The sequence below is a fragment of the Streptomyces sp. NPDC002577 genome, assembly GCF_053594815.1.
The window spans coordinates 112,801-226,487 of the sequence record NZ_JBSFWK010000004.1 but is presented as its reverse complement, the minus strand read 5'-3'; the positions used below and the strand labels follow the sequence as shown (position 1 = coordinate 226,487).

Sequence of the window (113,687 nt, the reverse complement as noted above, 5' to 3'; positions counted from 1 at the left end):
CGGCGAAGGCCGAGGCCGTGTCGTCGCGGTCGCCGAAACTCTCCTCGGGCGGGCGGTGGCGCTGGCCGGTCATGTAGAGGCCGGAGAGGACTCCGTCGGTGAGGACGAGGGTGAGCGGGCCGTAGGGGCTGTCCATGACGGTGTGCTGACGGTGCTGACGTGGTGACATGTCTTCGTGCTTTCCTTTGCGTAACTGCCCTACATGGGCAGGAAGTTGATCGGGTGGTCGTCGGTGGCCCACAGGTACTGGACCGCGTAGGCCCGCCATGGGCGCCAGGCCGCGGCGCGGGCGGTGAGTGCGGCCGGAGTGGACGGCAGGCCCAGTTCCTGGGCGGCGCGGCGCATTCCGAGGTCGGTGGCGAGGAAGGCGTCCGGGTCGCCGAGGGCGCGCATGGCGATGGCCTCGACGGTCCAGGGTCCGAACCCGGGCAGTGCGGCAAGCCGTGCACGGGCCTCGTCCCAGTCGCTCTCGGCGCCCAGGCGGAGGGTTCCGCCGGCGAGTTGCCGTACGAGTGTGGTGAGCGTGGTGCGGCGGCTGCGCGGGAGCGCGAGCGACTCGGGGTCGAGTCCGGCCAGCGCCTCGGGTGACGGGAAGAGGTGGGAGAGGCCGCCCTCCGGGTCGTCGACCGGCTCGCCGTGGGCGATGACCAGCCTGGCCGCGTGGGTGCGTGCGGCGGCCGTGGAGACCTGCTGACCGAGCACCGCGCGCACCGCGAACTCGGCCTCGTCGACGGTACGCGGCACGCGACGGCCCGGCGCCTTGTCGACGAGCGGTGTGAGCAGCGGGTCAGTGCGGAGCAGGTCGTCGATGGCGACCGGGTCCGCGTCGAGGTCGAGCATGCGGCGGCAGCGGCTGATGGCGACGGGCAGATCCCGCAGGTCGGTGAGGGTGAGGCGGCAGCCGATGTGGTCGGGGGTTGGGGTGAGCGCGGCGATTCCGTGCCCGTAGGGGAGGCGCAGCGTGCGCCGGTACGCGCCGTCTCGCCACTCCTCCACGCCGGGTACGGCGGTCGCGGCGAGGTGGCCGAAGAGGTTGTCGGGGTTGAGCGGGGCACGGAACGGCAGGCGCAGGGTGAGCGCGCCGGGGGTGCCCTTCGTGCCCGCGGTGCCCTTCGTCCGCAGGGCACGGGTGCGCAGCTCGCTCGGGGAGAGCGCGTAGACCTCCCGTACGGTGTCGTTGAAGGTGCGGATCGAGGCGAAACCGGCGGCGAAGGCGATGTCCGCCATGGGGAGCTCGGTCGTCTCGATGAGCAGGCGGGCGGTCTGGGCGCGCTGGGCCCGGGCGAGCGCGAGCGGCCCGGCGCCGAGCTCCGCGAGCAGCTGACGCTCGATCTGCCGGGTGCTGTAGCCGAGGCGCCCGGCGAGTCCGGGGACGCCTTCGCGGTCGACGACTCCGTCACCGATGAGCCGCATGGCGCGGGCGACGAGGTCGGCGCGCTGGTTCCACTCGGGGGAGCCGGGGCTGGTGTCGGGGCGGCAGCGTTTGCAGGCGCGGAAGCCGGCCTGCTGGCAGGCGGCCGCGGACGGGTAGAACGTCATGTTCTGCGGCTTGGGCGGCACGACCGGGCAGCTGGGTCGGCAGTAGATCCCCGTGGTCAGTACGGCGGTGAAGAACCATCCGTCGAAGCGGGCGTCCTTTGCCTGCACGGCGCGCAGACAGCGCTCGGTGTCGGTGTGCATGCCTCAAGGATGGTGCACGGCGAGGGGTGCGGGCTGGCGGGAATCCGACATCAACCTTGCGCTGCCTGGGGGCGCGCCAAGGCCTGCTCCGAGCGGGCCGCCGGCCGCGCGGGGCCGGGGCCCGGGGCGGGGCAACGGCCGCGTCAGTGCTTCGCCGGCTTGGCAGGCTCCTCCAGCGCCGCCTCGAACGCTTCGTACGCCACCTGGTCGAAGAGGACGAACCGCACCTCCTCGACCGGCGGCGCGGCGGCCTCGCGCACCGTGCGTACGGCGATGCGCGCACCGTCGGCGATCGGCCAGCCGTAGATTCCTGTGGAGATCGCCGGGAAGGCGACGGTTCGTGCGCCCAGCTCGGCGGCGATGCGCAGCGACTGCCGGTAACAGGAGGCCAGCAGTGCGGAACGGTCCTCGCCAGGGGACCAGACGGGACCCACGGTGTGGATCACATGCCCGGCGTTGAGCTTCCCCGCCGTGGTGGCGACGGCCCGGCCGGTGGGCAGACCTCCGCCGTAGACGGAGGCGCGCAGCTTGCGGCACTCCTCGAGGATCTTGGGGCCGCCTCGCCGGTGGATCGCTCCGTCGACACCCCCACCGCCGAGCAGTGACGAGTTCGCCGCGTTGACGATGGCATCGGCCGTCTGCTCTGTGATGTCCCCCCGGACCAGCGTGATCGAGGTCATAGCATCCATCGTACGGAGCCGGGCGGGGGCTGGGCAGGCCTTCTGACCCGTATGGCCTGCCGATTTCACAAGGTCTGCGAGGGCGCGGGAGAGCGTTGGCCCGCCGGACCCCCGCGTCGGACAGCGCGGGCGCGTGCGTCAGCCGCTCTGCCGCAGCCGCCGCCACACCGCCTTCGCCGCGTTGTGGCCGGACATCCCGTGTACTCCGGGCCCGGGCGGTGTCGCCGACGAGCAGATGAAGATCGCCGGGTGCGGGGTGTTGTAAGGGGCCAGGGACAGTTTGGGGCGGAGCAGAAGCTGCAGGCCGGAGGCGGCGCCGCAGGCGATGTCGCCGCCGACGTAGTTCGGGTTGCGCGCGGCCAGCTCGGGCGGACCGGCCGTGGCACGCGCCAGGACGCGGTCCCGGAAGCCGGGCGCGAACCGCTCCAGCTGCCGCTCGACGGCGTCGGTCAGGTCGCCGTCCCAGCCGTTCGGCACATGGCCGTACGCCCAGAAGACGTGCTTGCCGGCGGGTGCGCGCGACGGGTCCGCGACGCTCGGCTGCACGGTGATCAGGAACGGCGGGTCGGGCGCCCGGCCCTCGCGTGAGGCCGCCCGCAGGGCCGCCCCGATCTCCTGGCTGCTCGCCGCGACCTGCACCGTCCCGGCGCGACGCGGCTCCTCGGCGGTCCACGGCACCGGCCCGTCCAGCGCATAGTCGATCTTGAACACGCTCGCGCCGTACCGGTACCGCTCGTAGGCGCGCCCGAGGCCGGCGATCCGGGCGAGCGCGGCGGGCGAGGTGTCGAAGACGTACGCGCGGGCGGGCGGCAGGTCGTCGAGCCGCTTGACCTCGTACTCCGTGTGCACCAGGCCGCCGAGGTCCTTCAGATACGCGGTGAGGGCGTCGGAGATCGACTGGGAGCCGCCACGCGCGACCGGCCAGCCGCGCGCATGGGCCGCCAGCGCGAAGACGAGGCCGACGGCGCCGGTGGCGATGCCGTCGAGCGGCGCGATGACATGGGCGACCAGCCCGGAGAAAAGCGCTTTCGCCCGGTCGTCGCGGAACCGGCGCATGAGCCACGTCGAGGGCGGCAGCCCCACGAGGCCGAAGCGGGCGAGGGTGACGGGGTCGCGCGGGAGCGCGGTCAGCGGCAGCGACATGAAGTCGCGGGCGAGGGTGTCCCACCTGCTGGTGAAGGGGGCGACGAGCCTGCGATACGCCCCGGCGTCGCGCGGCCCGAACGACGCGGCCGTCTCGGCGACGGAACGCGACAGCACCGCGGCCGTGCCGTCGAGGAAGGGGTGTGCCATGGGCAGCGGGGCGTGGAGCCACTCCAGGCCGTACCGATCGAGGGGCATCGCCTGGAACGCGGGCGAGTTGATCCCGAGCGGGTGGGCCGCGGAGCAGGGGTCGTGCCGGAAACCGGGGAGCGTGAGCTCCTCGGTGCGCGCTCCCCCGCCGACCGTGTCCCGCGCCTCGAAGACGGCTACGGAGAAGCCGCGGCGGGCCAGCTCGACGGCAGCGGTCAGTCCGTTCGGCCCCGCACCCACGACGACGGCATCGAGCATCGACGGCACCTTGGGACTCCCTTGTCAGCCGACGGCCACTGCAACCACAGGATATGCCGCGGCTCTGACAGCCCGGCGGGCCGTCGGTAGCCTTGGCCGGATGGTGGTGCATCGCTTCCGCGTCCGGTCCGACGAGGACGAGACCACGTACTGGTTCGAGGCCGCGGCAGACGGCCGGCCGACGCGCCAGATCTCCTTCAGGGGCCCGGCCCGTGTTCCCGTGACGGCTGCATCACTCACCGAACTCGCCCAGGTCCGCGATGAGTTCGGCCTGCTGGGCGCGCAGCTCTACGAAGCGGTGTACGGCGTCATGACCGAGGGGCTTGTGGAAGAGCCGCCGGATGCGGAACCGGTGACGAAGGAGGAGTTCACCACCGCCTGGCGGCAGGCCCGCTGGTACCGCCACTGCGAGGCGCCGCCCTACGACAGCGGACCGCTGCCTGCGGGCACCCGCATGATCGGCAGGATCGCCCGGACTCCCTGGCCGCCCGGCGTCACGGGCCTCTTCGTCGACCTGGGGCTGCCGGTCGGCGGCTTCGTCGACATGCTGTGGCTGCCACGCGATCCCGCCGGCTGGCCTGCCGTCGGCACGGAGGTAGAGCTGGAGGTGACCACCGTGCGCTTCGCCTTCGGTGAAGCGACGGCCGACGCCCAGATCAGGCTCCGCCCGACAGCAGCCCCGCCACCCGGCGAGCCGTGGCCGCGTCCCGGGCGGCCGTGAACGGCAGCGCGTTGCCGCCGGTGATACGGAACGGCTCGCCCGCACGTGTCAGATGCGCACCGCCCGCCTCCTCGACGAGCAGTATCCCGGCGGCGTGGTCCCAAGCGGCCTCCCAGGAGAAGGCCACGGCGTCCAGCTCACCGCGGGCGATGGCCAGATACTCCAGGCCGGCCGAGCCGCACGGGCGCGGGTCCACGCCGTCCACGCGCAGCCCGACCAGGGCCTGCTTCTGCTCGGGCGTGGTGTAGTCGGGGTGGGACGTGGCCACGTGAAGCACCTGGCCCGCGGAGGGCGAACCGGCCCGCAGCGGCACGCCGTTCAGCACGGCGCCCTGCCCGCGTACCGCCACGGCCAGCTCGTCGAGCGCCGGCGCGTACGTCCACGAGGCCAGCACCTGGCCACCCAGCGCCAGCGCGACGAGCGTGCAGAACCCGGGGTCCCCGTGCACGAACTGCCGTGTCCCGTCGACGGGGTCGACGATCCACACCGGCGCCTCGCCGCGGATGGCGTCATACGTGGCCGGGTCCGCGTGCACGGCCTCCTCGCCGACGACCACGGAGCCCGGCAGCAGCTCGGTGAGCGCTGACGTCAGGAACTCCTCGGCCAGCCGGTCGGCCACCGTCACCAGGTCGTGCGGCCCGTTCTTCTCGACGATCTCGTGCGCGGCGAGCTGCCGGAAGCGGGGCACGATCTCGACGGCGGCGGCCTTGCGGACCAGCTCCTCGACGTCGGTCAGTCCGTGGACGAGAAAGTCATCAATCATGCGTCCATGAGAGCACGCGTCACTGACATCGCCCGCCAGGGCGGTGTACCGGGGATGGAATCACCGTGAATGTCACGGAACCCGGTACACGGAACCCGGCACATGGACGATCTCAGCGTCCCACCGCGTACCCCTGCATCCCCCGCGGATTGGCCGCCGCCGACAGGACCCCGCTCTCCGGGTCCCTGGCCACCGCACACAGGCGCCCCTCCGACCACGGGTCCCCCACCGTCACCTCATGTCCCCGGCGCCTCAGCTCCTCGACCACCTCCGGGTCCATGCGGGACTCGACGGTGACGGAGCCGGGGAGCATGCCGCGCGGGTAGAAGGAGCTGGGGAAGCTGTCGTTGTGCCAGTTCGGGGCGTCGATGGCACCCTGGAGGTCGAGTCCGCCGCGTACCCGCTCGCGCAGCGCGACCGACAGGAAGAAGTGGACCTGCCACTGGTCCTGCTGGTCGCCGCCGGGCGTACCGAAGGCCATCACCGGCACCCCGTCCTTCAGGGCGAGGGACGGAGTCAGGGTCGTACGGGGCCGGCGCCCGGGAGTGAGCGAGTTCGGCAGGCCCTCCTCCGGCCACGCCATCTGCAGCCGGGTGCCGAGCGGGAAGCCCAGCTCCGGCACGACGGGGTTGGACTGCAGCCAGCCGCCGCTGGGCGTGGCCGCGATCATGTTGCCCCAGCGGTCGACGATGTCGAGGTGGCAGGTGTCGCCGCGGGTGCCGCCGTCCGGTGCGACGGCGGGCTCGCCGGGCACGGATGATGCACCGGGCGCTGCCGAGGGTCCGCTTCCGCCCACGGTGGGCTCGCCCACGCCCGCCCCCGCGACACCCGTCGGATCGGAGCCAGGGTCCCCGGCGGCCACCACGCGCGCGTGGGCGCACAGCTTCGGCGTCCGTCCGCCCGGGCCTCCCGGTCGCAGCTCGTGCGAGGCCTTGGCGCCGATCAGGGTGCGCCGCTGCTCGTTGTAGTCGCCGGACAGCAGTTCGTCGACGGGCACCTCCGCCGCGTCCCCGTACCAGGCCTCGCGGTCGGCCATCGCGAGCTTGCAGCCCTCGATGAGCAGATGCACGTACTCGGCGGAGCCGTATGCGGGCAGCTCAGGCGGAAGCAGGGCCAGCTGCTGCAGGAAGACCGGCCCCTGGCTCCAGCCGCCCGCCTTGCACAGCGTCCAGCCGCGCCAGTCGTACGTCACCGGCGCCTCGTACGACGCGGACCAGGAGGCCAGGTCGTCAAGGGTGAGCGTGCCGGTGTGCCGGGTGCCGCTGGTGTCCATCGTGGGGCGCTGTGCCTGCCGTACGAGCGCCTCGGCGATGAACCCACGGCTCCAGATCCGCCGTGCGGCCTCGATCTGCGCGATCCGGTCGGTGCCGCCCTCCTCGGTCGCCTCGGCGATCAGCCGGCGCCAGGTCGCGGCCAGCGCCGGGTTGCGCAGCAGCTCCCCCGGCTGCGGCGCCCTGCCGCCCGGCAGGTACACCTCCGCCGACGACGTCCACTCGGTCTCGAACAGCTCACGGACCGACTCCACGGTCTCACCGACGCGCTCCACGGGCGCGTGCCCGTCCTCGGCGTAGCCGATGGCGTACGCGAGGACGTCGGCGAGCGACTTCGTGCCGTGGTCGCGCAGGAGCAGCATCCACGCGTCGAAGGCGCCGGGAACGGCCGCGGCGAGCGGCCCGGTGCCGGGGACGAGGTCCAGTCCCAGCGAGCGGTAGTGCGCGACAGTGGCCCCGGCGGGGGCCACGCCCTGGCCGCACAGCACCCGCACCTCGCCGCCCGCGGGCGCGAGGATGATCGGCACCTCGCCCGCGGGCCCGTTGAGATGCGGCTCGACGACATGGAGGACGAAGCCCGCGGCGACCGCTGCGTCGTACGCGTTGCCGCCGCCCTCCAGCACGGCCATCGCGGACTGCGAGGCGAGCCAGTGGGTGGAGGAGACCATGCCGAAGGTGCCCTGGAGCGTCGGCCGGGTGGTGAACAAGAGTGCAGCTCCTAGCGTGGTGCGGTGGTGTGCGGATGTGCGGGTGTTCGGGGTCGTACGCAGGGGTCAGTCTCCGCCTGGAGAGCCGGTTTCGACAGGAGAGCCGGTTTCGGGGGGAGAGCCGGCTCCGGCGGCAGAGTGCGCTCCGGCGGGAAAGCCGGTTCCCGTACCGGCCGTGTCCGTCCGCGGAGGTGCGGCCGCGTCCGGTGCGCTGCCGTCGTCCGCGACCAGGTGGCAGGACACCTCGCGGCCACCGCCCGGCAGGACGCGCAGCTCGGGAACCTCGGTGCGGCAGCGGTCGACGGCCAGCGGGCAGCGGGTGTGGAAGCGGCAGCCGGGCGGCGGGTCGAGCGGGCTGGGGAGTTCCCCGCTCAGCACAATGCGCTGCCGCGAGCGCTGCTCGGCCGGGTCCGGGACGGGGGCCGCGGACAGCAGCGCCTGGGTGTACGGGTGCTTGGGGTCGGCGAACAGCTCGGCCGTCGGCGCCTGTTCGACGATCTGACCGAGATACATCACGGCGATCCGGTCGGCGAGGTACTCGACGGCCGCGAGGTCGTGCGTGATGAACAGGCAGCCGAAGCCTCGGTCGCGCTGCAGGTCGGCGAGCAGGTTGAGCACCGACGCCTGTACGGAGACGTCGAGCGCCGAGGTCGGCTCGTCGGCGACGAGCAGGTCCGGGTCGACGGACAGGGCGCGGGCGATGGAGATGCGCTGCCGCTGTCCGCCGGAGAGCTCGTGCGGATGCCGGTCGGCGTGCTCGGGCCGCAGCCCGACCTGCTCGAGGAGTTCCGCCACGCGCGCGCGTGCCGCCTCGCCCCTGGCCAACCCGTGCAGTCTCAGCGGTTCGGCGATGATCGCCCCCACGGTCATACGCGGGTCGAGCGACGACGAGGGGTCCTGGAAGACGAGGTGGAAGTCCTTGCGCAGCGGACGCAGGGCGCGCCTCGACATCCGGGTGATGTCGGTGCCGTTGACGCGCACGGTGCCGCCGGTGGGCTCGTCGAGGCGGACGGCACAGCGTCCGACGGTGGACTTGCCGCTGCCCGACTCGCCGACGAGGCCCACGACCTCGCCGCGGCCGACGGTCAGGGTGACGCCGTCGGCGGCGCGTACGGTGCCGCCGGCTCCGCTGAAGTGCCGTGCCAGGCCGACGAGTTCGAGTACGGGGTGCTGCACAGTGTCCTCGGCGAGGTCGGAGGGATCGGCGGTTTGCGTGGTCGCGGTGGTCACTGTCCGGCCTCCTCGGTGATGCGCCGGAGCGCGACGTCGTGCGGGTGCCAGCAGGCCGCCCGGTGCCCGGCGTCGGCGCCCGCGTCGGCCGTGACGGCCTTGAAGCCGGGACGGCTCGATGTGCACTGATCGTCCGCGCGGGCGCAGCGCGGGGCGAAGGTGCAGGCGTCGGGTTGTTCGTCGAGGCTCGGCACGAGGCCCGGGATCTCGGGAAGCCGCCGCTTGCCCCCTCCGCCGGACGTGACGGCCAGGACGGACCCGGCCTCCGCACCCTCCGCGACGGCCACGCCCGGCCTGAGCACCGCGCCGAGCAGGCCGCGGGTGTACGGGTGCCGGGGCGTCTCGAACAGCTCATGCACCGGGGCCTGTTCGACGGGCCGTCCCGCGTACATCACGAGGACCCGGTCGGCGATGTCCGCCACCACCCCGAGGTCGTGGGTGATGAGCACGACGGCCGTGCCGAGGCGTTCCCGCAGGGACTGCAGGACGTCGAGGATGCCCGCCTGGACGGTGACGTCGAGGGCGGTCGTGGGCTCGTCGGCGATGAGCACGGCCGGGTCGCAGGCGACCCCGATGGCGATCATCACGCGCTGCCGCATGCCGCCGCTGAGCTGGTGCGGATACTCGTCGATGCGCTGCCGGGGCGCGGGTATGCCCACCAGGTCGAGGAGTTCGACGGCACGCGCGCGTGCCTGCTTCTTCGTCAGCCCCTGGTGGCGGCGGAGCACCTCGCCGATCTGCCGTCCGACGGTGAGGACCGGGTTCAGCGAGGTCATCGGCTCCTGGAAGATCATCGCGATGTCCTTGCCGCGGACCCGCCCCAGCTCCTTCTCGCCGGCGCCGGCGAGCTCTCGTCCCGCGAGCCGGATCGATCCCGTGATGTGCGCGGTGGGCGGCAGCAGCCCCGTCACGGCCATCGCGGCGACCGACTTTCCGCACCCCGACTCGCCCACGACGGCGAGGACTTCACCGGCGGCGAGGTCGTACGACAGATGGTCGACGGCGTGCACGGTACGCGTACCGGACCGGAAGGACACCGACAGGTCCCGCACGCTGAGCGCGGCGCCTTCGGGCGCCACCGGCGCGGCGCCGGCAGGCGCGTCGGGAGTCCGGGTCCGAGGGGCGTCAGAGGTACTCATCGGGTGCCTCCACGGGGATCGAGGACGTCACGCAGCCCGTCGCCGAGCAGGTTGAACGCGAGGGTCGCCGCGACGATGGCGAGGCCGGGGAAGACGGCCATCCAGGGCGCGGGCGCGAGGAACGCCTGGGCGCTCGACAGCATCACGCCGAGCGAGGGGTCGGGCGGCTGCACGCCCAGGCCCAGGAAGCTGAGCATGGCCTCGCCGATGATCGCGGTCGGAATGCCCACGGTCGCCTGGACGATGAGCGCGGAGGTGGCGTTGGGCAGGATGTGGCGCAGCAGCACCGTCCCGTCGCCTCCGCCGTTGGCGACGGCCGCCGCCACGTAGTCGGCGTGCGCGAGGCGCAGCGTCTCCGCGCGGATGATCCTGATGACCGCGGGCATCTGCGAGATGCCGATGGCGATCGTCGCGTTGGTGAGTGAGGGCCCGAGGACGGCGGCGAGCCCGACGGCGAGGACCAGGAAGGGGAAGGCGAGCAGGGTGTCGGTGAGCCGCGAGACGGCGCTGTCCGCCGCCTTTCCGTAGTAGCCCGCGAGCAGGCCGAGGGGTACGCCGACGAGGAAGGCGAGCGCCACCGCCAGGAGGCCCACCTGCATGGACGCCCGGGCCCCGTAGACGACACGGGAGAGCTGGTCGCGGCCGAGGTCGTCGGTGCCGAGCCAGTGCGCCCAGCCGGGCGCGGACAGTGCGTTGTCGAAGTCGGGCTGAGCTGGGTCGTAGGGCGCGACAAGAGGCGCGAGCAGGGCGGCGAGGACGAACACCGCGGCGATCACCCCGCCGGCCACCGCAAGCTTGTTCGTGCGGAGGGCGCGCAGCTTGGCGCTGCCGGTTCCCCGGGTCCTCATGTCCCGTATCGCTGTCACGACGGCTGCCGTGGTCACCGGGCTGCACCTCCGAGCCGGATACGCGGGTCGATGACCGAATAGGCCACGTCGACCAGCAGGTTGATCAGGATGTAGGCGGCGGAGGTGCACAGCACCACGCCCTGCAGGGTCGCGTAGTCGCGGGTGAAGACGGCGTCGATGGTGAGCTTGCCGAAGCCCGGGAGGACGAAGATCTGCTCGGTGACGACGGCCCCGGAGATCAGGTGGCCGAGCTGGAGGCCCAGCACGGTCACCACGGTGACCAGGGAGTTCCTGAGCGCATGCCCGCCGATGATCTCGCGCCGCGACAGCCCCTTGGCCCGGGCGGTGCGTATGTAGTCGGCGGAGAGCGAGTCGAGCATGGCGGCCCTGGTCTGCCGCATGACGACCGCAGCCAGGCCCGAGCCGAGTACGACGGCCGGCAGCACCATGCGGCGCAGGTTGTCGAGGGGGTCCGTGCCGAACGGTACGTAGCCGGATGCGGCGAAGACCGGGAAAGCGATGGCGAAGGCGAGGACGAGCACGATGCCCAGCCAGAAGCTGGGCACGGAGAGCCCGAGCAGCGCCACGGCGTTCGCGATCCACTCCTCGGGCCTGCCGCGCCGGACGGCAGCGACGACGCCCGCGCCGATGCCGAGGACGACGGCGAACAGCAGGGACAGGAACGCGAGTTCGAGCGTGACGGGCAGTGCTGCGGCGATGGCGTCGGAGACGGGGAGCCCGGTGCGCGACGACGTCCCGAGGTCTCCGGTGAGGGCGTGCCCGATGAACCGTCCGTACTGGATCACGATGTTGTCGTCGAGTCCGTACTCGGCGCGGATCGCGGCGAGCGCCTCGGGGCTGCGTTCCTCTCCCGCGAGGGCGAGCGCCGGGTCGCCGGGCAGGGCCCGGATGCCGGCGAAGACGACGACGGAGACGAGGAAGAGGGTGATGACGGACTGACCGAGGCGCCTGAGCAGATAGGCGGCCATGGGGTTCCGTGGGGCACGGGCCTTCATGGCGGCCAGGAGCTTCGTCTGCCTGGTGGACTTCGGAGGCTCGCCCGGCGTGGTGGACTCGGCGGGTGGCGTGAGCGTCATCGCGCGTACCCCGCGTTCCTGACCCGGACCAGGCCGTCGCCGTAGACGCGGACGCCTGCCACGTCCTTGCGTGCGACGACGTAGTTCTTCTGCCGGTAGAGGTAGATGAGGGCGTGCTGGTCGTTGACGCGGCGCGTCAACTCGTCGTAGATGCGGGCGCGTTCGGCCGGATCGGCCTCGGCCCGGCCCCGGTCGATGAGGTCGTCGATCTTCGGGTCGGACAGTCCGTAGGAGTTCATGGCACCCCGGGTCTTCAGGAAGCTGGCGATGTTGCCGTCCGGGTCGAGCCGCCCCGACCAGCCGCTGGTGAAGGCGTCGTAGTCGCCGGAGTCGGTCTCTTCGAGGAGCGTCGCGTACTCGGTGGGGCGCAGGGTGACGTCGAAGCCGGCCTCCTTGGTCATGGCCTGGATGACCTGGCCGACGCGGTTCTGCTCAGGTGTGGTGGAGATCTTGAGCTCGAGCCGCACCGGGGTCTTCACGCCCGCCTCCTTCAGCAGCCGCTTCGCCTCGGCCACGTTCCGCTCAGGGCACTGCGACGCCTTGACGCCGGGCGCGATGGCGGATTCGGGCGAGATCGGTCCGCAGGCCGGTTCGTACATGCCCTGGAAGACGACCTTGTTGATCAGCCGGCGGTCGATGGCGAGCTCGAAGGCGGCACGCACGCGTGCGTCGCGCGCGAGGGGCGTGTCGACGGGACCCGGCTTCTCGCCGAGGCCCTTGACGTTGCCCACGTTGAGGCCGAGGCCCTGGTAGCCGAGCGAGGGTGAGTTGAAGAGCTGCAGCTCCGGCTCGGTGAGAGCGCTCCGGACGTCGACGGGCGTCATCTGGTCGCCGACCTGGATGTCGCCCGAGCGCAGATTGGCGAGGCGGACGCTGCCGTCGGGGATCGGCTTGTAGACCACCTTGTCGAGGTGGACCGTGTCGGCGTCGTAGTAGTTCGGGTCCTTGGCGAGCACGATGCGGTCGCCGCCGACGCGCTCCACGAAGCGGAACGGGCCGACACAGGAGGGATGGTTGGTGAAGTTCTTGCCGTACGTCTTGAGCGCCTTCGGCGACATCACCATGCCGGAGCGGTCCGCGAGGACGGCGGTGAGCGGGACGTACGACTCCTTGAGGGTCAGCTTCACCGTGTACCGGCCGGTGGCCACAGCGCTGTCGAGCGGAGCGAGTTCGGTGGCGCGGGCGGAGCCCGGCAGGTCGCGGTGGCGCAGCAGCGACGTCACGACGGCGGCGGCGTCGAGCTTCGTGCCGTCGCTGAACCGTGCGTCCTTGCGGACGCTGAAGGTGACCGTACGGCCGTCGGGCGAGGTCTTGGGCAGAGCGGTGGCGAGCTGGGGGACGACGGTGCCCTTTTCGTCGACGTCGTAGAGCTTCTCGCACATGCCGGCGAAGACCGTGCGGCCCACCAGCGTCTGTGCGAGCGACGGATCGAGCTTGTCGGGGTCGGCGTTGAGCGCGACCGTGAGGGTGCCCCCGTCGCGTACGGGGCGGTCGTCGGCCATGCGCTCCCCGCCGACCTCGGTCGCCGAGGACTGCAGGGAGCCGCAGCCCGCCGTTGTGGACAGAACCAGGACAACTGCCGCCAATGAAACGGCTGTTCGACGCACGTGAACAGACCTCCGACAGGGGGGACGCGGCGATCGGGAATACCGCAGAACGTATTTCGCATACATTCCGCGATCAAGGGGTGCGGCCAGCAGGCATGAGTGAAACCTGTGAAGTTTGAATGTCGCAGCGCGACATAAGTGTGCGCGCTACACACATCGACCTGACCGCAGCGCGCTGACAAGGCGCCAGGGGCGCCGCCCGGCGCGTGGAGGCGCATTGCCGGCTACGGCGACGCGCAGGCCGACCGAATGCGTCGCGTTGCCGCGCGTACGGACCAGGCGGATGGCACGATGGCCGCCATGACCACCGGGCCCGGCTTCCGCCTCGCGCGCTCCGCGATCTTCGCGGGCGCGTGTGTGGCGACGACGGGTCTGGGGCATGCGCTGATGTCCGGCGAGGCGCTGCCGGGCCGCGTGGTCGGGTCCGCGTTCGCCGCCGTCGCCCTCGCCGCCTGGTTCCTGACGGGCCGCGAACGCGGGGCCGCCGTGGTGACCGGCGCGACCGTGGTCACCCAGATCGCGTTGCACCTGGCGTTCACCCTGTTCTCGTCCTCGGCGACGACGGGCCTTGGGGCCACACCGTCGACGGCGCATCACATGGCCGGTATGCACACGGCCATGGGCGCGGGCACGAGTACGGGCATGGCGCAGATGCACCACCTGCAGCACACCATGGACCCGGCCTCGATGGCGTCGGGTCACCTGCACACGGCGGCCGGTCACGGCACGTCCCTCGGGATGGTGCTGGCCCACGCGCTGGCCGGGCTGCTGTGCGGACTGTGGCTGTGGCGGGGCGAGGCCGCGGCGTTCCGCCTCGGCCGGGCCCTCACGGCGTTCCTGTTCGCGCCTCTGGCGCTGGCTGTCGGCCTGTTCATGGCTGTGGCAGTGCCTCAGGGCCCTGCCCGCGTACGGCCGTTCCGCCGTGCCGGCCAATGGTTGCGCCGTCTGCTGCTGCAGCACGCCGTCCCGCGGAGGGGTCCGCCGGTACGTCCGGTCTGCGTCTGACACCACCCGTCCCGGCCACGGCCGGTGACCGGTGAAGCGGTGACGTACCGGAGTACCGGCGCGCGTTCACTTCGCACTCGAGACACTCGAAATCAGTTCGCGCTTGAGGCATTCGAGATCGCTTCGCACTTGAGGCGTTCGTCCGCATTCGAGTCCGTGTGTGCCTGGGCGCCGGGTCCTGAGATCCCGTGGCTCTCCGTCGTGCCCCCGAGTGGGCGTGTGCCTGGAGAGCCGCCCGCCGACGGAATCGCGCCCTCGCGCCGGTTCCGTCCGCATGCGAAGGACTTTTGTGATGACCCCTTCCCCGATACGGCTTCCTCGCGGCCGGATCCGGGCGCACAGCGACGCGCAGGTCACTGCGTGGGCGCTGGCCGCCCGGGACGGTGACCCGGAGGCGTTCGAGAGTTTCGTCCGTGCCACCCGCGGCGACGTGGGACGCTACGTCGCCTTTCTCGGTGGCGATCCGCACGGCACCGACGATCTCACCCAGGAGACGTATCTGCGGACGCTCACGGCCCTGCCCCGGTTCGCGGGCCGGTCGTGCGCACGCACCTGGCTGCTGGCGATCGCCCGCCGCGTCGTCGTCGACCGCTACCGCGCCGCCGCCGCACGTCCGCGTATCGCCGACACCCGCGACTGGCAGGCCGCGGCGGAGCGCACGCAGGCCCGTGGCCTTCCCGGGTTCGAGGACGGCGTGGCGCTGTTCGACCTGCTGAGGTCGCTGGACGCACCGCGCCGGGAGGCGTTCGTGCTCACCCAGCTCCTCGGTCTGCCCTACGCGGAGGCCGCGGGCGCGGTCGGCTGCCCCGTCGGCACCGTGCGTTCCCGGGTGGCCCGGGCACGCGAGGACATGACCGCGCTGCTGCGCCAGGCGGAATCGCGTAGCCAGGCGGAGGCGCACAGCCGGGCAGAGTCGCGTACCGGCAGCCCGCACGCGGCGAAGCCCGAGGTCCCGGCCACCAGGCCCGGGAGTTCCATACCGTCCGCTCCCCGGCAGGGGTCGCCGTTCGCGGCATCCCCTGGCTGCGGGAGCGCCGGGTCCCCGGGCCCTCGGATCCCACATCACCAGAACCAACACGGAGGTTGAACCATGACGGACATCAACGGCCTCGAGCCGATCGCCTCGTTCTGCGGCAACTGCAACTGCGGCTGCCCGCAGCTGTATGTCGACCCGAACGCTCCCGCCGATCGCCGTGTCATCCTCACGGACGACTTCGGGCAGCGGGTGCAGATGAGCGCGGACCAGTTCGCCTCACTGGTCGAAGAGGCCAGGTCGGGCGCGCTGGACGGCGTGCTCAAGGCCTGACCGGGGGCGGCGCGGTGGTGTGCTTCGAAGCTCACCACCGCGCCGCCTGCCCCGACACGTATGTACGAGGCGTCGCGGCCGTCTCAGTCCTCGGCCATGTGCCAGGCCGTCGTGCCGAGTTGCTGCTCGGGCCCGATGTCGAGCGGTTCCGTCATCCGTACGGTGACGGGTTCACCACCCGCCTTGGGTGCGATCCGCAGATACGCGCCGGCCCCCGCTCCCATGCGCCACAGCAGGCTCGTCTGCGCCGACTCGCCGGGCTCCAGGGTCAGCGGCCGAGGCTCCGGCTCGTCCCGCGGGGCCATGGGGATGGAGTCGGTTCCCTGTACGGCCTTCACGCCGTCCATGACCTTGCCGTTCTCGTCGAGGACGCGGACGGACGGATAGCCGTTCAGGCGGTACGGCCGCTTGCCGCAGTTGGTAAGCATCACCGTCTGGGCGCGCAGCCCCATGGCGCCGTCCACGGGGCCCGCCGAGATGCGCACACCTGACGTGGGACAGCCCGTCTCGTCCTGGACACGCCCGCTCGAACCCGGCCTCTGCCCTGGCGACCGCACCGGGGCGGGCGTTCGTGCCGCGGTGGGTGGCGCGGACGAGGTCACGGACGGCTCGGGCCCGCGCTCCGGATCCCGTTCGCGATCCAGCTCGGCCGACAGGCCGCACCCGCTCGCCGTGATCGCCGACAGGGCGGTGACGACGGCGAACAGGACCGATGTCCGTATCCCTCGTATCGCAGCCACGCGTCGATCATCGCACGCACAGTCGATTCGGGGCGGCGGAACCGAGATCGCCGAAGTGTCCGACGATCGCCTTGTCCCGGCCGGACCCCGCGGGCGACCGTGGGGGCATGACCGTCGCCGACCGTACGCACCTCCCGGTCCCCGAACCTGACCTGACCGAGGCCGAGTTGGTCGAGCGGGCCGTCGCACTGCGGCCCGTCCTGCTGGAACGCCAGCAGGAGACCGAGCGGCTGACCCGCTATCCGGCCGCCACCCACGAGGACTTCCTGCGGGCCGGTTTCTACCGGACCCTGCAGCCGCGCCGCTACGGCGGCTACGAGTTCGGACTGCCCACGTTCTTCCGCGTCGTCGTCGAGATCTCCCGCGGCTGCCCGTCGACGGGCTGGGCGCTGTCCCTGGTCTCCGCCCATGTGCTGCAGTTCGCCTCGCTGTTCGGCGAGGACGTCCAGACGGAGGTGTTCGGCGCGGACGGCGAGTTCCGTGCCGCGTCCACCGTCCTGCCGATCGGTTTCGCCCGGCCGGACGGCGACGACCACTACGTTCTCGACGGCACCTGGCCGTACTCGTCCGGCGCGCCGTACTCCACGCACTACGTGGGCCAGACCCTGCTCGCGCCCGAGAAGGAGGGCGATCCCCCTGGCCCGCTGCTGCTCTTCGTGGCGCCGCGGTCCGAGTGGACCGTGGTCGACGACTGGCACGGCACGCTCGGCCTGCGCGGCACCGGTTCCAACAGCATCCGCATCGACAACGGCCGCATCCCCGCCCGTCTGACCGTTCCGGCGAGCCTGCTGGACCTGCCCGTCGAGGGCGGCACCCCCGGTTCCCGGCTGCACGGCAATCCCATGTACGCGGGCCGGGCGGCCAGCTTCTTCCACGGCGAGCTGGCGTCGTTCATGGTGGGCACCGCCTATGCGGCCGCCGACGAGTACGCGGCGATCATCTCGGGCCGTCCGCTCGCCACCGACCCCGAACGCACCCGCGCCGACCTGCCCGACTACCAGCGCTACCTGGGTCAGGCGCTCGCCAGGATCTCCACGGCGGAGGCCGCCCTGCACAGTGCGGCCGAGGAGTACATGGAGGTCTGCCGGCGCAACACCGCGGGCGAGGCGCCCTTCACGATGGCCGAGGACGACCGGCTCGCGGCCGTGTTCCTCACCGCCGGCCAGCTCGCCTGGGAGGCACTCCACGGCATCCTCTACCGGACGGCGGGCTCCCGGCACGCCCGTGACGGAGCCCGTATGCAGCGGTACTTCCGGGACGGCGCGACCTACGTGAGCCATGTCGCGCCGAACATGGCCGATCCGCTGGCCCAGCGCATCGGTTCGGCCCGCGTGGGCCTGCCGTTCGATCACATTCCGCTGGTGACGTGACCAGCGGCCTTCCTCCGCAGCCGTCGGCCCTGTTCGCCGGGCTCGGGCTCAGGGTCGGCAGCGTCGCAGTTCGGGGACGCACTCACCGGTGAGGAGCTCGTGTGCGATCAGCCGTCCGGCGGTGGGGGCGAGGGTCACGGCCGAGTGCATGACGGCCACGTAGACGGACTCGTCCGGTGTGAGCCGCCCGATGAGGGGTCCGTTCGCCGGCATGGGGCGCCTGCCCACCCCGTGCCCGAGCAGACGGACGGGACCGAGGTCGTCGAAGGCTGACCGCAGACGCCCCAGTGTGCGCTGTGCGTGCCGGTCCAAGTCTGCGCTCGACCTTCCTTCTCCGTGAGCCGTGGTCATCAGGAGGTGACCGTCGCGGTACTCCCGGGCCTCGAACTGCGGGCCGGCGAGCACGGTCCTGACCAGTCCCGGCGGCGCCGCCACGCGCAGGGAGAAGGCCGGAGAGACCGCTATGGGCAGGGCCGCACCCAGCGGCTCGCACAGGGCCCTGACCTCGGTGCCGGCGGCGAGCACCACCGTCGATGCCGGATGAAGTCCCGCGGGGGACAGCACTCCTGTGACACGTCCGCCGACGATCTCGAGGGAGGTGACAGGCGCGCCGTGGACCACCCGCGCACCGAGCGCGCGAGCGGCGTCCACGAGCGCCACGGTCATGGCGACCGGATCGACACCGCCGTCGGTGGGCGTGTAGACGGCCTGCTCGGGAGGGATACGGAGGTTCGGTTCGAGCTCGGCGATCTCGCGGCGTCCGACCACGTACTGGCCGGGCCCCGGCCGCGGGCCCTCCCCGGGCCGCACCGAACCGTCGCTCCATACCAGCGAGCCCGTCCAGCGAACCGCCACTCCGGGCAGCTCGGCTTCGAGCCGCCGGTAGTCCGCGAGCACCGAGCCGCGCAGGTCCTCGGCACCGCCCGGCCAGTCACCACTGCAGCCACCGATCCACGCGAAGGAAGCGCCTGTGACTCCTGCGGCCGGTGACGGTGCCTGGTCGATCAGAGTCATGGGCGCGCCCCGGCGTGCCAGGTGATAGGCCACGGAGGAGCCGACGATTCCGGCGCCGACGACGACGATGTCCGCCATGGTCTACAGCGGGAGGTCGGTGAGGAGTTCGCGCAGCCAGCGCGCGCTCGCCACTTCTCCGGGCTCCCCGGCGTCCCGTGCGTCGCCGGCGCCCTCGACTGATCCGGGAAAGAGTCGGTCCCAGGAGCAGGCCCGGCCGATCGCCGCGAGGCGGCATGCCAGACTCGCCGCGCGCCGCAGTTGCCGGGCTGTGAGGCCGCCTTCCGTCCACGGTTCCAGGTAGGCGTCCCGTAGCCGCGGCAGCACCTCGGGTCCGTACCGCTCGCGGGCCACGCGTGCGGTGACCAGCAGGCTGCAGAAGGGATGGGAGACGGACGCGTCGCCCCAGTCGAAGAAGGTGAAGCGGCCCGGTTCCGGGGCGAAGACCTGAGCTTCGTGCAGGTCGGAGTGGTCGAGCGAATCGGCGACGCCCGTGCTCGCGAGCTCCTCGCACCAGTCGACCAACCGAGGTCGCAGCTCACGCAACGCCGTGCGGTCGCCGGCGTCCAGCACGGTGTTCTCCCCCGTGATCCGGTCGAAGATCCCGGAGAGTTCCCCCGTGCGCGCGCTGGGGACGCCGAGCTTCTCGATCTTTCCTGCGCAGGGGACGAGAGCGCGCTGCATCTCGGCGTACTGGCGCAGCATCTCTTCCCAGGCGCCCGGGCCGGCGGCCCCGTCATCGAGTACGTCGGCGAACAGCGTGCCGCCGTCCGGGAGCAGCGACCAGCCCTGTTCGGCGTCGACGGCGAGCGGGCTCAGCACATGGTCCGGGACCCAGGAGGCCAGCGCATTCCCCAGCGCTGCCTCGAAGGCGCTGGCGGGCGGATTCGCCTTGAACCACACGGCGTCGTGCTCGCCGACGGACATCCGCACCAGCACGGACCACGGCCGCAGCCGCACCTTGCGCTCCCCCGTCTCCCGCAGGCCGTGAGCGGCGAGCCCCTGTTCAGCCCACCCGAGCGCGGCCGCCCGCCAGCTTTTCAGCTCCCACGGTGTCACGGCCTGCGGATACCGCCCCCGGTCCACGGCCTCCGGCACTTCACGTCGCATCCCGCCATCCCATCTCTCGCCCGTCGAAGTCAGAGACGCCTGCGCTGTCAGGCGCGCCGACCCACACTCAGCAGGTGGCCGCTGATGCCCAGCAGGGTCGGCTCCGACTCGATGTGGCGTGCCGCCGCCAGTACGGCCTCGCGGCGGTCCTCGTCGTCGAGCCACTCCTCCACGCCGCCCATCAGCCAGGCGGCGCCCTCCAGGCCGTACTGCCCGACGGGCGTGAGTCCCGCGTCGGTGAACTCGCCGGGGACATCGGCCGGGTCGGCGAAGTAGGCGGTGGTGAAGAGTGCGTCCTCGCCGCCGGCGGCGTGTCGTCCGTCGGTGGCGTGGGCGTCGGTGCGGGCGCGTTGGAGCGGGTCGAAGTAGCGCTCCTGGCGGAGCACGTCGTGCAGTCCCGCGTAGCGGTTGATGGTGGCGGCGGCGACCAGTCCCCCTGGGCGGACAGTGCGGCGGGCCTCGGCGAGGGCACGCACCCGGTCCGCCCGCTCGGTCAGGTGGTAGAGGGGGCCGAGCAGCAGCACCACGTCGTAGGCGCCGTCGTCGGCCGGCAGTGCGCGGGCGTCTCCGTGCCGGGCGCTGACGCCCGGCAGCCGGTCCGCCTGCTCCACATGGAGCGGGACGGGGTCGATCAGCTCGACCGTGTACCCATCCCGGGCCAGCCACTCCGCGTGGACGCCGGTGCCGCCGCCGACATCGAGTAGGCGCGCGGGAGGTTCGGGAAGGTGTCGCCGCAGGATTTCCCGGGTGCGCCAGAACTCAAGTCGGCCGACGCCCTTTCTGAGACGTGCGTCCTCCTTGCCCTGGGCGTAGTAGGCGAGGATCTCTTCGCGTACGGAGGGCAGTTGCGTCATGTGACCAGGCTGCTGAACAGGCGTGACGGCACGCAACTGGTTTCGCGGGCGTGCTGCGCAGGGCGTGTCGGACGGCTGTACGTATCAAGAGAGGCTCGGCAGGGCGCGGAGAATGGAACAAGCCGGGCGCCCCTGTCGCCGCACAGAGACTCGTGTGAAACTGTCGTCCCCTCCGCAGTGTGGGCCGGGCCCTCAGTGCGGTTGCCCCTCTGCCGCCGAACTCCTGAGAAGTGACACGTGCGTCCTCTTCCTCTGCCGCTCACTCTCACCGCGCGCCTGCTGCCGGTCGCAATCCTCGCCGTCACGGGCTGGGCCTGGTCGTCCGACCCGGGCGCCGCATCCGACGGGCACACCGAGGCGTCGTCGGGCGGCGGAGCATCGCCATCGGCGCCGGCGGCTTCGGTGGCGGCGAAGACGTACCGTACGCCTCCGGCACCCTGCGGCAGCATTTCGGAAAAACTGCTCAAGTCGCTCGTTCCCGGTGCCAAGACGGCGGGCAAGGAGCTGTCCTCGACCGACAAGTCGGTGCGCCGCACCTGCTCCTGGAACGCGCTCAAGGGCTACGACTACCGCTGGCTCGACGTCACCTTCGAGATCAAGGACGACGATGCAGCGGCCCAGAAGGCGTACAAGGACCGTGTCGCGGAGAAGAGCGGCGGCGGGGCGGTCCCCGGTCTCGGCGACACGGCCTACTCCGTCGTGAACCTCACCACCGAGGACAAGCAGGAGACCCGCGAGGGAGCGGTGATCGCCCGCGCGTCCAACGTACTGGTGGCGATCACGTACAACGGCAGCGACTTCGAGACGAAGAAGGCGCCCAGTACGGACGAGATCAACAAGGGCGCCATCAAAGCGGCCAAGGACGCGGTGGCCGCGTTGGAGGACGGCCAGAAGAGCTGACCGTCCTCCACAGTCGATGCCGGCCGAAGGCGGCCGAAGCCCCTACACTCCGGCCTGCTCCCGACCTCGTCCGGCCATCAGCACCACGTACAGCACCAGCGCCGACGCCAGACCGATCGCCCAGCCGTAGTCCGCGAGCGGCTTGAGGAACGGGATCAGACCGTCCACCGGGAAGGGCCCCTGCTTCGCGCCCTTCGCGTCGACGGTGGAGTAGGACCCGCCGACCGCCAGCAGGCCGCCCACCAGGAAGGCCAGGATCGCCCTCCAGTTGAAGCCCGAGGAGTACCAGTACTGACCCTCGCTCTTGTAGAGGTCGGCCAGGTTCAGGACGGTGCGGCGCACGATCCAGTAGTCGGCGATGAGGATGCCCGCCACCGTGCCGAGGAGACCGCCGACCACACCGAGCCAGGTGAAGATGTAGAACTCGGGCGTCGAGATCAGCTTCCATGGGAAGATCAGCACACCGATGACGCCGGTGATCAGCGCGCCCGTACGGAAGTTGATGAGCTTCGGGGCGAGGTTGGCGAGGTCGTACGCCGGGGAGACGACGTTGGCCGCGATGTTCACGGAGATGGTGGCGACCAGCACCGTGATCAGCGCGTACACCAGACCGAAGACGTTGTCGGCCTTGGCCGCCAGCGTCACCGGGTCCCAGATCGCCTCACCGTAGACGACCTCCGAACCGGAGGTGACCAGCACCGCGAGGACGGCGAAGAGCGTCATGGTGGTGGGCAGGCCCAGGGACTGTCCCCAGATCTGGGCGCGCTGCCCGGCGCCGAAGCGGGTGAAGTCGGGGATGTTCAGCGACAGGGTCGACCAGAAGCCGATCATGCCCATGAGGGAGGGGAAGAAGACGGTCCAGAAGTCGGGGCCCCAGCCCAGCTTCGAGGGCTGGTCGAGCAGGTGGCCGAAGCCGTCCGCCTTGACGGCGACCCAGATCAGCAGCACCAACGCGCCGGCGATGACGAACGGGGCGGCCCAGTTCTCGAAGTGGCGCAGGAAGTCCATTCCCCGGTAGATGATGGCGAGCTGCAGGGCCCAGAAGAGGATGAAGCAGAGCCACAGCGGCCACGGGTTGCCCGCGATCTGTCCGGCCTTCTCCCACTCGCCGCCGGTCAGCTTGGAGCCGAGGGCGAAGATGCCGCTGCCGCCGATCCAGGTCTGGATGCCGAACCAGCCGCAGGCGACCCCGGCCCGGATCAGGGCCGGGATGTTGGCGCCGCGTACACCGAAGGAGGCGCGGGCGAGGACCGGGAACGGGATACCGTACTTCGGGCCCGCATGCCCGGTGGCCAGCATCGGCAGCAGCACGATGACGTTGGCCAGGGCGATGGTGAAGACCGCCTGCTTCCAGTCCATGCCGAGGGCCACGAGACCGGACGCCAGGGTCCAGCTGGGGATGCAGTGGGCCATCGAGATCCACAGGGCGGCGAAGTTGTACGTCGTCCACTTGCGCTCGGCAAGCGGCACCGGCCGCAGATCCTCGTTGGCGAACGGGCTGTGTTCCGGGTAGGCGCCGGGGCTTATCTCTACGCGGCCGTCGGCGGCCGTGATCTGAGAGGCCGGGTACTGCGCGGCGGGCTGTGGTGGCGGGCCCGTGGGGACGGTGTCGGTCATGAGCAGGCCAATCGGTGAGGAGTGTAGGGAGAGGCCGTGCCGTGCGGGGGTGGCCGGTGCCCCTCCCCCGGGACGGCGGGGAGGGGACGACAGTGGGGTTCCCAAGATCGGGCTACCGGGTCACCCGGCGAGGATCGCCGGAATGACCGTAGATCCATACGCGTCGATGACGCGTTCCTGCGCATCGTGCATGTCGTACACCGCGAACTGATCGACCCCCAGCTCCCGCAGCTCCTTCATCTTCTCGATGTGCTTCCCGACCGGCCCGATCACACAGAACCGGTCGACGATCTCGTCGGGCACGAAGGCGGTGTCGGGGTTGTCGGCTCGCCCGTGGTGCGAGTAGTCGTAGCCCTCGCGGGCCTTGATGTAGTCGGTCAGTTCGTGCGGCACCATGCCGGAGTCCGAGCCGTACTTGGACACCAGGTCGGCGACGTGGTTGCCGACCATGCCGCCGAACCAGCGGCACTGGTCGCGGGCGTGCGCGAGCGCCTCCGGGGAGTCGTCCTCGGTGACGTACGCGGGTGCGGCGACGCAGATCTTGACCGCGGCAGGGTCGCGGCCGGCCGCAGCCGCCGCGTCCTTGACGGCCTTCACCATCCACTCGGTGAGGAACGGGTCGGCGAGCTGCAGGATGAAGCCGTCGGCCTCCTCACCGGTCATCTTCAGCGCCTTCGGCCCGTACGCGGCCATCCAGACGGGAAGGTGCGCGTCCTCCTTCGCCCAGGGGAACCTGATGACCGTGCCGCCGAGGTCGGCCTCCTGCCCGGAGCCGAGGGCCCTGATCACCTTCATGGCCTCGCTGATCCGGGCCAGCGTGTTGGGCTTGCGGCCCGCGACGCGCATCGCGGAGTCGCCGCGCCCGATGCCGCACACGGTGCGGTTGCCGTACATGTCGTTGAGGGTCGCGAAGGTGGAGGCGGTGACCTCCCAGGTGCGGGTGCCGGGGTTGGTGACCATCGGGCCGACGGTCAGCTTCTGGGTGTTGGCGAGGATCTGGCTGTAGATGACGAAGGGCTCCTGCCACAGCACGGCCGAGTCGAAGGTCCAGCCGTAGGTGAAGCCGTTGCGCTCGGCGCGCTTCATCAGGCTGATGACGCGGGAGGCAGGGGGGTCGGTCTGCAGGACGAGTCCGAAGTCCATGGCGCCACTCCTAAGTGCTCAGTGTGCTCAGGTGAGGTACTGACAGGTGGAGCGCGGGGTGTAGACGCCGTGCCCGGCACGCCCGGTGAACTCCCGCTCGGTGATGACGAGTTCGCCCCGGGACAGCACGGTCTCGACGCGTCCGGTGATCCGCTTCCCCTCGTATGCCGAGTAGTCGACGTTCATGTGGTGCGTCTCGGCCGAGACGGTCTGCTCGGCGTGCGGGTCGTAGATGACGACGTCCGCGTCCGCGCCGGGCGCGATCGTGCCCTTCTTCGGGTAGAGGCCGAACATCCGGGCCGGGGTCGCGCAGGCGATCTCGATCCACCGCCGGCGGCTGATGTGCCCGTCGACGACGGCCTGGTGGAGCAGGTCCATACGGTTCTCGACGCCCGGCAGACCGTTGGGGATCTTCGAGAAGTCGCCACGGCCGAGCTCCTTCTGGCCGACGAAGCAGAACGGGCAGTGGTCGGTGGAGACGACCTGGAGGTCGTTCGTCCTGAGGCCGCGCCACAGGTACTTCTGGTGCTCCTTGGGCCGCAGCGGCGTGGAGCACACGTACTTGGAACCCTCGAAGTCGGGCTCCGCGAGGTTGTCCGTGGACAGGAACAGGTACTGGGGGCAAGTCTCGCCGAAGACGTTCAGTCCCTCGTCGCGCGCCTTGGCCAGCTCGGCGACCGCCTCCATCGCCGATACGTGCACCACGTACAGCGGGGCGCCCGCGACCTGCGCGAGCTTGATGGCGCGATGGGTGGCCTCGGCCTCGAGGAGCGCCTTGCGGACCTCGCCGTGGTACCTCGGGTCCGTCTCGCCCCGGGCGAGGGCCTGCTGCACCAGGACGTCGATCGCGATGCCGTTCTCGGCGTGCATCATGATCAGCCCGCCGTTCTCGGCGGAGCGCTGCATGGCGCGCAGGATCTGGCCGTCGTCGCTGTAGAAGACACCCGGGTACGCCATGAACTGCTTGAAGGAGGTCACACCCTCCTCCACCAGCAGATCCATCTCCTTCAACGTGTCGTCGTTGACGTCGGAGACGATCATGTGGAAGCCGTAGTCGATCGCGCAGTTGCCGTCGGCCTTCGCGTACCAGGTGTCGAGGCCTTCGCGAAGGGAGTGGCCGACGCTCTGCACCGCGAAGTCGATGATCGTGGTGGTGCCGCCCCAGGCGGCGGCCCGGGTGCCCGTCTCGAAGGTGTCGGATGCGAAGGTGCCGCCGAACGGCAGCTCCATGTGGGTGTGCGCGTCGACTCCGCCCGGGATGACGTACTTCCCGGTGGCGTCGATGGTGCGGTCGGCCGTCCAGGCCTCGGCGGCCGGGGTGCCGTGCGCGGCGAGGGCGGCGATGCGCCCGTCCTCGATCAGGACGTCGGCATGGATCTCGTCGGCGGCGGTGATGACGAGGCCACCGCGGATGACGGTACGGCTGCTCATTGCTCCCTCGTTTCCTCGTAGGAAGTCCTCGTAGGGAAGGCTCGTGGGGAAAGGCTCGTAGGGGAGGTGCTCCCGCGGGCCCGGTCCGGCAGGACCAGGCCCGCGGACGGTACGCAACGGCTGCTCAGGGCCTGGTCACGGCGTCGTCAGCGGCGTGTACGCGCCGGGGGCCCGGTCGCGGTAGAACTGCCAGCGGTCGCGGACCTCGCGGAGCTTGGCCATGTCCAGGTCGCGGACGACGAGTTCGGTGTCCTTGTCGCTGGCGACCTCCCCGACGAACTGCGCCTCCGGGTCCACGAAGTACGAGGTCCCGTAGAAGTCGTTGTCGCCCAGCTCCTCCACGCCCACGCGGTTGATCGCGCCCACGAAGTACTCGTTGGCGACGGCCGCGGCCGGCTGCTCCAGCTGCCACAGGTACGCGGACAGGCCGCGCGAGGTGGCCGACGGGTTGAAGACGATCTCGGCGCCCGCGAGACCCAGCGCACGCCAGCCCTCCGGGAAGTGCCGGTCGTAGCAGATGTACACGCCGATCTTGCCGACCGCCGTCTCGAAGACGGGCCAGTCGGAGTGGCCGGGGCGGAAGTAGAACTTCTCCCAGAAGCCCTCGACCTGCGGGATGTGCGTCTTGCGGTACTTGCCGAGGTACGAGCCGTCGGCGTCGATCACGGCCGCGGTGTTGTAGAGGACGCCGGGCTGCTCCTCCTCGTACATCGGCAGGATCAGGACAAGGCCGAGCTCCTTGGCGAGCGCCTGGAAGCGCTTGACTACGGGTCCGTCGGGGATCTGCTCGGCGTACTCGTAGAACGCCTTGTCCTGGACCTGGCAGAAGTACGGCCCGTAGAACAGCTCCTGGAAGCACAGGACTTGTGCGCCCTGTGCGGCGGCGTCGCGGGCCGCCTGCTCGTGGACCTGGATCATCGACTCCTTGTCGCCGGTCCAGGCGGTCTGGAAGACGGCGGCGCGGACCACTCTGCTCATCGGGACCTCCGGTCGCTCGGTGTGCCGTGAGCCTAGAAAGCCCCGGCAGCGCCTCGGAGTTGCACCGTGTCACGTCTGCGGCGGGGTGGCGTTCCACGGTGTCACCCCTGTTCAGGCCGGATGCTTCCCTGCGTTCCGGGCGGTTTGCCGTGCTGTTTCCGCCGTGTGCCGGCGCACTGTGTGCCATGGCGTCACCTCCGCTGCGCGTCGTGCGCGAGCAGCGCGATATGGATGGACGCGGCCTGCTCGAAGTCGTCGAGGTCGACGCCGAGCCGGGCCTCGATGGCCTCCAGCCTGCGGTACAGCGCGGGTCTGCTGACGTGGTGCAGCTGGGCGGTCAGCGACTTGTTGCGCCCGGTCGCGAGATACGTCCGCAGCACCGGCAGCAGCTCGGGATCCCCATCACCGCCCCCGCAGAGCAGCCCGTCGAGCTCGCGCTCGGCGAAGGACTGCACATGCGGGTCGTCCCGCAGCAGCCGTACGAGACCGCGCAGCCGTACGTCGCGCAGCCGCACCAGCGCGGGAAGGTCCTGGTCGACGGGCGTGTCCGCGGCGGCCTCGGCGACGTGCAGCGCCTCCCGCAGACCGGCGGGCACGTCCTCCCAGGTGGTACGGGGCGCCGCTGCGGCGACGACGGGGCAGCTCCCGGCCCCGGTGCGCAGGCGGGCGGCGAAGTGCGCGGCCAGAGCGTCGGCGTCCTGGTCGCGGGCGAGGCTCAGCAGGACGGCGGTGAACCCCTCGGACAGCTCTCCGACCAGTCCGGACAGGCCCAGCAGCCGTAGAACGCGGCCGAGTTGGCCCGGATCGCCGTCCCGTACCACCAGCGGGACGAACGTGCGCCGGTTCACGGGCAGCCCGGCGGCGCGCGCCCGGGGCAGCAGCTGCCGGGCCGGTACGACGCCGGAGAGCACGTCGGTCAGCAGGCTCTGCGCGGACTGCTCCTCCCAGGCGGCGACCGTACCGCCGAGCAGGCGGTGCAGGACGAGGGCCTCGGCGCCGCGGTCGGCGAGCAGCCGGCCGGTCGCGGAGTCGCCGCGGTAGCCGCACAACACGAGGCGGCCCCAATGCTCGCCGCGTCCGCCGATGTCGGCGCGGATCCATCCGTCGCCCTCGTTGCCGCCCGCCTGGCGCGCGATGCGCTCCCAGTCGCGCAGCACGTCGTCCACCGCGGACCGCTCCCCCGCGGTGGCGAGGACGCGGTGCGCGAGGTTGGTGAGGATGACGGGGCAGGCGCTGTGCCCGGCGATCTCGTCGAGCAGCCGCTGCAGTGGCGCACCCGTCGTGATCAGCCCGGTCAGTGCGGTGCGTACGGCCTCGGAGAGGCTCACGGCCGCGAACTTGCGCCGCACCAGCCGGGACTGCACCTCCTCGGTGAGTTCCGCGAAGGGGAAGGGCCGGTGCAGCACGACCATCGGCATCCCACACCGCTCGGCGGCCCGCCGCATGGACTCGGGCGGGGCGGGGAAGGCCCGGCCGAGTCCGAGGACGACGGCCGCGGCCTCCGCGCGGTCCAGCGACCGGATGTACTCGGTCTGGATACGGGCGTCACCGGCGAGCAGCACGCCGGTGGTGAGCACCATCTCGCCGCCGCTGAGCATCACGCCGACGTCGGCGGCCTCGGCGACGTGCACCCAGCGCACCGGCCGGTCGAGCTGCCCCGCGCCCGCCACCACCTCCGGCTCGCCCGCCACGACCCGTTCGAGCGCGAGGATCTGGCGTACGGACAGGGCCGTTTCGGGAGCCGGGACGGTGGTGGTGACGGTCATGGCGACCCCTCCATGCGGCTGAACTAACAGACGCTGCTCAGGGCCCGTTCGAGGATCGCGGCGCCTTCTTCCGCCTCCGCGACGGTGAGCGACAGCGGTGGGGCGACCCGCAGCACGCTGGTGCTGTGGCCCCCGCCCTTGCCGATGAGCAGCCCGCCGGCGCGGGCCTCCTCGAGCACGGCGGCGGCCGCCTCCGGGCTCGCCTCGTCGGTGCCGGGCTTCACCAGCTCGATGCCGATCATCAGTCCTCGGCCGCGCACTTCCCGCACCCCGGGCAGCTGGGCGCAGATGCCGCGCAGCCGCTCGATGAGGAGGCCGCCGACGCGCCGGGCGTTGCCCTGCAGGTCGTGCTCCAGCAGATACGAGAGGTTGGCGAGGCCCGCGGCCATGGTGACCGGGGAGCCGCCGAACGTCGAGATGGAGTTGGCGTCCAGGCAGTTCATGATCTCGCCGCGGGCCACGACGCCGCCGATGGACATGCCGTTGCCGATGCCCTTGGCGAAGGTGAGCATGTCGGGCGGCCCGGCCTGCCCGTGCGCCTGCCAGCCCCAGAAGTTGTCGCCGGTACGGCCCCAGCCGGTCTGCACCTCGTCGGCGATCCACAGGATGCCGTGGCGCTGGAGGACCTGGCGGAACGCCGCGTACAGCCCGTCGGGCGGGGACGTGAAGCCGCCGACGCCCTGGACGGGTTCGGCGATGAGGGCCGCCACTCCCCCGCGGGTCTGGCCGAGCATGTCTTCGAGGTCGGCGACGCAGGCGGTGATGAACTCGTCGTCGCTCAGGGCCGCGAACGGCCCGCGGGTGCGGACGCCGCCGTGGACGTAGAGCGTCTGCAGCGGCGAGAGGCTGGTCGGGGACCAGCCGCGGTTGCCGGTGATGCCGATCGAACTGAACGAACGGCCGTGGTAGCTGTTGCGCATCGCCAGGATCTGGTTGGAGCGGCGGTACGCGGTGGCCAGCAGCAGCGCCGTGTCGTTGGCCTCCGTCCCGGAGGTGGTGAAGAAGACACGGGCGTCCGGGATGCCGGACAGGGCCGCGATCCGCTCGGCGAGCTCGATCATCGGCCGGTTGAGGTAGAGCGTCGACGAGTGGATGATCCGCCCGGCCTGCTCGCTGACGGCCTTGGTGACCTCGGGCAGCGCGTGGGCGGTCATGGTGGTGAGGATGCCGCCGAAGAAGTCGAGGTACCGGTTGCCCTCGGAGTCCCAGACGTGGCGGCCCTCGCCGTGCGTGATCTCGATCGGGTCGTCGTAGTAGAGGGCCAGCCAGTCGGGGAGGACGGCGCGGTGGCGGTCGTAGAGGTCTTTCACGGCTGTACCAGTCCTTCGTACGCGTCGGGTCGGCGGTCGCGGTAGAACGCCCACTGGTTGCGTACCTCGTCGATCAGGTCGAAGTCGAGGTCGCGGACGACGAGCTCCTCGGTCTTGTCGCTCGCGGTCTCGCCGACGAACTGGCCGCGCGGGTCGACGAAGTAGCTCGTCCCGTAGAAGTCGTTGTCGCCGTACTCCTCCTGGCCGACGCGGTTGATCGCGGCGATGAAGTACTCGTTGGCGACGGCGGCCGCGGGCTGCTCCAGCTGCCACAGGTAGGCGGACAGACCGCGGGATGTGGCCGACGGGTTGTAGACGAGCTGGGCGCCGTTCAGGCCGAGCTGCCGCCAGCCCTCCGGGAAGTGCCGGTCGTAGCAGATGTAGACGCCGACCTTGCCCACGGCGGTGTCGAAGACCGGCCAGCCCAGGTTCCCCGGCCTGAAGTAGTACTTCTCCCAGAAGCCCTTGACCTGCGGGATGTGGTGCTTGCGGTACTTGCCGAGGTACGAGCCGTCGGCGTCGATCACGGCCGCGGTGTTGAAGTAGAACCCCGACTGCTCGACCTCGAAGACCGGGACGACGATCACCATGCCGGTCTCGCGCGCAAGGTCCTGCATACGGCGCACGGTGGGGCCGTCCGGCACGGGCTCGGCCCAGCGGTAGTGCTCGGCCTCCTGCACCTGGCAGAAGTAGGGGGCGTTGAAGACCTCCTGGAAACCGATGATCTTCGCCCCTTGGCGAGCCGCATCGCGTGCATGCTCCTCATGCTTTGCGATCATGGATTCTGTGTCGCCTGTCCAGGTCGCCTGGACCAGTGCGGCGCGTACGACGTTGGCCATGAGCTGCTCCTTCGACGGGAACGTCAGAGAGCCTCTACGCCCGTAGAAACAGGGTGTAGAGGCCGAAAGTAAGCCGCGTCGGGGAGCTGGGCAAGACCATAGCCGTTAACCGGCTGAGTCGATCATGTTTCGCACCCGAGCGGGTGAGGTGCGGGCGGGCGTGCGCCGACCCCTGTGCGCCTACCGCGCGCCCGCCCGAACTCGACGCCTGCTCATGTGCTCACGCGCTCAGCCCGGCCACCCGGAGTGCGTGTACGAGGTCCCAGTGCCGCTCGTCGGACAGCGCCTGCGCGGCGTCCAGGAGCAGCGGCACCAGCAGGTCCGGGTCGCTCTGGGCGCTGCGGGCGGCCTCCTCGGGGGTGCGGACCCGGACGTACGCGTCGAGCAGGACGCGGGCCTCGCGGGTCCGGCCCTCGTCGACGAGCGCTGCGACGGCGTCGCCGATCTCCCGGGCGGGCCGTACCACGCCCTGGCGCAGGATCTGGTCGCTGTCCGAGGTGCGGCCCGCGGCGGACAGGGCGTCCGCCGCGGCGACGAGCCGGTCCGGCGGCAGTGACGCGGTCTCCCACAGCAGCGTGGCCCAGTCGGCGCCGAGTCCGGCGTGGTGCAGTCCGGCGGCGAGCAGCGGGAAGCGGGCGGGCGGCCAGTACGCGGCCTCGACGAGCACGGCGTGGGCCTCGCCGCTGCGGCCCTCCGCGCGCAGCCGCACCAGGGTCTCGACGGTGCCCGCGACGGCCCGGCGCGCCTCGCCGTCGACCGGCAGGGCCTCCTGCCCGTGCTGGGCGTCCTCGGCGGCTCCGGCGAACCGGGCGCCGCGGGGGGTGCCGCCGGTCGTCGCCGGAGCGGGCATCACCGGCAGCGGCATCGCGGGCATGGCGGCGGTGTCCGGCGCCGCCTCGATCCCGGCGAACCGGGCGCTGCCGCGCCGGCGCTTGGTGCGGGCCTCTGCTTTGCGGTTCTCGGCTTTGTCGGCTCTCTCGGCTTCCCGGGGCTCTGCCGTGCCGCCGCTCTCGGCTTGCCCCGTCTTGGGAGCGGGGTTCGCGGACCGGGGAGCGGGCTCCTGTCCGGTGCCGCGGCCGACGCCGGTGGCGGGGCCCTCGGCGGGGTGTCCGGGGTGGTAGCCCCCGGCAGAGGCGGGATCGGACCCCGTGGCCGCGGGAGCGTACCGCCGGGCGGATGCGGACGCGCCTCCGGCAGCGCTGGGGCCGTAGCCCCCGGCAGACGGGGATCGGTCCCCGGCGGGTCCGGGGCCGTATCCGCCAGCGGACACAGACCCGTACGCGCCGGGCGCCCCGTGCTCCGGGGCGGCCGATCCGTAAGCGCCCGTGGACGGGCGAGTCGGCCCGTCCTGGTGCTGCGCCGGCCCGGCCGCCGAGGGGCCGTCGGCCGAGGGCTCCCGGTCCTCCGGGCGGAACCAGTCGTCGGGGACGCTGGTGCGGCCTGCCGTGACCGAATGGCCCGCGCCCGGCCGCACGGGGCCCGCCGGGCTCTCCGGTGCGGCGGGCTGCCGCCAGGCCGGGCCCGGCCCAGGCACCTGGCCGTCCGGTGTGAAGGCCTCCGAGCCGCTCCACAGCCGATCCACCATGGCGATGCGGGAGCGGAATTCGGCGCAGCGCGCCGTCGCACGCTCGTGGTCGTCGCGGGCCCAGGCCAGGTCCAGGCGGAGAGCCTCGGCCTCGTCCGGCGATGTGGCGTCGCGCAGCAGCCCGCCCAGTTCCGCCTGGCGCTGGGCGGCATGCCGCTGCTCCCTGAGCATGACGTCGAGCCGGTCGCCGAGCGCCTCCCGGCCGCCGGGCCTGGCGTCGTGTGCGGCCAGTGCCGCGGCATGCAGGCTGCGCGCCTGCACGGTCTCCGGCCCGGCGATCCAGTCGCCGCGCTCCGCGGCGAGGTCCTGGATCAGGGACTCGACGACATCCCAGGGCGGCACCTCCCGGCCCTCCAGGCAGGCCTGCATCCCTTCGGGATCGCGCTGCCAGAAAACGCCGCACCAACCGGAGCCCTGATCGAGCTGAGTCACGAGCCTTCTCAGATAGGCCGCGAACTCCCGAACCTGATCCGGGAGTTGTTCCACTGTCATCGAAGCCCGCCCGTTCAGACTGGAATCTTCCGATCCGCCAGGAAACACCCGTCGTGTTACAGGCGCGCTACGAGCAGTTTGCAGTGCAGCCGCAAAGCTCTCTGCGAGGGCTGGAGGGCGGCTGTGCGGGGGCGTTCCGCCGTTGCGGGGTACCCGCCCCTGGGTCCCACGTGAGGGCACCGTACGTCGCGTGGGTTGTGCCCACCCTCCCCCAGCTACCGCTGGGAGGTGCCCCCAGCCCTGCGGGACGATTGCCCACAACGGGAGCGGCTCGTGCCGCCACAACGGTCGACCCGCAGACGCGCTCCGGCCGAAGGGGACGTGGCGGGATGTGCGCCCGCTGGGGGTACCTCCCAGGCCCTTAAGGCACTGGGGGAGGCCGGCGCACAGTGTGGGCTCGCCTGACGATCTACGGCTCGGCGCCAGACCGAGGACGTACACCGCCGCGGCCCCGACCCACCCACCGGCAGAAGGCGCACCAGCCGCCCACCGCCCGCAGCCGCGCACGCCCCGCCCCACCCACCGGCAGGTGGCAAGACCGCCACCCGCCGGAGGCAGCCGCTACGAAGCCGGCCGCACCACCATCGCCGACCCCCCACCCCGCCGTACCGTCTCGGCCGCCGCGAGCCAGCGGCCGTCCTTCAGGCGCTGGACTCCGGTGGCCGCGCCGATCTCCGGGTTCTGGCGGAAACCATGGCCGATGGACTCCAGTTCCGCCTTCAGCGGGCTGTTCCACAGGCCCGGTTCGAGTTCCGTCGTCGTCTGGTTGCGCTGGCTGACGCGCGGCGCCGCGATGGCGTCGACCAGCGGCAGGCCGCGGTCGAGGAAGCCCGTCAGGGTCTGCAGCACGGTCGTGATGATGGTCGCGCCGCCGGGCGAACCAAGAGCCACCACCGGCTTGCTGTCCCGGTCGAGGACGATCGTCGGAGACATCGACGAACGCGGCCGCTTGCCGGGCCCCGGCAGGTTCGGGTCGTGGACGTCGGGGCTCGCGGGCGCAAAGGAGAAGTCGGTGAGCTCGTTGTTGAGCAGGAAGCCGCGGCCCGGCACGGTGATGCCGCTGCCGCCGGTCTGCTCGATGGTGAGGGTGTACGAGACGACGTTGCCCCACTTGTCGGCGACCGTGAGGTGCGTGGTGTTCTCACCCTCGTACGTGGTCGGGGCGGCCTTGTCGCCCGTCGCGCAGGCGGCCGGGTCACGCGGATCGCCCGGCGCGAGCGGGCTGGTCAGCACGGCGTCGTCCTTGATGAGGCAGGCACGTGAGTCCGCGAACTTCTGCGACAGCAGCTCCTTCGTCGGGACGTCCTCGAAGGCGGGGTCGCCGACCCAGCGGCCGCGGTCCGCGAAGGCGATCCGGCTCGCCTCGATGTAGCGGTGCAGGTACTGGACCTCGCTCGCCTTCGAGAGGTCGGTCTTCTCGAGGATGTTGAGCGCCTCGCCGACCGTCGTGCCACCGGAGGACGAGGGCGCCATGGAGTAGACGCCGAGGCCGCGGTAGGAGGTCTTCGTCGGCGCCTGCCGCTTGGCGCGGTAGGCGGCGAGGTCCTTCAGCGAGAGGTCACCGGGCCGCGCCACCCATCCCGAGGACGGGTCCACCGGCGGCTCGTTCACCGTGCGCACGATGTCCTTCGCCAGGTCGCCGTGGTAGAGCGCGCCGACGCCCTTGCGCCCCAGCTCGGCGTAGGTGGTGGCCAGATCGGCGTTCTTGAAGGTCGAGCCGACCGCCGGAAGCTCACCGCCCGGCAGGAACAGCTTCGCCGTGTCCGGGAAGTCCTCGAAACGGGCCTGGTTGGACTCGGTCTGCGAGCGGAAGGTGGCGTCGACGGTGAAGCCGTCGCGGGCCAGCCGCTCCGCCGGTTTCAGCAGCGTGCCCAGCGACCGGCTGCCCCACGCGTCGAGAGCGCTCTGCCAGGTCGCGGGGGTGCCGGGCGTGCCGACGCTCAGTCCGCTGGTGACCGCGTCGGCGAAGGCGAGCGGCTTGCCGTTCTCCAGGAACAGCCCGGAGTCGGCGGTCAGCGGCGCGGTCTCGCGTCCGTCGATGGTCTGGACGGTACGGGATTTCGCGTCGTAGTAGACGAAGTAGCCGCCTCCGCCGATGCCCGACGAGTAGGGCTCGGTGACGCCGAGGGCCGCCGCGGTGGCGACCGCTGCGTCCACCGCGTTGCCGCCGTTCCTCAGGACCTCGATGCCGGCGGCGGACGCGTCCGCGTCGACGCTGGCGACCGCGCCGCCGTATCCGACGGCGACCGGTGTCTTCTCGGGCGGAGACGCCGCGTCCGAGGAGGGTGGCGCGGCCGCGCCGAGCGACACCACGGCCGCCGTAACGGCCACGAACGACAGGCTCCGCGCAACAGGGCGACGCATCCGTACCTCCAGTCGACACCGGTACCGGCAGCCTAACTTCACTGCCATGCTCCCGTCAGGACCGCCTGTATCCACACTGAGCTCGAACACGGGTACGCGCGACCGCTACCATGCGCGCCCATGACTGACGACGTGCGCAACATCGTCCTCGGCGTGGTGGCGGCGGGTATCAGCGCCGCGCTGGGCTGGCTCGCCCGTACGTATCTGTGGAAGCGGAAGCTCCGCCGCAAGCAGGCGTTCTTCGGGCTGCCTGCCAATTCCGAGTCCCTGCTGGTGGTCAACCGGGAGGCGGGCGGCCCGGAGCTGACTGTGATGCGGCACGATGTGTTCGCGCTCCTGGAACTCTCCGCACTGATCAAGGACTGCGGTGCGCACGCACAGGTCGTCGCGCACGATGCCGCCCAGCAGGGCTTCGGTGAGCGCACGGAGTTCTGCGTAGGCGGTCCGTCGTCGAACCGCCGGATGGCGGCTCACCTTCAGTCCCTCCTGCCGGGCGTCCTCGTCAACACCGACGCGGAACCGGGTCCGGACCGCGGCGCCTTCCAGATAGGCAGCGAGCGCTACCGTGCGGAGCCCGGCAAGGCCGAGTACGTGGTCCTCGCCCGGCTCACCGCAGGCCAGAGCCGGGCCGCGAGACCCGTGTTCCTCTTCTGCGGCCAGCGCGCGATCACCAACCAGGCGGCCACGCGCTATCTGGCCCGCAACCACGAGCGGCTGGCGCGCAAGCACGGCAGCGGCTCGTTCGTGCTGCTGCTGAAGGTCGTCAACTCGCAGGCGTACGGCCCGGACGTGGTGGAGCTGGTCGCCGACGTCACGCGGGCCGCGCAGGCCCCGGCACCGGCGACGTCCGCGCCCCGTACCTCTCATCGCGCCTCATGAGCAGGCCGGTTGCGCGCGGACCCCGTACCGGCCCTCGCACAACAATCGTTACTCCCACGTAATTTACCGATGGGTTACCCCCGGTAAGCCATCACGGTTACCGTCAGGTCACTTTTCACTGGCACGAGTCAGGAAGGTGGCCATGGGACACCCGCACAAGGTTCTGCGTACGACGGGCGTGGGAGTCGTTTCCGCGACCTTGGTCGCCGGCGCCGCGCTCGGCCTCGCCCCCGCCGCCGCGCAGGCGGCTCCGGCCGTGCAGGCGACGGCGACCGGCACCGCGTACGCCCCTGGCATCCGGTTCGTCGACATCACCGGCGACGGCGGCACCGTCCTCCAGGCCAACGTCGTCACGCCGGCCGCAGCCGCCGACGCCACCCGCAGATTCCCGGTCGTCGTGCTCCCCACCAGCTGGGCCACACCGCAGGTCGAATACCTCGCGCAGGCGCAGAAGCTCGCCGACTCGGGCTACGTCGTGGTCACCTACAACTCCCGCGGCTTCTGGCAGTCCGGCGGCTACATCGAGGTCGGCGGCCCGCAGGACATCGCCGACGCCTCGAAGGTGATCGACTGGGCGCTGGCGAACACCCCCGCGGACCCGGCGAAGGTCGGCATGGCAGGCGTCTCGTACGGGGCGGGTATCAGCCTGCTCGCCGCCGCACACGACAAGCGCATCAAGGCGGTCGCGGCGCTCAGCGGCTGGGGCGATCTGATCGACTCGATCTACAGCGGACGCACCCAGCACCTCCAGGCCGCCGCCATGCTGGGCGGCACGGCGTATCTCACGGGCCGCCCGAGCCCCGAACTCCAGCAGGTCCTGAAGGACTTCCTCGGCTCGAACCTGGCCAAGGAGCAGGAGCTGATCGCGTGGGGCAAGAAGCGCTCCCCGGCCTCCTACGTCGACCAGATCAACGCGAACGGCGCCGCGATCATGCTGGCCAACGCCTGGGGCGACACCATCTTCCCGCCCAACCAGTACGCCTCGTTCTACGAGAAACTGACCGGCCCGAAGCGACTCGAACTGCGGCCCGGTGACCACGCCACGGCCGAGGCGACAGGGCTGCTCGGCCTGCCCAACGACGTGTGGACCGACACGACCCGCTGGCTGGACCACTATCTCAAGGGCGCCGACAACGGCATCGACAGCGAGCAGCCCGTACAGATCAAGTCCCGTACCGACGGCGGCTACGAGGGCTATCCGGACTGGAAGTCGGTCGGCCCGACCCGCAAGAAGATCGCGCTGGCGGGCACCACCACGATCCACGCCAATGTCGACTCCGGTGCCGACGGCGGCATCCTGATGCTCTCAGGCGCCCTCGACCAGTTCGTGCAGGTCCCGCCGGTCGCCTCCGTCCCGCTGCTGCCGCGCCGCTACGCCGCGGTGTGGCAGTCCGAGAAGTACGCCACGGCGCAGCAGGTCCGCGGGACGACGAAGCTGCACACGACGGTGACCAGCACCGACGAGAGCGGCACCCTCGTCGCGTATCTGTACGACGTCGGCCCGCTCGGCCTGGGCAAGCTCGTCAGCAACGCCCCGTACACCTTCCACGGGCAGACGCCCGGCAAGCCGTTCGCCGTCGACCTGGAGCTGTTCTCCACGGCCTACGACGTCCCGGCAGGGCACCGGCTCGCCCTGGTCGTCGACACGGTCGACCCGCTCTACATCGAGCACAACCCGACCGGCGCACAGCTGACCTTCTCCTCGTCCGCGGCCGACCCGTCGTACGTGTCGGTACCGCTGCGCGAGCAGTGATCTTCGGCTGACGCCGGGCAGGGGCGTTCCTGCGGGTGGTCTGTTCTCCCCCCATCGCTCCTTCCCCCCTACGGCTTGGGCGCCGTAGGGGGCCCGGCCCCCGGTAGCAGCGTCCCCGGTTCCGCCGGAGCGACCTCCACGGCCTCGGTCTTGGGGCTGCGCCGCTCGAGCTTCGCCACCCAGGTGGCGAACCAGGACAGCAGCATGCACATCCCGATGTAGATCGGCGAGATCACCATCACCACGGGGATGAACGGCAGGTCGTAGTCGAGGTTCCCCGCGATCAGCTTCCCGGCGTGCAGGAACTCCTCGTACGTGATGAGGAAGCCCAGCGAGGTGTCCTTGAGAGCCACCACCAGCTGGCTGATGATCGCGGGCAGCATGGCGCGCACGGCCTGGGGGACCAGGACGTACGACATGACCTGGGTCTTGCGCATGCCGAGCGCATACGCCGCCTCGCGCTGCCCGCGGTCCACGGAGTTGACGCCGGAGCGGAAGACCTCGGCGAGGACCGAGCCGTTGTAGAGCGTCAGTCCGGCGACGAGGGCGGGCAGCGGCTGGACCTTCAGCGCCACGAAGATGAAGAAGATCATCACCAGGACCGGCATGGCGCGGAAGAACTCGACGATCAGCGTGGCCACCCAGCGCACCGGCGCGTGGTCCGACAGCCTGCCGACCGCCAGGACGCCGCCGAGCGCGAGCGAGAGCACTGCGGCGATCGCGAACGCCTTGAGTGTGTTGCCTAGCCCCCGCAGGAGGAGTTCCTGGATACCCTCGTACTCGAAGGGCATCCACTTGGTGTAGGTGAACTGGCCGGTGTCGAAGAGCAGGTACAGCAGCCACGCGATGAGCCCGATGATGACGAGCGTCGCGAGAACGCCGTAGACGAGGTGCCGCTTGCGGGTCTTGGGGCCGGGGATGTCGTAGAGGGCGGAGGCGGATGCGGCGGCCGCGGCGGTACGGGCCATGGGGCTCATCGGGCGACTCCATAGCGCTGCTCCAGCACGTTGAAGATCGCGCTGATGGTGAGGGTGATGATCAGGTAGCCGACGGCGATCCAGACGAAGGTCCAGACGATGTTGTAGCCGCGTTCGCTGAGGATCTTGTAGGTGCCGAGGAGTTCGGTGACGCTGAACGCGCCCGCGATCGCGGAGTTCTTGGCGAGCGCGATGAGTGTGGAGCCGACGGGCGGGATGACTGTGCGGAACGCCTGCGGCAGCACGACGGTCGACAGGGTCTGGCTGAACGTCATGCCCAGACTGCGGGCCGCCTCCCCCTGCCCTCGGGGCACGGTGTTGATGCCTGCGCGCAGCGCCTCGCAGATGAAGGCGGAGGTGTAGCAGCCGAGGGCGAGGACCGCGAAGAGCTGGAACGGCAGAACGATTCCGAACCGCGGCAGGCCGAGCAGCACGGCGAAGAACAGCAGCGTGAGCGGGGTGTTGCGCAGCACCGCCACCCACACCGTGCCGATGACCCGCAGCGATCCGACCGGCGCCACTCGGAACGACGCCATGACGAAGCCGAGGACGAGCGCCAGGATCGAGGCGTAGACAGTCAGTTCGATGGTGCCGAGGAAGCCCTCGACGTAGACGGAGAAGTTGTCGATCAGTACGTTCACGCGGGCCTCCCTCAGCTCGCCGGGTAGCGGTCGATGGGCGGCGGCGTGGGCGCCGGGACGCCGGACAGGCCGAGCGTCGCCTCGTACGCCTGCTTCCAGTAGCCGTTCTTCTCACCGTGCTGCAGCGCGTCGTTGATCGCGTTGCGCAGCGCGTTGTCGTGGCGCGGCACGCCGATGCCGTAGGGCTCCTCCGAGAACGGCTTCCCGACGACCTTCAGCTCGTCCGGCAGCTTGGCCGCGAAGCCGATGAGGATCGCGTCGTCGGTGGTGACGGCGTCGACCTGGTAGGTGAGCAGGTTGTCGACGCAGACCGAGTACGTGTCGTACGCGACGAGGATCGCCTTCGGGTACTGCTCCTGGATCCGCTGGTATGGGGTCGATCCGCTGGCGGAGCAGACGCGCTTGCCGTCGAGGTCCTCCGGTCCCTTGATGTCCTTCTCGTCGGCGCGCACCAGCAGGCTCTGGCCCGCCATGTAGTACGGGCCGGCGAAGCCCACGAGCTTCTTGCGGTTGTCGTTGATCGTGTAGGTGCCGACGTAGTAGTCGATCTGGCCGTTCTGCAGGGCCGTTTCGCGGTTCGCGGAGGCGATCGTCTTGAACTGGATCTTGTTCGGGTCGAGGCCGAGGTAGGCCGAGACCATCTTGGCGATCTCGATGTCGAAGCCGGTGTACTCGCCCGTCGCCGGGTCCTTCTCGCCGAGGTACGGCTGGTCCTCCTTGGCGCCGACGATGAAGTAGCCGCGCTTCTTCGCCTGCACCCAGGTCGGCGATTCGGGCAGCTGGAAGTCCTTGTTCACCTCGAACGTGGGCAGTTTGTCCTGCGCGGGGCCCTTCACCGGCGGGCTGCCCTCCTTGCCGCAGCCGACGGCGGCGAGGGCGGTGAAGGCCGCGATCACCAGCAGGGCGAGGGCGCGGCACAGACGTGTCGTACGCATCATGGCTGTCGTCCCCCGCCTCAGTGCTTGAGGATCTTGGAGAGGAAGTCCTTGGCGCGGGTGCTCTCCGGGTTGGTGAAGAAGTCGTGGGGGGCGCGGTCCTCGATGATGCGGCCGTCGGCCATGAACACGACGCGGTTGGCGGCGTTGCGCGCGAAGCCCATCTCGTGGGTGACGACGACCATGGTCATGCCGTCCCGGGCGAGCTGCTGCATGACCTCCAGGACCTCGTTGATCATCTCGGGGTCGAGGGCCGAGGTCGGCTCGTCGAAGAGGAGCGCCTTGGGGTTCATGGCGAGGGCGCGCGCGATGGCCACGCGCTGCTGCTGGCCGCCGGAGAGCTGGGCGGGGTACTTCTCGGCGTGCGCGGCGAGGCCGACGCGGTCGAGGAGTTCACGGGAGCGCTGGTCGGCCTCGTCCCTCTTCCGTTTGCGGACCTTCGTCTGAGCGAGAGAGATGTTCTGCAGGACGGTCTTGTGCGCGAAGAGGTTGAAGGACTGGAAGACCATGCCCACCTCGGCGCGGAGCTTCGCGAGGGCCTTGCCCTCCTCGGGGAGCGGCTGCCCGTCGAGGTGGATGCTGCCCGACTCGATCGTCTCGAGCCGGTTGATCGTGCGGCACAACGTCGACTTGCCCGACCCGGAGGGACCGATGACCACCACCACCTCCCCCTTGCCGACTGTGAGGTTGATGTCCTGCAGGACATGCAACGTCCCGTAGTACTTGTTCACATCACGCAGTTCGATCAGAGGATCGACGGCCAATGGATCAACGGCCATGCCCAGCTCTACCCACTCTCAGCGGTCTCGGTTCGCGCAAACTATCCACCGCAATATGGGATTTAACGCATGACACGCGCTTACTGGAATAAAAGGTATTTGTCGGGCGATGAGCCTTGGTGAGGGACACACTCGGGCCGCTCGCGCCCTCTCCTTGGCCGGATCTTCCGTCAGCCCTCGGAGGCCTCCGCGTACACCTGGGAGAGCTGGGGCGCGCCGTTCACCGCCCAGTCGAGCCCGGACTCGACGACGTGGATCTCGCGGCCCGAGGCGAGCCGCACCACGGGGTGGCCACCGGGCCAGACGTGCCAGGCCGCGCCCGGCACGGTGCGCACGATGACCGTGCCGAGGTAGAGGCCCGCGTCGTTGCCGAGCCACGGCAGCATCTCGGGGTCGTCGCGCCAGCGCGGCAGCAGCTGGTCGAGCGCCTCCAACGAGGCGGCGGAGTCGTCGAGTTCCAGACCCGTCTCCCCCGCCTGGGAACGCAGCAGCTCGCACTCGGACAGGAGCGCGCCGACACCCTCGGGGTCGGCCGCGAACGCGGCCGCGAGCACATTGCTCCGTGCCGTCTCCGCCGACTGCCGCTTGCGCCAGATGTCCAGGAAAGGGATGTTCATACCACCCAGACTGGCACCGACCCCCGTCCGGGCACCACAGGCGCGCGGAGCTACCCGTTCGGGAGGAGTCCGGCGCAAGTTCGGACGGTGTTCTGGTCCGATTCATTGACGCGTCCCTGTCCCCTCTTTAGCTTCATGGCGCACCAGTCACCTTGTCCCCGAGCGGGAGGAGTCGGTCGTGCGCCGACGCATAGGGGGTCCGGCCGCGTTACTCGCCCTTCTCGCCACGGTGGTGCCCGTGGCGTCCGCCGAGGCAACACCCGGTAACAGAGCCGAGCCGCTCCCTCTTGAGCGGCTCTTCGACAACAGGGCGGTCAGCGACGACGCACGCCCCGGCGACGCGGACTTCGACGGCTCCGGCGGCTCGCTGTCGGCCCAGGACCTCACGGCCGCCGGATGGACCCCCGGGCGCTCTTCGACCGTGGACCGTGCCCGCCTGACCTGGCCGCACACGGCCCCCGGCGAGCCGGACAACGTCCGCGCCGACGGCCAGTCCGTACGGCTGCGCGGGCGCGGCGACGCCCTCGCCTTCCTGGTCGCCGGCACGGGCGGCGAGACACAGGGCACCGGAACGGTCCGGTACCAGGACGGCTCGCACAGCACCTACCGGCTGACCGCCCCGGACTGGCGCACCGGTCCCCTGGCCACGAAATCCGTTGCCCTGCCGCACGTCAACACACCCGGTGGCCAACTCGCCGACAAGGCAAGGCTGTACGTGGTGACGGTGCCGGTCGTGCGCGGACGCGCCGTCGCCTCCGTCGAGCTGCCCCGGGACAACGGGCCTGACCTGCACGTCTTCGCGCTCTCCGTGCGAACGACGACCGAGGGATGGACGGGCAGTTGGTCGGCGTCCCCCGCCGGTTACGCGGCCGTGGGGCCCTGGACGGACCGGACGGTACGGCTCGTCGTGCACACCAGCACGGGCGGACCCCGGGTGCGGATCCGGCTCGAGAACACCTTCGCGGCCACGCCCGTACGCATCGGCAGTGCGACCGTGGCCGTGCAGGACGCGGGCGCGGGGGCCCGCGGCGAGCCCATGGCGCTGTCGTTCCGGGGCGCCGCCGGGACGGAGATCCCGGCAGGCGCACAGGCGTTCAGCGACCCGCTGGACTTCGACGTGCCCGCCGGCACCAACCTGCTGGTGAGCTTCCATCTGCCCGGCACGGTGACGGCGGCGCCCCTGCACAGCCAGGCCATCCAGCGGTCGTACGTGAGCGAGCCGGGCGACCACGCTGCGGACGGCTCATCCGCCGCGTACACCTCGACGATCACCACCTGGCCGCTGCTGACCGGGGTCGACGTGGGCGGTGGGCCGGGTTCCGTGGTGCTCCTCGGCGACTCGATCACCGACGGGGTGCGCTCGACGCAGGACGCGAACCGGCGGTGGCCCGATGCGCTGGCCACCCGGCTGCTGAACCAGAGCGCCGTCCCTCGGTACGGGGTCCTCAACCAGGGCATCTCGGCGAACCGTGTGGTCACCGACCGTTACCCCGGCGACGGCGTCTCCACCGACACCGGCGGCGTCAGCGCCCTGCACCGGCTCGACCGCGACGTCCTCGCCCAGATATCGGTGCGGACGGTGGTGGTCTTCCAGGGGATCAACGACGTCCGGTGGGGGGCTTCGGCGGAGCAGGTGATCGCCGGGCTGCGGAAGATCGCCGGGCGGGTCCGGGCGCGGGGGCTGCGGGTGCTGGCCGCGACGATCACGCCCTGCCGGGGGGAGTCGCTGTGCACCGCCTCCGCCGATGCGGAGCGGGTTGCCGTCAACGCGTACATCCGGGAAAGCGGTGGGGACTTCGACGGGGTGCTGGACTTCGATGCCGTGGTGCGGGATCCGGCGGAGCCGGCGCGGATGCTGCCCGCCTATGACAGCGGGGATCATCTGCATCCGGGGGATGCGGGGTTGGCGGCGATGGCGGTGTCGGTGGATCCGCGGGTGCTGGGGCCGTAGGGGCGGGGCGTCGCGCTGGGCGGGCTCACAATGAGCCCGCCCAGCGATTGAGGACGAGCCCGAAGGGCGATTACACGTCCAGGTCGACCACGACCGGCGCGTGATCCGACGCCCCCTTCCCCTTCCGCTCCTCCCGGTCCACGTACGCATCCGACACCGCCTTGGCGAACGCCTCGTTCCCGTAGACGAGGTCGATCCGCATGCCCCGGTTCTTCGGGAAGCACAACTGCCGGTAGTCCCAGTACGTGAACGGCTGCTCGTACTTGAGAGGACGCGGCACCACGTCCGAAAGCCCCGCCTCCCGCAGCGACACGAGGGCCGCCCGCTCGGCGGGAGTGACGTGCGTGAGGCCCTCGAAGAACCCGGGGTCCCACACGTCGTCGTCGGTCGGCGCGATGTTGTAGTCGCCCAGCACGGCGAACGGGCGGCTGCCCCCCGCGTCCCCGGCGACCGCCGCCTTGAGGGCCTCGAGCCACTGCAGCTTGTACGCATAGTGCGGGTGGTCCACCTCGCGGCCGTTCGGCACGTACACCGACCAGACGCGGGCCTGGCCGCATGTCGCGGAGATGGCACGGGGCTCCTCCGCGCCGTCGTACCCGGGGTCGCCCGGCAGGCCCCTGACCACGTCCTCGATGCCGACCCTGGAGATCACCGCCACGCCGTTCCACCGGCCGGTGGCGTGCACCGCCGATTCGTAGCCCAGCTCGCGGAGCTGCTCGACCGGGAAGCCCTCGGCGGTCGTCTTGGCCTCCTGCAGGCACAGCACGTCCGTACCGCTGCTCTCCAGCCAGGCGAGCAGCCTCGGGAGGCGGGCGGTGATCGAGTTCACGTTCCAGGTGGCGATGCGCATGCCCTACAACCTACCCGGCGGGTACGACAACCGGCCCGGCCGAGGAGCGGCCGGGCCCGGCCCGCCCGGCAGCCCCCTCAGAGCTCCGCCGAGGTCCCGGGCACGAGGCGGAAGTGCTCCGCCCCGCCCAGCGCGCCGATCTGGTTGTCGTAGACGGGCCTGGCCAGATCCGTGAGCAGCGCGTCATGGATGTCGTACGCCCGCTGCGGCTTGACCTCGCGGACGTAGTCGATGACCTCGGAGATCTTGTTCCAGGGGGCCATCACCGGGAGCATCAGCGTCTCGACGGGCCGGCCGGGGACCGTGAGGGCGTCGCCCGGGTGGAAGAGCGATCCGTCGACGAGGTAGCCGACGTTGGTGATGCGTGGAATGTCCGGGTGGATCACGGCGTGCAGTTCGCCGTGCACCTGGACGTCGAAACCGGCGGCCCTGAAGGTGTCGCCGTGCCCGACGGTGTGCACGCGTCCGGGGAAGGCGGGGCCGATCTTGTCCGCGACGGACTTCAGCGTCCAGATCTCCGCGGCCGGGTTGGACTCGAGGCCGGCCCGCAGCCGCTGTTCGTTGAAGTGGTCCGCGTGTTCGTGCGTGACAAGGATCGCGTCGGCGCCGACCGCGGCGTCCTCCTCGCTGAAGCCGCCGGGGTCGATGACGAGGGTCTGTCCGTCCTTCTCCAGCCGGATGCAGGCATGAGACTTCTTCGTGAGCTTCATGGGTCCCATCCTGCAACGCGGCCCTGCCTGGCCGCGTACGGAGTCACAAAGCACCCGCGTGCGCGGTCACTCCTGCGGAGTCGTCTCCTCTCTTATGACCGCCTGCGCCACCTTGAACGCGCTGTTGGCCGTGGGGACACCGCAGTACACGGCCGCATGCAGCAGCACTTCCTTGATCTCGGCCGGGGTGAGCCCGTTGCGCAGCGCCGCCCGGGTGTGGAAGGCGAGTTCCTCGAGATGCCCGCCCGCGACCAGGGCCGTGAGGGTGACGCAGCTGCGGGAGCGCCGGTCGAGCCCCGGCCGGTTCCAGATCTCGCCCCAGGCGTACCGGGTGATGAGATCCTGGAAGTCCCCGGAGAAGTCGTCGGCCGCCGCGAGGGCCTGGTCGACGTGCGCGTCGCCGAGCACCTCCCTGCGGACCTTCAGACCGGCCTCGTACGGGTCGGGACGGCCTCCGGTGACGGGCTGCTGCGGTATCGGCGCGATCTCCGCCACGGGCACGACGGGCGGCGGCGCGAGCACCGGCTTGACCGGAGCCGCCACGATCGCCATCTGTCCCGTGGCTGTGTCCACGGCGGTCTGCCAGGCGCTGGAGAAGTGGCGTACCAGCAGGTCGGTGACGGCCGCCGGCTGCTCGACGGGCGCGAGGTGCGAGGCACCGGGGACGACGGCGAGCCGGGCGTCGGGGATGCCGGCGACCAGCGTGCGGGCCTCGGCAGGGCCGGTCACCTGGTCCTCCGAGCCGACGAGTACGAGCGTGGGCACACCGATGCGGCCGAGTTCGCTGCGGATGTCGAAGGCCGCGAGCGCCTCGCAGGCCGCGATGTAGCAGCCGGGATCGGTGGTCCTCACCATCTGCACGGCCCACTCGGTGATCGCGGGCTGGTTCGCGGCGAATCCGGGGGTGAACCAGCGCTCGGGCGAGGTGCGGGCGATCGGGTCGAGACCGTTCGTGCGGACGATCACGCCGCGCTGCCGGAACTCGTCGGCGGTGCCGAACCGGGGCGAGGCCGCGATCAGTACGAGCGAGGCGAGCCGCTCCGGGTGGCGCAGCGCGAGGTCGGCGCCGATGGCACCGCCCAGTGCGCAGCCCGCGTACCCGAACCGCTGCACTCCCAGCTGGTCCAGCGTGACGAGCAGCCGGTCGGTCAGCTCGCCGACCGAAGGAGCGGGGTGGGCAGGGGCGCCGCCGTGTCCTGGCAGGTCGAACCGGAGCACCCGCCACTGGCGCGTCAGCTCCGGAACCTGCCGGTCCCACATGTGCCAGGTGGTACCGAGCGAGGGGCCGAGGATGAGGACCGGGGCGTCTTCCGGGCCGTCGAAGCGGTACTGAAGGGCAGGGGTCGTCGTCTCACTCACTCGCTCCACGCTAGCTTCCACTGCTGTGAAGGTGGACATGGGGCCCTGATCCCGCACGCCGCGCACACGCAACGGACACGGGAGTCTCCATCGGATCGGGGCCGCCGCGGCGGCAGATGCGGGCGTCAGGACGGCGTCGGCGGCGCCGTCTCGGCGGCGGTCAGGGCCTCGGCCGCCGTGGCCGCCGCCGCTTCCACGAGCCGTATGCCGGCGGCCATGGACGGCTGGTCGTCGCTGAGCACGGCGATGAGCAGGCGATGGCCGTCGTGCTGTACGACACCGATGGTGTTGACCACCCACAGACCGGTCGCGCTGCGGGGCAGCCAGCCGTTCTTGAGCGCGGTGGCTGCCCGTGTGTCCGCGGTGGCGGCCGGTGTGTCTGCGGCGGCGGTCGTCGGGCTGTGTGCGGCCGTGACACCCCAGTCCTGGCCCGGATGTATGTGGGTCATCAGGTCGTACAGGTACGTCCTGGACGCACTCGACAGCGCGGAGTCCTCGCGGGTGATCGCCTCCAGCAGGCGCAGCTGGTCCGCCGCCGTGGTCCGGGTCAGGCCCCACAGTCCGCCCGCTCCGGGCGTGGTGGCGGTGAGCCCCAGCCGCTCGTTGGCCTCGGCGAGGCCGGCGGCACCGCCGATCCGTGACCAGAGGCGGCTGGCGGAGGCGTTGTCGCTGACGCGGATCATCGGTCCGGCGTCGTTCTCCTCCTGCTGCGTGAGGGAACGCCCCTCGCGCTGTGCCCGCAGCAGGACCGTGGCGAGGATGTCGGCCTTGACGATGCTGGCGGTGGCGAACCGGTGGTCCTCCGGGGCGTACACGGCACGGACGCCGGTCTCCGCGTCGGCAACGGCCAGGGAGAAGTGGCCTGGGGCGCCTTCGGCCACGTCCGCCAGGGCGTCGGCGAGCCGGGCGTCGGCGGCTGCGCCGGCTGCCGCTTCGGCGGCCGCGACTGCGGCTGTGGAACGGCTCGAGACGGTGTCGGCGCTCACCGGTGCGACGACTCCGGACGGTACGGGCCCGGTGGGCGCGGTTCTGGACTGCACGGGAGGCGAGACTGCCACGGGCAGCGGGCCGAAGGCCATGGCCGCGGGCAGCGTACGGGCGGCGCCATCGGCCGTCGCCCGCGCGGCCGTGGGCGGCCCCGTCACGCACGTGTCGCCCAGCACCAGGGCCGCAAGCGCGGCGCACCACAGGGCCCACCAGGGCGCCCGCGTCCACCAGAACGTTCCTCCGAGTCCCCTCACGGTTCAGAGGAAAGCGTCGTCATGTTTCGCCGGGATGAGGGTTGCGGTGCGGTTCACGAAACAAGCGGGCGGGGCAGGCTCAGCCGGGTTCCGGATCGGTTCCCGGTTCCGGATCGGTTCCCGGTTCCGGATCGGTTCCCGGTTCCGCCGGTTCCGGAGCCGCACCTGCTCCCAGGAGGCCCGTCAGAGCACCGACGGGGTCCAGGTCCGGGGTTCCTCTCGGCCACCAGTCGTCGCGGCCGGGCTCGGACTCGTACGCGTACCAGAGGCCGTCGCGGCCGAGGCGCAGCTGGACATGGCCCTGGGGGTGGGTGAGGCGGTTGTGCCAGGGGCGGAAGGGCGGGAAGTCGGCTGCGAGGAGCGCCGGCCGTGCGCGGTCGAAGCGGCCCGCCGGCGGGTCCCACTGCTCCTCGAGAACGGCGAGACCCGCTTCGCCTCCCTGGCGCCAGGCGGCGACCGCGCGGGCGAGTTCGGCGGGGGTGCGGCCGGCTGCGGATGCGAGCGACGCGTACAGCGCCCGGCCGGTTCCGGTGAGGCCCGAGCCGGGGCGGGCCGCGGCGAGGCGGACGGCGTCCTGCCAGAGCGTCAGCCCCGCGACTGGGTCGCGGCCGGTGGCGAGCAGCGCGTGCGCGCGGGCCGCCGCATCGGTGGCCAGCTGGTCGAGGGCGAAGGGGTCCGGACCTCCCGGGGCCGCGGGGTACACCGGCGGATGCTCGGGGTGCGGGGGCGTGGGCAGCGGGGCCGGGAGGGGCGGGAGTGTGCGCGGGGCAAGGGCGTCGCCGGCCCGTACGCCGGGGAACGGGGGCAGGGTCTGTGCGGGGCGTGCGGCCTGCGCGGCGTTGCGGCGCGCCAGCTCGTCCAGCAGCTCCCGCTCGCCTCGGCCGCGCATCAGCAGCAGTACGAAGGGGTCCTCGTCGAGCAGGCGGGCGGTCTGGTAGCAGAGGGCGGCGGCGTGCTTGCAGGGGTGGCCGAAGTCGGGGCAGGAGCAGTCGGGTTGGAGGTCGCCGGGGCCCGGAAGGAGGTCGACTCCGCAGTCGGCGAGCGAGTGCGGCATGTCCTTCTCCAGCAGCGCGGCGATACGTCCGGGACGCTCGGCCGCCGCGTCCAGGAAACGGTCCCACTCGTCGTCGGAGAGGACACGCAGGCCGATCCGGGTGCGGTACGGGCGGGCACGGCTGCCCTGCACGTACGCCAGGACGAGCCCGGGCGTGACGGTGATCGCGCCCACGTTGCCCTGCGCGGCATAGCGCCGGCCGCGGGCGAGCCGGCCCTGGTCCAGCGAGAGTTCCTCCAGGGCGTCGGTCCAGGCGTTGCCCCACCACGTGGTGGCGAAGCGGGCGTCGGGGGAGGCTAGGCCCGGAGGGAGGGTGCCGAAGGTACGGCGCAGGTCGGGGCCGCGGCTGCCGCCCGGCATGCCGCTGGCGGGCTCGGCTGCGGAATGGGGTGCGCTGTGAGCGACGCTTACCCGCCGTCGTGGTGCTGTGCCCACCCTCCCCCATTGCCTTGAGGGCACGGGAGGTACCCCCATCGCCCCAGCGGAACGATTGCCCACAGCGGTGGTGGTGGCCGGTGCTCCCGGTGCGGCCGGGCGCCGCTGCGCGGCGCGCAACGCTTGCCGTGCTGCGTCGCCGGGGCGCGGCACCGGCGCATCCTCCGCGGTGCGTCCCTCCTGCGGTGCTGCGTCCCGCCCATCGTCGGAATCCTGCTCGCCGTCAGGCCGTGCTTGAGACTCCGCATCGTCCTCGGCGCCACCGGAGCCCGTACCTTCGCTTCCCTCCCCCTTCTCCCGGCGGGCGGCGCGCAGGGCCCTGCGGACCACGTCCGCCGGACGAGCCGCATCAGCGGAGCCGGACGTCGGCGTCGGCGTCGAGCCAGGCGTGAGCGTCCCGCCGTCGTCCGCTTCCGTGCGGTCGGGATCCGGCTGCTGCTGCGAACGGCGTGTCACGACTGCCTCCGTAGGGAGACCAGGTCGGACAGCTCCCGGTCGGTCAGGTCCGTGAGGGCCGTCTCGCCGGAGGCGAGGACCGCGTCGGCGAGGGCGCGCTTCGCCTCGAGCATCTCGGCGATGCGGTCCTCCACCGTGCCTTCGGTGATCAGACGGTGGACCTGGACGGGCTGCGTCTGCCCGATGCGGTACGCACGGTCGGTGGCCTGTTCCTCGACCGCGGGGTTCCACCAGCGGTCGAAGTGGATCACGTGTCCCGCACGCGTGAGGTTGAGGCCCGTACCGGCGGCCTTGAGTGAGAGGACGAGGACCGGGGTCGCCCCGCTCTGGAAACGGTCCACCATCCGCTCGCGCTCGACGACACGTGTTCCGCCGTGCAGCAGCTCGGCGGGCACGGCACGCTCGGCGAGGTGCGCCTGGAGCAGCCGGGCCATGCCGACGTACTGCGTGAAGACGAGCGCCGAGCCGTCCTCGGCGAGGATCGTGTCCAACAGCTCGTCCAGGAGGGCGAGTTTGCCGGAGCGGCCGAGGAGGCGGGCAGCCGTACCCTCCTTCAGATACTGCGCCGGGTGGTTGCAGATCTGCTTGAGCGACGTGAGCAGCTTCAGGACGAGGCCCCGGCGCGCGATCCCCTGGGCGGTGCCGATCACGGTCATGGACTCGCGCACCACCGCCTCGTACAGCGAGGCCTGTTCGCGGGTGAGCGGCACCGGATGGTCCGTCTCGGTCTTGGGCGGCAGCTCGGGCAGGATTCCCGGGTCCGACTTCTTGCGGCGCAGCAGGAAGGGCTGGACGAGCCGGGCAAGGCGCCGGGCCGCCTCATCGTCCTCTCCGCCCTCGACGGCACGCGCGTGCCGGGCGCGGAACGACTTGAGCGGTCCGAGCAGCCCAGGTGTCGTCCAGTCGAGCAGCGCCCACAGCTCGGAGAGGTTGTTCTCGACGGGGGTGCCCGTGAGGGCGACCCTGGCCGGGGCGGGGATCGTGCGCAGCGCGACCGCCGTCGCCGAGTACGGATTCTTGACGTGCTGCGCCTCGTCGGCGACGATCATGCCCCATTTCTCCTGCGCGAGCAGGGGCGCGCTGGACCGCATCGTGCCGTACGTGGTAAGGACGAACCCACCGCGGTCGGGCCCGTCCAGAGTGCGGTCCGGGCCGTGGTAGCGGCGGACGGGGACGCCCGGCGCGAAACGGGCGATCTCCCGCTGCCAGTTGCCTAGCAGCGACGCGGGGCAGACGACGAGGGTCGGCTCGTGCCGCGCCCGGCGCAGGTGCAGGGCGATGACGGTGACGGTCTTGCCGAGGCCCATGTCGTCGGCGAGGCAGCCGCCCAGGCCGAGCGAGGTCATCATGTCCAGCCAGGCGAGTCCCCGGAGCTGGTAGTCGCGCAGCCGTGCCCGCAGCGCGGGCGGCGGCGCCACGGTGGCCACCCCGGCGGTGATCCGGTCGCGCAGTGCGGCCAGCGCGCCGACCGGCACGGCCTCCACCGTCTCGCCGTCGACCTCCGCGGTGCCGGTGAGCGCGACGGAGAGCGCGTCCACCGGGTCGAGGAGGCCGAGCTCGCGTTTGCGGGCCTTGCGCACCATGGCCGGGTCGGCCGTCACCCACCGGTCGCGCAGCCGTACGACGGGCCGGTGGGCCTCGGCGAGCGCGTCCATCTCCGCGTCCGTGAGCGGATCCCCGCCGAGCGCCAACTGCCAGCGGAACTGCAGCAGGTCCTCGGCCTCGAAGAAGCCGGTGCCGTCGGTCGCGGAGCCGGGTGCCGGTCGCACGACCGCGGTGGCGGAGACGTCCCGCGCAAGGTCGCGCGGCCAGTGCACGGCGACCCCGGCGGCGCCGAGCCGAGTGGCGGCGGGCCCCAGCAGGTCGTACAACTCCTCCTCGGACAGTGCCAGTACGTCCGGTACGTCCTGGTCGGTCAGGCGGTCGAGCGGGGGCCAGACCCGGGCGGCGCGGCGCAGGGCGAGGGCCGCGTCGACACGCGCGCGTGGCCCGAACGACGCCTCTCCCTCCCCCGCCCACAGCGCCGCCGCGTCGATGACGAGCGTCGGGTCGGCGAGGCTGTGCACCTGCACGACGGCGGCCCCGGCGCTGCGGGCGCCGTCCGTGGAGTCGAAGACGTCGTACGCGGACAGGTCGAGGCGGAGCGATATCCGTACGCCCGCGTCCATTCCGGCGGCGACCTCGGCGGCCCAGTCCCGCGCCCCGGGCAGCGGCTGCGGCTCGCGCGCGGCGAACGGCGCACCGGTGGCGTGCGGCGCGGCCGGCGTACGCGGCAGGGTGTCGGCGACCGCGTCGAGGAAGGCCCTGACCAGCGCCTCCGGGTCGGGCAGGTGCAGGGGGACACGGTCGGGGAGCGGGGTGGCATGGCCCTCGTACGGCAGGGCGGCGGCGATGGCGCGCAGATGCGCGGTGTCGTCCGCGTCGAGCGGGCCGGCGCGCCAGGCGTCGTACCCACCGGGGGCGAGGCCGGGCAGCAGCCGGCCGCGCGCTGCGAGCCGCAGGGCGTGCAGGGCGGCGGCGCCCCAGCAGGCCGTGGCCGGGTGGGCGGCGGGGTCGTGCCGGGCGCTCACGAGCAGGGGAAGGGCGTCCGCGAGCGGGAGCAGCAGCGCCGGGACGGGTGCCCTGCGGACGCCTGTGCGGCCGTGGCGCCGGACGACGGTGAGCTCCGTGAGCCGGCCCGAGTCCGACCGGTCACCAGACCCCGGCCGGTCACCGAGTCCCGTACTGTCACCCGCAGGCAGTGCCCCGTCACCCTCCGGGTCCCAGAAGGCCACCTGGCCCTCCCGCGGCACCTGTGACGGCAGGAAGATCGCTGCGAGCCGCACGGACACCGCCTGGTCCACAGCCTGCACACTCACGCGTTCCTCCTTCCGTCGCACACGTCGGATCAACCTCGGATCAGACGTCTTCGACTCTAACGACGCGGACTGACAGCGGCGGAGCGCGGCGGACGGTCACCACGGGTCACCTATAGGTGACGTCCGATGCGCTGTAGCGGCAGTACGTTCCGTCCGGACCGCTGCCGACGGCGGTCGGTTCGGCGCCGGAGTCGTTGCCCTTGAAGCGCTCGCAGATGGTGATCTCCCTGCTGCTGTCGCCCACGACGGTCACGCCCGAGACGGTGGCCGTGTCGCCGTAGTTGGAGTTCACGCCGACCAGGACCTTGCCGGGGCCGGTCGCCCGGACATTGCTGATCACGATGTGGCGCCGGTACTGGGTCCTGCAGTTGCCGCACGAGCGGGCCAGCTTGCCGAAGTCCTGGACCTGGAAGTCCCTGATCGTCAGAGTTCCGGCACCGTTGAACTGGAAGACCTTGTCGTCCGCCTTCCTCGCCCCGCCGCCGACGACGAGGTACGTGGCCGACGAGGACTTGCTCTTGAAGGTGGCCGCGTCCTCGCCGACGTCCTCCCACCAGACGTTCTGCAGGGTGCAGCTGCCCAGGCAGTGCACGCCGTCGGCGGCCGGGCTGCCCAGGACGACGTTCTTCAGTGTGGCCCCGTCGGCGAGCTCGAAGATCGCGCCCTGGTCCTCGTCCTGGCTTCCGCTGCCGAGGGCACCGGAGCCGTAGAAGCGCTTCAGGCCGCCGTCGTAGGTGCCGGACACCTCGATGGTGGCGGTCACCGCCCTACTGGCGGCCGGAGCGGGCCATGCACCGAGGGCCGTGCCGGAGGTCGCAGACGTGCCTTTCGACGATTTGGAAGCCGACGCCGAGGCGGACGCCTTGGCGCCCCGGCTTGCCGAAGCCGAAGCAGAGGCCGACGCCGATGCCGACGCAGAGGCGGAGGCCGACGAGGAAAGCGAGGAGGAAACCGAAGGTGAAGCGGACGCGGTCGGCGAGGTCTTCTGCACCGGCAGCAGCTTCCAGCTCCTGCCGGCAGCGTCGGAGCAGGAGTCCTGCTGCACGAGCCCGGCCGCCGTGTCCAGGCACTTGCCGCTGCGCTTGTTGACCAGGTGATAGGCGCTCCCGGCCTTGGCCGGCTTCCACACCTGCGAGGCGCTGTCGTCGCAGGTCAGCTGCTGGACCGCCGCCCCCGCGGACGTCGACGCGCCCCTCACTCCGGCGCACAGCCCGCTGCCTGCGGCCTTCACCGTGAACCCGTCCCCGGAGGCGGTCAGCTTCCAGGTCTGCTCAGCGGTCTGACCGGCGGTCCGCTCGGCGGTGCCGTCGCACGCCGCGGTGGCCAGCCGGGTGCCGCTCACCGTGGCTGCGGACGGCACCTCGAGGCACCCGTGGTCGGCGACGTTCACCACCTTGTACGTGCCCGCGCCCGGCCCGTCGGCCGATGTCGAAACCAGTAGGCTGACGGCGATCGCACCGCAGGTCAGGGCCGCCGCAAGCGCGCCGATCAGCACGGTCCAGCGGCGGTTGGTCTTTCTGTGCCGAGCAGTGCGCAGGGCTGCCCTTGTGCTCAAGGCGGTGACTTTCGTTAAGAGGGCCGGGAAGTCGTCTCGGACCCTCTGTCGTCACCGCCCCGGTGAAAGTTGCCTCTTCTACGAAAATTTTTCAGCGCGTATCCTCACGTGCGGTCTCCCGCACGCGGCCTCACGCCACAGCGCCGTCACGGCGTCGCCGTGGACACCACGTAGACCATCGGATGCTCCGGGTTCGACCGGTCGACCACGACGTCCAGCGTCGGCTCCGGGTCCTTCTGCTCATGGGTGAGCCCGGCCCAGAAGCCCGGTGCGGAGAAGTCCCAGCCGACGATCCTGCGGTCCCGTGGGCTGATGGCGATGTCCTGGTCCTCGAGGGTGTGGGCGCTGCTCCCTATCCGGTCGAGGAACGTGTCCAGGCCGTCGTTGCTCGTGAGGAACTGGACGTAGAGACGGCTGGTCTTCCAGTTGTTCGTCTCGTAGTAGGCGACTTCTTTTGAGTACGCCGGTATCGGCACGTCGTAGAGACGGCGCTGGACCCGGGACGGCCAGCCCGCCGTGAGGCCGGTCGCGGAGTACTTCTCTTCCTTGTCCTTGCCGCTGTCGCGGCTCTGGTCGGCCGAGATCGCGAGATAGCCGGCGGGGATGCCGATGAGGAGGACGATGATGAGCGCCGTCAGGAAGCGGCGGCGGATCACGTGCCGGGGGGCCTCGGGGCGTGCGGGCACTCGGCTCTCGTCCGGCGGCGGCGACTGGCGGGGCACGACGGGCGTCACGGGGTTCCCTGGGTGGTGCGGTTACGTGTGCGGCGGGTGTGGGCGGCGGCCGGTTCTGTCCAGCGGCGGCCGGTGCGGGCCGCGACCGGAAGGGCGTGTGTCACTCCGGCCCCTCCGCCGTGCCCGCGCGGCCTCGCGCCTGCGCGTACCTCTCGTACCGTTCGTAGCGCTCGACGCGCCGCCGCTTCGCGCGCCGGAAGCGGCGGGCGACCAGGCGGGCCAGGTCGGCGGCGCCGACCATACCGGCCTCGGGGCCGAGCTGGGCACGGACGATACGGGCCTCGGGGCGGTATCCGCGACCGGTGAGGTGGCGCTTGAAGGCGTCCCGCGCGGGGCCGATCAGCAGGTCGTCGGCGGCCGAGACACCGCCGCCGATCACGAAGCACGACGGGTCCAGCGCCGCCGCCAGGTTCGCGATGCCGACGCCGAGCCACTGGCCGATGTCCTGGAGGAGCTCGACGCACATGGCGTCGCCCTCGCGGGCCAGCTCGGTGATGAGCGGCCCCGTGATGTCCGGGATGTTGCCCTTGACGTGCTCGATGATGTTGAACGCCACGGGGGAGTCGGCGGCGGCCAGCTCACGGGCCTCGCGGACGAGCGCGTTGCCCGAGCTGTACTGCTCCCAGCAGCCGCGGTTGCCGCACGGGCAGCGGTGGCCGCCGGGCACGACCTGCATATGGCCGAACTCGCCGGCGACGCCGTACTTGCCGCGCTTGACCTGCCCGTCCTCGAGGATCGCGCCGCCGATACCCGTACCGAGCGTGATCATGACGAGGTGGTCCTCGCCGCGCCCGGCGCCGAAGCGCCACTCGGCCCAGGCGGCGGTGTTCGCGTCGTTGTCGACCAGTACGGGCACGGAGAGCCGCTCGGAGAGGCGGTCCCGGAGGGGCTCGTTGCGCCAGGACAGGTGGGGTGCGAACAGGACGCGGGCGCGGTCGGCGTCGACCCAGCCGGCCGCGCCGATGCCGACGGCGTGCACGTCGTGCCGGTCGGAGAGGTCCAGGACCAGCTCGACGATGGTGTCCTCGACGACCCTGGGGCTCTTGGACTTGTCGGGGGTCTCCGTGCGGAGCTTCTCCAGGATGTTGCCGTCCGCGTCGACGACGCCCGCCATCACCTTCGTACCGCCGATGTCGATCCCGACGGTGGGTACGCGGGGGGCCGTGAGATGGGAACGGCGCTCACGCGTCCCCACGGCGGTCCGCAGGACGGTGGCCCGGCGGGAGCCTATCGGGGCGCCCGCTGCTCGGGAGGAGCCGAGAGCCCGGGGCAGTGCGAGGTCGCGGTAGGTGCTCATCGCGCCGATTCTGCCTCACGCCCGTACGGGCCTGCATGACGACGCCCGGCCCCCGGGGAGACAAAGAGCGTGCTGTTCAAGAACATTTCGGTCAATTCACTCGATTCGGTGTCGCTTCCGTCGAGTGCCCACGCGCGTCGGCGGACACCGACGCCCGCTCCAGTTCGTGGCGGAGGGCCTCCAGCTCCGATCCGCCCGCCATCTGCCGGGTGAGCTCGTCGAGCGTGATGGCGTCCTTGAGGTGGCTGCCCGCCATGGTGCCGCGCTTCAGCAGGACGAAGCGGTCGCCCACGAGGTAGGCGTGGTGCGGGTTGTGTGTGATGAGGACGACACCGAGCCCCGCGTCCCGTGCGGCGGCCACGTACTTCAGGACGACACCGGACTGCTTGACGCCCAGGGCCGCCGTCGGTTCGTCGAGTACGAGGACCTTGGCCCCGAAGTGGACGGCGCGGGCGATCGCCACGCACTGCCGCTCGCCGCCCGAGAGGGTGCCGATGGGCTGGTCGACGTCGCGCAGGTCGATGCCCATGCGCAGCAGTGCGGAGCGGGTGGTCTCGCGCATGTACGCGGTGTCGAGCCGTTTGAAGGGACCGGTGCCCTTCGTCGGTTCGGAGCCGAGGAAGAAGTTCCGCCAGACCGGCATCAGGGGGACGACGGCCAGGTCCTGGTAGACGGTGGCGATGCCGCGGTCCAGGGCCTCGCGCGGGCTGCCGAGCCGGGCCTCGTCGCCGTCGATGCGGAAGGTGCCCGCGTCATGCTGGTGCAGGCCCGCGATGATCTTGATGAGTGTGGACTTGCCGGCGCCGTTGTCGCCCAGTACGCAGGTGATCTCGCCCGCGTGGACCTCGAGTGAGACGCCTTCCAGGGCACGAACGGTGCCGTAGTACTTGCTGACGTCGTCGAGCTCGACGAGTGCGGTACGCGCCGCGGTGGTCGTCGTACCTGCGGTCATGAGGTGGCCTCCGCACGCTTGCGGACCCAGGCGTTGAGCAGGGTCGCGAGGAGCAGCATCGCTCCGAGGAAGAACTTGAACCAGTCCGGGTTCCATTCGGCGAAGACGATGCCCTTGCTCGTCATGCCGAAGATCAGGGCACCGACGGCGGACCCCACCGCGGAGCCGTACCCACCGGTGATCAGACAGCCGCCGATGACGGCCGCGATGATGTAGATCAGCTCGTTGCCGACGCCCTCGCCGGACTGCACGACGTCGTACGAGAGAAGAAGGTGCTGGCCGGAGACCCAGGCGGCGAAGGCGACGCCCATGTAGAGGCCGATCTTGGTCTTGTTGACCGGGACGCCGACCGCGCGGGCCGCGTCCTCGCCGCCGCCGACGGCGAAGATCCAGTTGCCCGCGCGCGTACGCAGCAGGATCCAGGTGGCGACGGCGACCAGCGCGAGCCACCACAGGATGGTCACCTTGACGGTGATGTCGCCGACGGTGAGCTGGGATGCGAACAGGGCCCTGGCGGAGGCGAACCCCTCCATGTCGGAGATCGACTTCGTGGAGACCGTGCCGCTGATCAGCTTGGTGAAGCCGAGGTTCATGCCGGTCAGCATCAGGAACGTGCCGAGCGTGATGATGAAGCTCGGCAGCTTGGTGCGGGTCAGCAGCACGCCGTTGAAGAGCCCGAAGGCGAGCGTGACCAGCAGCGAGACGCCGACACCGACCCAGACGTTCGCGGTCATCTGGTAGCTGAACATCGAGGAGATCAGCGCCGAGCTGGTCACCATCACGCCCGCGGACAGGTCGAACTCGCCGCCGATCATGAGCAGCGAGACGGGGACGGCCATGATGCCGATCGTCGACGCCGCGTACAGGACGGTGCTGAGGCTGGACGCGCGCAGGAAGCTGTCCGCGATGATCGCGAAGAAGAGGAAGACCGCGACGGCGCCGACGACCGAGCCGAGTTCGGGGCGGCCGAGCAGCCTGCGCAGCGGCGAGGTGCCGAGCAGCCGTTCGTCCTGGCCGGTCTTGTGCGGCGCGGGGCCGGGCTCCGTGCCGGGCGCCTGGGCGGGTGCGGTGCCGGTCACCGGGTCCCCCGCTCTGTGTACTCGGCGAGCGCGGCGGCCTCGTTCTTCGTGACGATCTGCGGTCCGGTGAGCACCGGCTTGCCGCCGCCGAGGACGTTGGAGTTGTACTTGTACAGCCACAGCAGGTCGACGGCCTGGTAGCCCTGGAGGTACGGCTGCTGGTCGACGGCGAAGCCGAGCGTGCCGGCCTTCAGCGCCGAGGCGACCTTGGCGTTGAGGTCGAAGGTGTCGACCTCGGCCTTGCTGCCCGCACTCGTCTTGGCCTTGACGGCGGCGTCCGCGTAGGGCGCGCCGAGCGTGACGACGGAGTCGATGGACGGGTCGGCCTGCAGCTTGGCCTCGATGGAGGACTGGACGTCGGGCATGTTCGTGCCGTCGACGTAGAGGTTCTCCATCTCGCCGTCGAAGGTGTCCTCGGCGCCGGCGCAGCGCTGCTCGTGGCCGACGTTGCCCTGCTCGTGCAGGACGCAGAGCGCCTTCTTCTTGCCGCGCTTGTTCAGCTCGTCGCCGACGGCCTCGCCCGCGACGGTCTCGTCCTGGCCGATGTGGGTCAGCGCACCGAACTCCTTGGACTCCGCGGAGCCGGAGTTGACGGTCACCACCGGGATGCCGGCCTTGACGGCCCGGGCCACGGCCGCCTTCATGGCGTCGGGCTTGGCCAGCGTCACGATGATGCCGTCGACCTTCTTGTCGACGGCGGCGTCCACGAGCTGGGCCTGCTGCTGGGCCTCGTCGCTGTGCGAGTACAGGAAGTTGATGTTGTCCTTCACGGCGGCCTGCTTGGCGCCGTTCTGGACGATGTCCCAGAAGGTGTCGCCGTCGCCGGAGTGGGTCACCATCGCGATGGTCCAGCGGGGCGTGTCCACGGCGGCCCTGCCCTCCGCGGCCGCGGCCTTGCGGGCGTCCTCCGCGCGCTTGCCGCCGGTGCTGCTGCATCCCGCCAGGGACAGCCCGAGCGCCGCCACCAGCACGGCGCCCATCGCACGTACCCCTGTCCGAACCCTTGCCACGACGCCGCGCCCTTTCCTGAACTCTGCTCGACGGTCGGGGCCGGTGTTCTCCGGCCCCGAACGACCCATTATCGAGGACAGAAATCCGTTATTCGGACACATGGTGCCGTGTGCAAGATCACGCCCGAGCGACGCCGCAGGGCCTGAAAGGGGTCTGAGCAGCGGAAATCAGGGCCGGACTGCGGCGTTCAGGGCCGTACCAGCAACTGGAACTCGAACGAGTAGCGCGAGGCCCGATAGGTGTGGGAGCCGAACTCGACAGCGCGGCCCGTGTCGTCGAAGGTCGTGCGCTGCATCGTGAGCAGCGGAGCGCCTTCGGGCTCGGTCAGCCGCTCGGCCTCCTCGGCGGTGGCGGAGCGTGCGCCGATGGTCTGCCGGGCGCTGTGCAGCGTAATGCCCGCGGCGCGCATCAGCCGGTAGAGGCCGGTGGCCTCGAGTTGCGCGGTGTCCAGGGCGAGCAGCCCGCGGGGCAGCCAGTTGCAGAGGTACGCCATGGGCTCGCCGTGGGCCAGCCGCAGCCGCTCCACACGGTGCACGTCACTGCCCTCCGCGACCCCGAGCGCGGCGGCGACCTCGGCGGAGGCGGGCTCGAGGACGTTGCCCAGGACCCGGGTGGCCGGGCGCTGTCCGGCCGACTCGAGGTCGTCGTAGAGGCTGCTGAGCTCCAGCGGCCGCTTGACCTGGCTGTGCACGACCTGGGTGCCGACGCCGCGGCGGCGTACGAGCAGACCCTTGTCGACGAGGGACTGGATGGCCTGCCGGACGGTCGGCCGGGACAGGCCGAGCCGCGCGGCGAGTTCGATCTCGTTGCCGAGGAGGCTGCCCGGGGTGAGCGTCCCGTGCTCGATCGCCGCTTCCAGCTGCTGCGACAGCTGGAAGTACAGCGGGACCGGGCTGCTGCGGTCGACGCTCAGTTGGAGCGACACGGTGGCATCGACTTCTGGTTTGGGCACGGACCGAGGGTAGTCGCGGGTGAATGATGACGGGAACTTGAGAGGTTCTGTTGTCCGGACAACCGTACGATTCGCGCGTGATATCGCTCACAGCACACGGAAGCACGCATCATCGCGTCGCCCCTCTGGTGAAGCCGTTGTAGATGTACCGCTGCAGGAAGAGGAACGCGATCAGCGTGGGAAGGATCACCAGCACCGCGCCCGCCGAGATGGTCTCCCAGTGCGCCCCGAAGGGCCCCTTGAAGCGGAAGAGCGAGGTCGAGATGGTGCCCAGGTCCTCCGACGGCATGTAGAGGAACGGGATGTAGAAGTCGTTGTAGACCGTGATGCCCTTGATGATCACGACGGTCGCGATGGCCGGCTTGAGCAGCGGGAAGATGATCTTCCGGTAGACGGTGAAGGCGTTCGCGCCGTCCAGTCGCGCCGACTCGTCCAGCGAGACCGGGATGCCCCGGATGAACTGCAGGAAGATGTAGATCGACACGATGTCCGTGCCCATGTCGAGCAGGATGGGCGCCCACCGGCTGTCGAAGAGGCCGAAGCTGTCGACGATCTGGAAGGTCGCCACCTGGGTGGTCACACCGGGTACCAGCGTCGCGATCAGGAACAGCGCCACGACGAGCTTCTTCAGGCGGAAGTCGAACCGGTCGATCGCGTACGCGGTCATGGAGCCGATCACGACGGTTCCGGTGATCGCGAACAGCAGGATGAAGGCGGTGTTCCCGAAGGCCGCCAGCATGTGGCCGTCCTGGAAGGCCGTCACATAGTTGGACAGGTTCAGCCAGTCGTCCGGCAGCGCGAGCGCGCCGCTGCCTCTCGCCATCTCCTTCGAGGACTTGAGCGAGGTCAGGACGACGGCACCGAGCGGCAGCAGCACGACGACCGCGGCCAGTACCAGCGAGGCGTACTTCAACGTGGCGGCTGTGGCCGCACGGGGCGTCATACGAGGTCCACCTTGTCGTCCGGGACGAGACGGCGCTGCACCCAGGTCACCACCAGGATGATCAGCAGCAGGACCACGGCCGCCGCGGATGCCAGTCCCGTCTTGTTGAACTGGAAGGCAAGCTTCACGGTCTGGATCACGAAGGTCTCGGTGCCGGTCGCACCGCCGGTCATGATGTACGGGACCTCGAAGGCCGACAGCGAGCCCGAGATGGCCAGGATGGCGCTCAGGGTGATGATGGGCCGGATTCCGGGCGCGATGATGTGCCGGAACTGCTGCCAGCGGTTCGCGCCGTCGAGCTCCGCCGCCTCGTACAACTCGCTGGGGATGGACTGGATCGCGCCGAGGAACAGTACGAAGTTCAGGCCCATGTAGCGCCAGACGGAGACCCCGGCCAGCGAGACGTTGGCCGATGTGGAGGTACCGAGCCAGGCCCGGTCGGGGTCGGCGCCGAAGAGCGCGAGCACCGAGTCGAGCGTGCCTCCGTCCTGGAAGAAATAGAGGAACACGAACGCGATCGCGACCCCGTTGATCAGGTACGGGAAGAACAGCACCCCTTTCACGTATGTGACTGGTGTGGGTCAGGTGAGTGCCGTGACGTGCAGTGACGACGGGGGTTCCTGCGGAAATCGGGAGCTGCGGCGACAAACCGGCGCGAGTCAGGGTGAACAACACTACGTTTATCAGGACAAATATTGACAGCACCAGACCCGGCCGCCACGTTGGGGGCATGCGCATCGGACTCATCGGCGCCGGCCGCATCGGCACCTTTCACGCGGCCTCCCTCAGTCGGCACCGCGAGGTGGGCTCGCTGGTCATCACTGACGCCGACCGGCAGAGGGCGACCGGACTCGCGGACCGGCTCGGTGCGACGGCCGCGCCCGGCGTCGACGAGGTCTTCACCTGGGGCGTCGACGCGGTGGTGATCACCGCCGCGACGTCGGCGCACGCCGAGCTGATCGGCCGCGCGGCGCGCGCGGGGCTCCCGGTGTTCTGTGAGAAGCCCATCGCGCTGGATCTCGCCGGGACGCTGGCCGCGCTCGCCGAGGTGGACGCCGCCGGGACGGTGCTCCAACTGGGCTTTCAGCGACGCTTCGACGCCGGGTACACGGCCGCGCGAGATGCCGTCCGCGACGGACGGCTCGGGCGGCTGCACACGATCCGCGCGATGACCTCCGACCCGGCCCCGCCTCCGCCCGAGTACGTGCCGCTCTCGGGCGGTCTCTACCGGGACTGCCTCATCCACGACTTCGACATCCTGCGCTGGATCACGGGCCACGAGGTCACCGAGGTGTACGCGACGGGGTCCGACGCCGGTCCGGCCGTGTTCCGCGAGTGGGGTGACGTGGACACGGCCGCCGCCGTCCTCACCCTGGACGACGGCACGCTCGCCACCGCGACCGCCACGCGTTGCAACGGCGCCGGATACGACGTACGGATGGAGCTCGCCGGAGAGCTCGACCAGATCGCGGTCGGCCTCGACGACCGCACACCGATCGCCTCCACGGAACCCCTGGGACCCCCGGCCGCGGACAAACCGTGGACGAGCTTCCTGGAACGCTTCGCCCCGGCGTACGAGGCCGAGCTCTCGGCCTTCGTCGACGTGGTGCTCGGCGAACGCCCCAACTCGTGCGACGGCCGCGAGGCACTGCATGCACTGCGGATCGCGGAGGCATCCGAACTGTCGCGACGCGAGCGGCGGTTGGTGTACCTGGAGGAGATTCCGGGCGCGGAAGGCTGAGTGGTGGCCCGCGGCGGCCGGGCGCTCGCCGGAGCCGGGCACTCACGGCGGCCGTGCGACCGCCGGCAACGCACGCCGTTCGGCCGGCCCTACCAGCGCACCGGAAGGCTCCGCATACCCCGGATCAGCATGCCCGGTATCCAGGGACCGGGCGGCCCGGCGCGGTCCACGTCCAGGGCCAGGTCCGGGCAGCGGTCCAGCAGGGAACGCAGCGCGACACGGGCCTCGATGCGGGCGAGCGGGGCGCCCAGGCAGAAGTGGATCCCGTGGCCGAATGCCAGGTGCCCCTGCGGGGCCCGGCGGATGTCGAACCGGTCGGGCTCGGGGAACCGCTCCGGGTCGCGGTCGCCGCCGGCGAGACCGACGAGCACCACGTCACCGGCCGCGATGAACGTACCGGCGATGTCCAGGGGTTCGGCCGCGAACCGGAACGTCGCGTTCTCCACCGGTCCCTCGTAGCGCAGCGTCTCCTCCACGGCGCCGTCCAGGAGGCCCATGTCCGCGCGCAGGGCGGCCAGTTGATCCGGGTGGGTCAGCAGGGCGTGCACGCCGTTCGCGATCAGGTTGACCGTCGTCTCGTGGCCGGCGATCAGCAGGAGATACGCCATGGCGCGCAGCTCCTCGCGGGAGAGCCGGTCACCGTCCTCCGCGGTCGTGCGGATCAGCGCGCTCAGCAGGTCGTCGCCGGGCCCGGCACTGCGTTTGTCCTCGATCAGGTCGTCCAGATAGGCGGAGAGCTCCACGATCGCCGCGTGCTCGGCCTCGCTGCTGGTGGGCGCCACCACCTCGTTCGACATGCGCCGGAACGCGGCCCGGTCGATGTCGGGAACGCCGATGAGCTCGCAGATGACGGTCATCGGCAGCGGGAACGCCAGCGACTCCACGAGGTCGGCATGGCCCAGCGGCACCATCTGATCGAGCAGCTCATCGGTGATCTGCTGGACCCGCGGCCGCAGCGCCTCGACCCGGCGGCCGGTGAACTCGCGGGCCACCAGCCGGCGCAAGCGGGAGTGCTCGGGCGGGTCCGACATCAGCATGTGCGGCCCGATGTGCTCCACATCGAGCCCGACGTATCCGAGCTTGCTCACGTCCTTCGCCAGGCGGGGATCGGCAAGGGCGGTGCGCGCCTCCTCGTACCCCACGACGAGCCAGGCTTCCTGGCCGGCTGCGGCCGACGGTGCCCCCATCCTCACCCGGTGCACAGGCCCCCGCTCCCTCAACTCCGCGTACACCGCGTGCGGGTCGGCCGTGAACGCCTCGCCGTAATCGCCCAGATCGATCGGACCTGCCATGAGCTTCCCCCTCCAGCCCTTTCGACATCGTCCATCTCCTTCGATGGACCGAGACCGAATGTAACGCGTTGCACTGACAACGGCCCGCGAACCGGAAGAGTGCCCGCGCTCAGGGCTCAGAGCTGCTTAGGGCTCAGGGGTCAGGGCTCAAGGCTCAGCGCGCCGCGGCGGCTTCGGCGCGGGACAGCGCGACCTCCAGTACGACCAGCAGCGCGTCGCGGACCGAGCCCGTCTGCCGTGCGTCGAAGACGATCAGCGGTACGTGCTCGGCGATGTCCAGCGCCCACCGCACCTCGTCGAGGTCGTGCTCGACCTCCCCGTCGAACGCGTTGACGGCAACCGCGAACGGGATGTCCTTGTGCTCGAAGTAGTCCACCGCCGCGTAGCAGTCGTCGAGCCGGCGGGTGTCCACGATCACCAGTCCGCCGAGGGCGCCCTCCACCAGGTCGTCCCACATGAAGCCGAACCGGTCCTGGCCCGGGGTGCCGAACAGATACAGCTTCAGCGTGGGGTCGATGGTGATGCAGCCGAAGTCCATGGCGACCGTGGTGGTGGTCTTCCCCGGAGTGTGGGTGAGGTCGTCCACTCCTGCGGCGACCTCGGTGATCGCGGCCTCCGTGGTGAGCGGTCGGATCTCGGAGATCGAGCCCACGGCCGTGGTCTTGCCGACCCCGAAGCCGCCGGCGATGACCAGCTTGACCGGCAGCGGAGGCTGTTCAACTGGTGTCACGGAGTGTGTCCCGTGAGTCGGGGACGGCACGGAGACCATCGATAACCCTTCGCAGTACGGAGAGATCCTGGGCGGTCGCGGCGTCCGGCCGGTAGATCGCCAGGTGCCCGGCGGTACAGAGATCCTCGGCCAGCACGCGGACCACGTTGAGGTGCAGTCTCAGCCCGGCGGCCAGTTCCGCCACCGACTGCGGCCGCCGGCAGGCCGCGACGATGTCGTGCTGCTCGAAGTCGAGCGAGTGGAGGACGGAGAGCCCGGCCGAGGTCGCCACGACCTGGGTCTCGACGGGGATCGGCGACGCGCTGCCGCTGCCCGACACCCGGCCGGCGGTCAGCAGGAACGGCCGGATCGCGGGGGCGCGGCCGGCCGGCTCCGGCAAGCCCCCGGCGTCCCCTGCTGCCCCGTGTGGTGGGCCACCGACGGCCATCACGATCCCTCCCCCAAGTGCCTGTACCCGTGCGCCGGCCGCGGCCCGGTCAGCCGGCTGACGCCGCGCCGACGCTGTTCTTCAGCTCCAGTACCAGCTGGGGGGTGAGCGCGGCCCCGGCCCGGTTGGCGAAGAGAGCCATCTCGTAGGCGATGTTGCCGAGCTTCGCCTCCTTGGAGGCCACCACCCCGAGGACGGCGCCGCAGCCGATGGCCGACACCAGCACATGGCCGCCCTCCAGGTCGATGATGACCTTGTTGAGGCCGCCGAGACCGTAGTTGCCGGAGGCCCCCGAGGCGAGACTCGTCAGGCCGGACACGATCGCGGCGAGCCGCTCGGAGTCGGCGTGGTCGCGCAGCTGGGAGACAGCGATCAGCAGGCCGTCGGACGACACCGCGATGGCGTCGACCACACCGGCTGTGTCGGTGGCGAACCGGTCGAGCAGCCAGGTGAAATCGGCCGCGGCGGCTCGCAGATCGGTGGGTTCCGGTCGCTCGGAACGGCTGTCACCTGTCGACATGGTCAATGCTCGACTCCTTCTGGGATTCCTCGTGCTGCGATGGTGCCGGTTCCGTCCTGGTGTGGGCGCTGTCCTGCTCCGCCCTGCGTACGGCGGCTTCGAACTCGTCGAGTTCCGAGCGGACGGCCTCGGCGTCGACGGGCTGCCGTACGGCCGGCGTTCCTCGGTCGGCCGGTGATGCGGTCATGGCGAGTGTCGCGCCCCGTATGCGACGCCGCAGCGGCCGGGAGGGCCCTGCGGCGGGTGGCTCACCGGAGGCGGTGGTCCGTTCCGCGCCGGTCTCCACGCCGGTCTCCGCGACGGCCCGTTCCACGGTGGCCCTCTCCGCGGTGGCCCTCTCCGCGGTCGTCCTCTCCGCGGTCAGCCTTTCCGCGGTGGTCCTTTCCGTGGCCGGCTCCGCGCCGGTGCGGGCCGAGACGCGCCGCGGGAGCGCACCGTGCGGCGACTGACCCGTCGACCGTTGTGTGGGGACCACGGCGGAGGAGGCCACGAGCGGCGGCGTGGGCGCGACGGGCGGCGCCTCCCCGGCGCTCTCCGGGAACGCTGCCCCGGTTCCGGCCGATCCCGTGACCGCGGCCGGAGTCGGCTCCACGGCACTCTTGGCCATGGTGGGCTCCACGGCGCTCGTGGCCGTGGGCTCCACGGGGCTCGTGGCCGTGGGCTCCACGGGGCTCGTGGCCATGGCGTCCACAGGGCTCATGGTCAGCAGGAGCGCGGTGGGGATCCACACGCTGCCGGTGACCCCGCCGCCCGGCGTACGGCTCAGCGTCACCCGCACACCCCAGCGCCTGGCGAGGCTGCCGACCACGAAGAGACCGAGCACCTTGGTCGGTACGAGGTCGAGCCGTTCGCGGCGGATGAGCCGGGCGTTCTCCTCGGCGAGGCGCTCCGCGCTCATGCCGAGGCCGTGGTCGATGACCTCGATCAGCGCTCCGCCGTCCTCGGTGACGTCGGTCCCGGGGCGGACGACCACCTCGACAGGGGTGTGGGAGGGAGAGAACGAGACCGCGTTCTCCAGCAGTTCGGCGACCATCAGCGTCAGGTCGCCGATGATGTCGGGCGCGACGGTGACCTCCGTCTCGGACCGGAGGGACACCCGCTGGTAGCCCTCGATCTGGCCGAGCGACGCCCGGATGACGTTGGCCAGCGAGGTCGGCCGGACATCGACGCCGGTCTCCCGGATGCCGGCGAGCAGCATCAGGCTGTCGGCGTTGCGCAGGAGACGTACGGCGATGTGGTCGATGCGGTACAGCCGCTCCAGGAGCTCGGGGTCGGTCTCCTCGCGTTCGACGGTGTCGATCAACATGAGCTGACGTGTCGTCAGATTACTTACTCTGCGGCCGACGTTGCCGAACATCTCGGCCACGTTGCGGCGGCTCAGTACCTGCCGCTCCAGCAGCTGGGCCGCGGTCTCCTGCACCTGGTTGAACGCCTCGGCCAGTTCGCCGATCTCGTCGCGGACCGGGACCGGGATCGGCCGCGGCCGCAGCGGGGCGCTGTCGGCGGAGCCGTCGTCCGCGACCCGGGCGAGTTCCTCGCCCGCCACGTCGACCACCTGCTGAGCGGCGCCGGTCAGGGCCGTCAGGGGACGTACGACCGAGCGCCGGACCAGGACGCAGAAGGTCATCCAGGCGGCGAAGCCGAGCAGGGCCAGACCGAGCAGGTACAGCGCGCGCCGCACGGCGTCCGCGGAGACGGCGTCGGACTGGGCGGCGGTCTGTTCGATCAACGACCGGGTGATGCCGAGGCGCGTTTCGGACTGCCGGGTTTCGTCGGCGATGGCCTTGCGCAGCTGCTTCGGCGTCTGGCCCTGCAGGGCGCCGGGATCGATCTGAAGCTCCGCGAACTGGGCCTCGATACCGTTCTGTTCGGCGCTGCGCTCGATGCCGTCCATGATCAGCACCTGGGCCGGTGTGGCGATCCGCTCGAACCGGTCCGACTCGCGGTCGTAGAGCTGGTGGGCGCCGACCGCGCGGCTGTACTCGGTGAGGGCGTTGGCGTCACGGGTCTGTGCGGAGAACACGGCACTCTCGTAGGCCGCGTGGGCGGCGTCGGCTCGCAGCACCGTGTCGAGGAGTTCCGTGACCGAGGACGCCGAGGTGCCGGAGTAGCGGTCGAGCCCGATGCCGTCGATCAGGTAGTCGACCGCGGAGGCGTAAGCGGGGTCGATGTCGGCCGCGGAGACGTATCCCCGTTCGAGCTTCGCGCGCAGGACATTCAGGCCGCGGATGTAGTCGAGCGCCTGCTTCTCCTCGTACGGCAGGCCCGAGGCGAACGCCGAACGCACGGCGGCGACCTGCGCGTCGGTGCTCCGCTGCGCCTGGCGGTAGTCGGTGCTCGGCGGCAGGGCGACTCCGGGACGGGCCGAGTCGTACTGCACGGACAGCAGGAGTGCCTGCCGGTGTTCGGCCTGTACGTCGTTGATGAGCTTCGCGACCTGTTCGCTGTCGCGCACCAACTCCGCGATCCGGTCGGCGTCCCGGGCCTGCTGCACCTGGCCGTAGGCGCCGATGCCGAGCAGTACGCCGATGGCCGCGATGGGCGCCACGACCAGGACGTTGAGTTTGCGCCGGAACGGCCAACGGTCGAGGACGGCCACCGCCTTCCGGCGAAACCGCGGAGTCCGGTCGGCATGCCCGGGCAGGTCGGGTGCGAGCGGCGGGTCCCCTGTGTTCGCGGACACCCCGGCCTCCTTCGGTGTGTTGCTCAGCGGTGACGGAGGTACCGGCTGGTGCCGGACCGCCGACGACCGGCGGCGGAAGTGACGTTTTTGCAGCGTTCGTCGCTGACAGAAGCGAAGAGGTTGCGCCACGTGTCCGAACCGGCCCGGTGAGGCTACCGTGCTTATCGTGGCTTGACAGGTTGTATGCCATCAAAAGTTGATTACGAAAGATTTGGCAATCATCTTCCGAACGCGGTGCTTCATCCGTCGAGGCGCCCTTCGCGCTGCGCGCTGCCTACCGATGTCCGAGGTCAGGCAGGGGAGTTGAGGCCGACCGACCGGCTGGGCACAGCCTCCGCATCGGGAGTGTTCTGCCGGCCGCGGCACCGGTACAGAGGCATAACGGCCGATACTTCGCCGAAGCCCTGCTACATTCCACCGCGACAAGGCACCGGGCCACCGCCTGGGGCACCGTCGTGGCCGTCGCCGTTCCCGTCGTCAGCCCGGCCGGCAGCGGCCGACTCGCGCGGGGTTTTGGGCCACCCCTGTTCCACGGCGACAACCTCGTCATCGCCGCCGGCCGGCTTTGCGGGTCTCTCCTCCCGATGCGGACCTCGTCCCGCGGCGGGGGCCAAGGAGCCGTCGCCGACCGTGACTCACGCCTCCCCGCACTGCCCCTGCCACCTCTTGCCCCGTGTTGGAGACCCCGTGCACCCCACCCGCAAGGCGGCCGTGACAGCCACCGCGCTCCTGACCGCGGCCACCCTCACCGGCGTCGCCGGCTGCGACAGCGGTTCCACCACCGCATCTGTCGCCGCGTCCCCGGGCGGCTCGTCCAGCCCCGGCTGCCCGACGGCACTCGCCCAGGCCAAGCGGGCCGTCAAGAAGGCCGAGGACGTCGACGCGCCCTGGGCCGGGCCGACCACCGGGCCCCGGGCCGTCCCCGGCAAGACCATCGTCTACGTCGCCCAGACCATGACCAATCCCGGCGTCACAGGCGTCGCCAAGGGCGTCCAGGAAGCCGCCGACGTCATCGGCTGGCACGTCCGCACCATCAACGGTCACGGCACAGCCGACGGAATCCGGGACGCCTTCAAGGAGGCCCTCGCCCTCAAGCCCGACGGCATCGTCATCGGCGGCTTCGATCCCACCTCCACCGCCGAGCAGGTCGACAGGGCGGGCGCCGCGGGCATCCCGCTGATCGGCTGGCACGCCGTCGCCGAGCCCGGACCGAGCGAGAACCCGAAGCTGTTCAGCAACATCACCACGAAGGTCGAGGACGTCGCGAAGATCAGCGCCGACTGGATCATCGCCAGGTCAGGCGGCCGCGCGGGCGTCGTCCTGTTCACCGACACCTCGATACCCTTCGCCAAGCGCAAGTCCGATCTGATCAAGCAGGAACTGGCCGGCTGCTCCGACGTCAAGCTGCTGAGCCAGGAGGACATCCCGATCCCGCAGGCCAACAGCCGCACCATCAAGAGGGTCTCCTCCCTGCTCTCCCGCTTCGGCGACAAGTGGACGGACTCCGCCGCCATCAACGACCTGTACTTCGACCACGCAGGCCCCGCCCTGCGCGCCGGCGGCAGGGAGGGGGCCGGCGCCCCGTTCAACATCGGGGCAGGCGACGGCGACCCCTCGGCCTTCCAGCGCATCAACGGCAGGGAGTTCCAGGCCGCGACCGTGCCCGAGCCGCTGTCCGAACAGGGCTGGCAGATCATCGACGAGTTCAACCGCGCCTTCGCCTCCAAGCCGGCCAGCGGATACGTCGCTCCCGTGCACATCACCACCGCGGCCAACAGCGGCGGCGCGGTGTCCTGGGACTCCGAGGGGTACCGCGAGGCTTACCGCACGATCTGGGGCAAGTAGCCACGCAGCAGAAGACCGGCGACCGGCCGGGCGCGCTCAAGCTCGGCCGGGTGCGGCGGAATCCGGACGAGGCGCGGCTGTTGCGGGCGCATACCTCGCCCCGCGGCCGATGGCGTGGGGGGTAGGGCCGCGGGGCGAGGATCCTGCGCGTGCAGAGGGTGCTTGAGTTCTGCGGTGCGGTGCCGCCCGCTCCAGAGAGCGGGCCGGGGAGCGGGCGGCCTGGAGCGCGAGAGGGCTCCAGAGGTCAGGCGATCAGCACACCTAGCAGCCGTAGTCGATCAGGTCGAAGGACGCGTAGTGGTCGGCGGTGTAGTAGTCCTCCTGGTACTCCTCACCGGTCACGATGCGACGGGCACCGCGGGTGCTCGAGCCGGGGGTGATGACGGTGTACTCGTGGTAGTAGCCGGTGGACTGCGAGGGCAGGATGCCTTCCCTGTTCTGGAAGACGCTGCCGTCCTGCGAGTACGGGTACGGGCCGCCCTGCTCGATCAGTTGGAGCGTGTCGTAGGCCTGGGACGGCAGGTCGGAGTAGCAGATGTCCCCGACCGCCGCGGCCGAGAACCCCGTGGAGACGGAGGCCGTCGACGGGGCGGGCGACGCGGTGGCGGAGACGGTGGCCGGGCCGCCGATGAGCAGTGCGGCGGCGAGAGCGGTGACGCTCAGGATTCGTGGGGGGATTCGCATGGGAACAGTGTGACGCGCGTAGAGCCTGACGTGTCAACGTCAAGTCGGGTGAATTTTCCGGGAGTTAACCAGTGCGGCGGCGAGGGCGTGCGGTTTCGGCCAACATCGTCGGCCGGTGACGCTCCGCCCCCACGAAGCCGCCGTGAGCACCGGCTACCTATTTCCTTCCAGCTCGTACGTGCCATAGGTCGGCCGTCCCTGGAGGTCGTACGAATGGATGGCCACGCCCCTGCTCGTGGTGCGGGACGCGGTGAGACGGAACGCCGTCGGCAGAGCTCCGTCCGCGAAGAGGCGGCGGCCCGTGCCCAGGACGACGGGGAACGTGAGCAGGTGGACGGTGTCGATCAGGTCGTGGGCCATGAGCGACCGGGCGAGGGTGGCGCTGCCGTGGATCTGCAGCTCGCGGCCGGGCTGTTCCTTCAGCGCGGTGACCTGCTTGACGAGGTCGTCGCCGATGACGGTGGTGCCCTGCCAGTCCGCCGTGTCGAGGGTCGTCGAGGCGACGTACTTGGGCAGGGAGTTCAGCCGCGAGGCGATCGGGTTGGCGGGGTCGGTGACCTTGGGCCAGTAGGCGGCGAAGATGTCGTACGTACGGCGCCCCAGGAGGAAGGCGTCCGCACGTTCGAAGACCTCGGTGATGAACGAATCCTCGTCCCAGTACGGGACGGTCCATCCGCCGTGCTCGAAGCCGCCGCTGCGGTCCTCGTCGGGGCCGCCCGGGGCCTGGACGACGCCGTCGAGCGTGACGAACTGGGTGAGGGTGATCTTCATCTCGGTGCCATGCCTCTCTCGTCCGCGGGGAGCCCCCGGAGGGCTCCCCGCGCGCGTGCACTGTCACCTTCTCTGACTCCACGCTCACGCAGAACTCATCGGCGCGCGCGGCGAGCGTGCCGGGCGCCGTCGGTTTCGGCGGCCGTCCGGAGCCGTCGGCGCCTACCCCACGTTCGTGGAGAAGAGACCGCCCGTCGGACCCTGCTTGTCGCCGCCCTGTGCCTTCTTCAGGGCATTGGCGAGGCCTTCGATCGTGAGGGACTGGAGGATCACTCGGCCGTTGCCCTCCAGGGTGGCCAGGGAGAGCCCCTCGCCGCCGAAGACGGCGTTCATCAGGCCCTGGCGGTTGAGGCCGCCGACGCGCTGGACGCCGTACTGGATGCCCTCCTCGAAAGCCACCACGCAGCCCGTGTCGACCTCGATACGGCCGCCGAAGTCGGCGGGGTTGAGGTCGATGAAGTTGCCGGCGCCGCAGATGATGACCGTGCCGCGGCCGGTGAACTTCTCCAGGATGAACCCCTCGCCGCCGCTGCGCCCGGTCCTTCCGCCCTGGAAGGCGATGCCGAAGTCGACGGTGGACTCGGCGGCGACGAAGGCGTCCTTCTCGGCGAACCACGCGCGCGTGCCGTTCAGTTCGAGGGCGCGCATCTCGCCGGGCAGGACTCCCGCGAAGCCGACGGTGCCCTCGCCGCCGGTCGACGTGAAGTACTGGAAGGCGATCGACTCACCGGCCAGGACCCGCTGACCTACCTGCATGGCCGTGCCCATGGCCTGGCGGAGCATGCCGCCCATGCCGCCTCCGCCCGCGCTCGCGCCGCCGCCCTGTGCGCCGCCGTTGCCCGACGGGCCCGACAGGCGGGTCTCCATCGTGACGTTCGTCGTCTTGAAGAGGAACTTCCCCGCCTCGCAGTACACGGTCTGGCCGGGCTGAAGGTTGACGATCGCCATCTGCATGGCGTTGCCGACGATCTCTTGCTGCAGGGTCACGGGGGTTTCTCCTCGGCGGGCGTTTTCGGTACGTGTTCCTGCCGGTGAACGAAGGAGCCGGACCGGAGGGTTCCGCATGGGCTTGTGGAATCCCCCACCCCGCCCCTTCCCGTAACCATGGGGCTCCGCCCCCTGGACCCCGTTCATCGGCGGCTTCGCCGCCTCGTCCTCAAGCTCCCCCAGCTAACGCGGGTGCCCCCAGACGGGCTGTAATTTTCAGCCCGTCCGGCGCTTGAGGCTCAGCCACCCAGCTCCCGGTGCCGCGCCCGCAAGGCGGCCGCACCCTCCGCCGTCGGCGAACCATACAGCCGCAGTCGCGCAATGCCCCCGTCCGGAAAGATGTCCACGCGCGCGTGCGTGCCCACCACCGGTGTGTCCAGAACGAACCTGTGGTTGGTGTCGGGCTGGAGGCGGGTGCGCGGCAGGGCCTCCGTCCAGTCGCCGTCCTCGCCGTCGCGTACGGACACCGAGGCCCAGCCCGCCGCGTTCCCCTTGAGGTACGCCGTGTCGATCTCGATGGCGCGGATCTCGGACTGGGCTGCCAGCCGGTAGCGGATCCAGTCGTGCCCCTGGTCGCGGCGGCGACGCGTCTCCCAGCACTCGTGCATGGCCCGCGAGCGGCCGGGCTGGATGGTGTTGGTGGCGGGCGAGTAGAAGAGGTTGGAGGCGTCCTCGACCTGGCCGCCGTTCTCCAGCGCGACGACGTCGAAGGTGCCGAGGGCCGTCAGCCACCGCGGGTCGGGCACGACCTCGCCGTACACGCGCAGGCGGGCGATGCCGCCGTCGGGGTGCTGGTTGACCCGCAGATGCGTGAAGACCTGCTCCACGTCCACGGCGAAGCCGTTGGCCGCGTGGCCGCCGACTGCCGTGCGCGGAACGAGCGGCGTCCACTTCACATCGCCCGAGAGAAGGTCGTCGGGCGACGGGGAGCCGGGCACGGACGCGGCCTCCACCGAGACGGCCGCCGGGTAGTTGCCGCGGAAGTGCGCGGTGTCGACGACGATGCCGCGGACGACGCCGGGCGCCCCCAGGCGCACCAGGGCCCAGTCGTGGTCGTCGGCGGTCGGCCAGGGATGGCCGGCGGAGGCGCCTCGGCGGCGGCGGGTCTCCCAGCCGTCCATGATCTTGCCCTTGTGGCCGAAGCGCTCCGCGTCGAACTCGGCGCGCTCGGGCACCAGCAGGTTCTCGCGCGGCGCGAAGAACTCGTCGTTGGCGGCGATGACTCCGGCGCCGAGCCGGCGGTCCGCGAGATCGGCGTGGTGCGCGAACGGGAACTCGGCGGTGCGGTAGTCGGCGTACGGGTCGCCGCCGCCGTAGGGGCTGGCGTCGCCGGTGAAGCGGGGAATCGCCGTCACGGTGATCAGTTGTTCCTTTCCAGGTGCCGGCCGGTGGGGGTGCCGTGCCGTCGGCTGCGGGTGTCGGCGGCCGGCGGGTCAGGCGGGGTGCCGGGTCAGGAGCTGTCCTCTCGGCTCGCTGAAGTCGCCGTCGGCGAGGATCCGTATCCCCCGCAGCCAGGTCGACTTGACGACACCGTGCAGGGTCCGGCCCGCGTACGCCGTGACCTGGTTGCGGTGGTGGAGCTCGGCCGGGTCGACGGTGAAGGTCTCGTCGGGCGCGAGGACCGCGAAGTCCGCGTCGCGACCGGCCTCGATGGCGCCCTTCTGGGAGAGCCCGGCCAGCCGCGCCGGTCCTGCGGCCATCCAGCGGACGACGTCCTCGAGCGTGTGCCCGCGCCGGCGGGCCTCCGTCCAGATCGCCGGGAGGCCCAGCTGGAGCGAGGAGATGCCGCCCCAGGCGGTGGCGAAGTCGCCGGTCTTGAGGTCCTTGGTGGACGGGGAGTGGTCGGAGACGATGCAGTCGATGGTGCCGTCGGCGAGGCCCGCCCAGAGAGCGTCCTGGTTGGACGCCTCACGGATGGGCGGGCAGCACTTGAACTCGGTGGCGCCGTCCGGGACTTCCTCGGCGGTGAGGGTGAGGAAATGGGGACAGGACTCGACGGTGACGCGTACGCCCTCGCGCCTGGCGGCGGCGATCAGCGGCAGGGCGTCGCTGGACGACAGGTGCAGGACGTGCACGCGCGCGTGGAGCGCCTTCGCCTGTGCGATGAGGTTCTCGATCGCGGTGTTCTCGGCGTCCTTCGGCCGGGAGGCCAGGAAGTCGGCGTACTTGCCGCCGCCCTGCTGCGGGGCGGCGGCAAGCCGGTGCGGGTCCTCGGCGTGCACGATCAGCAGGCCGCCGAACCCCGCGATCTCGGCGAGCGACCGGGCGAGCTGTTCCTGGTCGAGCTCGGGGAACTCGTCGACACCGGAGGGCGAGAGGAAGGCCTTGAAGCCGAAGACGCCGGCGTCGTGCAGCGGCCGCAGGTCCTTGACGTTGCCGGGCAGCGCACCGCCCCAGAAGCCGACGTCGATGTGCGCCTTGGTCCGGGCCACCTCCTGCTTCGTACGGAGGTTCTCGGCCGTCGTGGTCGGCGGCAGGGAATTGAGGGGCATGTCGACGATCGTCGTGATGCCGCCCGCGGCCGCGGCACGGGTGGCCGTCCAGAAGCCCTCCCACTCGGTGCGGCCCGGGTCGTTGACGTGGACATGGGTGTCGACGAGGCCGGGAAGCAGCACGTCGTCGCCGAGGTCCTCGAGCCGGGCGCCGGGCGCGGCGTCGGCGTCGTGCGTCAGGACTGCCGCGATCTTCCCGCCGGCGACGGCGACCGAGGCGGCGCGCGTCCCTTCGGGAGTGATGACGCGCGTCGAGCGCAGCACCAGTTCGACGTCGGACACGCGAAGCCCCTCTCGTCCGCCCACCCTGTTCAACATTTCGTTGAAGGGGGAGTCTTCACTTCCGGTACCAGCACGTCAAGACCGCACTTCCCGCCCGCGGGACCCCCGCGATCCGGCACGCGATCCCATGAAACCACCCTCGACGTTTCCGCCAAGTGAAATTAGACTTCCGCAATCCAAGGTGTGAGACCTGGCGAACCATCCAGCGATCAGCGAAGCGTCCCGGAAAGCCCAGAAAAGGCATCGAGAGATCCCCCTGAACAGCAGGCAGCCGGCGGAAAACCGGCAGGTAGGCTGCTGCTCTGCTCGACCAGTCACCCCCGGCCGCCACCCTCGGCGGAGGCCCTTGGGGCCGCCCTCTCGATTCTGACCCGAAAGGACCGCGCCGTGCCGACGTCCAGCGCCACCGACGCCTCCAAAGCCCAAGCCTCCAGCGGCGGCGTCCAGTCCCTCGAGCGCGCCTTCGACCTGCTCGAGCGGATGGCGGACGCGGGTGGCGAGGTCGGGCTGAGCGAGCTCTCCGTCAGCAGCGGGCTGCCGCTCCCCACCATCCACCGCCTCATGCGCACGCTGGTCGCCTGCGGATACGTACGTCAGCAGCCCAACCGCCGCTATGCGCTCGGCCCCCGCCTGATCCGCCTCGGCGAGTCCGCGTCACGGCTCCTCGGCACCTGGGCCCGCCCCTATCTCGCGCGCCTGGTCGAGGCGACCGGCGAGACGGCCAACATGGCGCTGCTCGACGGCGACGAGATCGTGTACGTGGCACAGGTGCCGTCGAAGCACTCGATGCGGATGTTCACCGAGGTCGGCCGCCGGGTGCTGCCGCACTCGACGGGCGTCGGCAAGGCGCTGCTCGCCGACCTCCCGGCGGACGAGGTGCGTGCGCTGCTGTCCCGTACCGGCATGCCCGCCGCGACCGAGAAGACGATCACCACGCCGGAGGGCTTCCTCGACGCGCTCGAAGAGGTGCGCCGCCTCGGCTACGCCGTCGACGACAACGAGCAGGAGATCGGGGTCCGCTGCCTCGCGGTCTCCGTCCCCGACTCCCCCACCGCGGCGGCGATCTCCATCTCGGGTCCGGCGGGGCGGGTCACGGACGCGGCGACGGAGACGATCGTGCCGGTGCTGCAGCAGGTGGCGGCCGAACTGTCCGCTGCGCTGGCGAGTTCGGGGTCGGCTCACTGAGGGGTGGGCCTGCCATAGGGGCCCACCCCTTGCCCAGGCGATACGCGCACCGTACGTCGTACGTTGTGCCCACCCGTTCCGCCCTGCGGAACGGGTGGGCACAACGAGAGCGGCTCGTGCCGGCCCGCAGGCGAATCACCCACCGGCCGGAGGCACCGTCACCCCCACGGCCCCCGCGCCTCACCGAACAGCTCCACCGCGTTCCGGACCTCCCCAAGGCCCGCCGACAACGCGCTCACCGAGCCGATCGCGCCCGCGATCAGCAGCAACGAGCGCCGCAGTCGCGGGGTTTCCGGGACGCCGCTCACGGCCATCGCCGCCAGGGCCGCCAGCTCCTCCTCGGCGATCCCGCGATCCGGGAACTCGGCCGGATGTGCGGCGAGTTCACGCCGCAGCCGCGACACGGCCGTACGCAACTCCGTCACCCGCGGGTCCTCGTCGCTGCCGGTCAATGGCCTCTGCCCCGCACTCCTCAACACGGCTCTCCCCCCTCGCACGTCGTTGTGCGCATGTCTGTGTCGTCGCCCCTGGGCGATGGTCGGGCGCCGGGGGACGCGCGGGCCAGTAAACGCCACGGGAGCGACGGGCGCCACCGCATGGACGGAATCCGAACAGACGGATTCTGGAGGGCCTACGCGGGCCGGGCCGCGACATGCAGGCCGGCCTGGCTGCGATATGCAGGCCGGCCTGCGATATGCAGGGTGCATGACGCAGAGACGGACCAGGCCCGATGTCGCGGGACTCCTGCTGGCGGCCGGCGGCGGCCGGCGACTCGGCGGACGCCCCAAGGCGCTGCTCGACCACCGAGGCCGCCCGCTGGTCGAACACGCGGTACGCGTACTCCGCGAAGGCGGCTGTACGCGTGTGCACGTCGTTCTGGGCGCGGGCGCCGACGCGGTGCGGGAGCGCGCACAGCTGCCCGGCTGCGTACTGGTCGACAACCCGCAGTGGGAGGAGGGCATGGGCTCCTCCCTCCGGGCGGGGCTCGGTTCCCTCGCCGGGACGGGCGCGGCGGCGGCGCTCGTCTCACTCGTCGACCAGCCGGGGATCGGCCCGGAGGCGGTGGCCCGGGTGCTGGCCGCGTACGAGTCGCCCGCCGCTCTGGCGGCCGCCGCCTACGGCGGTGAACGGGGCCACCCCGTGCTCTTCGGCTCCGGCCACTGGGCCGGTGTCGCGGCGAGCGCGGTCGGGGACCGTGGGGCGCGCGCCTATCTGCAGGCCCACGAGGACGCGCTCACGCTGGTCGAGTGCGGAGACGTCGCGGAGCCGTACGACATCGACACGGCGGCCGACTTGGCGCGCCTGGGTGACGGCCCTGAGTGATGGCGGGAGGCGATGGGGAGGTGCTGGGGAGGTGATGGCCCCAGTCATCTCGACGAGGAGACTCTCGACATCAACAAATGATTGAACTTCCACGATGAGAAAACTAGTATCCGCCACACAGAAGCGTCCCGTGAAGGAAGTGACAGCTCATGTCCGCACCAGCGCCGTCCCCGCTGGCCATCGTCGACGCCGAGCCCCTGCCCCGGCAGGCGGAGGTCCTCACCGATGCGGCGCTCGCCTTCGTGGCGGAGCTGCACCGGCGGTTCACGCCGCGGCGTGACGAGCTCCTCGCCCGCCGCGCCGCGCGCCGCGCCGAGATCGCCCGCACCTCCACGCTCGACTTCCTGCCGGAGACGGCCGCGATCCGCGAGGACGAGTCCTGGAAGGTCGCCCCGGCGCCCGCGGCGCTCGACGACCGCCGCGTGGAGATCACGGGCCCCACCGACCGCAAGATGACCATCAACGCCCTCAACTCGGGCGCGAAGATCTGGCTCGCGGACTTCGAGGACGCCTCTGCGCCGACCTGGGAGAACGTCGTCCTCGGCCAGCTCAATCTCACCGACGCCTACGAGCGCCGCATCGACTTCACGGACGAGAACACCGGCAAGTCGTACGCCCTCAAGTCCGACGAGGAGCTGGCGACCGTCGTCATGCGCCCGCGCGGCTGGCACCTCGACGAGCGCCATCTGCAGGACGAGAGCGGACGCGCGGTGCCGGGCGCACTGGTCGACTTCGGCCTGTACTTCTTCCACAACGCGCAGCGCCTGCTCGACCTCGGCAAGGGCCCGTACTTCTATCTCCCGAAGACGGAGTCGCACCTGGAGGCCCGCCTCTGGAACGACGTCTTCGTCTTCGCGCAGGACTACGTCGGCATCCCGCAGGGCACCGTCCGCGCGACCGTCCTGATCGAGACGATCACGGCGGCGTACGAGATGGAGGAGATCCTCTACGAGCTGCGCGACCACGCCTCCGGGCTGAACGCGGGCCGCTGGGACTACCTCTTCTCGATCGTCAAGAACTTCCGTGACGGCGGACAGAAGTTCGTCCTCCCCGACCGCAACGCGGTGACGATGACCGCCCCGTTCATGCGCGCGTACACCGAACTCCTCGTCCGCACCTGCCACAAGCGCGGCGCGCACGCCATCGGCGGTATGGCGGCGTTCATCCCGTCCCGCAGGGACGAGGAGGTCAACAAGGTCGCGTTCGAGAAGGTCAAGGCCGACAAGGACCGCGAGGCGAACAACGGTTTCGACGGCTCGTGGGTCGCGCACCCGGACCTGGTGCCGATCGCGATGGCCTCCTTCGACGCGGTTCTGGGCGACCGGCCGAACCAGAAGGACCGTCTCCGCGAGGATGTGGACGTCAAGGCGGCCGACCTGATCGCCGTCGACTCGCTCGCCGCGAAGCCGACGTACGCGGGCTGGGTCAACGCCGTCCAGGTCGGCATCCGCTACATCGAGGCCTGGCTGCGCGGCCTGGGCGCGGTCGCCATCTTCAACCTCATGGAGGACGCGGCCACCGCCGAGATCTCCCGGTCCCAGATCTGGCAGTGGATCAACGCGGGCGTGGTGTTCGAGAACGGCGAACGGGCCACGCCGGAGCTGGCGCGCAAGGTCGCCGCCGAGGAGCTCGCCGCGATCCGGGCGGAGCTCGGTGAGGAGGCCTTCGCGGCCGGCAGGTGGCAGCAGGCCCACGACCTCCTCCTGAAGGTCGCGCTGGACGAGGACTACGCGGACTTCCTCACCCTGCCCGCGTACGAGCAGCTCACCGGCTGAACCGGCTGAACCGGAGCAGGGCCGGGGCACCCGCCCCAGCCCAGCCCGGCGACCTCAGCGCTCCGAGTGGCCCAGGCTCTTGTCCGGTGCCACTCGGTCGCGTACCAGTCGCTTGACGGCGGTGGGCTCGGGGAAGCCCTGCTCGCGGCGGTCCCAGACCACCTCGTCGTCGACGCGGACCACGAAGACGCCGCCGGTGCCCGGCTTGAGGGCGAGTTCGGCGAGCTCCGTCTCGAAGGTGGTCAGGAGCTCCTGGGCCAGCCAGGCCGCTCGTGGGAGCCAGCGGCACTGTGTGCAGTACTCGATCTGGACGCGGTGGCCGGTGGCCGTGGGTGCTGCGGAGGACCCGGTGTCCGGGGATGGCGAGGTCAACGGTTCAGCTCTTCCTTTTCAGGTGCACGGACCAGTCCTGTTCGGCGGCCGGTTTGCCGTGCAGGTCCGGTACCCGCTTCAGCCAGGCGGGGCGGCCCGCCTCCGTGACCGCGGCGCGGGCGGCGTCCTCGGCGGCCAGCTGCTCGCGGGTGGGGAAGTCCGTGGGCAGCCAGAGGTGGGAGGTCTTGGCCCGAGCGGCGAGAAAGTCGACGTAGGCCTCGCGCTTCTCGTCGGGACCGGCGAACCCCGGCTCCGCCTCCAGCCACTCGTCGGGCACCAGAGCGGTGACCTCGCGGAGCAGGTCACGGGTCACACGCGGTGCGAGTTCCGCGTCGGCGGCGGCCGTGTCGGGGCCGTACACGCCGAGGGCGTGCTGCCGGAAGTCGTACGGCTTGTCGACGGAGGCCGCCGCGGAGTCCCAGCGGTGGTGGAAGACGAGGGCGGCGCCGTGGTCGATCAGCCACAGCTTCGGCTCGCGCGTCCCGAACGTCGGCCAGACCATCAGGTTGGAGCTGTGCACGGTGCGGTCGACGTTGACGGTCAGGGCGTCCAGCCAGACCACCTTGCCGGCCTCCAGCGGGTCGACCGCCAGGGACCGGGCCACCTCGGGTGTGAAGTCCTTCGCGCCCGGCAGGAGGTCCATGCCGAGGTTGAGCCCGGCGCTGGCCCGCAGCAGGTCCCGCACCTCCTGGTGCGGCTCGTCCTGCGCCACCGACGGATCGAAGCGGGCGAGCACCAGCTCCGGGACGCGCAGCCCGAGCCGCCGGGCCAGCTCGCCGACGATCACCTCGGCGACGAGCGCCTTGCGGCCCTGGGCGGAGCCGGTGAACTTGACGACGTAGGTGCCGAGGTCGTCCGCCTCCACGATGCCCGGCACTGACCCCCCTGACCTCAGGGGGGTCACATATCGGATGGCAGTCACCTCGCGCAGCACACCGGCAACTGTAAATCAGCGCCTCGCGCTCCTGCTGCCTGCCGACTGACGGCCCAGGTCAGGACTCCTTCTGCTCGGACTTCTGCTCGGAGGCCGAGCCGACCCACTTCGACAGGAGGTCGGCGATCTGGGTCTCGGTGGCCGCCTTGTCGACGCCGAGACCGCTGAGCACTCCCGAGCCGTCCTCGAACTCCAGCAGCGCGAGCAGGATGTGCTCGGTGCCGACGTAGTTGTGCCCCATGCGCAGGGCCTCGCGGAAGGTCAGTTCCAGCGCCTTCTTGGCCCCCGCGTCGAACGGGATGAGCGCCGGCAACTCCTCGGCCGCCGGCGGCAGCGCCGCGGTGGCGGCCTCCCGGACGGCGTCCAGCTCAACGCCCTGCGCCCGGAGCACGACCCCCGCGAGCCCCTCCGGTTCGCTCAGGAGGCCCAGGACCAGATGCTCGGGGCAAATCACGTCGTTGCGTGCCGAGTGGGCTTCCTTTTGTGCGGTCACCACCACGTTCCTGGCCCGCGGTGTGTACCGGCTGAACCCCTGGCTGGGGTCGAGGTCCGACAGTTCGCCGGGTTCCTTCGGGACGAAGCGCTTCTGGGCGGCCTGCCGGGTGACGCCCATGCTCTTGCCGATCTCCGTCCAGGAGTGGCCCGAGCGCCGTGCCTGGTCCACGAAGTGGCCGATCAGGTGGTCGGCCACTTCGCCGAGGTGGTCCGCTGCGATGACCGCGTCGGAGAGCTGGTCGAGCGCGTCGGCGTGGACCTTCTTGATGGCCTCGATCAGGTCGTCGAGGCGGACGGTGGTCGTGACGGGACGTGGATTCGTCATGTGACAACCGTAGGTTGACACCCCGAAGGTGTCAACCCGAAGTTGACATGAAGGCTTCACAGTCGGGCTTCGTGATCGGATCAGGGTGAGCCGGAGCCCTCCAGCAGGGGGTTGGGCACCGGGCGGTAGCGCGCATCCGCCCCGTCCGCGCCCGTCCAGCGCAGCAGCAGGTTCGTCTTCCCCGGAAGCGCGGGCGCGGTGAGCAGACCGGCGATCTCGGGCAGTCCGCGCTCGGCGTCGTACCGCGCGAGCTCGCGCCGTACGGCGGGCCACAGCCCCGGCCCGGCCCACGGGTAACGGTCGGCGAGCGCGCCCGCGATCTCGGCGATGTGGTTGACGAACAGGCAGTACACGAGCCGCTCCCAGCCGGCCGCCCGCCCCACCTCGGGCACCTTCTTCACGCCTTCCGCGTCCCTGAACAGCGCCTGCACCGGCATGCCGTCCCGGTCCACGGCCACCAGCGAGTTCTGCAGATGCGCCTCGAGGACGAGACCGTGCCGCCCGAACACCTCGAGCACGGGCGGCAGGACCTGCCGCAGATACGCCTCCCACCACGCGGCCGGATCGGCGAGCCGGTCGAGCGGGCTCCCCTCGAATCCCTCGGCCAGCGCCGCCGCGAGCAGCGGCGTCGCGCCGGGCCGGACGTGTTGTCCGAGTCCGTCCCGCACCAGCACGGCGAGCTCCTCGAACGCGAAGGCGGCCGTGCGGTAGCCGTGGTCGCTCAGCCAGGCCGCCGCCGTCGACGTGTCTTTCCCGTACGAGCCGCTCCCGTACGAGCCGCTCCCGTACGGGCCGCCGGAGCGCCGCAGCGCGGCGAAGGCCGACGCGACCGCGGCATCCGTGGCGCGCATCTTCAGCAGATCGTGCCGCCACAGCCGCCGCACGTCGTTGGTGATGCGGACGTCGAGACTGAACTTGACGAACAGGTCGGCCGCGGAGGCGCGCCCGGGGAGGTCCCCGGAGGGATCCGGGACGTACAGCGTGCGCACGGCCGCCGTGGGCCAGACGGGCCGCTCGGTGCGCCCCAGCCGTACGAGGCGCCCGTCCGCGAATGCGTCCCGCAACTCGGGGCGTCCACCCGCGAGTTCGAGCTGCCAGGGGTGGGAGGGCAGCAGACGGTAGCCGGGAGGCGGCGCGACGCCGGGCCCGCCCCCCAGGGCTTCGGCGAGGGCAAGGGAGTCCAGCGCCTGCGTGTCGCCCTCCTCGACGACCGTGTCCTCGCGCACGCCGAGCAGCACCAGCGGGAAGCGGGCGTGCGCCTCCGGGGCGTACGGCAGCCAGCCGGCGACCGGGCCGCCGCCGCGCGCCTTGGGGGCCGGGTGGTACGGATGCCCCATGATCAGGGACTGTTCGGAGCGCACGTAGAGATCGTCGGGCGGGGTCGCCCGGGCCCGGGCGGTGAGCAGTGCCGCCACCGCGTCCCGGCTGTCGATCATCTCGGCGGTGAGCTCGTCGTTGGACTCCCCCGTGTACCGCCGCAGCTCGTCGGCCGCGAGTTTGACCAGCTCGGTGTGGCCGAGCCGGTGCCATGTGCCCGCCACGAGCAGTTCCGGCTCGGCGGGCCGGCGCCCGGCGCGTACGCGCAGCCGGCGCCCCACGGCCGGCAGTCGGTACACGCGCCGCTCACCCTGGGACGCTCCGGATTCGGCCGGGTCGGTCTCGCACGGCCCGGCCGACCCGCCCGGCTCGCCGAAGTCGGCGGATTCGGCCGACTCGGCGGGCCCGGCCAGCTCCCGCAGCAGACAATTGAGCAGAGGCGCCGCCGCGTACGCGTCAGCCACCTCGGCGACGTCGTCCAGGGGATGCATCGGGAGTGTGGAGTGGTCGCGGTACGTGGGGTAAGTGGGGTCCACGGGATCCATTCGGTCCATACGGTGCACTGGTGATGATCAGTATGTCCTGCCGTAGGCCGCCGCAATGCGGTCTCTGCACCAGAGGAGTCCGAACGTGCATCCGCCCCGCACCAAGCCCGTGCCCGCACCCCCCGCGGCGGGGTCGGCACTCCCCGAGGCAGAGCCGGAATCCGCACTCGCCGACGAGCTGCGCGCCGTACGTCCGGGCCTCCTCACGCCGTACGCGGCCGAGCTGCCCGGAGCCCACGCGGCCGTCCTGACCCGGCTGTGGCGCGGTCTGGCGTACGAGCCGCTGCCGTGGATCAGGCGGCGCGAGCCGGGACGTGACGGCCTGACGCTCCATCTGGCCGACGGCCGCCGTCTGCACGGCCCGCACGCCGACCCGTACGCCACCACCGCGTACGTCACCGAGGTGGACCTCGACGGCGCGGCGTACGACAGCGCGGCCCACTTGATCACGGCGCTCGCCGTCCCCGGAGCCCCGGCCTTCGCCGCCGAACTCCGCCACAGCACCGCGTCCTTGGCCCTGTCCCGCGCCAACCAGCCGCCGGACGACGGCACCTGGCCCACCACCGCGTGGCAGTGGGAACAGCGGATCGTCGACGGCCACCCGTACCACCCCAACTGCCGTTCACGGCCGGGCTTCTCGGTGGCGGAGCAACTCGCGTACGCGCCGGAGCACCGGCCCGTGGTGGCGCTGGACCTGGCAGTACTGCGCGGGGACGACTGCCTGATGACGGGCGAGTGGCCGGACCGGCTGCGGGACGGCGACCGGGTGCTGATCCCGGTCCATCCGTGGCAGACGGCACACGTGCTCGGGACCCTGCCGACCGCGCACGAGAAGATCGCGGCGCACCCCCTGATGTCGCTGCGCACAGTGGCCCCCGCCTCGGCCTCCCCCGGCGGTACCGCGCACATCAAGACGGCCCTGAGCGCCCGCCTCACCTCCTCCGTCCGCGACATCTCGGTCTACTCGATCGCGATGTCCGACACCCTCTCGGCTTTCGTCGACGCCCTGTCCGCCCGTCTGGACGGCCTGCTGCACATCACCCGCACACTGGGCGCCGTGACGGCCGACTCCCCGGACCTGGCGGCGGTACTGCGCGAGTCCCCGGAGACTTACGCACGCCCGGAGTCGGGCGAGCGCGTCATCCCCGTGGCCGCCCTCGCCACGACGTCACTGCCCCGATCCCCCCTCTGGCTGGCCGACTTCGCGCGCCTGGCCCTCACGGCCTGCCTCCGCCTGCTCGACCTCGGTGTGGCCCTGGAAGCGCACGGCCAGAACCTCCTCGTGGTCCTCTCCCCCGCGAACGCCCCGGTCCGCCTGGTCTACCGCGATCTGGCCGACATCCGTATCAGCCCGGCCCGCCTCGCCCACCACGGCATCCCGGCCCCGCCGCTCACCGGCCGCCTGATCACCGACGACGACACGGCCCTGCGCCGCAAGCTCTTCGGCTCACTCATCACGGGCACGCTGGGCGCGACGGCGGGTTCGGGCGACGCGCTGCGCGGGGCCCTGACCACGGCCGCACGCGACCTCCCGCGCACCCCCGACCTGACGGCCCTGCTCACCGAAGCGCTCCCCACCAAAGCCCTGACCCTGATGCGGCTGTCACCGGAGACACCCGGCGACCAGTGGACGTCCGTGCCCAATCCTCTCGTCCGTCCATAGCGATGGCGCCGGGTGGCGTGATGGGTCACGGGCGAGCACCCGGTGACATCTGGCGGCCTTCGTCTCGTACGCCGCCGGCCGGCGCCTGAACAGAACAGACCGCAGCGTCAGCCGGTGCCCGAATGCACGGCACCGGCTGACCGGATCCAGAACCTCTGCCGAGGGCGCCCATCGCAGCGCGTCAGCGACTGCGCCGCTGTTCCAGGCGGGAACAGCGAGCAGGCTGACTGCCACTCCCCCGGAGAGGATGGGCGGCCCACCGGCTGGATCGATTCAATTAATCCACCCGTCCAAGATCATCGGCAAGTGCCCGCAGCATGCGCCACACGATTAGGCGACTGAGGCACCCTTCCGGTTGCGGTGTCAGGCACCTTCTAGGTGCCATCGTCAGCCTGCCGCCTGCCGTGCGACGCCTGGCACGAGGATCCGCCCCGAGGTCGGCTCGTACAGCCGGCACAGCAGCTTCTCCCCTCCCGGCTCATGGAGATGGCCGACGAGGAGACCGCGGCCGAGGAGGCCCTCGAGACCCAGGAGCACGGTCCGTGAACGGGACTCCTTTTTGGAGAGAGGGCGTGGTGATCAATAAGATCCGCCGATGATCACAAGACAACGGCTGGCGGCAGGACTTGGTGTCCTGCTCGTCGCCCTGGCGGTCGGGCTCCAGCCCACCGGAGCAGCCGCGGACGACAATTCGGACGATCAGGACGCTCCCAAGGTCGAACTCGTGCTGGACGTCAGCGGGTCGATGCGGGCCCGGGACATCGACGGCGGGTCGCGGATGGCCGCGGCGAAGCAGGCGTTCAACGAGGTGCTGGACGCGACGCCCGAGGAGGTGGAGCTCGGCATCCGGACGCTGGGGGCCAACTACCGCGGTGACGACCGGAAGACGGGCTGCAAGGACACGGAGCAGCTCTACCCGGTCGGGCCGCTCGACCGGACCGACGCGAAGGCCGCCGTCGCAACGCTCACGCCCACCGGCTGGACCCCGATCGGGCCCGCCCTGCTGAAGGCCGCCGACGACCTCGAGGGCGGCAACGGATCGCGCCGTATCGTGCTCATCAGTGACGGCGAGGACACCTGCGCCCCGCTCGACCCGTGCGAGGTGGCACGGGAGATCGCGGCCAAGGGCGTCCATCTCACGATCGACACGCTCGGGCTCGTGCCCAACGCCAAGATCCGCGCCCAGCTCAGCTGCATCGCGGAGGCCACCGGCGGCACGTACACCTCGGTCCAGCACACCGACGAACTCACCGATCGTGTCGGGCAGTTGGTCGACCGGGCGGCCGATCCGGTGGTGACACCGGTCGCGGTGGAGGGTGCCGCCCAGTGCGCGGCGGCACCGCAGCTGAAGTCGGGGCTCTACACGGACCGGGAGGAGTTCGGCGAGCACCGCTGGTACCGCGTCGACGTGCTGCCCGGCCAGGAGCTGCGCGCCTCCGTGAGCGTCGCCGCCGACCGCACAGTCAACAACGACTACGGCGTGCTGCTGCGGGCCGTCACGGTGCACGGGCGGGAGATAGTCCGCGGGTCTGAGGCCGGGGACGGGCGTACCGATGTGATCTCCACGGGCCTGCGCTATCCGAAGCCCGAGCGTGACGACGTGGATGCGGACAAGCCCGCAGCCGAGACCGTCTGCCTCCAGGTCAGCAACTCCTACTCGGCTCCCTCCTCCGTCAAGACGACGCCGGGTCTGCCCGTCGAGATCACGGTCGACGTCGTGGACGCGCCCGACCAGGCGCACGACGTGGCGTCCTTCGGTCTGGGGCGCGGCTGGTGGCTGCTGGGCGCGCTGGTGCTCACCGGCTTCGTCGCGGGTGTGTTGTGGGGCTGGCTCTCGCGCTGGCGGATCGCGGTCTGGAGGACCAACTGATGCATACGACACGTGGAACGCGTACGACACGCGCGCTGGCGGCGGGCCTGCTCGGCGCGGCCGCCCTCTTCGGCACGGCGGTTCCGGCTCTCGCCGACGCGTCGCCGTCGGCGACCGCGAGCACGGACGGCGGCGACGCCGCACCGACCGAGGCCGGCACCTCCTTCCGTACGGCGACGGAGATCCGGCAGGGGCAGCAGGCGACGGCCACCGGCTCCACGGGTGACTACCTGTACTGGTCGTTCCCGGCGGACGCCGGGCAGCGCCCGACCGTCACGGCCACGGTGAGGCTGCCGGAGTCCGCGACCCGGCACGGCGCCTCGACCTGGCAGGTCGACGTGTACGACGGGCTGCGGCGCCGCCAGGCGTGCCAGTACGGCGCACAGACGCGGACGGCCGTCCAGGACGCGGCGTCGGTCGAGCTGTCCTGCACGCTGCGGACCGTCCGCGCCTGGTCGGAGCCGTGGGCCAACGACCCGCTGCCGGGCACCTACTACGTACGGCTGACGGTCGTCGATCTGCAGGCTTCCGACCTGGGACTCCCGGTCCAGACGGCGGTCGATGTGACGTCCAGGGACGTCGGCGGATCGGCGGCGGTGGACGGGGCGCTGGCGAAGCCCCTGGTGCCGGGTGTCGCGACGGCTTCGGAGAGCGACTCGGACGACTCCGCATCCGGCTCGACGGCAACGGCGGCGGAACTGGCCTCGGGCGAGCCCGAGGACGGCTGGGCCTCCGGCTGGTGGTCCGACCGCTGGCTGTGGACCGCTGCGGGCGGCGTACTCGCCGCGCTCGCGGGTGTGGCCGGATACTCCCTGACACGTGGTTCGGGCCGGCCCTCACGCGTACCGCCGGGCGTCTGAGTCCGCCGCGTCCCGCCCGATCGAGGCCGCTGCGCCGCCCGAGTGGCCGCGCGGCGGGCCTCATGGCGTATGGCGTATGGCGTCATACGCCATCGATGCCACCGGCTGGGCTCACGCCTCCCGCAACGCCTTCGCGAGCGTCCCCTCGCCCGTCACGTCGACGCGTGCGTCCCGTACCGCGTCCCGCAGCCGCAACGCCCCCCGGCTCAACGCCGTACACGTCTCCGCGTCCAGTGAGATCCGGGCATCGGCCCCCTCCGGTGCTGGACCGTCGCCGTAGACCGGGCGCCCCTCGGCCGAGACCCCCACGCGTACGTGGAACTCCCCTTCGTCCAGCCGCACATGGACGACCCCCTCACCCACGGCGGCCTCCTCCAGACACCGCAGCAGAGGCAGCGCGAACCAGTGGGCCCGCACCGCGTCGGTGGGCCGGCATTCCTCCAGCGCGGGCGCACCCCACTCGCCGAGCGCCTGCAGAACGGGCAGCAGATCCCGCCCCCGCCCGGTGAGTTCGTAGACGTATGCGGCGCCGGGCGGAGGCAGACGGCGGCGCGTCGTCAGACCGTCGCGCTCCATGTCCCGCAGCCGGGAGGCCAGTACGTCCGTGCTGACTCCCGGCAGGTCCGCGTGCAGGTCGGTGTAGCGGCGCGGACCGGCCAGCAGTTCCCGGACGATCAGGAGGGTCCAGCGGTCGCCGACGGCGTCGAGGGCCCGGGCGGCGGGACAGTACTGGTCGTAGCTTCGGCGCGGTGACATGCGACGCAGTCTAGACATGTTGTTGGACTTTCCAAGCACCCACTTGGTAAAACCAAGCAGTACAACGAACCAGAGGGGCGGCAGCGCATGGAGTTCCGGCAGTCGAGCAAGCTCAGCGAGGTCTGTTACGAGATCCGGGGCCCGGTGATCGAGCACGCCAACGCGCTGGAGGAGGCCGGGCACAGCGTGCTGCGCCTCAACACCGGCAACCCCGCGCTCTTCGGTTTCGAGGCGCCGGAGGAGATCGTCCAGGACATGATCCGGATGCTGCCCCAGGCGCACGGCTACACGGACTCGCGCGGCATCCTCTCCGCCCGGCGCGCGGTGGCCCAGCGCTACCAGTCGCTCGGCCTGGACGTCGGCGTGGACGACGTGTTCCTCGGCAACGGTGTGTCCGAACTGGTGTCGATGGCCGTCCAGGCGCTCCTGGAGGACGGCGACGAGGTCCTCATCCCGGCCCCCGACTTCCCGCTCTGGACAGCGGTCACCACGCTCGCCGGCGGCAAGGCGGTCCACTACATCTGCGACGAGTCCGCCGACTGGTACCCGGACCTCGACGACATGGCCTCGAAGATCACCGACCGCACCAGGGCCGTCGTGATCATCAACCCGAACAACCCCACGGGCGCGGTCTATCCGAAGGAGATCATCGAGGGCATCCTCGACCTCGCCCGCCGTCACGGCCTCATGGTCTTCGCGGACGAGATCTACGACCAGATCGTCTACGACGACGCCGTCCACCACTCGGCCGCCGCGCTCGGCCCCGACCTGGTGGTCCTCACCTTCTGCGGCCTGTCGAAGACGTACCGGGTGGCGGGCTTCCGCTCGGGCTGGCTGGTCGTGACGGGCCCGAGGCAGCATGCGAAGGACTACCTGGAGGGCCTGACCATGCTGGCCTCCATGCGGCTGTGCCCCAACGCGCCCGCCCAGTACGCCATCCAGGCCGCGCTCGGCGGCCGCCAGTCCATCCACGAGCTGACGGCGCCGGGCGGACGGCTGTACGAGCAGCGCAACCGCGCCTGGGAGAAGCTCAACGAGATCCCCGGCGTCTCCTGCGTCAAACCGAAGGGCTCGCTCTACGCCTTCCCCCGCCTGGACCCGAAGGTCCACCCCATCCACGACGACGAGAAGTTCGTCCTGGACCTGCTGCTGCGCGAGAAGATCCAGGTAGTGCAGGGCACGGGCTTCAACTGGCCGCGCCCGGACCACTTCCGCATCCTGACCCTGCCGTACGCCGACGACCTGGACGCGGCGATCAGCCGTATCGGACGTTTCCTGAGCGGGTACCGGCAGTAGCCTCGGTGATGATCGGCCGGGCGCCGACCGCTGGGCGCAGGCCCGGCCGACCGTTCCGACAGAACAGGATCGCGAACATGGGTGATCTGCTCCTTGTCCGCCATGGCGAGACCGAGTGGTCGCGCTCGGGGCAGCACACGAGCTGGACGGACATCCCCCTCACCGAGAACGGCAGGGAGCAGGCACGCCGGCTGGGGCCGCTACTGGCCTCGTACCGGATCGCGACCGTGTTCGTGAGCCCCATGAAACGCGCCAGGGAGACGGCCGAGCTCGCGGGGCTGACCGAGACGCACATCGATCCGGATCTGTGCGAGTGGGACTACGGCGGCTATGAGGGCATGACGACCCACGAGATCCACGGCAGCCGTCCCGACTGGTTCCTGTTCACCGACGGGGTCGCGCCCGGGCCGGACGAGCATCCGGGCGAGAGTCCCGAGCAGATCGGTGCGCGGGCCGACCGGATGCTCGCCAAGGTGGACGCGGCTCTCGCCGATTGCGAGGGCAATGTCGCACTGGTGGCCCACTCCCACTTTCTGCGGGTGCTGACCGCTCGGCGGCTCGGGCTGCCGCCGTCCGGTGGCGCCCTGTTCCAGATCGCGACGGGCACATTGTGCCGACTGAGCACGGAGCATCGGCGCCATGTCGTGGCCGCCTGGAATGTCAGACCCCAGTCGTAGGCTGCTGGAGCAGATGGGGGAGCGCCTGGCGGCCCGGGGGCCGGACGGGGGTGCGGGATGTCGTGTCGGGGAGGTGGTGGCCGTGGCAAGACCGCCGACCGCCGTGCAGCGGCGCATCATTCAGGCCGCCGATCCCGTGACCGGGCGCATCCAGGGGACGGAGGCGCAGCTCGCGGGCCTCGTGCGGCTGCGGCTGGCGTTCCGGCACCCGCGACCGCCGCACGACTATTTCCTGACGGCCGCCGGCCACCGGCTGCGCGAGCGGCCGGAGGCGTCGGACGGGACCGGCGAGCCGACGCCGGCTCCGGAGCGGGCGCGGGGCGTGTTCGCCGCACGTGTCGGTGGCGAGGAGGCACCCGAGGGCGGCGGGCCGACCCGGGTCCATGAGGTCCGCAGCGCCTGGCAAGGGCTGATCGAGATGCGCCGGATCACCAATCCGGACGGCGCCACCGACCGCCCCTGCGCCTGGGAGCGCACACATCTGGTGCAGGCTGCCGCACTGGCCCTGGAGGCGGCGGGCTGCCCGCCCGCGCCTGCGGACGGCGAGGGCTACCGCGTGAGCGGCACCCCTCAGCCGGAGGCGGTCGCCGTACGCCATCCCGCCCCGGACGGCCGCCGGGTCTGCGCGGCCGCGCTGGAGCAGGCCGGATGGCAGGTCGGCGAGCATACGGAACCTCGCACGGGCGCCCGGTATCTGCTGGCGTCACCGCGGCGCGTGTAAGGGCCGGACAGCCGCCCCGCTACGGGAACGGCCCGCATCCGGGACGGCTGTACGGTACAAATGCTTGGTGAGCAAGCGCTCAGCCGCCGAAGGGGAAGCCGTGACAGACCCGTTCGCCGTGCGCGTCGTCGTGCGCGGATACGAGACCGACACCCAGGGCCACCTGAACCAGAGCGTGTACCTGCAGTATGCCGAGCATGCCCGCTGGTCGCTGCTGCAGCATGTGGGCATCCGGCAGAGCGACATGCTGGACAAGGGAGTGGGACCGGTCACGCTGGAGACGACCATCCGCTACCTGCGCGAGCTGCGCGCGGGTGACGAGGTCGACGTGAGCTGCTCGCTCCTCTGGGGCGAGGGCAAGACCCTCCGCGTCGAGCAGACCATCCGGACGACGGACGGCACGACGGCCGCCGAAGTGGTGTCGGTCGGCGGGCTGTTGGACCTCAGAGCGCGCCGGCTGGTGCGGGATCCGCGCGAGTACTTCCGGGCGCTGGCCGCCCGCCCCGAGGAGCTGGGGCTCTGAGGGGAGCCGCGTCGCACGACTGTTTACCGCCGCGTCAGGCCAGGGCGTTCACCGCCGCGCGGACCGGTCCCTGCTGCCCGATGAAGTCGGTGCTGTCCGCCCATTGGTCCACGGCGCCGGTCAGCGGCAGGGACCGCAGGTCCGGGTCGGTGACGGTGTCCGCCAGGGCCCGGGCGAACCGTTCGGCGTGCAGGACGAGGAAGGGACGCGAGTGGTAGCGGCGGCGCCGGGGATCCACCGTGCGTGCGAGCCCGGTCGCGTTCTGCAGCGCGGCGACCGTCTCGTACGCGTCGCACAGATGGCGTTCCCGTTCCGGGTAGTCGGTCGCGGCCAGGGCGCCGCGCAGCGAGGGGGTGAGGCCGTCGGCCACGGCCAGCTGGGCGAATGCGCTGCCCAGCCACTTGCTGTACGGCGCGTATCTGCGCTCGAGCAGCAGGCACAGCCGCATCAGGTCGCGGACGAGCCGGGCGGCGACCACCGCCGAGCCGAGTTCGTCCCCGACCTCCGCGCAGCGCCCGACGAACGCCTCCTCCTGGGAGAGCCTCTGCCACTGGCAGGCCAGCAGATACCGCCATACCTGGTCCGGGTACCACTTCAGGCTCGTCCGAGCGGCCGTGAGCGTGCCGAGCCCGTCGTGGTACACCGCGCCGGATGTGACCTCGGCGAGCCTCTGCTGCGGGATCACCAGCCAGTCGCGGGCGGCCGGTTCGCCGCCCAGCGGATCGGTGCCGAGCTGTGCGGTCAGCCAGCCGCGGATGTCGTCCACCGAGACCCGGTGATCGACCGGGCCGTCCGTCAGTTCCATATGGCCCGACACAGGGTCCAGCGGATCGTCGTCCCGGCGGCGGAAGTGCGTGGACCAGCCGCGTACGTGCTTCGGGAGCCGCTCCGCGAGCAGCCGGTGGACGGCGTCACCGTGTGCCGCCGTGTCCTCGGGCGCCAGGAACAGCTGCAGCCTCGGGCCCCACTCGTGGTCCGCCGACCGTGCCGTGTCGAAGCCGAGCACCTCCGAACCGCTACCGACCCGGGCGGCGGCGTACCGCAGGCCGGGGCACGCCTCGGCCAGGATGGGCCGCACCGCCTCCTCGTACAGGATCCGTGACAGCTCGAGGCCGGGGAGGAACGTGGCGTCAGACGTCGTCATGCGGTCACTGTGCTGGGGCCGGGCGGGTGACGCCAGCGAATATCGGCGGCCGCCACGGGGGGCCGACGGGGCGGCGGCCTCGAGGGTGCCATCGGACCGCCGCCCCCTCTGGCCCGGTCGCGCGGTCCGGCGCACGCTGGGAGTACGAGGCCGCAGCGCCGGGGACACGCCCGCGGCCCGCCCCCGCACAGAGGTGATCACGATGGAATCCAAGCAGTGGAACGTGAAGGTCTACATCAGCGAGGAGGGCGACAACACGCGCGCTCGCGCGGTGCTCGACACCCCTGAGACACACGAGGTCACCGGTACCGGTGTGGCCAGGCGGAACCCCGTCGACCGGCCGGTGGCGGAGATCGGCGACGAGCTGGCCGCCAGCCGCGCGCTGGAGGATCTCGCGGTGCGGCTGCACGATGTGGCGTCCGACGACATCGTGCAGTTCAGCGGGCCTGCGGAGGCGCAGGGGCGGTGACCCGGCCCCGGCCGGGGCGCCGGATCACCCCTCCGCGGTGATCCGGGCGAGGCGCTGTGCCTCGTTGCGCGTGGAGCGTGCGACGGCGTCCTCGTCGACGTGCAGCAGGCGGCTGTTCCCGACGACCTGGCGGCCGCCCACGAGGGAGAGCGTGACGGGGGCCGCGGCGCCGAAGACGAGCGCGGTCACCGGGTCGGCGATCGACGCGTGGGCGAGCGTGTCGAGCTTCCAGAGCACGAGGTCGGCGAGCTTGCCCGGCTCCAGGGAGCCGATCTCGGCGGCCCGGCCGAGGACCTGGGCGCCGCCGTACGTGCCGAGGCGCAGCGCCTGACGCGCGTTCAGGGCGGCTTCCCTGTGCGCGCCGAGCCGGTTGATCAGCAGGGCGTTGCGCAGTTCGGTGTGGAGTTCGCCGGACTCGTTGGACGCGGTGCCGTCCACGCCCAGGCCGACGGGGACGCCGGCGGCCAGCATGTCCGGCACCCGGGCGATCCCGGCGCCCAGGCGGGCGTTGGAGGACGGGCAGTGAGCGACCCCCGTCCTCGTACGGGCGAAGGCGGCGATGTCCGAGTCGTTCATGTGGACGCAGTGCGCCATCCACACGTCCTCGCCGAGCCAGCCGGTGGACTCGAAGTAGTCGGTCGGGCCCATGCCGAACAGCTCGTGGCAGAACTTCTCCTCCTCCACCGTCTCGCTGCCGTGGGTGTGCAGGCGTACGCCCTTGCGCCGCGCCAACTCCGCGCCCTGCCGGAGGAGTTCCGTGGTGACGGAGAACGGGGAGCACGGCGCGACCGCGATCTGCGTCATCGCGCCGAACGACGCGTCGTGGTACCGGTCGACGGTCTCCTCGGTCGCGGCCAGCGCGCCCTCGAGGGTCTCGACCGCGAAGTCCGGCGGCAGTCCGCCGTCCGACTCGCCGCGGTCCATGGAACCGCGCGCCAGCGTGAAGCGGACGCCCGTCTCGGACGCGGCCCGGATGATCGCGCCGGAGAGGTCGCCGGAACCGCGCGGGAAGACGTAGTGGTGATCCATGGCGGTGGTGACACCGCCGCGGGCCAGCATGGCGAGGGACCCCTGCGCGGCCGCGTACACCATCTGCTCGTCGATGCGCGCCCAGGTCGGGTAGAGCGCGACGAGCCAGTTGAAGAGGTTGTGGTCGGTGGCCAGGCCGCGGGTGATCCACTGGTAGAAGTGGTGGTGCGTGTTGACCAGGCCGGGGGTGGCCAGGTGGCCGGTCGCGTCGATGCGGCGGATCACGCCGGCCAGGTGCTCGGGCGCCTTCCCCGGGCCTACCGACTCGATCGTGCTGCCGGCGACGACGACGTGACCCGAGTCGTACTCGGTGTCGTCCGCGTCGACGGTCGCGATGGCGCAGTTCTCGATGACGATGCGTTCGACGCTTTCGGGGCCGCGTTCTGCGTCGGGCGAAGCTGCCACAGCTTGGCTCCTAGAGGTTGGTGAGGTCCACCGGGATACGCGCCTCGCATCCGTCCCGCAGGACGGTCGCCTCGATGAGGCCGTAGGGGCGGTCGGCGGCGAAGTACACCTCGTTGTCGTTCTTCAGGCCGAACGGCTCGAGGTCGACGAGGAAGTGGTGCTTGTTCGGGAGGGAGAAGCGGACCTCGTCGATCTCGCCGCGGTTGTCGATGATCCGCGCGCCCATCTCGTAGAGGGTCTGCTGCAGCGACAGCGAGTACGTCTCCGCGAAGGCCTCCAGCATGTGCCTCTTGGCCTGCTCGTACGACGTGTCCCAGGCGGGTGCGGTCTCCTCGTCGCCGGTCCAGTTGAACCGCCAGCGGCCGGAGACCTCGGTGGCGAGGATGCGGTCGTACGCCTCCGGGAGCGTCGTGTACTTGTCCTTGACGTAGCCCCAGAACTCCGAGTCGGTGGAGTTCATCACGACGAGGTCCTTGAGGCCGGAGATCACCTCCCAGCCCTCGCTCTCGTCGTACGTGATCTGGGTCAGGCGGGTCTCCTGGCCCTTGCGGACGAAAGAGTGCGCGCGCTCTCCGGGATGCTCGATGCGCTCCCAGGCGTACTCCTCGATGCGGATCCGGGCCCGGTGGATCGGCTCCTGACTCGTCACGAAGTGCCGGGCGAGGTGGATGCCGAACTGCTCGGCGGACTCGATGCCGTGCTCCTTGGCGAACGCGTACACCGTGTTCTTGGTGGTGTCGGTCGGCAGGACGTTGGCGTTCGAACCGGAGTAGTGGACCTCGTCCATGTCACCGCTCAGCGACACCGAGACGTTGAGGTCCTTGATGTGGTGGGTGGCGCCGTCCCGCGTGATGCGTACGACGCGGTTCTCCGCCTTGCCGTACTGGTTCTGTCCCAGGATGGGCATCGCTAGCTCCCTCGGTATACGGAGTAGCCGTACGGGTTGAGCAGCAGCGGTACGTGGTAGTGCTCGCCCGGCACGACGGCGAACGTGATCGCCACCTCCGGGAAGAACACCCCGGGTGCGCTGTCCCGATTCGCGGGGGCGTCCTGCTGCGCCTCGGCTTGCTTGTCCTCGAGATTCTCGAATTTCTCGAAGTACGGCTCGACGGCGAAGTCGAGCCGTACATGGGTCGTGCCTTGCGGCGGCGCCGGGAGATCCCTGCACCGCCCGTCCGCGTCGGTTGCGGAGCCCCCGAGCGCCTGCCAGTCGGCGTCCCGGCCGCTGCGGGCCGCAAGCCGGACGGCGACGCCCGCTGCGGGGCGGCCGATGCTGGTGTCCAGGATGTGCGTGGACACCGAGGCGGTGGTGTCGGTGCTCATGCCGTGTCCTCTTCGAGGAGTCGGGTCAGCCGGATGCGGTTGATCTTGCCCAGTTCGGTGCGGACGATGTCACGCTCCTGCTCGGGCGAGTTCCCGATCCGGGTCTTCACCGCGTCCCGCATCTGCTCGCCGGTCAGGCCGGTGGCGCAGATCAGGAAGACGTGGCCGAACCTGCCCTGGTACGCCAGGTTCAGTTCGAGCATCTCCGCCTTGAGCTCTTCGGACGCTCCGGCCATGCCCCGTTGTTCGCGCGAGGAGGTCGGGTCTCCCGGCTTGGGGCGGCCGATGGGCGGGTGTCCCGCCATCGCCTCTTCCAGATCCGCGGTCGTGAGCCCGGCCATGGCGGCGTCGCTCGCGGCGAGCAGATCGTCGGCGGTGGCGAAGGGGCGCCGGCCGAGGAGCGCGCTGCCCCAGGCCGATGAGGCGCACACCTCGTGGAGGAGGTCGGCGGCCTCGGCCTCCGGCAGGGTGTTGAACCGGGCCAGGCCGTCCGTCTCGGAACCAGGTGTCGTCGGACTCGACGTCACGGGATGCCTCCGTGGCCTTGATGAGGGCTTGATGAGGGACGGGCTGGAACAACCCAATACCCTCGACGACCCGGGTGTCAACAGTTTGTTGAATTCACCGGGTGGGGGTCCACCTAGGCCGTGAGCGGGCTACTGGCGCTGGGCGGCGTTCTCCCTGTTGAGGTAGTTGTAGACGGTGAAGCGGCTCACCCCGAGCGCGCTCGCCACCGTCTCGACGCCGTGCCGCACGGAGAACGCGCCCCGGCCCTCCAGCGCCTTCACGACCTGCTGCTTCTCCTTGCGGTCGAGCTCGGCGAGCGGTTTGCCGTGCTTGCGCTCGAGGGCGGCCAGGATGTGATCCAGCGAGTCGGCGAGCTGCGGCAGCCGTACGGCGACCGCGTCCCGGCCCTCCCAGGTGAGGACGACGTCGTCATCGCCCGCCTGGTCCGGCGGCAGCATCTCGCCCCCCATCGCGTCCACGAGCGGCTTGACGGCCATGACGAAGGGGTCGTCTCCGATACCGGTCACCGGTCGCCCTCCCCGACCACGTTGATCTGAAGGGAGATCCGGGTCGCACCCGCGTCCAGGGTCTTGCGCAGCAGCGCGTCCACCGCGGTCAGGACGACATCCACGCCACCCTCCGCCGTATTGCCGAACGGTCCGACGTCGACGGCTTCCAGCTCGGCCGCCTCGATGACCTCGCGGGCCACCAGGGCGTGCTGCGGCGTCTCGTCCAGATCGAAGGGCTCGGTCGTGAACTCCACTTTCAATCGCACTGTGCCCCCATTGGCATCCGCTGTGACCTATGCCCCAGCCGCTCCGAGACGACCTTAACCGACTCTCCCCCAGCGGCTGTGGGCCTTACGGCGCGGCGGCGGACAGTGCGCCGAGCACGTACGGCAGGTCCTCGCCGCCCGCGCCGATCAGCACTCGCGCCCCGGGCACCGGTCCGCCCACGGCCTCGCACTCGGCAATGAGCGGGAGCTGCGCCTCCTGCGCCCCGCTCGCCCCGCCTGTACGCCGGTAGGAGGCGAACCGCAGCCGCAGCGGGTCGTCGCGGTGCGGCGGCCGCACCCGGACCAGCCGCAGCACCGCGGGGAACGGCCGCACCCCGAAGGTGCCGGTACCCGGTCCGGGCACGGCAGCGAGTCCCTGCGGGTCCGTCCGCAGCCACCCCATCGACAGCGCCTTCCACGGGCCCGGCCCCCATACGACACCCGGGAAGCGGCGCTCGGTCACGGAAGCGACGGGCTCCATCCGGTCCAGCGCCGGCAGCCTGCGCCGTACCCATCGGTGCGCCCAGCGGGCCATGCCCACCGCGCTCACCGCGCCTACGACACCCGCGGTCCACGCCATCGTGCGGGGCGAGTGTTCCGCGAACAGCGCGCCCAGGGCCCCGCCCAGCCCTGCCATGGTGAAGGTCACCCCCGGCACCGTCGTCTGCCAGGGCCAGTTCAACCGGGATGCACCCCCGCGCACGATCCGCCACAGCCCCGCCCACAGGACCGCCGCGCCCAGCCCGGCGACGGCCGCCCCGAATGCGGCGGGCGGCGTGAACTCCCGGCCCGGGTAGTGCGCTGTGCGGATCGTCAGCTCTTCACCGCCCGCCGACACCGCCAGCAGCCGCACCGAATCGCGCCACCAGTACAGGGACGCCTCTCCGCGCCCGTCGGCGGCTTCGACGACGTCCTCGTCTGCGTCGTCGACCTGCAGCGTGAGGGCCAGCGTGCGCCCGTCGGACCGGCCGAACTCGAACCGGTAGCGGGGCCCGGTCTTGGTGTTCCGCTTCAGCAGTACGTCGTCCACCGCCACTTGCTCCGCCCGCAGGCAGAAGGGCTCCTGGTACCGGTCCCCGCACACCTTCAGGCTGTCCGTGTCCCGCCCATCGGCGTCACGTATCTCCAGGCGCGGGAAATCGAGGTCGTCGGCGCGGTCGCGCTCCGCGCTCTGCGCCAGCTGCCACGCCGCCCCGAGCAGCACGACGGCCAGCACAACCCGCACCGTCCCCCACACCACGTCATGCACCCGCCCGCGCACAAGCCCCGCCTCCCGGCCCCCGGCCGCCCCTCGCGCCGGTGAATCCCACCCGCCTCGACCCGCCACCACCCCTTCACATCGCAAGTAGGCCCGTCGGCCTGAGGAATACCCTCAGGCCGACGGGCGTGGCGACTTGCCGCGGCGACGGCATTCTGATCTGAAACCGACGGCCGGCTGGCGCGCCTGACGCGCGAACCGCTTACCGCCAGTTGCGGTAGTCCCAGCGCCATCCACGGTCCTGGCCGTAGTGATGACGGTGACCGTAACCGTAGTGGTGGCCGAACTGCTGGCGGTAGTGGTGGCCGTACGGCTGGCCGTACGGCTGGCCGTACGGCTGGCCATAGTGGTGGCCGCGGTCGCGGTCGTGGTCGTGGTCGGCGGCGGAGGCGGGAAGTGCGCCGGCGCCGAGGATCGCCCCGGCCACGAGCACCGCAGCGGCGATGCGCTTGCTGTGAGACATGAGTGGTTCCCCTTCGTTGCAGGATGCGGCGAGAAACTCGCCGATCACGATGCGGAACTGTCGGCTATTCACCGACGAAGGGAATCTTCCCGCCAAACTACGGCAAACGTCTGCGTACACTCTACGAATTTCCAAATTAGGACAATTCTCATCTTTCTTCTCAATGCTGTTCGGGTGTGCGTGTCGACGTGACCCTGACCAGCCGTCATGCACTCCCCGCGTCACCGGACCTTCCCGAGCTATCAGCCACCGGAGGGCGGTACGCGACCCACGGCGCGTACCGCCCGGCCGGCGGGGACCAGGTGCGGCTCTCAGCGGTGGCGCAGGGGCCGCCGGATCACGCCTTGGCCTTGAAGACCGGCAGATAGCCGAGGGCCTGGCCGTCCTCGTTGGGGTGGTACGAGTTGCCGACAGGGATGGTCAGACTGTGCAGCCATTCGTCGCCCGAGCAGATCTCGTGCCCGGTGAAGATGGTCCGGACGTCACCGAAGCTGAAGCCGTAGGCCGCGGCGCGGGCCGAGATCACGGAGTTCAGCTGGTCCGACGCGGCGTTGAGGGCCGCGCGCTCGCTCTCCCGCAGCCCGACGATGCAGGTGCCGTCGAGCATGTAGAGACGGGGGTAACCCATCACGACGACCCGGGCGTTCGGCGCCCTGGTCTTGATGGTCGAGTACAGGGTGTTGAGCCTGCCGGGCAGCAGGCTGGACATCTGGGACCGGGCGGTCGCGACGGCCGACAGGCAGCTGTCCTCGCCCTCGAGGATGCAGGTCGTCATGACGTCGGCGAAGCCCACGTCGTTGCCGCCGGCGCTGACGCTGATCAGCCCGGTGCCGGTGCTCAGCGGCGCCAGCTGCCCGCTGATCACGGTCGTGGTGGTGGCTCCCGAACACGCGGTGAAAGAGAAGGACGAGGGGCTGTTGGCCGCGGCCCACAGCGAGGGGTAGGAGTTGGCGCTGCGCTTGCAGTCACCGCTGTCGCCGTAGTCGCCGGCTCCGGTTCCGGACGAATAGCTGTCGCCCAGCGCCACATATGCGGGGGCTGCGGCTGCAGCCTGCTGAGCACCCATCACAACACCGACGAACGCGACGAGCAGAGCCGCGAGGACCGACGCCGGTCTGCGGAACAGCTTCATGAAGGCTCCTGGAGTGAGGTGAAACGCCCTGTTGTGCCCTGGTTCTGAATCCCTTTCAGAAGCCGGGGCGGCTTGGTTGCGGATGCCGGCCCCGGACCTGACTTCTCGTGAGATGGAGGCGGAGTGCGGAATGAAATGGAGAGAAATGGCAGGTTCATGACAGAACGCGATGCAAGAAAAACTGCATCGCGCCGTGCCGTGCTGGACCGTACTGCAGCAGATCAGGCCGCGTCTACGCGCATGGACAAAGTCAGTTGCACACATCGCGGCAGCTGCAAGTCGCCTTGCGATCGCGAACGCGTGATGAACAACTCGGGCGACGGACCGGCCCCTCGTCCCCGTAGAGCAGATGACGGAAGCCGTGCCGTCCTCATCTGCGGTGCGGCGACGCGACAGGAGGGGCTGCTGCGCCATGGCAGAACGCACACGAAGAGGGAAGGGAAGACGGGTCAGGGGAACGGCGATCGCGGCGGCGGCCATGGCCGTGCTGACCGCGTCCCAGGCACCGGGGGCGGTGGCACGGGCTTCGGCCCCCACCCCGGAGAGCACGGCGGACCACGGTCCGAGCGTCTCCGGGGACACGCCGTTCCGCGCCGAACTCCCGCCGCTGCAGCGGCGGCACGAGTCGGACGCGGCTGCGGCGGACGACGCAGTGCCGGCGGACTCCACCGCGGTCGGCGGCGCGCTGCCGGCGACCGTCTTCGCCGCGTACCGGCATGCGGAATCGGAACTCGCGCGCACCGCGCCCGGTTGCAATCTGCGGTGGCAACTACTCGCCGCGATCGGCCAGGCGGAGTCCGGTCAGGCGCGCGGCGGCCGGGTGACCGCAGACGGCACGACGCGGACGCCGATTCTCGGGCCGCGTCTCGACGGCGACGGCTTCGCCCTCATCCGGGACAGCGACGGCGGTGCGTACGACGGAGACGCGGCCTACGACCGGGCGGTCGGCCCGATGCAGTTCATCCCGTCGACCTGGGCGTCCTGGGGCGCCGACGGCAACGGCGACGGACGCGCCGATCCACACAACATCTACGACGCCGCACTCGCCGCCGGCCGCTATCTGTGCGCGGGCGGTCGAGACCTCTCCGAACCGGGCGACCTGGACCGGGCGATCCTCGGCTACAACCACTCGGGGGCCTATCTCCGTACGGTCAAGGCCTGGTTCGCGTACTTCCTCGAAGGGCACCGGGTGGTGCCGGACGACCCCGCGGCGTCCGACGCGAGCCCGAAGCGGAAGGCGGCGGAGAAGGAGCGCCCCAAGGGCTCGCAGGCTTCCTCGCGGCGGGAGCCCCGTCCCGGCGACGGCTCGGGCACGCCGTCGTCCCCCGCGCCCGCATCGCCCGCGCCCTCGCCCACGCCTTCGAAGACCCGCCCGGCGCAGGAGACGGAGGAGCCTTCATTGCCCCTTCCGGAGCCCACCCTCACCCTGCCCGGAGGCGGGGTGCTGACGGACGCCAAGCCGCTGGCCAGCAACGGTAAGGACTCGATGGCCGCCTCCCCCTCCACAACGGCGGATACCGGGCGGTAATGTCGCCACCCGCCGGGCAAGCACGGAACGACCGGCGGGTGAGCGCGAAGGGGCCCTCATGGCGACGGACATGCATCCCGAGTCCCCGGACGGGGCGGGTGAAGGGCCCGAGCAGCCGGACGGTGAGCGGGACCGCTGGCAGCGCATGTGGAGCCACCGCGAACAGCTGCTCAAGGTGGCCCGCCGCCGTTCGCTCAGCCCTGAGGACGCAGAGGACGCCGTGCACGAGGCGATGCTGCGCGCCGCGGAGCGGCCGGATCTCGACGACGAGCGGCTCGGGGCCTGGCTGACGACCGTGACGATGCGGCTGTGCATCGACCGCCATCGGCAGGTCAACCGCGAGGCCGAGGTGCGTACCAGCCCCACACTGCTGACGCCGGGGCCTGTGCCCGTCGATGAGGCGGTGTGCGACCGGGCCGAGGCGAAGTGGCTCGCCGTCCGCAGCAACGAGCTGCCCGCGCGGCAGGCGGAGGCGATCTGGCTGAAGTCCGAGGACCTGGACGTCGGGCAGGTCGCCGTCAAGATGGGGCTGAGCTACCGGACGGTCGAGTCGCTGCTCGCCCGGGCCCGGCGGACGCTGCGCGCTTCGCTGGCCGGCACGCTGGGTGTCGTCCTGTTCCTGGTCGGACGCGGACGGCCACGGGCCGGCGGCCACGTGCAGATGGTCGCGGTGGCCTCGACGGCGGCGACCCTGGTGGTGGCGGGGTTCGTGCTGCCGTACGCGCACGACTGGGGCGGGAACGGCACGGCGCCCCGGCCGTCCGTCTCGGACACCGCGCAGACCACCGAGGTGAGGAGGACGGACGCGAGCGGCCGGGCGCCCGATCCGGGTGCGCGCGATCTCACGGCGACGCCGTCGGCCGGCGGTACGAGGGGAACGGGGTCGGCGAGCGGCGGGTCGTTGGTGCGGCTGTCCCTTCCGCCCGTGGAGGGGGTCTCCGTGAATCCACTGCCGACGCTGTCGGCCCCAGGGGGGCTGGACGTGCCGCAGATTCCGGCGGTGCCCGACGTCCCGTCCGTGCCGGTGCCGGATGCTTCCCTGCCGACGGCGCTTGAGACGCCTTCCGTACCGGCGGTCCCGGACATCACGGCGCCCCCCGGCACGTCTGCGCTGGTGGACGCGCCCTGATCCGCACCCGATCCGAGCCGGAAAAAAATCGGTCACCGGAGCGACGGACACCCTTCCCCTCCCCGTAGAGCAGATGTCGGAGCTGCTCCACGGGCCGAAGGGTGGACCGGATGGGTGTCGAGATCTGTGTGGAAGGGCTGACCAAGTCCTTCGGACACCAGGTCATCTGGCAGGACGTCTCGCTGACGCTGCCTGCCGGGGAGGTATCGGTGATGCTCGGCCCCTCGGGTACGGGCAAGTCGGTGTTCCTCAAGACGCTCGTCGGGCTGCTCAAGCCGGAGAGGGGCTCGATCCGTATCGCGGGCCGGGACATCACGAAGCTCCGCGAGCACGATCTGTACGAGGTGCGGAAGCTGTTCGGCGTGCTGTTCCAGGACGGTGCGCTGTTCGGCTCCATGAACCTCTACGACAACATCGCCTTTCCGCTGCGGGAGCACACCCGTAAGCCCGAGAGCGAGATCCGGCGGATCGTCCTCGAGAAGATGGACATGGTCGGGCTGATCGGCGCCGAGGAGAAGCTGCCGGGCGAGATATCCGGTGGCATGCGGAAGAGGGCCGGTCTGGCGCGGGCCCTGGTGCTCGATCCGGAGATCATCCTCTTCGACGAGCCGGACTCCGGACTCGACCCGGTGCGCGTCGCGTATCTCAACCAGCTGATCGTCGATCTCAACGCCCAGATCGACGCGACGTTTCTGATCGTCACGCACGACATCGCCTCTGCCCGCCAGGTGCCGGACAACATCGGTCTCCTCTTCCGGCGCGAGCTGGTGATGTTCGGTCCCCGAGAGAAGCTGCTGACCAGCGACGAACCGGTCGTACGGCAGTTCCTGAACGGCCGGATGCAGGGGCCGATCGGCATGGCCGAGGAGAAGGACGCCGCCCAGGTCGAGCAGGAGCTGGCCCAGCTCGGGGAGGGCGACGGTGACCGCACGAAGTCTCGTGGCATTCCCGAGATGACTCCCCGCCTGCTGCCGAGCCCCGGCATCACCCGCCCGCCCCGCTGGGAGGCGATCGCCGGCCGCGAGGCCGCGCTGCACAGCGGGAAGGCGGTGACGGAGGCATGAGCCTGTCGCCCACGGGAGCGCTCCGGCAGTCCGGCAATCTGTTCGCGATGGCGCTGGACGTCGCCCGGACCATGCCCCGGCGTCCCTTCCAGGTACGGGAGTTCATCCAGCAGGCCTGGTTCATCGCGAGCGTCACGATTCTGCCCACGGCCCTCGTCTCCATCCCCTTCGGCGCGGTCATCGCGCTGCAGATCGGCAGCCTGACGCGGCAGCTCGGCGCCCAGTCGTTCTCGGGTGCCGCTTCCGTGCTGGCGGTGCTGCGGGAGGCGTCGCCGATCGTCACCGCGCTGCTGATCGCGGGCGCGGGCGGCACGGCGATCTGCGCGGACCTCGGGGCGCGGAAGATCCGCGAGGAGATCGACGCAATGCAGGTGCTCGGCATCGACCCGATCCACCGGCTCGTGGTGCCACGTGTCCTGGCGTCGATGGTGGTGGCCGTGCTGCTCAACGGCCTGGTGTCGGTGGTCGGCGTGGCGGGCGGCTACTTCTTCAACGTCATCCTGCAGAACGGCACGCCCGGCGCGTATCTGGCGTCCTTCACCACCCTCGCCCAGCTCTCCGACCTGTGGGCGGCCGAGATCAAGGCACTGGTGTTCGGCGCGATCGCCGCGATCGTCGCCTCCTACAAGGGCCTCACGGCGAAGGGCGGGCCGAAGGGCGTGGGCGACGCCGTGAACCAGTCGGTAGTGATCACCTTCATGTTGCTGTTCGTGACGAACTTCGTGATGACCGCCGTGTACTTCCAGATCGTTCCGCAGAGGGGCTGAGGCATGGCGCTGCTCAACCGTTTCGTCGGGCGCCCGCTCCGCTCCCTGGAGGAGCTGGGCACCCAACTGTCGTTCTACGGCCGCTCGCTGGCCTGGACCGGCCGCACCCTGCGCCGCTACAAGAAGGAGATCCTGCGTCTGCTGGCCGAGGTGAGCTTCGGCCGCGGCGCGCTCGCCGTGGTCGGCGGGACGGTCGGAGTGATCGCCTTCCTGTCCTTCTTCACCGGCACCGAGGTCGGCCTGCAGGGATATGCGGCGCTCAACCAGCTCGGCACCTCCAACTTCGTGGCGTTCCTGTCGGCGTACTTCAACACCCGTGAGATCGCCCCGCTGGTGGCCGGGCTCGCGCTGTCCGCGACCGTCGGCGCCGGGTTCACCGCCCAGCTCGGCGCGATGCGGATCAGCGAGGAGACCGACGCGCTCGAGGTGATGGGCGTGCCCTCGCTGCCGTTCCTGGTGACCACCCGCATGATCGCCGGTTTCGTCGCGGTCATCCCGCTGTACGTGATCGGGCTGCTGTCCTCGTACTTCGCCGCCCGGACGATCACCACCGGCTACTACGGGCAGTCGGCGGGCACCTACGACCACTACTTCCAGCAGTACCTGCCGCCCGTCGACGTGCTCTGGTCCTTCGGCAAGGTGATCGTCTTCGCCGTCGTGATCATCCTGGTGCACTGCTACTACGGCTACTACGCGAGCGGCGGCCCGGCGGGCGTCGGTGTCGCGGTGGGCCGCGCGGTGCGCACCTCGATCGTCGCCATCAACGTCCTGGACTTCTTCCTCTCGCTGGCGATCTGGGGCGCCAACACGACCGTACGGATTGCGGGGTAGGGCCGATGCGGATCGTCGCACAGAGGGCGAGACTGCGCCTGTACGGGGTCGTCTTCATCGCCGTCATCGCGCTGCTGCTCGGCCTGTCCGTGGCCGCCTACCAGCAGGTGTTCACCCCGGCCGTACGGATCACGCTGGAGGCCGACACGCTCGGCAACCAGCTGGAGCCGAGCGCGGACGTCAAGCTGCGCGGGCTGCTGGTGGGCGAGGTGCGCTCGGTGCGGGCCGACGGCGAGAAGGCGACGCTCGACATCGCGCTCAAGCCGGAGCAGGTCGCGAGCATCCCGGCTGATGTGCAGGCGCGGCTGCTGCCCAAGACGCTGTTCGGTGAGAAGTACGTCGATCTGGTGGTGCCGCGCGGCTCGTCGGGCCGGGCCATCCAGGCCGGGGACGTCATCACGCAGGACCGCACGAAGGTCGGCATGGAGGTGCAGCAGCTGATGAACGATCTGCTGCCGCTGCTGCGCACTGTGCAGCCCGGCAAGCTCAATGCCACGCTGTCCGCGTTCGCCGACGCCCTGGAAGGCCGCGGTGACCGGATCGGCGACAACCTCACTCGCGTCGAGCGCTATCTGCACCGCCTCAACCCGCACATGCCGTCGATACGGGAGGACATCTCCCGGTTCGCGGACGTCGCCGAGGTGTACGCCGACGCCGCGCCCGACCTGATGAGGATCCTGCGCAACACCGTGACCACCAGCCGCACTCTCGTCGAGAAGAAGGACCAGCTGGCCGCCGCGCTCACCACGACCGCCACGGTCGCGGGCACCGCGGACGACTTCCTCGGCGAGAACGGCGACCGGCTGATCACCCTCGGCCGGGTCTCCCGCCCCACGCTCGAGCTCTTCGCCCGCTACTCGCCCGAGTACCCCTGTCTCCTCTCTGGGCTGGTGCGGCAGGAGAAGGAGTTCGGGGAGACGTTCAAGGGCGGCGAGATGCACATCACCCTCGAAGTCGTCCGCCCGCAGTCCGCGTACGAACCCGGCGAGGAACCGCGCTATGCAGAACGATCGGGCCCGAACTGCCGAGGCCTGCCACATCCCCAGGTGCCCGCTCCGGCCATCAAGCTCGACGACGGCACGAAGTCGAAGTCGTCGGGCTCCGGGAGCGCCCTGCCCGGCGGGGTCGACGTGTCCGGCACCGCGGCCGAACAGCGCGCGATCGGCTCGCTCGTGGCGCCCGTCATGGGTGTGCCGGCCGACGAGGTGCCGCCGGTCGCCACGCTGCTGTTCGGGCCGATGGCCCGCGGAACGGCGGTGAGTGTCGCATGAGTGCCGGCCGGACAAGGGCCACGGGAGCCAGGGACACCGCTGCACCGCTGATCAAGTTCAGCCTGTTCGCGGCGGTGACACTGCTGGCGACGGCGATGCTCGGGGCCACGATCGTCCATGTCTCGTTCACGCCCGAGGACACGTACCGGGCTGTGTTCAGCGATGTCACCAGCCTGGAGAAGGGCGACGACATCCGCGTGGCAGGGGTGCGGGTCGGCGAGGTCGAGGACATCCGGATCAAGGACCGGACGCTGGCCGAGGTCACCTTCACGGTCAGCGCGGACCGCCCGCTGTTCACCAGCACCGGGGCCGTCATCCGCTACCGCAACCTGGTCGGGCAACGGTACATCTCGCTGACGGAGGGCGCGGGCGACGGCACGCGGCTGCGGCCGGGCGGCACGATTCCGCTGTCGCGGACGCAGCCCGCGCTGGACCTCAACGCGCTGCTGAACGGCTTCAAGCCGCTGTTCGCCGCGCTCAGCCCGAACGACGTCAACCAGCTCGCCACCGAGATCATCAAGACGCTGCAGGGCGAGGGCGGCACGGTCAACAGCCTGCTCGCCCACACGGCCTCGCTCACCACGACGCTCGCCGACCGCGACGAGCTGATCGGGTCCGTGATCGACAACCTCAACACCGTGCTGGCGAAGCTGGACAAGCGCGGCGCCCGCTTCTCGGAACTGCTCGGACAACTGCGGCGGGTGATCTCCGGGCTGTCCGCCGACCGCAAGCCCATCGGGGACTCGCTGGTGAACATCGCCGATCTGACGGACGCCACCTCGGGGCTGCTCGAGGACGCCCGGCCGCCGCTGAAGGACGACATCGCCGGGCTGACCGAGCTCACCGGAACGCTGAACAAGAACGAGAAGACCGTGGAGGGCGTCCTGAAGCGGCTGCCGAACAAGCTCAACAAGCTGACCGGGACGGCGTCCTACGGCTCCTGGTTCAACTTCTACCTCTGCGACTTCGACGGCCGGATCGTGCTGCCGAAGACCAAAGAGGTGCTCTCCCCCGAGTTCCACGTCGCGCGGGCGAGGTGCAGCGGATGAGGACACGTCTCCTGCCCCGGAACATTCGCATGCCGAGGGGCCTGCGCATACCGAGGAGCCTTCGCATGCCGAACGGCCTGCCCCGGCTCCGGCGGCCGCGCATGACCCCGTTCCGCGAGAAGAACCCCGTGGTGATCGGCGCCGTCGGCCTCACCACGCTCGCCCTGCTGACCGTCGCCGCGTTCAACGCCGACGACCTGCCGCTGATCGGCGGCGGCGACACGTACAGCGCGGCCTTCTCGGAGGCCGGCGGTCTCAAGCCGGGCGACGAGGTGCGGATCGCCGGGGTCAAGGTCGGCAAGGTCGAGGACGTCGACCTGGACGGCGACCACGTGAAGGTGGTCTTCAAGGTCAAGGGAGACCCGGAGTTCGGCACCAGGACCGGCGCGTCGATCCGGGTCAAGACGATCCTCGGCGCGAAGTACCTGGCCCTGAACCCGAAGGGCCCCGGACAGCTGAAGCCCGGCAGCGAGATCCCGCTGAGCCGGACCGTTCCGGCGTACGACGTCGTGCAGGCGTTCAGCGAGCTGACCACCACGACCGAGAAGGTCGACACCGATCAGCTCGCGACCGCCCTGGACACCATCTCCGCCACCTTCCAGGACTCCCCCGCCGAGGTACGGGCGTCCATCAAGGGACTGTCGAAGATCTCCCGGACGGTGGCCTCTCGCGACGAGGCGCTGCGTGAACTCCTCGACCACGCCAACGGGGTCACCGGTGTGCTGGCCGAGCGCTCCAAGGACTTCACCGCACTGGTCGAGGACGGCGACCGGCTGTTCAAGGAGATCAGCAAGCGGCGTACTGCCATCCACAACCTGCTGGGGAGCGCGGCCGCCCTCGGCATCCAGCTCTCCGGCCTGGTCGCTGACAACCGCAAGCAGATCGGCCCGGCACTCGAGAGCCTGAACACCGTGGTCTCCATGCTCGAACGCAATCAGGCGAGCCTCGACCGGAGCGTCCAGCTCCTCGCGCCCTATGTGCGGGTCTTCACCAACACCCTCGGCAACGGCCACTGGTTCGACGGCTATGTGCAGAACCTGGTCGTCGCTCCGGTGACCCCGCGGACGGGAGGCTCGCGATGAAGGGACGCCTCATCACACTCACCTCGCCGAAGGGCCGCCGGGTCCGGCTTCTGGCGCTGCTCACCGCGCTGGCGGTCGTCGTCACGCTCGCCGTCGTCCTGTGGCCGCGGCCCGAACCCGTGCGCGTCACGGCGTACTTCCCGCGCACTGTCGGGATCTACCCCGGCTCGGACGTACGCGTCCTCGGTGTCCGCATCGGCGAGGTCAAGAAGATCACGCCGGAGGGCACCCGGGTGCGGGTGGAGCTGGAGTACGACGAGGGGCGCAAGGTCCCCGCGGACGCCAAGGCCGCCATCATCAACTCCTCGGTGGTCAGCGACCGTTATGTGCAGCTGCTGCCGGTGTACCGGGGCGGCCCGGTGATGCGGGAAGGCTCTGTCATACCCGAGTCGCGCACGGCCGTGCCGGTCGAGCTGGACCGGATCTTCGACAGCCTGCACACCACCGCCGAAGCTCTCGGCCCGAAGGGCGCCAACAAGGACGGCTCCCTGTCGCGGCTGCTCGGTGTCAGTGCCGACAACCTCGACGGGCAGGGAAAGAACCTGAACCAGACCGTCGAGGACCTCTCGCAGGCCGTCACCACGCTGTCCGACGGCCGCAAGGACCTGTTCGGCACGGTTCAGAACCTGCAGGTGTTCACCGCCGCACTGGCGTCCGACGACCAGAGCGTGCGGTCCTTCAACAGCAACCTCGCCAAGGTGGCCGATCAGCTCGCCGGGGAACGCGAGGACCTGGCCGCCGCGCTGAAGCATCTCGCGACGGCCCTCGGGGACGTGGCCGAGTTCGTGAAGAACAACAAGAAGTCCCTCACGTCCGATGTGAAGGGCCTCAGCAAGGTCACCAAGGTGCTGGTCCGGCAGCGGGCCGCGCTGGACGAGCTGCTGAAGGTCGCCCCCACGGGCCTGTCCAACCTGCAGAACGCCTACAACCCGGCCTCCGGGACCCTCGACACCCGCAACAACGCAGACCAGGCGCAGGACCCGGCCTCGCTGCTGTGCTCCATTCTGAAGACGACCGGGGACGAGGGCGGCAAGAACCCCGACTGCCAGGAGCTGAAGAAGCTCTTCGACTCGCTGCCGCAACTGCCGACGGCCGGGACGCAGGCGGCCTCGGGCACAGGCACGGTCGACAAGACGCTCGGCGGGATCCTGGAGGCCGGCGCGTGAGCGAGCTGCGTGATGAGGCACGGCGCAAGGGCGTGCCGCGTGTTGAGGCGCGACGCAAGGGTGTGCCGCGTGTTGAGGCGCGACGCAAGGGCGTGCTGCGCAAGGGCGGGGTGCTCGGCGCGGCCGCCTGGGCGGCGGTGGGTTCACTGCTGCTGTGCGGCTGCGAGTTCAACGGCCTGTCCGACGTCGACCTGCCCGGGGGCGCGGCCGCGGACGGCCACGCCTACCACGTCACCGTCGAGTTCAGGGACGTCCTCGATCTGGTGCCGCAGTCGGCCGTGAAGGTCAACGACGTCACCGTCGGCGCCGTCGAGAAGGTCGAGCTGGTGGGCTGGCACGCGCGCGTGCGGCTGCGGGTCGCCGACTCCGTGAAGCTGCCCGCCAACGCCGTGGCCGAGCTGCGGCAGACGAGCATGCTCGGCGAGAAGTACGTGGCCCTGTCCGCGCCGACCGACGCCAAGCCCGTGGGCCGGCTCGGCGACGGCGACCGTATCCCGCTGTCCCGCAGCGGCCGCAACCCGGAGATCGAGGAAGTCCTCTCCGCCCTGTCCGCGCTCCTCAACGGCGGCGGCGTGGCCCAGCTCAAGACGATCACCGTGGAGCTGAACAAGGCCCTGGATGGCCGTGAGAACCGGGTCCGGTCGCTGCTGAAGGAGCTGGACACGTTCCTCGGAGGCCTCGACTCGCAGCGCAAGGACATCGTCCGCGCCCTCGAGGGCGTCGACCGGCTCGCCAAGCGGCTGAGGAGCGAGAAGAAGGCGATCGCCGAGGCCGTCGACACGATGCCGGCCGCGCTCAAGGTGCTCGCCGACCAGCGGCGGAACCTGACCAGGATGCTCACCGCCCTGTCGAAGCTCGGACAGACGGGCACCAAGGTCGTCAACGCGTCCAGGGACGACGTGGTCGCCAACCTGAAAGCGCTGCAACCGATCCTGGAGCAGCTCAACAAGGCGGGCGATGATCTGCCCAACTCCCTGGAGATCCTGACGACGTACCCGTTCCCGCGCAGCGCCACGGACGCGATCAAGGGCGACTACGTCAACCTGAAGATCACCGCCGATCTGGATCTGGCGGGCATCTACGGCAATCTCACGGGCGGTTCGTCCAAGGGCGACGGCGGCTCCGGCACACCGGACACCCCGCAGCTCCCGGACGTGCCCGAGGTGCCCAGCCTGCCCACGCCCACCTCGCTGCCGAAGACGCCCGGCACGCCCGACGTACCGGACACGCCCGTAACCCCCTCGTCCCCCTCGGGAGGCGACCTGCTGTGCCCGCCGGTGTGCACCAGCAGTTATGCCACGCAACGGTACGGCGGCCAGGACGGTGAGGGCCTGCCCACGGGGATCGATCTCGCGCTCGCCGAGCTGATGCTGAAGGGAATACAACCGTGATCACACGTACGGTCAAGGCCCAGCTGCTCGCCTTCGCCACCGTCACCGCCGTGGGCGTGTCGTACGTCGGCTCCCAGTACACAGGGCTCGCGGACAGCCTCCTCGGCCGCGGATACACCGTGCGGGCCGACTTCGCCGACTCCGGGGGCATCTTCCCCGGCGCGGAGGTCACATACCGGGGCGTGCCGGTGGGCCGCGTCGGGGAGCTGCGGCTGTCGGGCGAGGACGGGGTGTCGGTGGCGCTGAAGCTCGACGACGGGACGCGTATCCCCGCGGACACGCTCGCCGTGGTGGCGGACCGTTCCGCGGTGGGCGAGCAGTACGTGGACCTGCAGCCGCGCGGCAGCGGCGGCCCGTACCTGCTGGACGGCAGCACGATTCCCCGCTCCGACACGCGGGTGCCGCTGCCCACCACGGATCTCATCCTCAGCCTGGACCGGCTGGTGAACTCGGTCGGCAAGGACGATCTGCGCGTCACGATCGACGAGCTGGGTGACGCCTTCGCCGGTACGGGACCGCGCTTGAGCCGGCTGGTGGACTCCGGGAACAAGCTGGTCGATTCGGCCTCCGACTCGCTGCCGCAGACGATCTCCCTGATCGAGGACTCCCGCACGGTCCTCAAGACGCAGGCCGACCAGGGCTCGTCCATCAAGTCGTTCTCCCATGATCTCGCCGCCCTCACCGGGGAGTTGAAGAAGAGCGACGGCGACCTGCGCAAGCTGATCGGCAACGCGCCGCCCGCCGCGGAGGAGGTCGACTCGCTGCTGAAGTCCACGCGGCCGGATCTGCCGGTGCTGCTGGCCAATCTGATCAGCGGCGGCCAGGTCACGCTGGCCCGCCTGCCCGGTGTGGAGCAGGCGCTGGTCACCTTCCCCGTGGTGGTCGCGGGCAACTACACCGTCATCCCCGGTGACGGCACCACGCACTTCGGGCTGGTGCTCAATGCCGACGACCCGCCGGCCTGCACCCAGGGATACGGGACGCAGCGCCGCGACCCCGCGGACACGAGCACACGCGAGGCGAACACCAGCGCGCGGTGCACGGCCCCGCGCGGCAGCAAGACGTCGGTACGCGGCGCGCAGAACGCGCCCGGCGCATCGACCGGTTCGGGCGGCGCGAACCAGTCGCCGTACGTCACGCCGTACGACCCGGAGACCAACACCACGGTCGGCCCGGACGGAACGGCCGTCGAGATCGGCTCGACGGGCGGCGAACAGGGCACGTTCGGAAAGGAGTCGTGGCAATGGCTGCTCGTCGGACCGATGGCATGACAGACAGCTTCTTCGCACGGATACGGGCGATACGCCCGCTGCGGCGGCTCACGGCCGGGTCCGCGGACGGATCCGCGGACGGCTCCGGCCGGTCATGGTCCGGCCGCGGCCGGGCGTGGCCCGCGGGACTCGCCGCGGCGACCGTCCTGACGACGGCGGCGACCGGCTGGCTCAGCGTCCAACTGTACGAGCAGCACGAGGCCGAGCAGCGCCGCCAGGAGATCCTGGCCGCGGCCCGCCAGTCGGCGCTCAACTTCACCTCGATCGACTACCGGCACTACGACCGGGACAGCCGGAACGTACTGAAAGGCGCGACGGGTGACTTCAAGGAGCAGTTCGCGGCTCAGACCGAGCAGCTGACCAAGCTGGTCGCCCAGAACAAGTCGGTCTCCGAGGGCCAGGTCCTCGA

Annotated in this window: 102 protein-coding genes and 3 pseudogenes (2 of these 105 only partly in view); 34 read left to right on the top strand and 71 right to left on the bottom strand. The window is 71.0% G+C overall.

The features are described 5' to 3' along the window. The 4 genes from ACWD4J_RS08575 to ACWD4J_RS08560 form a co-directional block, all read right to left on the bottom strand. Positions 1-169: the beginning of a methylated-DNA--[protein]-cysteine S-methyltransferase gene (locus tag ACWD4J_RS08575; protein ID WP_451394558.1), read on the bottom strand. Its footprint begins 335 nt before the window's first position; 169 of the gene's 504 nt are visible here — the first part of the coding sequence; the start codon lies at positions 167-169; its stop codon lies beyond the left edge, outside the window. Between the two features lie 29 nt (positions 170-198). Then, positions 199-1,680 carry an AlkA N-terminal domain-containing protein gene (locus ACWD4J_RS08570; RefSeq protein ID WP_451394557.1) on the bottom strand — a complete coding sequence of 494 codons (1,482 nt, stop codon included), beginning with the start codon at positions 1,678-1,680 and terminating at the stop codon, positions 199-201. A 143-nt stretch (positions 1,681-1,823) separates the two neighbouring features. Then, positions 1,824-2,360 carry an O-acetyl-ADP-ribose deacetylase gene (locus ACWD4J_RS08565; protein WP_451394556.1) on the bottom strand — a complete coding sequence of 179 codons (537 nt, stop codon included), beginning with the start codon at positions 2,358-2,360 and terminating at the stop codon, positions 1,824-1,826. A 138-nt stretch (positions 2,361-2,498) separates the two neighbouring features. Beyond that, entirely contained in the window at positions 2,499-3,911 is a 1,413-nt protein-coding gene (locus ACWD4J_RS08560; RefSeq protein WP_451394555.1) for a phytoene desaturase family protein, read from the bottom strand. 100 nt (positions 3,912-4,011) lie between these two features. On the opposite strand from ACWD4J_RS08560, the gene ACWD4J_RS08555 reads away from it, so the two are divergent. Then, on the top strand, positions 4,012-4,632 hold the full coding sequence (locus ACWD4J_RS08555) for a hypothetical protein (RefSeq protein WP_451394554.1): 621 nt from the start codon (positions 4,012-4,014) through the stop codon (positions 4,630-4,632). Here the strand turns inward: ACWD4J_RS08555 and ACWD4J_RS08550 are convergent. The 7 genes from ACWD4J_RS08550 to ACWD4J_RS08520 all read right to left on the bottom strand — a co-directional run bounded on the left by ACWD4J_RS08550 (position 4,568) and on the right by ACWD4J_RS08520 (position 13,273). Further along, positions 4,568-5,395, bottom strand: coding sequence for an inositol monophosphatase family protein (locus tag ACWD4J_RS08550; RefSeq protein ID WP_451394553.1), 828 nt, complete (start codon positions 5,393-5,395; stop codon positions 4,568-4,570). The two genes, ACWD4J_RS08555 and ACWD4J_RS08550, sit on opposite strands and share 65 nt — an antisense overlap. A gap of 112 nt (positions 5,396-5,507) precedes the next feature. Then, positions 5,508-7,373: a gamma-glutamyltransferase family protein gene (locus ACWD4J_RS08545; protein WP_451394552.1), complete on the bottom strand. Its 1,866-nt coding sequence runs from the start codon at positions 7,371-7,373 to the stop codon at positions 5,508-5,510. 66 nt (positions 7,374-7,439) lie between these two features. Beyond that, on the bottom strand, positions 7,440-8,549 hold the full coding sequence (locus ACWD4J_RS08540; protein WP_451394716.1) for an ABC transporter ATP-binding protein: 1,110 nt from the start codon (positions 8,547-8,549) through the stop codon (positions 7,440-7,442). A 50-nt stretch (positions 8,550-8,599) separates the two neighbouring features. Continuing rightward, on the bottom strand, positions 8,600-9,742 hold the full coding sequence (locus tag ACWD4J_RS08535) for an ABC transporter ATP-binding protein (protein ID WP_451394551.1): 1,143 nt from the start codon (positions 9,740-9,742) through the stop codon (positions 8,600-8,602). Beyond that, a complete protein-coding gene (locus ACWD4J_RS08530) occupies positions 9,739-10,590 on the bottom strand; it encodes an ABC transporter permease (RefSeq protein ID WP_451394715.1) in 852 nt (283 codons plus the stop codon). Before ACWD4J_RS08530 ends, ACWD4J_RS08535 begins: the two co-directional genes overlap by 4 nt. 32 nt (positions 10,591-10,622) lie before the next feature. Continuing rightward, positions 10,623-11,579 (bottom strand): ABC transporter permease, encoded by a 957-nt coding sequence (locus ACWD4J_RS08525; RefSeq protein WP_451394714.1) that lies wholly within the window; start codon positions 11,577-11,579, stop codon positions 10,623-10,625. Between the two features lie 104 nt (positions 11,580-11,683). Next, a complete protein-coding gene (locus tag ACWD4J_RS08520) occupies positions 11,684-13,273 on the bottom strand; it encodes an ABC transporter substrate-binding protein (protein WP_451394550.1) in 1,590 nt (529 codons plus the stop codon). A 321-nt stretch (positions 13,274-13,594) separates the two neighbouring features. On the opposite strand from ACWD4J_RS08520, the gene ACWD4J_RS08515 reads away from it, so the two are divergent. From ACWD4J_RS08515 to ACWD4J_RS08505, 3 genes and pseudogenes are all read left to right on the top strand, one after another. Then, the gene (locus ACWD4J_RS08515; RefSeq protein WP_451394549.1) at positions 13,595-14,299 is read left to right on the top strand and encodes a hypothetical protein; all 705 of its coding nucleotides are present in this window, start codon (positions 13,595-13,597) and stop codon (positions 14,297-14,299) included. Between the two features lie 292 nt (positions 14,300-14,591). Beyond that, positions 14,592-15,188, top strand: a pseudogene (locus ACWD4J_RS08510) (sigma-70 family RNA polymerase sigma factor); the annotation flags it as partial. A gap of 201 nt (positions 15,189-15,389) precedes the next feature. Further along, positions 15,390-15,605, top strand: a complete 216-nt coding sequence (locus ACWD4J_RS08505; RefSeq protein ID WP_451394548.1) for a hypothetical protein — start codon at positions 15,390-15,392, stop codon at positions 15,603-15,605. An 83-nt stretch (positions 15,606-15,688) separates the two neighbouring features. Here ACWD4J_RS08505 and ACWD4J_RS08500 read toward each other — a convergent pair whose 3' ends face one another. Then, complete coding sequence (locus tag ACWD4J_RS08500) at positions 15,689-16,345, bottom strand: DUF4232 domain-containing protein (protein ID WP_451394547.1); 657 nt, start codon at positions 16,343-16,345, stop codon at positions 15,689-15,691. Positions 16,346-16,452: 107 nt separating this feature from the next. Here ACWD4J_RS08500 and ACWD4J_RS08495 point away from each other — a divergent pair, with 107 nt between their 5' ends. Continuing rightward, positions 16,453-17,715 (top strand): acyl-CoA dehydrogenase family protein, encoded by a 1,263-nt coding sequence (locus tag ACWD4J_RS08495; protein ID WP_451394546.1) that lies wholly within the window; start codon positions 16,453-16,455, stop codon positions 17,713-17,715. 48 nt (positions 17,716-17,763) lie between these two features. Here the strand turns inward: ACWD4J_RS08495 and ACWD4J_RS08490 are convergent, their stop codons facing one another. The 3 genes from ACWD4J_RS08490 to ACWD4J_RS08480 are packed head-to-tail and all read right to left on the bottom strand — an operon-like array spanning position 17,764 to position 20,690. Then, positions 17,764-18,807 (bottom strand): NAD(P)/FAD-dependent oxidoreductase, encoded by a 1,044-nt coding sequence (locus ACWD4J_RS08490; RefSeq protein ID WP_451394545.1) that lies wholly within the window; start codon positions 18,805-18,807, stop codon positions 17,764-17,766. Between the two features lie 3 nt (positions 18,808-18,810). After that, positions 18,811-19,836 (bottom strand): phosphotransferase, encoded by a 1,026-nt coding sequence (locus tag ACWD4J_RS08485; protein WP_451394544.1) that lies wholly within the window; start codon positions 19,834-19,836, stop codon positions 18,811-18,813. A 47-nt stretch (positions 19,837-19,883) separates the two neighbouring features. Further along, entirely contained in the window at positions 19,884-20,690 is an 807-nt protein-coding gene (locus tag ACWD4J_RS08480) for a class I SAM-dependent methyltransferase (protein WP_451394543.1), read from the bottom strand. 237 nt (positions 20,691-20,927) lie between these two features. Here ACWD4J_RS08480 and ACWD4J_RS08475 point away from each other — a divergent pair, with 237 nt between their 5' ends. Next, positions 20,928-21,590, top strand: coding sequence for a hypothetical protein (locus ACWD4J_RS08475; protein ID WP_451394542.1), 663 nt, complete (start codon positions 20,928-20,930; stop codon positions 21,588-21,590). Between the two features lie 42 nt (positions 21,591-21,632). On the opposite strand, the gene ACWD4J_RS08470 is transcribed toward ACWD4J_RS08475, so the two are convergent. The 9 genes from ACWD4J_RS08470 to ggt form a co-directional block, all read right to left on the bottom strand. Continuing rightward, positions 21,633-23,207 (bottom strand): NCS1 family nucleobase:cation symporter-1, encoded by a 1,575-nt coding sequence (locus ACWD4J_RS08470; RefSeq protein WP_451394541.1) that lies wholly within the window; start codon positions 23,205-23,207, stop codon positions 21,633-21,635. 120 nt (positions 23,208-23,327) lie between these two features. Continuing rightward, positions 23,328-24,350 (bottom strand): TIGR03842 family LLM class F420-dependent oxidoreductase, encoded by a 1,023-nt coding sequence (locus tag ACWD4J_RS08465; protein ID WP_451394540.1) that lies wholly within the window; start codon positions 24,348-24,350, stop codon positions 23,328-23,330. A gap of 27 nt (positions 24,351-24,377) precedes the next feature. After that, positions 24,378-25,781, bottom strand: a complete 1,404-nt coding sequence (hydA, locus tag ACWD4J_RS08460; protein WP_451394539.1) for a dihydropyrimidinase — start codon at positions 25,779-25,781, stop codon at positions 24,378-24,380. A 135-nt stretch (positions 25,782-25,916) separates the two neighbouring features. Then, positions 25,917-26,759, bottom strand: a complete 843-nt coding sequence (locus ACWD4J_RS08455; RefSeq protein ID WP_451394538.1) for a nitrilase-related carbon-nitrogen hydrolase — start codon at positions 26,757-26,759, stop codon at positions 25,917-25,919. A 191-nt stretch (positions 26,760-26,950) separates the two neighbouring features. Then, entirely contained in the window at positions 26,951-28,525 is a 1,575-nt protein-coding gene (locus tag ACWD4J_RS08450; protein WP_451394537.1) for a PucR family transcriptional regulator, read from the bottom strand. A gap of 23 nt (positions 28,526-28,548) precedes the next feature. After that, positions 28,549-29,835: an aspartate aminotransferase family protein gene (locus ACWD4J_RS08445; RefSeq protein WP_451394536.1), complete on the bottom strand. Its 1,287-nt coding sequence runs from the start codon at positions 29,833-29,835 to the stop codon at positions 28,549-28,551. Continuing rightward, on the bottom strand, positions 29,832-30,674 hold the full coding sequence (locus tag ACWD4J_RS08440) for a nitrilase-related carbon-nitrogen hydrolase (RefSeq protein ID WP_451394535.1): 843 nt from the start codon (positions 30,672-30,674) through the stop codon (positions 29,832-29,834). Before ACWD4J_RS08440 ends, ACWD4J_RS08445 begins: the two co-directional genes overlap by 4 nt. A gap of 220 nt (positions 30,675-30,894) precedes the next feature. Further along, positions 30,895-32,691 (bottom strand): hypothetical protein, encoded by a 1,797-nt coding sequence (locus ACWD4J_RS08435; RefSeq protein WP_451394534.1) that lies wholly within the window; start codon positions 32,689-32,691, stop codon positions 30,895-30,897. A 621-nt stretch (positions 32,692-33,312) separates the two neighbouring features. Continuing rightward, positions 33,313-35,115, bottom strand: a complete 1,803-nt coding sequence (ggt, locus tag ACWD4J_RS08430; protein WP_451394533.1) for a gamma-glutamyltransferase — start codon at positions 35,113-35,115, stop codon at positions 33,313-33,315. A 120-nt stretch (positions 35,116-35,235) separates the two neighbouring features. Here ggt and ACWD4J_RS08425 point away from each other — a divergent pair, with 120 nt between their 5' ends. Continuing rightward, positions 35,236-35,994: a hypothetical protein gene (locus tag ACWD4J_RS08425; RefSeq protein ID WP_451394532.1), complete on the top strand. Its 759-nt coding sequence runs from the start codon at positions 35,236-35,238 to the stop codon at positions 35,992-35,994. A gap of 142 nt (positions 35,995-36,136) precedes the next feature. Next, entirely contained in the window at positions 36,137-37,747 is a 1,611-nt protein-coding gene (locus ACWD4J_RS08420) for an alpha/beta fold hydrolase (RefSeq protein WP_451394531.1), read from the top strand. Between the two features lie 68 nt (positions 37,748-37,815). Here the strand turns inward: ACWD4J_RS08420 and ACWD4J_RS08415 are convergent, their stop codons facing one another. The 5 genes from ACWD4J_RS08415 to ACWD4J_RS08395 all read right to left on the bottom strand — a co-directional run bounded on the left by ACWD4J_RS08415 (position 37,816) and on the right by ACWD4J_RS08395 (position 41,696). Then, the gene (locus ACWD4J_RS08415; RefSeq protein ID WP_451394713.1) at positions 37,816-38,715 is read right to left on the bottom strand and encodes an amino acid ABC transporter permease; all 900 of its coding nucleotides are present in this window, start codon (positions 38,713-38,715) and stop codon (positions 37,816-37,818) included. Positions 38,716-38,720: 5 nt separating this feature from the next. Continuing rightward, positions 38,721-39,365: an amino acid ABC transporter permease gene (locus tag ACWD4J_RS08410; protein WP_451394530.1), complete on the bottom strand. Its 645-nt coding sequence runs from the start codon at positions 39,363-39,365 to the stop codon at positions 38,721-38,723. 11 nt (positions 39,366-39,376) lie between these two features. After that, positions 39,377-40,303 (bottom strand): glutamate ABC transporter substrate-binding protein, encoded by a 927-nt coding sequence (locus ACWD4J_RS08405; protein WP_451394529.1) that lies wholly within the window; start codon positions 40,301-40,303, stop codon positions 39,377-39,379. 17 nt (positions 40,304-40,320) lie between these two features. Then, a complete protein-coding gene (locus tag ACWD4J_RS08400; RefSeq protein ID WP_451394712.1) occupies positions 40,321-41,064 on the bottom strand; it encodes an amino acid ABC transporter ATP-binding protein in 744 nt (247 codons plus the stop codon). 185 nt (positions 41,065-41,249) lie between these two features. After that, the gene (locus ACWD4J_RS08395) at positions 41,250-41,696 is read right to left on the bottom strand and encodes a DUF6278 family protein (protein WP_451394528.1); all 447 of its coding nucleotides are present in this window, start codon (positions 41,694-41,696) and stop codon (positions 41,250-41,252) included. A gap of 178 nt (positions 41,697-41,874) precedes the next feature. On the opposite strand from ACWD4J_RS08395, the gene ACWD4J_RS08390 reads away from it, so the two are divergent. Beyond that, a complete protein-coding gene (locus ACWD4J_RS08390; RefSeq protein ID WP_451394527.1) occupies positions 41,875-43,647 on the top strand; it encodes an SGNH/GDSL hydrolase family protein in 1,773 nt (590 codons plus the stop codon). 70 nt (positions 43,648-43,717) lie between these two features. On the opposite strand, the gene ACWD4J_RS08385 is transcribed toward ACWD4J_RS08390, so the two are convergent. From ACWD4J_RS08385 to ACWD4J_RS08315, 15 genes and pseudogenes are all read right to left on the bottom strand, one after another. After that, on the bottom strand, positions 43,718-44,497 hold the full coding sequence (locus ACWD4J_RS08385) for an exodeoxyribonuclease III (RefSeq protein WP_451394526.1): 780 nt from the start codon (positions 44,495-44,497) through the stop codon (positions 43,718-43,720). Positions 44,498-44,574: 77 nt separating this feature from the next. Next, positions 44,575-45,207, bottom strand: coding sequence for an MBL fold metallo-hydrolase (locus ACWD4J_RS08380; RefSeq protein WP_451394525.1), 633 nt, complete (start codon positions 45,205-45,207; stop codon positions 44,575-44,577). A gap of 66 nt (positions 45,208-45,273) precedes the next feature. Beyond that, positions 45,274-46,566, bottom strand: coding sequence for a bifunctional 3-oxoadipate enol-lactonase/4-carboxymuconolactone decarboxylase PcaDC (gene pcaDC, locus ACWD4J_RS08375; protein ID WP_451394524.1), 1,293 nt, complete (start codon positions 46,564-46,566; stop codon positions 45,274-45,276). A 125-nt stretch (positions 46,567-46,691) separates the two neighbouring features. Continuing rightward, on the bottom strand, positions 46,692-47,807 hold the full coding sequence (locus ACWD4J_RS08370; RefSeq protein ID WP_451394523.1) for a serine hydrolase: 1,116 nt from the start codon (positions 47,805-47,807) through the stop codon (positions 46,692-46,694). 175 nt (positions 47,808-47,982) lie between these two features. Further along, positions 47,983-49,752, bottom strand: a pseudogene (locus ACWD4J_RS08365) (SWIM zinc finger family protein); the annotation flags it as partial. Next, positions 49,749-52,643 (bottom strand): DEAD/DEAH box helicase, encoded by a 2,895-nt coding sequence (locus tag ACWD4J_RS08360; protein WP_451394522.1) that lies wholly within the window; start codon positions 52,641-52,643, stop codon positions 49,749-49,751. The pseudogene ACWD4J_RS08365 and the gene ACWD4J_RS08360, both read right to left, overlap by 4 nt. A 73-nt stretch (positions 52,644-52,716) precedes the next feature. Continuing rightward, positions 52,717-54,165, bottom strand: a complete 1,449-nt coding sequence (locus ACWD4J_RS08355) for a pectate lyase (RefSeq protein WP_451394521.1) — start codon at positions 54,163-54,165, stop codon at positions 52,717-52,719. A gap of 146 nt (positions 54,166-54,311) precedes the next feature. Beyond that, entirely contained in the window at positions 54,312-54,899 is a 588-nt protein-coding gene (locus tag ACWD4J_RS08350) for a sugar kinase (protein WP_451394520.1), read from the bottom strand. Positions 54,900-54,999: 100 nt separating this feature from the next. Beyond that, complete coding sequence (locus tag ACWD4J_RS08345; protein WP_451394519.1) at positions 55,000-56,196, bottom strand: ROK family glucokinase; 1,197 nt, start codon at positions 56,194-56,196, stop codon at positions 55,000-55,002. 91 nt (positions 56,197-56,287) lie between these two features. Next, positions 56,288-57,148, bottom strand: coding sequence for an ATP-binding cassette domain-containing protein (locus ACWD4J_RS08340; protein ID WP_451394518.1), 861 nt, complete (start codon positions 57,146-57,148; stop codon positions 56,288-56,290). After that, on the bottom strand, positions 57,145-58,149 hold the full coding sequence (locus ACWD4J_RS08335) for an ABC transporter permease (protein ID WP_451394711.1): 1,005 nt from the start codon (positions 58,147-58,149) through the stop codon (positions 57,145-57,147). The genes ACWD4J_RS08340 and ACWD4J_RS08335 overlap by 4 nt, the downstream gene beginning before the upstream one ends. Before the next feature lie 74 nt (positions 58,150-58,223). After that, positions 58,224-59,237, bottom strand: a complete 1,014-nt coding sequence (locus ACWD4J_RS08330; RefSeq protein ID WP_451394517.1) for a sugar ABC transporter substrate-binding protein — start codon at positions 59,235-59,237, stop codon at positions 58,224-58,226. A 188-nt stretch (positions 59,238-59,425) separates the two neighbouring features. Continuing rightward, the gene (locus tag ACWD4J_RS08325; protein ID WP_451394710.1) at positions 59,426-60,163 is read right to left on the bottom strand and encodes a GntR family transcriptional regulator; all 738 of its coding nucleotides are present in this window, start codon (positions 60,161-60,163) and stop codon (positions 59,426-59,428) included. 136 nt (positions 60,164-60,299) lie between these two features. After that, the gene (locus tag ACWD4J_RS08320) at positions 60,300-61,133 is read right to left on the bottom strand and encodes a carbohydrate ABC transporter permease (protein ID WP_451394516.1); all 834 of its coding nucleotides are present in this window, start codon (positions 61,131-61,133) and stop codon (positions 60,300-60,302) included. Further along, positions 61,130-61,699: pseudogene (locus tag ACWD4J_RS08315) on the bottom strand (carbohydrate ABC transporter permease); the annotation flags it as partial. The gene ACWD4J_RS08320 and the pseudogene ACWD4J_RS08315, both read right to left, overlap by 4 nt. A gap of 164 nt (positions 61,700-61,863) precedes the next feature. On the opposite strand from ACWD4J_RS08315, the gene ACWD4J_RS08310 reads away from it, so the two are divergent. Next, positions 61,864-62,874 (top strand): Gfo/Idh/MocA family protein, encoded by a 1,011-nt coding sequence (locus tag ACWD4J_RS08310; RefSeq protein ID WP_451394515.1) that lies wholly within the window; start codon positions 61,864-61,866, stop codon positions 62,872-62,874. 89 nt (positions 62,875-62,963) lie between these two features. On the opposite strand, the gene ACWD4J_RS08305 is transcribed toward ACWD4J_RS08310, so the two are convergent. From ACWD4J_RS08305 to ACWD4J_RS08285, 5 genes are all read right to left on the bottom strand, one after another. Further along, on the bottom strand, positions 62,964-64,166 hold the full coding sequence (locus ACWD4J_RS08305) for a cytochrome P450 family protein (RefSeq protein WP_451394514.1): 1,203 nt from the start codon (positions 64,164-64,166) through the stop codon (positions 62,964-62,966). A 154-nt stretch (positions 64,167-64,320) separates the two neighbouring features. Continuing rightward, a complete protein-coding gene (locus tag ACWD4J_RS08300) occupies positions 64,321-64,935 on the bottom strand; it encodes a GTP-binding protein (protein ID WP_451394513.1) in 615 nt (204 codons plus the stop codon). Then, positions 64,883-65,323: a DUF742 domain-containing protein gene (locus ACWD4J_RS08295; RefSeq protein WP_451394512.1), complete on the bottom strand. Its 441-nt coding sequence runs from the start codon at positions 65,321-65,323 to the stop codon at positions 64,883-64,885. The genes ACWD4J_RS08300 and ACWD4J_RS08295 overlap by 53 nt, the downstream gene beginning before the upstream one ends. Before the next feature lie 49 nt (positions 65,324-65,372). Beyond that, entirely contained in the window at positions 65,373-65,849 is a 477-nt protein-coding gene (locus ACWD4J_RS08290) for a roadblock/LC7 domain-containing protein (protein WP_451394511.1), read from the bottom strand. Beyond that, positions 65,830-68,526, bottom strand: a complete 2,697-nt coding sequence (locus tag ACWD4J_RS08285) for an ATP-binding protein (RefSeq protein WP_451394510.1) — start codon at positions 68,524-68,526, stop codon at positions 65,830-65,832. The genes ACWD4J_RS08290 and ACWD4J_RS08285 overlap by 20 nt, the downstream gene beginning before the upstream one ends. A 687-nt stretch (positions 68,527-69,213) precedes the next feature. On the opposite strand from ACWD4J_RS08285, the gene ACWD4J_RS08280 reads away from it, so the two are divergent. After that, positions 69,214-70,371, top strand: coding sequence for a substrate-binding domain-containing protein (locus ACWD4J_RS08280; RefSeq protein ID WP_451394509.1), 1,158 nt, complete (start codon positions 69,214-69,216; stop codon positions 70,369-70,371). A gap of 261 nt (positions 70,372-70,632) precedes the next feature. Here ACWD4J_RS08280 and ACWD4J_RS08275 read toward each other — a convergent pair whose 3' ends face one another. From ACWD4J_RS08275 to allB, 5 genes are all read right to left on the bottom strand, one after another. Continuing rightward, positions 70,633-71,055: a ribonuclease domain-containing protein gene (locus ACWD4J_RS08275; protein ID WP_451394508.1), complete on the bottom strand. Its 423-nt coding sequence runs from the start codon at positions 71,053-71,055 to the stop codon at positions 70,633-70,635. A gap of 153 nt (positions 71,056-71,208) precedes the next feature. Continuing rightward, positions 71,209-71,826, bottom strand: coding sequence for a dihydrofolate reductase family protein (locus tag ACWD4J_RS08270; protein ID WP_451394507.1), 618 nt, complete (start codon positions 71,824-71,826; stop codon positions 71,209-71,211). A 162-nt stretch (positions 71,827-71,988) separates the two neighbouring features. Then, positions 71,989-72,813: an AIM24 family protein gene (locus ACWD4J_RS08265; protein ID WP_451394506.1), complete on the bottom strand. Its 825-nt coding sequence runs from the start codon at positions 72,811-72,813 to the stop codon at positions 71,989-71,991. 239 nt (positions 72,814-73,052) lie between these two features. Then, positions 73,053-74,174: an allantoicase gene (gene alc / locus ACWD4J_RS08260; RefSeq protein ID WP_451394709.1), complete on the bottom strand. Its 1,122-nt coding sequence runs from the start codon at positions 74,172-74,174 to the stop codon at positions 73,053-73,055. A gap of 72 nt (positions 74,175-74,246) precedes the next feature. Then, positions 74,247-75,587 (bottom strand): allantoinase AllB, encoded by a 1,341-nt coding sequence (gene allB / locus ACWD4J_RS08255; RefSeq protein ID WP_451394505.1) that lies wholly within the window; start codon positions 75,585-75,587, stop codon positions 74,247-74,249. Between the two features lie 387 nt (positions 75,588-75,974). Here allB and ACWD4J_RS08250 point away from each other — a divergent pair, with 387 nt between their 5' ends. Further along, positions 75,975-76,772, top strand: coding sequence for an IclR family transcriptional regulator (locus tag ACWD4J_RS08250; protein WP_451394504.1), 798 nt, complete (start codon positions 75,975-75,977; stop codon positions 76,770-76,772). Between the two features lie 158 nt (positions 76,773-76,930). On the opposite strand, the gene ACWD4J_RS08245 is transcribed toward ACWD4J_RS08250, so the two are convergent. Beyond that, the gene (locus ACWD4J_RS08245; protein WP_451394503.1) at positions 76,931-77,224 is read right to left on the bottom strand and encodes a DUF5955 family protein; all 294 of its coding nucleotides are present in this window, start codon (positions 77,222-77,224) and stop codon (positions 76,931-76,933) included. A gap of 253 nt (positions 77,225-77,477) precedes the next feature. On the opposite strand from ACWD4J_RS08245, the gene ACWD4J_RS08240 reads away from it, so the two are divergent. Both ACWD4J_RS08240 and aceB read left to right on the top strand, forming a co-directional pair. Continuing rightward, the gene (locus ACWD4J_RS08240; RefSeq protein WP_451394502.1) at positions 77,478-78,095 is read left to right on the top strand and encodes a nucleotidyltransferase family protein; all 618 of its coding nucleotides are present in this window, start codon (positions 77,478-77,480) and stop codon (positions 78,093-78,095) included. A 149-nt stretch (positions 78,096-78,244) separates the two neighbouring features. Then, the gene (gene aceB, locus ACWD4J_RS08235) at positions 78,245-79,870 is read left to right on the top strand and encodes a malate synthase A (protein ID WP_451394501.1); all 1,626 of its coding nucleotides are present in this window, start codon (positions 78,245-78,247) and stop codon (positions 79,868-79,870) included. Positions 79,871-79,924: 54 nt separating this feature from the next. Here the strand turns inward: aceB and ACWD4J_RS08230 are convergent, their stop codons facing one another. The 4 genes from ACWD4J_RS08230 to ACWD4J_RS08215 all read right to left on the bottom strand — a co-directional run bounded on the left by ACWD4J_RS08230 (position 79,925) and on the right by ACWD4J_RS08215 (position 83,858). After that, on the bottom strand, positions 79,925-80,242 hold the full coding sequence (locus tag ACWD4J_RS08230; RefSeq protein WP_451394500.1) for a SelT/SelW/SelH family protein: 318 nt from the start codon (positions 80,240-80,242) through the stop codon (positions 79,925-79,927). A 4-nt stretch (positions 80,243-80,246) separates the two neighbouring features. Beyond that, the gene (locus ACWD4J_RS08225; RefSeq protein WP_451394499.1) at positions 80,247-81,176 is read right to left on the bottom strand and encodes a HipA family kinase; all 930 of its coding nucleotides are present in this window, start codon (positions 81,174-81,176) and stop codon (positions 80,247-80,249) included. Positions 81,177-81,234: 58 nt separating this feature from the next. Further along, positions 81,235-81,996: a Clp protease N-terminal domain-containing protein gene (locus ACWD4J_RS08220; protein WP_451394498.1), complete on the bottom strand. Its 762-nt coding sequence runs from the start codon at positions 81,994-81,996 to the stop codon at positions 81,235-81,237. Positions 81,997-82,076: 80 nt separating this feature from the next. Then, positions 82,077-83,858 (bottom strand): IucA/IucC family protein, encoded by a 1,782-nt coding sequence (locus ACWD4J_RS08215; RefSeq protein WP_451394708.1) that lies wholly within the window; start codon positions 83,856-83,858, stop codon positions 82,077-82,079. A gap of 109 nt (positions 83,859-83,967) precedes the next feature. On the opposite strand from ACWD4J_RS08215, the gene ACWD4J_RS08210 reads away from it, so the two are divergent. Continuing rightward, positions 83,968-85,521 (top strand): IucA/IucC family protein, encoded by a 1,554-nt coding sequence (locus ACWD4J_RS08210; RefSeq protein WP_451394707.1) that lies wholly within the window; start codon positions 83,968-83,970, stop codon positions 85,519-85,521. Positions 85,522-85,908: 387 nt separating this feature from the next. Here the strand turns inward: ACWD4J_RS08210 and ACWD4J_RS08205 are convergent, their stop codons facing one another. After that, positions 85,909-86,058 (bottom strand): hypothetical protein, encoded by a 150-nt coding sequence (locus ACWD4J_RS08205; RefSeq protein WP_451394497.1) that lies wholly within the window; start codon positions 86,056-86,058, stop codon positions 85,909-85,911. Positions 86,059-86,116: 58 nt separating this feature from the next. Here ACWD4J_RS08205 and ACWD4J_RS08200 point away from each other — a divergent pair, with 58 nt between their 5' ends. Together ACWD4J_RS08200 and ACWD4J_RS08195 are read left to right on the top strand one after the other, a co-directional pair. Next, positions 86,117-87,391, top strand: coding sequence for a VWA domain-containing protein (locus ACWD4J_RS08200; protein ID WP_451394496.1), 1,275 nt, complete (start codon positions 86,117-86,119; stop codon positions 87,389-87,391). After that, positions 87,391-88,251 (top strand): hypothetical protein, encoded by an 861-nt coding sequence (locus tag ACWD4J_RS08195; RefSeq protein WP_451394495.1) that lies wholly within the window; start codon positions 87,391-87,393, stop codon positions 88,249-88,251. Before ACWD4J_RS08200 ends, ACWD4J_RS08195 begins: the two co-directional genes overlap by 1 nt. A 111-nt stretch (positions 88,252-88,362) precedes the next feature. Here the strand turns inward: ACWD4J_RS08195 and ACWD4J_RS08190 are convergent, their stop codons facing one another. Then, positions 88,363-89,007: a winged helix-turn-helix transcriptional regulator gene (locus tag ACWD4J_RS08190; RefSeq protein ID WP_451394494.1), complete on the bottom strand. Its 645-nt coding sequence runs from the start codon at positions 89,005-89,007 to the stop codon at positions 88,363-88,365. An 87-nt stretch (positions 89,008-89,094) separates the two neighbouring features. Here ACWD4J_RS08190 and ACWD4J_RS08185 point away from each other — a divergent pair, with 87 nt between their 5' ends. The 4 genes from ACWD4J_RS08185 to ACWD4J_RS08170 all read left to right on the top strand — a co-directional run bounded on the left by ACWD4J_RS08185 (position 89,095) and on the right by ACWD4J_RS08170 (position 92,224). Further along, on the top strand, positions 89,095-90,303 hold the full coding sequence (locus ACWD4J_RS08185) for a pyridoxal phosphate-dependent aminotransferase (RefSeq protein ID WP_451394493.1): 1,209 nt from the start codon (positions 89,095-89,097) through the stop codon (positions 90,301-90,303). Between the two features lie 77 nt (positions 90,304-90,380). Further along, positions 90,381-90,980 (top strand): histidine phosphatase family protein, encoded by a 600-nt coding sequence (locus ACWD4J_RS08180; RefSeq protein WP_451394492.1) that lies wholly within the window; start codon positions 90,381-90,383, stop codon positions 90,978-90,980. A gap of 82 nt (positions 90,981-91,062) precedes the next feature. Continuing rightward, positions 91,063-91,701 (top strand): hypothetical protein, encoded by a 639-nt coding sequence (locus ACWD4J_RS08175; protein WP_451394491.1) that lies wholly within the window; start codon positions 91,063-91,065, stop codon positions 91,699-91,701. A gap of 100 nt (positions 91,702-91,801) precedes the next feature. Beyond that, positions 91,802-92,224, top strand: a complete 423-nt coding sequence (locus ACWD4J_RS08170; RefSeq protein WP_451394706.1) for an acyl-CoA thioesterase — start codon at positions 91,802-91,804, stop codon at positions 92,222-92,224. A 34-nt stretch (positions 92,225-92,258) separates the two neighbouring features. Here ACWD4J_RS08170 and ACWD4J_RS08165 read toward each other — a convergent pair whose 3' ends face one another. Continuing rightward, positions 92,259-93,368: a DUF4037 domain-containing protein gene (locus ACWD4J_RS08165; RefSeq protein WP_451394490.1), complete on the bottom strand. Its 1,110-nt coding sequence runs from the start codon at positions 93,366-93,368 to the stop codon at positions 92,259-92,261. Between the two features lie 202 nt (positions 93,369-93,570). Between ACWD4J_RS08165 and ACWD4J_RS08160 the strand changes: the two genes are divergently transcribed. After that, complete coding sequence (locus tag ACWD4J_RS08160) at positions 93,571-93,837, top strand: DUF1876 domain-containing protein (protein ID WP_451394489.1); 267 nt, start codon at positions 93,571-93,573, stop codon at positions 93,835-93,837. A 24-nt stretch (positions 93,838-93,861) separates the two neighbouring features. On the opposite strand, the gene ACWD4J_RS08155 is transcribed toward ACWD4J_RS08160, so the two are convergent. The 9 genes from ACWD4J_RS08155 to ACWD4J_RS08115 form a co-directional block, all read right to left on the bottom strand. Further along, on the bottom strand, positions 93,862-95,271 hold the full coding sequence (locus ACWD4J_RS08155; protein ID WP_451394488.1) for an 8-oxoguanine deaminase: 1,410 nt from the start codon (positions 95,269-95,271) through the stop codon (positions 93,862-93,864). Positions 95,272-95,281: 10 nt separating this feature from the next. Beyond that, the gene (gene pucL / locus ACWD4J_RS08150) at positions 95,282-96,178 is read right to left on the bottom strand and encodes a factor-independent urate hydroxylase (RefSeq protein ID WP_451394487.1); all 897 of its coding nucleotides are present in this window, start codon (positions 96,176-96,178) and stop codon (positions 95,282-95,284) included. Between the two features lie 2 nt (positions 96,179-96,180). Further along, the gene (gene uraH / locus ACWD4J_RS08145; protein WP_451394486.1) at positions 96,181-96,594 is read right to left on the bottom strand and encodes a hydroxyisourate hydrolase; all 414 of its coding nucleotides are present in this window, start codon (positions 96,592-96,594) and stop codon (positions 96,181-96,183) included. Further along, on the bottom strand, positions 96,591-97,121 hold the full coding sequence (uraD, locus tag ACWD4J_RS08140; RefSeq protein ID WP_451394485.1) for a 2-oxo-4-hydroxy-4-carboxy-5-ureidoimidazoline decarboxylase: 531 nt from the start codon (positions 97,119-97,121) through the stop codon (positions 96,591-96,593). The genes uraH and uraD overlap by 4 nt, the downstream gene beginning before the upstream one ends. A gap of 129 nt (positions 97,122-97,250) precedes the next feature. After that, the gene (locus ACWD4J_RS08135; RefSeq protein ID WP_451394484.1) at positions 97,251-97,628 is read right to left on the bottom strand and encodes a helix-turn-helix domain-containing protein; all 378 of its coding nucleotides are present in this window, start codon (positions 97,626-97,628) and stop codon (positions 97,251-97,253) included. After that, positions 97,625-97,876: a hypothetical protein gene (locus ACWD4J_RS08130; protein WP_451394483.1), complete on the bottom strand. Its 252-nt coding sequence runs from the start codon at positions 97,874-97,876 to the stop codon at positions 97,625-97,627. Before ACWD4J_RS08130 ends, ACWD4J_RS08135 begins: the two co-directional genes overlap by 4 nt. Before the next feature lie 85 nt (positions 97,877-97,961). Further along, positions 97,962-99,116 (bottom strand): hypothetical protein, encoded by a 1,155-nt coding sequence (locus ACWD4J_RS08125; protein ID WP_451394482.1) that lies wholly within the window; start codon positions 99,114-99,116, stop codon positions 97,962-97,964. Between the two features lie 220 nt (positions 99,117-99,336). Next, positions 99,337-99,597: a hypothetical protein gene (locus ACWD4J_RS08120; RefSeq protein ID WP_451394481.1), complete on the bottom strand. Its 261-nt coding sequence runs from the start codon at positions 99,595-99,597 to the stop codon at positions 99,337-99,339. Positions 99,598-99,934: 337 nt separating this feature from the next. After that, positions 99,935-100,729, bottom strand: a complete 795-nt coding sequence (locus ACWD4J_RS08115) for an SGNH/GDSL hydrolase family protein (protein WP_451394480.1) — start codon at positions 100,727-100,729, stop codon at positions 99,935-99,937. A 412-nt stretch (positions 100,730-101,141) separates the two neighbouring features. On the opposite strand from ACWD4J_RS08115, the gene ACWD4J_RS08110 reads away from it, so the two are divergent. The 12 genes from ACWD4J_RS08110 to ACWD4J_RS08055 form a co-directional block, all read left to right on the top strand. Beyond that, complete coding sequence (locus ACWD4J_RS08110; RefSeq protein WP_451394479.1) at positions 101,142-102,257, top strand: lytic transglycosylase domain-containing protein; 1,116 nt, start codon at positions 101,142-101,144, stop codon at positions 102,255-102,257. A 58-nt stretch (positions 102,258-102,315) separates the two neighbouring features. Beyond that, the gene (locus ACWD4J_RS08105; RefSeq protein WP_451394478.1) at positions 102,316-103,386 is read left to right on the top strand and encodes a sigma-70 family RNA polymerase sigma factor; all 1,071 of its coding nucleotides are present in this window, start codon (positions 102,316-102,318) and stop codon (positions 103,384-103,386) included. A gap of 110 nt (positions 103,387-103,496) precedes the next feature. After that, the gene (locus ACWD4J_RS08100; RefSeq protein WP_451394477.1) at positions 103,497-104,450 is read left to right on the top strand and encodes an ABC transporter ATP-binding protein; all 954 of its coding nucleotides are present in this window, start codon (positions 103,497-103,499) and stop codon (positions 104,448-104,450) included. Next, the gene (locus ACWD4J_RS08095; RefSeq protein ID WP_451394476.1) at positions 104,447-105,217 is read left to right on the top strand and encodes an MlaE family ABC transporter permease; all 771 of its coding nucleotides are present in this window, start codon (positions 104,447-104,449) and stop codon (positions 105,215-105,217) included. The genes ACWD4J_RS08100 and ACWD4J_RS08095 overlap by 4 nt, the downstream gene beginning before the upstream one ends. A 3-nt stretch (positions 105,218-105,220) precedes the next feature. Then, positions 105,221-106,048: an MlaE family ABC transporter permease gene (locus tag ACWD4J_RS08090; protein WP_351292915.1), complete on the top strand. Its 828-nt coding sequence runs from the start codon at positions 105,221-105,223 to the stop codon at positions 106,046-106,048. 5 nt (positions 106,049-106,053) lie between these two features. After that, positions 106,054-107,319, top strand: a complete 1,266-nt coding sequence (locus ACWD4J_RS08085) for an MCE family protein (protein ID WP_451394475.1) — start codon at positions 106,054-106,056, stop codon at positions 107,317-107,319. After that, positions 107,316-108,368, top strand: coding sequence for an MCE family protein (locus ACWD4J_RS08080; protein WP_451394474.1), 1,053 nt, complete (start codon positions 107,316-107,318; stop codon positions 108,366-108,368). Before ACWD4J_RS08085 ends, ACWD4J_RS08080 begins: the two co-directional genes overlap by 4 nt. A 101-nt stretch (positions 108,369-108,469) precedes the next feature. Next, positions 108,470-109,450, top strand: a complete 981-nt coding sequence (locus tag ACWD4J_RS08075; RefSeq protein WP_451394705.1) for an MCE family protein — start codon at positions 108,470-108,472, stop codon at positions 109,448-109,450. Next, positions 109,447-110,616: an MCE family protein gene (locus tag ACWD4J_RS08070; RefSeq protein WP_451394473.1), complete on the top strand. Its 1,170-nt coding sequence runs from the start codon at positions 109,447-109,449 to the stop codon at positions 110,614-110,616. The genes ACWD4J_RS08075 and ACWD4J_RS08070 overlap by 4 nt, the downstream gene beginning before the upstream one ends. A 95-nt stretch (positions 110,617-110,711) precedes the next feature. Then, a complete protein-coding gene (locus ACWD4J_RS08065) occupies positions 110,712-112,007 on the top strand; it encodes an MCE family protein (protein WP_451394704.1) in 1,296 nt (431 codons plus the stop codon). Continuing rightward, the gene (locus ACWD4J_RS08060; protein ID WP_451394472.1) at positions 112,004-113,278 is read left to right on the top strand and encodes an MCE family protein; all 1,275 of its coding nucleotides are present in this window, start codon (positions 112,004-112,006) and stop codon (positions 113,276-113,278) included. The genes ACWD4J_RS08065 and ACWD4J_RS08060 overlap by 4 nt, the downstream gene beginning before the upstream one ends. Next, positions 113,251-113,687: the 5' portion of a hypothetical protein gene (locus ACWD4J_RS08055; RefSeq protein WP_451394471.1), read on the top strand. Its footprint extends 172 nt past the window's final position; the window shows 437 of its 609 coding nt (coding positions 1-437); it begins with the start codon at positions 113,251-113,253; its stop codon lies beyond the right edge, outside the window. The genes ACWD4J_RS08060 and ACWD4J_RS08055 overlap by 28 nt, the downstream gene beginning before the upstream one ends.

Coding starts and splice junctions, on each gene's coding strand:
- ACWD4J_RS08570 (WP_451394557.1), bottom strand. CDS start 1,680: ATGCACACCGACACCGAGCGCTGTCTGCGCGCCGTGCAGGCAAAGGAC.
- ACWD4J_RS08565 (WP_451394556.1), bottom strand. CDS start 2,360: ATGACCTCGATCACGCTGGTCCGGGGGGACATCACAGAGCAGACGGCC.
- ACWD4J_RS08560 (WP_451394555.1), bottom strand. CDS start 3,911: ATGCTCGATGCCGTCGTCGTGGGTGCGGGGCCGAACGGACTGACCGCT.
- ACWD4J_RS08555 (WP_451394554.1), top strand. CDS start 4,012: ATGGTGGTGCATCGCTTCCGCGTCCGGTCCGACGAGGACGAGACCACG.
- ACWD4J_RS08550 (WP_451394553.1), bottom strand. CDS start 5,395: ATGATTGATGACTTTCTCGTCCACGGACTGACCGACGTCGAGGAGCTG.
- ACWD4J_RS08535 (WP_451394551.1), bottom strand. CDS start 9,742: ATGAGTACCTCTGACGCCCCTCGGACCCGGACTCCCGACGCGCCTGCC.
- ACWD4J_RS08530 (WP_451394715.1), bottom strand. CDS start 10,590: ATGAGGACCCGGGGAACCGGCAGCGCCAAGCTGCGCGCCCTCCGCACG.
- ACWD4J_RS08525 (WP_451394714.1), bottom strand. CDS start 11,579: ATGGCCGCCTATCTGCTCAGGCGCCTCGGTCAGTCCGTCATCACCCTC.
- ACWD4J_RS08515 (WP_451394549.1), top strand. CDS start 13,595: ATGACCACCGGGCCCGGCTTCCGCCTCGCGCGCTCCGCGATCTTCGCG.
- ACWD4J_RS08505 (WP_451394548.1), top strand. CDS start 15,390: ATGACGGACATCAACGGCCTCGAGCCGATCGCCTCGTTCTGCGGCAAC.
- ACWD4J_RS08495 (WP_451394546.1), top strand. CDS start 16,453: ATGACCGTCGCCGACCGTACGCACCTCCCGGTCCCCGAACCTGACCTG.
- ACWD4J_RS08490 (WP_451394545.1), bottom strand. CDS start 18,807: ATGGCGGACATCGTCGTCGTCGGCGCCGGAATCGTCGGCTCCTCCGTG.
- ACWD4J_RS08485 (WP_451394544.1), bottom strand. CDS start 19,836: ATGCGACGTGAAGTGCCGGAGGCCGTGGACCGGGGGCGGTATCCGCAG.
- ACWD4J_RS08480 (WP_451394543.1), bottom strand. CDS start 20,690: ATGACGCAACTGCCCTCCGTACGCGAAGAGATCCTCGCCTACTACGCC.
- ACWD4J_RS08470 (WP_451394541.1), bottom strand. CDS start 23,207: ATGACCGACACCGTCCCCACGGGCCCGCCACCACAGCCCGCCGCGCAG.
- ACWD4J_RS08465 (WP_451394540.1), bottom strand. CDS start 24,350: ATGGACTTCGGACTCGTCCTGCAGACCGACCCCCCTGCCTCCCGCGTC.
- hydA (WP_451394539.1), bottom strand. CDS start 25,781: ATGAGCAGCCGTACCGTCATCCGCGGTGGCCTCGTCATCACCGCCGCC.
- ACWD4J_RS08455 (WP_451394538.1), bottom strand. CDS start 26,759: ATGAGCAGAGTGGTCCGCGCCGCCGTCTTCCAGACCGCCTGGACCGGC.
- ACWD4J_RS08450 (WP_451394537.1), bottom strand. CDS start 28,525: ATGACCGTCACCACCACCGTCCCGGCTCCCGAAACGGCCCTGTCCGTA.
- ACWD4J_RS08440 (WP_451394535.1), bottom strand. CDS start 30,674: ATGGCCAACGTCGTACGCGCCGCACTGGTCCAGGCGACCTGGACAGGC.
- ggt (WP_451394533.1), bottom strand. CDS start 35,115: ATGCGTCGCCCTGTTGCGCGGAGCCTGTCGTTCGTGGCCGTTACGGCG.
- ACWD4J_RS08425 (WP_451394532.1), top strand. CDS start 35,236: ATGACTGACGACGTGCGCAACATCGTCCTCGGCGTGGTGGCGGCGGGT.
- ACWD4J_RS08420 (WP_451394531.1), top strand. CDS start 36,137: ATGGGACACCCGCACAAGGTTCTGCGTACGACGGGCGTGGGAGTCGTT.
- ACWD4J_RS08415 (WP_451394713.1), bottom strand. CDS start 38,715: ATGGCCCGTACCGCCGCGGCCGCCGCATCCGCCTCCGCCCTCTACGAC.
- ACWD4J_RS08405 (WP_451394529.1), bottom strand. CDS start 40,303: ATGATGCGTACGACACGTCTGTGCCGCGCCCTCGCCCTGCTGGTGATC.
- ACWD4J_RS08395 (WP_451394528.1), bottom strand. CDS start 41,696: ATGAACATCCCTTTCCTGGACATCTGGCGCAAGCGGCAGTCGGCGGAG.
- ACWD4J_RS08385 (WP_451394526.1), bottom strand. CDS start 44,497: ATGCGCATCGCCACCTGGAACGTGAACTCGATCACCGCCCGCCTCCCG.
- ACWD4J_RS08380 (WP_451394525.1), bottom strand. CDS start 45,207: ATGAAGCTCACGAAGAAGTCTCATGCCTGCATCCGGCTGGAGAAGGAC.
- ACWD4J_RS08345 (WP_451394519.1), bottom strand. CDS start 56,196: ATGAGCACCTACCGCGACCTCGCACTGCCCCGGGCTCTCGGCTCCTCC.
- ACWD4J_RS08340 (WP_451394518.1), bottom strand. CDS start 57,148: ATGACCGCAGGTACGACGACCACCGCGGCGCGTACCGCACTCGTCGAG.
- ACWD4J_RS08320 (WP_451394516.1), bottom strand. CDS start 61,133: ATGACGCCCCGTGCGGCCACAGCCGCCACGTTGAAGTACGCCTCGCTG.
- ACWD4J_RS08310 (WP_451394515.1), top strand. CDS start 61,864: ATGCGCATCGGACTCATCGGCGCCGGCCGCATCGGCACCTTTCACGCG.
- ACWD4J_RS08305 (WP_451394514.1), bottom strand. CDS start 64,166: ATGGCAGGTCCGATCGATCTGGGCGATTACGGCGAGGCGTTCACGGCC.
- ACWD4J_RS08300 (WP_451394513.1), bottom strand. CDS start 64,935: ATGGTCTCCGTGCCGTCCCCGACTCACGGGACACACTCCGTGACACCA.
- ACWD4J_RS08295 (WP_451394512.1), bottom strand. CDS start 65,323: ATGGCCGTCGGTGGCCCACCACACGGGGCAGCAGGGGACGCCGGGGGC.
- ACWD4J_RS08275 (WP_451394508.1), bottom strand. CDS start 71,055: ATGCGAATCCCCCCACGAATCCTGAGCGTCACCGCTCTCGCCGCCGCA.
- ACWD4J_RS08270 (WP_451394507.1), bottom strand. CDS start 71,826: ATGAAGATCACCCTCACCCAGTTCGTCACGCTCGACGGCGTCGTCCAG.
- ACWD4J_RS08240 (WP_451394502.1), top strand. CDS start 77,478: ATGACGCAGAGACGGACCAGGCCCGATGTCGCGGGACTCCTGCTGGCG.
- aceB (WP_451394501.1), top strand. CDS start 78,245: ATGTCCGCACCAGCGCCGTCCCCGCTGGCCATCGTCGACGCCGAGCCC.
- ACWD4J_RS08220 (WP_451394498.1), bottom strand. CDS start 81,996: ATGACGAATCCACGTCCCGTCACGACCACCGTCCGCCTCGACGACCTG.
- ACWD4J_RS08215 (WP_451394708.1), bottom strand. CDS start 83,858: ATGGATCCCGTGGACCCCACTTACCCCACGTACCGCGACCACTCCACA.
- ACWD4J_RS08200 (WP_451394496.1), top strand. CDS start 86,117: ATGATCACAAGACAACGGCTGGCGGCAGGACTTGGTGTCCTGCTCGTC.
- ACWD4J_RS08195 (WP_451394495.1), top strand. CDS start 87,391: ATGCATACGACACGTGGAACGCGTACGACACGCGCGCTGGCGGCGGGC.
- ACWD4J_RS08190 (WP_451394494.1), bottom strand. CDS start 89,007: ATGTCACCGCGCCGAAGCTACGACCAGTACTGTCCCGCCGCCCGGGCC.
- ACWD4J_RS08185 (WP_451394493.1), top strand. CDS start 89,095: ATGGAGTTCCGGCAGTCGAGCAAGCTCAGCGAGGTCTGTTACGAGATC.
- ACWD4J_RS08180 (WP_451394492.1), top strand. CDS start 90,381: ATGGGTGATCTGCTCCTTGTCCGCCATGGCGAGACCGAGTGGTCGCGC.
- ACWD4J_RS08165 (WP_451394490.1), bottom strand. CDS start 93,368: ATGACGACGTCTGACGCCACGTTCCTCCCCGGCCTCGAGCTGTCACGG.
- ACWD4J_RS08160 (WP_451394489.1), top strand. CDS start 93,571: ATGGAATCCAAGCAGTGGAACGTGAAGGTCTACATCAGCGAGGAGGGC.
- pucL (WP_451394487.1), bottom strand. CDS start 96,178: ATGCCCATCCTGGGACAGAACCAGTACGGCAAGGCGGAGAACCGCGTC.
- uraH (WP_451394486.1), bottom strand. CDS start 96,594: ATGAGCACCGACACCACCGCCTCGGTGTCCACGCACATCCTGGACACC.
- ACWD4J_RS08120 (WP_451394481.1), bottom strand. CDS start 99,597: ATGTCTCACAGCAAGCGCATCGCCGCTGCGGTGCTCGTGGCCGGGGCG.
- ACWD4J_RS08115 (WP_451394480.1), bottom strand. CDS start 100,729: ATGAAGCTGTTCCGCAGACCGGCGTCGGTCCTCGCGGCTCTGCTCGTC.
- ACWD4J_RS08110 (WP_451394479.1), top strand. CDS start 101,142: ATGGCAGAACGCACACGAAGAGGGAAGGGAAGACGGGTCAGGGGAACG.
- ACWD4J_RS08105 (WP_451394478.1), top strand. CDS start 102,316: ATGGCGACGGACATGCATCCCGAGTCCCCGGACGGGGCGGGTGAAGGG.
- ACWD4J_RS08100 (WP_451394477.1), top strand. CDS start 103,497: ATGGGTGTCGAGATCTGTGTGGAAGGGCTGACCAAGTCCTTCGGACAC.
- ACWD4J_RS08095 (WP_451394476.1), top strand. CDS start 104,447: ATGAGCCTGTCGCCCACGGGAGCGCTCCGGCAGTCCGGCAATCTGTTC.
- ACWD4J_RS08090 (WP_351292915.1), top strand. CDS start 105,221: ATGGCGCTGCTCAACCGTTTCGTCGGGCGCCCGCTCCGCTCCCTGGAG.
- ACWD4J_RS08085 (WP_451394475.1), top strand. CDS start 106,054: ATGCGGATCGTCGCACAGAGGGCGAGACTGCGCCTGTACGGGGTCGTC.
- ACWD4J_RS08080 (WP_451394474.1), top strand. CDS start 107,316: ATGAGTGCCGGCCGGACAAGGGCCACGGGAGCCAGGGACACCGCTGCA.
- ACWD4J_RS08075 (WP_451394705.1), top strand. CDS start 108,470: ATGACCCCGTTCCGCGAGAAGAACCCCGTGGTGATCGGCGCCGTCGGC.
- ACWD4J_RS08070 (WP_451394473.1), top strand. CDS start 109,447: ATGAAGGGACGCCTCATCACACTCACCTCGCCGAAGGGCCGCCGGGTC.